Here is a 111,826-nt window from a genome sequence, read left to right on the forward strand (position 1 = left end):
CGAGGACTGGTGGTCGCGCCAGAACGGGCTGGGCGTCTCGCCCAGGTGGTCGCCGGCCGCGTCGCTGGCGGCGTGGTCGGTGACCGGCGCGGTGAAGACCACGTCGAGGCCGGCGGCCTCGGCGCCGCGCCGGATCTCGTCGCGCCAGTCGGTGTGGATCTCGCCGGAGAGGTAGACGGTAAAGCTCATGGAGGGCTCCAGGACAGGGAATCGAGCCACATGATAGCCTAGAAGGCCATTTATTGGAAATATATTCCATTTTGCATAGGCACCCTCTCGTGCCCCCGCGAGGACGGCCAGAGGCCTGTAAGGCCGGTGGCCGTTGCCCGACAGAGCCCTGTGACCGCAGAGTCGAGAGGAGGCAGATCATGAAACGCGCGCATGGGTGGAGGGCTGCCGTCCTGGTGGCCGGTCTGGCCTGGTCGCTGGGGGCGGCGGCCGACGGGCGCATCTTCACGCGCGACGGCCTGGCCATCGGCGGCACAGACCCGGTGGCCTACTTCACCGAGGGCCGGCCGGTGACGGGCATGCCCGACTATCAACTGGAGTGGCACGAGGCCACCTGGCAGTTCGCCTCGGCCGAGCATCGCGACCGCTTCGAGGCCGACCCCGAGGCCTACGCCCCGCAGTACGGCGGCTGGTGCGCCTGGGCGGCGGCCCGCGGTGAGGCCGCCTCGACCGTGCCCGAGGCGTGGAAGATCGTCGACGACAAGCTCTACCTGAACTACAGCCGCTTCATCCAATGGCGCTGGGAGCGCGACATTCCCGGCTACATCAAGGCCGCCGATGCCCACTGGCCGAATATCTTCGAGTGACGACTCCGTCTGACGGAGCGCCATCAGGCGGACGGCACTGAATAGGACGCTCACGCCAACCCAACGAAAAGGGCCCGCGAGAGATAGCGGGCCATGTTGTGTGTTGGAGGGTTCCTCGACTCGATGAGGTGGCGGGTAGCCCCATGATCGTCGGGCAACGTTCCAACATGTCGTTATCGAAGGAACGCAGATGTCGTCGTGGGGGGAGGACAGCAACCGCCCGGAAGGCGCGCAAGGGACTGCCATCCTGGCCGTTGCGGAATATCCGCGTCGCGATCCCTGCGAACATCGAATCACTTCACGGTAGCAAAGCATCCTTCGGGTTGTATCACCGGAGTCTGATGAAAAGATCGTAGGATTCTGTTGCCAATGGATGGCCGGCCTAAGCCGCTGGCGGGGTCTCGATGCGAAGCCACAGAGGGCATGGGGAGATGGCCTGCTTCACGGCAGGCCCTTTGCGTCTATCGGCATCGGGGCCCGGGAAGGGTTCGGTCGAGGCCGTGGTGCACCCGGAAGGCCTCGACGACGGTGCGCAGCTCGGGGGCTAGCCTGGCCAGGGCCTCCTCGGCGATCGGGGCCGGTACGCCGCCGTGGAAGGCTTCCGCCATGCCGCCCGCCATGCAGGCCAGGGTGTCGGCAACGCCGCCCAGGGAAACGGCATTGCGGATGGCCTCCTCGACGCCGTCCGCCTCCAGAAAGGCGATGATGGCCTGGGGCACCGAGCCCCGGCAGGTCACGTCGAAGCGATAGCCGGGACGGATATCGTCGAGGCGCGGCGCGAGGTCGTAATCGAAGCGCTCCTCGATCGCGGTGAGGATCTCGAGCCGCGAGGCGCCGTGTCGGGCCAGGAAGATGACGGCCGCCACGGCCTGGGCGCCGCGGATGCCCTCGGGGTGGTCGTGAGTAACCTCGGCGCTGCGTCGGGCCAGCGTCAGCGCCTCGTCCAGGGAGCCGGCCGCGAACCCCACCGGGCTGACCCGCATGGCCGAGCCATTGCCGAGGCTGTGATAGGGGCGACGGTCGCCGCTCATCGCCCACTGGCGGAAATGCGCACCGAAGCCAGCCTCCGGGTAGCGGTGGTAGTAGTCGTGGAAGGCCTCGGCGAAGTCGCCTCCCTCGAGCAACACCTCGGCCACCGCCACGCTCAGCACGGTATCGTCGGTGAAGGTGCTCCCGGGCGTGAACAGCGGGAAGTCGCGGGTCTTGGTCCCCGCTTGCTCGTGGACCGAGCCGATGATGTCGCCGGCGATGGCTCCCAGCATGCCTCACCTCCGTCGTCCAGTGCCTCCAATCCCAGGCGGGGGCGCGTCGTCCCGACGCGAGCCCTCAGCCGCGACGGCCGCTGACCAGGTGGACCGACACCTCGAACACCGCCCGGCCGCGCGGGTCGATGACGTCGGCCAGTTCCACCTGGGCCCGGGCGAGCACGTCCTGGATGGTGGCCTCGTCGAGGTTCACCCCCATGACCGGCAGCCAGCCGCGCAGGTCCGCCTCGAGCAGGTTGCCGATGCCGGGAAAGTCGGCCGTCCCCGTCAGCGTAGTCACCTCGACCGCCTCCATGCCTGCCTCACGGGTCATGCGCGCCAGCGCTTCCGCATCGCCGAGGACGAAGGGGGCCCTGAGCGCCTCCGCCGCGGCCTCGCCGGCGATTCGCGCCAGCAGGGCCACCTCGCGGGCGTAGGTGGGGTTGCGTTCCAGACCGTCGAACACCGCCACCGCCAGTCGCCCCGAAGGCACCAGCACGCGATGTATCTCGCGCAGCGCTCCCGGCTTGTCCGGGAAGAACATCAGGCCGAACTGGCTCACCACCACATCGAACGCCTGCGAATCGAAGGGCAAGTGCTGGGCGTCGCCCTGGCGCCAGACCACCGCCGGCGCGAGTTCCCGGGCCACCTCGAGCATGCCCGCCATCGCGTCCAGGCCGACCACCTGGCCGGCGGGCTGAACCCGGGGCAGCGCCTCGCGGGCGAGCACCCCCGTGCCGCAGGCCACGTCGAGCACTCGGTCCCCGGTCGCGACTTTCGCCACGTCGAGCAACTGCGGCGCCCACTGCCGGAACAGCGATGGCACGAAGAGCGCCTCGTAGGCGCGGGCCGCCTCGACCTCCTGGACCATCCGATCGTCGTTCATCACACACCTCCCCTGCAGTCGACCCACCTCAGGCGACCCATGCGGTACGGCGACGACAATAGCGGCGGGGCATGGGGTGAGAGGGTTCACCCGAGGAGAGCGGGATGAGGCGGGCCATGGCGCTGAGGGGAGCGTGCGGGAGAGCGCGTCGACAGGTCAAGCCCCCGTTCCCCGCCCTCTCCCGCAGTATAGTCCGGCACGGAGCCGGGGGCAGCGTGCGGGGCGTGGCCGGAGAATCAGAGGATCAGCGCGGTCTCGGTGCCAGGGCCTCGCCGACGGCGATCGTCCGGCCCTCGCCCGCCAGCAGGATGGCGTTCTGGCCGAAGTAGCCGCCGGGCGCCAGGCGGGTGTTCATCTGCACTAGGGTGCGCAGCGGCTCGCCGGGCACGGCGATCTCGCCGGTCGCCTGGTCGACGGTGGTGATCTTGCAGCGCTGGCAGGGCTTGCGCAGCCCCAGCCGGATCGCGCCCCCGTGGAGGGAAAGCTCGCCCCAGCCGTTCTCGGCGAAGGGCTCAGCGGCGTCCACCACGATGCTGGGCCGGAAGCGCGCCATGGGCACCGGGGCGAGCCCCTTGGTCTCGAGCACCCGGTTGACCTCGGCCAGCGACGCCTCGGAGACCACCAGGAAAGGATAGCCATCGGCGAAGGCCGTGTGGGCCTGCTCGCCGGGCGCCAGGAAGTGGGGCTCGACGTTACGACGCTGGTCCGATGCGAAGCGCACCAGCCGCAGGCCACTGCCCTTGAAGTCGCCCAGCGCGGCGCCGAGCCAGGCGGCGGCGTCGGCCCCCTCGTCCAGTGCCTGGCACTGGTCGTCCCAGACATACACCGGCAGCCTGGGCTGGTCGTCACGTTCAAGCGGAATGCGCAGGGGGGCCGACTCCGGGTGCGCCAGCACCAGGGCCTCGTCGTCGAGGCGCACGGCGATCTGCGCCATGTGCGGCAACTGGCGCTGGGTGACGAAGCGGCCGATGTCGTCGACCACCATCCATTGGCGGTCATGGGCCAGGCCGCGAACGCCCAGTTCGGCCTGGTCGAGCGCGATGCCGCCCAGCGACTTCACCGGGTAGATGTTGAGCTGGGTGATCTTCAAGGGACTCTCCTGTCGTCGGCGCGGGTGGCCTCAGCCGCACCCCTGCCCCTGCTGGACCGGCGGGCAGGGCAAACTCCCGTACGAGCAGAACACGCAGCAGTCGCCGGGCCTGGGCTTGAGCAGGCGATGGCATGCCTCGCACTCGTGGAAGTACTGGCAGGCATCGGTGGGCATCGACTCGGTCGTCATGTGCCCGCACTCCGGGCAGGTGAGGATCGATTCCCGGATGAGCTCGGCCATCGTCTCTCTCCTCTCACTGGCCGCGGACCGACGCCCGGGGCGCGGACATGGGCAGTCTTACAGCCGGCGGGTCTCGACCACGTAGCCGATGATCGGATACCCCGCCTTGCGAGCGGCCTTCTCGGCTTCCAGCTGGGCCTCGACCTTGGAGATGCTGGAGGAGACGTGCTCGAAGACGCTATCCAACTCCAGCGGCTTGGTGCGCACCGCCAGCTTCACCAGGTGGCCGGTCTTCGGCGCGCCGGACGGCTTGCTGCGCTCGGCCTTGGGGGCAGGGGCCTCGTTGGCGGGCCATTCGGGAGGCGAAGTCGCCGCCTTGCGCCGGGTCTCCTGCTCATTATCCATGAAGGCGTTGATCTCGCGACGCATCTGCTGCTCGAATTCGCTCAGTTCCGTTTCCATCGTGTCTCCGTCAGCCAATGGGTCGAGCCGAGTGTACCAGAACTCTCACCGAGGCCATGCCTCCGCAAACACCCGCCCCATGGAGCATGCGGGGCTGGCAGCCCCTCGCCGGCAGGGCAGCAGTTCGCGCAGCAGGCGCAGTCGGCCTGCCTCCTCGTCATCGCGACTGGCGTTCAGGGCATGGGGCAGCAGCCGCCCACGGCGGCCAGCATCTACTCGCGGTCGGTGACCCTCACGAGACCTCGAGGGCGATCTTGAGCACGCCATCGCGCTGGTGAGAGAAGAGGTCGTAGGCATCGACGATCTTCTCCAGCGGGTAGCGGTGGGTGACCATGGGGCCGAGGTCCAGGCGGCCGCTGTCGATGATCTGCATCAGCCGGCGCATGCGCTCCTTGCCGCCGGGGCACAGCGAGGTGACGATGCGGTGGTCGCCCAGGCCCGCGCTGAAGGCGTCGAGCGGGATGGTGAGATTCTCGGAATAGACGCCGAGGCTCGACAGGGTACCGCCGGGCTTGATGACGCGCAGCGCCTGTTCGAAGGTCTGCTGCAGCCCCAACGCCTCGATGGAGGCATCCACGCCGCGCCCGCCGGTGAGCTTGAGGATCTCGGAGACCACGTCCACCTGACGGAAGTTGAGGGTCACGTCGGCGCCCATCTTGCGGGCCATCTCGAGGCGCTCGTCGACGCCGTCCACGGCGATGATCAGCCCGGCGCCGCGCAGCCGGGCGCCGGCGGTGGCGCACAGGCCGATGGGCCCCTGGGCGAATACCGCCACGCTGTCGCCGATCTTGATGTTGGCCGACTCGGCGCCGGCGAAGCCGGTGGACATGATATCCGGGCACATCAGCACCTGGTCGTCGGTGAGGCCGTCGGGCACCGGCGAGAGGTTGGCCTGGGCGTCCGGCACGCACAGGTACTCGGCCTGGGCGCCGTCGATGGTGTTGCCGAAGCGCCAGCCGCCCATGGGCTTGTAGCCGTGGGCATGGTGGCCACCATCCTGGGAGCTGCAGCCATCCTGGCAGGCGTAGGAGGTGAAGCTCGGGCAGATCGCCCCGGCGATCACCCGCTGCCCTTCACGATAGCCTTGCACGTTGGCGCCGAGCTTCTCGATCACCCCCACCGGCTCGTGGCCCACGATCAGCCCCTTCTCCACCGGGTACTCGCCCTTGAGGATATGCACGTCGGTGCCGCAGATGGTGGTGGTGGTCACCCGGAGCAGGGCATCGTTGGGGCCGATGTCGGGAATCGGGCGGTCGTCGATCTCGATGCGGCCGGGTTCGACGAAGACGGCGGCTTTCATCATGGCGGGCATGGCAGGCTCCTGGCGCGTGAAGGAAAAGTGCCCTTCAGCTATAGCAGGCATTGAGCGCTCCTGCCCTTGATGCACATCAATGTCTTGCTGCAGTGCCGCGAAAACTGACCCACCGCCGCGCCACTTCCCAGCGCATCGCGACCGCCGTAACCTGGCGGCTCATTCACCATCGACTCGCCATCCAAAGGAACGGGAATGTCACCCGCCGATACTCTGCGCCTGCTGCTCCTCTCCTCGCTGTGGGGCCTGTCGTTCATCTTCATGCGGGTGGCCTCCCCCGAGTTCGGGCCGGTGCCGCTGGTCCTGGTGCGAATGGGCGTGGGCGCGCTCTTGCTGGTACCGCTGCTGCTCAGCGTTCGCTACCTCAGGCTGGTGCGCGAGAATGCGGGCAGGCTCTTCGTGCTGGGGTTGATCAACCATGTGCTGCCCTTCTCGCTGTTGGCACTCGCCACCACCCGCCTGGAGGCGGGCTTCACCTCGCTGATCAACGCCACCACGCCGATCTTCACGGCATTGCTGGGGGCGCTGTTCTTCGCCACTCCTATCCAGCGCCAGCAGTACCTGGGACTGGCCCTGGCCCTGTTCGGGGTCTATGTGCTCTCGGCCGACCGGCTGGACTTCGCCCTGGGCGGCGATGGCTGGTTCATCCTCGCCGTGCTGGGGGCGACCTTCTGCTACGGGGTGGCGGGCAACTACTCGAAGACCTATCTCGCTCACCTGCCGGTTCGGGTGCTGGCCGCCGGCAGCACCGCCATGTCGGCGCTGATCCTGCTCGTCCCCGGGCTGATGCTCTGGCCCGCGGAGCCGATCAGTGGCCTGGCCTGGGCCAACGGCCTGGCGCTCGCGGTGCTCAGTACCACGGTGGCCTTCCTGCTCTACTTCGGGCTGATCGCCAGCGCCGGGGCCACGGCCACCTCCACGGTGACCTTCCTGGTGCCGGTCAGCGCCCTGCTGTGGGGCTACCTGCTGCTGGGCGAGCGCCTTAGCCTGCAGATACTGGCCGGGATGGCGATCACCCTGGCCGGCACCGCCATCGCCACCCGCATGATCCGGCTACGTCATGGCCGGGTAGCCTAGACTGATGCCGGCCATGCCCTCGAGGGGAAACGCCATGCCCCATGCCGACTTCCGATTCCATGACCGGCTGCACGACTTCCTGCCGCCGGCGTCCTGCGCCGGGAGCTTCTCGTGTGACGTGTCGCGCCGGGCCGCCATCAAGGACATGATCGAGTCGCTGGGGGTACCCCATACCGAGGTGGACGTCATCCTGGTCGACGGCGTCTCGGTGGGGTTCGGGCACATTCTTGCCGGCGGTGAGCGGGTGGAGATCTACCCCTGGACGACTGCCCCGAAGGTGGCCCGCCACCTGCGCCCTCGCCCGCCGTCCTGCCCGCGCTTCCTGCTGGATGCCCAACTGGGCCGGCTGGCCCGCTACCTGCGCCTGCTCGGCTTCGATTGCCACTACCGCAACGACATCGGCGATGCCGAGCTGGCTGCAAGGGCCGAGGAGACGCAACGCGTGGTACTGACCCGCGATCGCCTGCTGCTCAAGCGCAAGCGCATCCATCTCGCCCACTACGTGCGCGCCGACGAGCCGTGGAAGCAGGTCGAGGAGGTGTGCCGGGAATTCGACCTCGCCAAGGCCTTCGCGCCCTTCACCCGCTGCACGCACTGCAACGGCCGCCTGGCCGTCGTCGACAAGGCGTCGGTGATCGACCGGCTCGAGCCCCTGACGCGACAGTACGTGGACGACTTCCTGCAGTGCGAGGCCTGCGGCCAGCTCTACTGGCACGGCAGCCATGTCGCGCGAATGAAGGAACGGGTGGAGCGCCTTCGACAGACGCTGGTGCAGCCTCCGGGATAAGGCCGTCCCGCCCGGCCATTCGGGCATAGGGGTTGAACTCCGGCGGACTCGACCAAACGGTACTGGTTAGTGGAACGCATGCCGAGGGCCGTTCCCGCTGGTGATCCAGCGGACCGCCACGGCACTGTGCACCCCGTTTCCCCTTGGGACATTCGGGATTCGCGTTACCGGAATCACGAGGAGGTTTCCCCATGGTAGATCATCTCGACCCCTATCCCACTCGCCTGACCGAATACCGTGCGCCCCTGCAACGCAGGGATCCAGTGGTGCATGCCCGCAACCAGCGTCGCTGGGAGGGCCCGCTGGACGAGGTGGCCCTCTCGCGCTACGAGCGGGACGGCTTCCTGTGGTTCGACGGCTTCTTCTCCCGGGACCGCATCGAGCCGTTCTTCGAGGAGCTCAAGGAGATGGCCAACGACGAGTCGCTGATGCGCTCCGAGCAGGTCATCCAGGACCCCAACAGCGGCGCCATCCGTTCCGTGTTCGGCATGCACCAGCTCTCGGAGCACTTCGACCGCCTGACCCGCGACCCGCGCATCCTGGGCATGGTGCGGCAGCTGCTGGGCAGCGAGGTCTATATTCATCAGTCGCGCATCAACGACAAGTACGGCTTTCAGGGCAGCGGCTTCGACTGGCATTCCGACTTCGAGACCTGGCATGCCGAGGACGGCATGCCACGCATGCGGGCGGTGAGCGCCTCGCTGATGCTGACCGACAACAGCGAGTTCAATGGGCCGCTGATGCTGATCCCCGGCTCCCACCGCCAGTTCGTCCCCTGCATGGGCGAGACGCCCGAGGCGAACTGGCGGGAGTCGCTCAAGGCCCAGAAGGTGGGCGTGCCCGACCAGCAGGCACTGGCCAGCCTGGCCGAGCACGGCGGCATCCAGGCGCCCAAGGGACCGGCGGGCTCGCTGCTGCTGTTCGAGTGCAACACGCTGCACGCCTCGAACGAGAACATGTCGCCCTGGCCGCGCTCCAACCTGTTCTTCGTCTACAACAGCGTGGACAACGCCCTGGAGGAGCCCTATGCGGCCCCATCGCGGCGTCCCGAGTTCCTGGCCACGCGCGGCGACATCGAGCCGCTGACGATGCATGACGACTTCCCGGAGCTCTCCGGCCAGGGTGTCGACCCGCTGCGCTGACTCGCGCCGGGCGTCATGCCCTTTCTCAAGCGCGCACGACAACGGCCGTGGCGTCACCGCCACGGCCGTTGTCACGGGTCTCCCGCCAGGATCAGAAGTCGGGCTTGCGCTTCTCGACGAAGGCGCTCATGCCCTCCGTCTGCTCGTCGCCGGCGAAACAGAACGCGAACAGGGCGTTCTCCAGCGCCAGGGCGCTGTCCAGCTCCTGGTCCATGCCATCGTGGATCGCCTGCTTGGCGGCACGCACCGACTGGGGGCCGTTGCCGCCGAGCTGCTTGGCCAGCTCCTCGACGTAGCCCTCGAGCTCGGCCTGGGGCATCACCCGGTTGACCAGGCCGATACGCAGCGCTTCGCTGGCGTCGATCTTGCGCCCGGTGGTGCACAGGTCCAGGGCCATCGCCGGGCCGACCCGGCGCGGCAGGCGCTGGGTGCCACCGAAGCCGGGAATCACGCCGAGCAGTACCTCGGGCTGGCCGAAGATGGCGTTGTCGCTGGCCACCGCCCAGTCGCAGGCCAGCGCCAGCTCGCAGCCGCCACCCAGGCAGAAGCCGTTGACCAGCGCCACGGTCGGCACCGGCAGGGTCTCCAGGCGCTTGAAGGTCGCCAGCGCCTGTCTGGCGAAGTCGCGCGCCTCCTCCGGGGTCTTGTCGCGCATCTCGGCGATATCGGCGCCGGCCACGAAGGACTTCTCGCCGGCGCCGGTGATCAGTACGGCGCGCAGGTCGGCGCGGCCTTCCAGGCCGGCCAGCACGCGCTCCAGCTCGGCCAGTACGTCGCTGTTCAGGGCGTTCAGCGCCTTGGGACGGCTGATGGTCAGACGCACGATACCGGCGTTCTCGACCACCTCGATCAGGGTCTCGCTCATAGGGGGCTCCTGGTGTTGTTCTCGAAGGGCAGACCGCCCAACCCTAGCGAACGCTTGGTTGGGCGGCAATCCCCTCTTTTGTAGATCATCGCACTTCGGCGTGATGGAAATGGCAGTTCTCTGTGGGAGCGCAGCTCGCCTGCGCGAATGGCGCCGACAGGCGCCCAAAGCTGAGTGCCTATTGCCGGGAAGGCCTTCGGCCTTCTTTCGCGATCTAAAGATCGCTCCCACAAGGGAACCGTGGGTACGTTCACGCCAAGGTGCGAAGAACCTCTTTTGTCAGGGTTAGCTGTAGACGTGGAAACCGCGGCCCGTCTTCCGCCCAAGGTAGCCGGCATCGACCATGCGCTTGAGCAGTGGGCAGGGGCGGTACTTGGGATCGCCGAAGCCCTCCTGCAGCACCTCCATGATCGCCAGGCAGACATCCAGGCCGATCAGGTCGGCCAGCGCCAGCGGGCCCATGGGATGAGCGGCGCCCAGCTTCATGGCCTCGTCTACCGCCTCGGGGGTGGCGGCGCCCTCCTGCACCAGGAAGGCCGCCTCGTTGATCATCGGCACCAGCAGGCGGTTGACCGCGAAGCCGGGCGAGTCGCCCACCGGCACGGCCGTCTTGCCGAGGTCGGCGGCCAGCTGCTCGATGCGCGCCACGGTGGCGTCACTGGTCTGCTCGGCACGGATCACTTCGACCAGCTTGAGCACCGGCACCGGGTTGAAGAAGTGCATGCCCACCACCCGCTCGGGGCGCTCGCAAACGGCGGCGAGCCGGGTCAGCGACAGCGAGGAGGTGTTGGAGGCCAGGATCGCCTCATGGGTCAGACGGCTCAGGTCGCGGAACAGCTTCTCCTTGAGCGCCGGCTGCTCGGGGGCGGCCTCGATGATCACCTCGCAGTCGCGCAGGGCGTCCAGCGCGGTGGTGGTATCCAGGCGCGCCAGGGCCGCCTCCAGGTCGGCATCACTGAGCTTCTCCTTGGCCACCAGCTTGCCCAGGCCCTTGTCGATGGCCGCCCGGGCACGCCCGAGCTGTTCGTCGGCCACGTCATAGAGCTTGACGGCGAAGCCGCTGGTGGCCAGGACCTGGGCGATGCCCTGGCCCATGGTGCCGGCACCCACCACGCCGATCGGTTGCTCACTCATTGCACTCTCCTGATGATTTGTCTTGATCTGCCATGGACTGTCGCTCGAAGCTTTTTCCGACGACAAGTCTGCGGGGAGGCGCTGTGAACCCCTCCCTGGGCGCTACCGACGCCATCCCTGGCGTAGGACCTCCCCTTCGACTTGCCCCCGGACGCATCTCGCTTGAGTCACAGACGATTGGCTTTTGTGATCTGCTACTACTACTACTACTGCTTGCGCGCTTCTTCGCGCAGCACGAACTTCTGGATCTTGCCGGTGGAGGTCTTGGGCAGCTCGCTGAAGATCACCGTCTTCGGCGCCTTGAAGTGCGCCAGGTGCGCCCGGCAGTGGTCGATGATCTCCTGCTCGGTGACCTCGCCGTAGCCGACCTTGAGCTTGACGAAGGCGCAGGGGGTCTCGCCCCACTTCTCGTCGGGCTTGGCCACCACCGCGGCCTCCTCCACCGCCGGATGCGAATAGATGGCGTCTTCCACCTCGATGGTGGAGATGTTCTCGCCGCCGGAGATGATGATGTCCTTGGAGCGGTCCTTGATCTCGATGTAGCCGTCCGGATGCCACACGGCGAGGTCGCCGGTATGGTACCAGCCGCCCTCCAGGGCCTGCTCGGTGGCCGCCTCGTTCTTGAGGTAGCCCTTCATCACGTTGTTGCCGCGCATCAGGATCTCGCCGATGGTCTGGCCGTCCTTGGGTACCGGCTCCAGGGTGTTGGGGTCGGCCACACAGAGCGCCTCCAGCATGGGGTAGCGCACGCCCTGGCGGGACTTGATCCTGGCCCGCTCCTCGATGGGCAGCTCGTTCCACGCCTCGCGCCAGGCGCAGGAGGTCACCGGGCCATAGACCTCGGTGAGGCCGTAGACGTGGGTCACGTCGATACCGAGCTTCTCCACGCCGGCGATCACCGAAGCGGGCGGTGCCGCCCCCGCGGTGGTGACCTTCACCGGGTGGTCGAAGGCGCGCTTGTCCTCGGCGGGCAGGTTGACCAGGCCGTTGAGCACGATGGGCGCGCCGCTGAAGTGGCTCACCTGCTCGTCGGCGATCAGGTCCATCACCTTCTTTGGCTCCACCTTGCGCAGGCAGACGTTGGTGCCGGCCGCGGCGGCGATGGTCCAGGGGAAGCACCAGCCGTTGCAGTGGAACATCGGCAGGGTCCAGAGGTAGACCGGATGATGGGGCATCGCCCATACGAGGATGTTGCTGGTGGCGTTCAGGTAGGCGCCGCGGTGGTGATAGACCACCCCCTTGGGCTTGCCGGTGGTGCCGGAGGTGTAGTTGAGCGAGATCGCCTGCCACTCGTCCTCGGGCAGCCGGTAGGGATGGGCCGGATCGCCCTCGGCCAGCAGCGCCTCGTACTCCACCTCGCCGATGGCGCGGCCCTCGGCCATGAACTGCGCGTCCGCCACGTCGATGATCAGCGGCTTGTTCGCGAGCCTGCTCACCGCCTCTTCGATGACATCACTGAATTCCGGGTCGACCAGGATCGCCCTGGCCTCGCCGTGTTCCAGCATGTAGGCGATGGCCTCGGCGTCCAGGCGGATGTTCAGGGTGTTGAGCACGCAGCCGGCCAGCGGCACGCCGAAGTGGGCCTCGAACATCGCCGGCACGTTGGGCAGCATGGCCGCCACCGTCTCGCCGGGCCGGACGCCGCGTTTCTCCAGCGCCGAGGCGAGCCGACGACAGCGCTCCCAGGTGGTGCCCCAGTCGCGGCGGATCCCGCCATAGACCACCGCCGGATAGTCCGGGTAGACCGAGGCGGTGCGCTCGATGAAGGTCAGCGGCGAGAGCGCCACAAAGTTGGCGGGGGTCTTGGGCAGGCCCTGTTCGAAGATGCTCTGGCTCATGATGGGCTCCATGGAGTGACTGGGACTGTTGTTCGCAAAAGCCGCCGCCGGCACGGGGCCGGCGGCGAATCGATCAGTGGGCCGAGGCGTCGAAGGCGGCGAGGCTCGCCATGCCGGCCTCGATCACCGCGCGCTGGGCGCGTCCCACCGGCAGCCACTGACGGATAGCGTAGTCGGCGCTCTGCTGCTTGGCGCGATAGAAGGGATCGTCGCTGCCGGCGGCCATGGCCGCGCTGGCCTTGAGGGCCGCCTCGCCCATCTGCCAGGCGCACAGCACGTGGCCGGCCAGGCTGAGGAAGGGGGTGGCGTAGGCCTGGACGGCATCGGCACCCTGCTCGGGGTCGGCGCCCGCCTCCAGCACCGCGGCCATGGCGGCGCGCAGGTCGGCCGCCCCACCGGCCAGGCTCTTGCCCAGGTCGGCCAGCTCGCCCTGAGCCTCGAGCGCCTGGGCAGTGGCCTCCACCTCACCGATCAGGCCCTCGAGGGCCGCGCCGCCGTCGCGCTGCAGTTTGCGCCCGGCCAGGTCCAGGGCCTGGATGCCGTTGGTGCCCTCGTAGATGGGGGCGATACGCGCATCGCGCAGCAGCTGGGCGGCGCCGGTCTCCTCGATGAAGCCCATGCCGCCGTGCACCTGGATGCCCAGCGAGGCGATCTCCACGGCCTGATCGGTGGAGAAGCTCTTGACCACCGGGATCAGCACGTCGACCCGCGCCTGGGCGGCGGCGCGCTCACCCTCGTCGGCGGCGTGGCGGGCCTGGTCGAGCTGGGCGGCACAGAAGAGGGCCAGCGCGCGCAGGGCGTCGGTGCGGGCGCGCATGGAGAGCAGCATGCGACGCACGTCCAGGTGGTCGCTGATGGTGCAGTCGCTGTGGCCGGAGCGCGGGCTGCGGCCCTGGACGCGGTCCAGGGCGTAGGCGAAGGCGTGCTGGCAGGCCCGCTCGGCCACGCCGATGCCCTGGATTCCCACCTTGTGGCGGGCCTCGTTCATCATGGTGAACATGTGGTTGAGGCCGCGCCCCTCCTCGCCCACCCGATAGCCGATGGCGCCCGCGCCTTCGCCGAAGCTCAGGGTGCAGGTGGGCGAGCCGTGGATGCCCAGCTTGTGCTCGATGGAGGCGCAGGTGACGTCGTTGCGCTCGCCCAGCGAGCCGTCGGCGTTGACCAGGAACTTGGGCACCAGGAACAGCGAGATGCCCTTGTTGCCCTCCGGGGCGTCCGGCTTGCGCGCCAGCACCAGGTGGATGATGTTCTCGGCGGCGTCGTGCTCGCCCCAGGTGATGTAGATCTTCTGGCCGAACAGGCGGTAATGGTCGCCCTCTTCATCGGGGCAGGGCACGGCGCGGGTGCGCACCTTGGAAAGATCCGAGCCCGCCTGGGGCTCGGTGAGGTTCATGGTGCCGGTCCAGGTGCCCTCCACCAGCTTCGGCAGGTAGATGGCCTGCTGCGCCTCGCTGCCATGGTGGGCCAGCGCCTCGATGGCACCGGCGGTGAGCATCGGACACAGGCCCAGCGCCATGTTGGCGCCGTGGAGCATTTCCTGCACGGCACTGGCCACCACCTCGGGCAGCCCCTGGCCGCCCAGCGATTCGGAAACGCCGATGCCGTTCCAGCCGCCCTCGGCGTAGGCGCGATAGGCCTCGATAAAGCCGTCCGGCACCCTGACCTGGCCATCATGCAGCCGGCAGCCCTGGCGGTCGCCGCTGGCGTTGAGCGGCGCCCACACCTCGCCGGCCAGCCTGGCGGCCTCCTCCAGCACGGCCTCCACCAGGTCGGGACTGGCCTCCTCGAAGCCAGGAAGGGCGAGCGAGCCGTGCTCGAGCATCTCCTCCAGCACGAAGCGGACGTCGCGGACGGGAGCGGCATAGGGAGTCATGGGTCACCTCGGGGAAAAATGATGGCAACGATAGTAGATTCACTACTTTTCGTTAACCATTAGCCCTAAGTCGACCCCGAGGGCCCGCGGAAGGGCCGCAGGCGCGCATGGCCTCGACGACGGGCGTCAGGGACGCGAGATGTTGCCCAAGGCGGCCTCCTCGGGCGTCTGCTCGTCGTCGTAGTAGGCGATGTGCGCCTCGTCGGGCGCTGGCGGGCCGACGAGGGGCTCGGCCACCGCCACCTCGGGCACGGCCCCGGAGAGGTCCTCGACGTGCTCGTGCTCCAGGGCCCCCTGCACCAGCTCCTGAGTCACGGCGAGCTCGGCCCCCGCCGCCGACATGGGCGTGCTGGGCGAGAAGGGAGCCACCGGCACCGGCGCGGGACGCACGCTGCGTCGCCAGCCGAAGAAGACCACCAGGAAGAGGCCCAGGAAACCGAAGGCCCAGAACAGGCCGGCATCGCCCATCAGGCTCATCACCGGCGAGACCAGCGGCGGGCTGAGCGCCGAGCCGATGGCGTTGATCAGCAGCAGGCCCTGGCTCATGCGTACCAGGGCACCGGCCGGGGCGCGGTCGGCGGCGTGGCCCACCGCCACTGGGTAGAGCGAGAAGACGCCACCGCCCAGCAGGAACAGCAGCCCGGCCAGGATCCATGACGTCATCGGCAGCCAGAGCACCGCCGCGGAGATCAGGGTACAGAAGGCCCCGATCAGGATCAGCACCAGCTGCCGATCATGACGGTCCGACCAGCGCCCCACCGGGTACTGCAGCAGCATGGCACCGAGCACCACCACCGCCATCATCTGGCCGATCCGGTCGACCGGGAGGCCGGTGCGCTGCAGGTAGAGCGGCAGCAGGGAGTAGACCGCCGCCACCGCCAGCCCCGAGCCGAAGCTGCCCATCACCCCGGTGGGGGTCAGGGTGATCAGTCGCAGCGGCGAGAGCGGCTCGGCCTTCTCGATCAGCGGCGAGACCCGCGGGATCATCGCCATGGGCAGCACCGAGAGCGAGGCCAGCATGCCGATCACCATGAATGACGCCGCCCCGCCCATGGCCTCGGTGACGCCCAGCAGCAGCTGGCCAAGCACGCCGGCGGCGTAGAGCGAGATCATGTAGAGCGCCAGCAGGCGGCCACGCACCCTGGCATCGCCGGAAGCCAGCAGCCAGCTCTCGATCACCAGGTAGACGCCCACCGTGGCCCAGCCGCCGATCAGGCGCAGGGCGAACCAGGCCCAGGGCTCGGCCACCAGCCCCTGCAGCAGCACGGTCACCGCCACCAGCGAAGCGAAGCTGCCGTAGGCGCGGATATGGCCGATGCGCAGCAGCAGGCGGTCGTTGAGCATGGCGCCCAGCGCCAAGCCGATGAAGTAGGCCGAGGAGACCCAGCCGATCACCACCGGCGACTCGCCGGCGGCATCCAGGCGCAGGGTGATCACCGTGGCCAGAAAGCCGTTGCCGATCCCGAGGATGAAGAGCCCCAGCAGGGGGGCCAGGGCCATGGCCAGCAGTTGCCGCGACATGAAGGGCCTCACAGCAGCAGGTGAAAACGAGAAGGGTGGCAGAAAGTGCCGGAGAGCGCCTGTGCGGCGGGCCGGGGAGCGATTCCGGGCGCGGGAATCATACTCCCGGCCGGCGGCGAGTCAAACGTTTTGTTGCCCCCGGACTCACGTGCCGACACGATCGGTCACCAGCCCCCAGGATCCCGGGCGATCTTCCTGGAAATGCCCTCTCAGCGCTTCTGCAGCAGCGCCACGTCCGTCGCGGGAAACTCGACCCGCATGCCCAGCTGGCCGGCCAGCCACACGAAGGTCGCCTCGCTGAAGAAGACCACGTGGGTGGGATCGAGGATGTAGTGCCAGCGCGTGAAGGCCGCCTGATCGGTGACGCGCTTGGTCATCAGCCCGAGCCAGCCACCGGAGGGGAGCATGTCGGCCAGCTTCGCCAGCTCCCGGCCAGGGGCGAACAGGTGCTCCGCGACCTCGCTGGCGGAGATGAAGTCGTAGCTCCCGGCCAGCACGGAGCGGTCCGGAGAATAGACGGGGTCGTAGATCGCCATGGGGTGGCCCGCCTCCTCGAACATCACCGACAGGGTCGGTCCGGGGCCGGCGCCGAAGTCGAGCCCTCGCGCGCCGGGCGGGAGCCGCTCGCGCAAGGGGTCGAAGAGCCGCGACAGGAAGCGGCGATAGCCGGGGTCGTCCGGGGCGTTCTGGTGCTGGTCGTAGACCGCCTTCTCCTCTATCGGCCCGAGCCGCTGGTCGGGAGGCACGAACACCAGCGCGCAGCGCCGGCAGCGGTGGTAGTCACGCCGGCCATCCCGGTGAAAATGCCCGGTGTCGGTGGACGCACATAGCGGACAGGTCAGCATCATCGTATCCTCTGTGCCGGAACAAGTTCCCCCAGGATTCCCCTGCTCTCTCCAGAACCCCGCAAGGAGACCCGAATGCTGTCAGGTCTGGACCACCTGGTCATCACCGTGACCGACATTTCCCGTGCCGTGGACTTCTACTCACGGGTGCTGGGACTGGAAGTGCGCTACCGCGACCGCGAGCGTGTCGACCTGATGCTGGGCGACGTCGCCCTGCGCCTGCACTGGACCGCCACCGACGTCACCCCCCGGGCCGCCACGCCGACACCCGGCAGCCTCGACCTCTGCCTGCGCAGCCTGCTGCCGCTCGACGAGGTCCAGCGCCACCTGGAGGCGCTGGGCGTCGAGGTGGAACTCGGTCCGGTGACCCGACAGGGCGCCACCGGCGAGATCACGTCCCTCTACCTGCGCGACCCGGACGGCAACCTGCTGGAGCTCAGCCGTCCCGTGAAACGGGCCGACTGAGGCCCGGTGGCATTGTCGTCTTCGACCGGTATGATTGGCCCCAACCACTCGATCTTCAGGGACGCGCAATGAACGACCAGCTGCCACGGGATGACGACCGAGCCATCGCCGAACGGGGCACCGCGCCCGACACGACCCTTCCCATCGTGGTGTACGTGCTGCACCTGGCCGGCATGGTCACCGGCGGCCTCACCTCGCTGGTCGGCGTGGTGATCGCCTATGTCTACCGCGGCAACGGGCCGGCGTGGCTCGATGAGCACTATCGCTACCAGATCCGGACCTTCTGGATCGCCCTGCTCTACTTCGGCATTTCCGGCCTGCTGACACTGATCCTGATCGGCTTTCTCACCTGGCTGGCCGCGGTGGTGTGGCTGGTGATCCGCTGCGTGAAGGGGCTCAAGGCGCTGAGCGAGCACCGCGCACCGGACAACGTGGACACCTGGTGGGTCTGATCCATGGCTAGACCCGAACCCCGCTCGAGCGCCTTTCAGGCCCGCGCCATCGCCACCCTGTGGCGCAGCCTCGCCGGCCGCCGCCTCGCCACCCTGTGGCGGCTGGCTCGCCTGATCGGTCCGCTGGTGGAACGGCTGAGCCGCCGGGAGCGCCGGGTCACCCGGGCCAACCTGGCCGAGGTCTACCCTTCCCGCAGTCCGGCCGAGCGCCAGCAGCTGGCCAGGCAGAGCCTGACCCACTCCACCGCCACCATGCTCGAACTGGGCCTCGCCTGGATGGGTGACCCCGAGCGGGTCGAGGCCTCGATCCTCGAGGTCCACGGCCGCGAGCTGCTCGACGAGGCCCGGGCCGAGGGGCGCGGCGTCATCGTGCTGGCCCCCCACTTCGGCAACTGGGAGGTGCTCAACTTCTGGCTCTCCGGCCACTTCCCCTTCACCGCCATGTACGAGCCGCCCAAGCTCGCCCCGCTCGACCCGGTCATCCGCCAGGGCCGCGAACGCCGAGGGGCGCGCCTGGTGCCCACCAACCCCCGCGGCGTCGCCGCCCTGCTCAAGGCCCTCAAGCGCACCGAGGCCGTGGGCATCCTGCCCGACCAGGTCCCCAGCTGGGGCAGCGGAGTCTTCGCCCCCTTCTACGGCCGTCCCGCCTATACCGCCACCCTGCTGCCCAAGCTGGTGGCGCGCACCGAGGCAAGAGTCGTCACCGGGGTGGCGCTGCGCCTGCCCGGCAAGGGCTTCGCCCTGCATTTCCTGGCCGCCGACGCGCGGGTCTACGACCCTGACGAGGTCACCTCGGCGACCGGCGTCAATGCCAGCGTGGAGGCCGCCATCGCCCTGGACCCGGCCCAGTACCAGTGGGAATACAAGCGCTACCGCAAGACGCCCGAGGAGGCCGAGGGCCGCCCGGACTTCAAGCGTTTCCGGCTCTACTGACCGACCCTGTCACTTCCGCCCATAGCAATCATCCAGACGCACGATGTCGTCTTCGCCCAGGTAGGTGCCGGACTGCACCTCGATCAGTTCCAGCGGAATCAGGCCGGGGTTCTCCAGGCAGTGCACCCGCCCCACCGGAATGAAGGTCGAGGCATTTTCACCCACCAGAAAGACCTCATCGTCCAGGGTGACCCGGGCCGTGCCGCTGACCACCACCCAGTGCTCGGCCCGGTGGTGGTGGAGCTGCAGGGAGAGCCGTGCACCGGGGCGCACGGTGATGCGCTTGACCAGGTGACGCGGTCCCGCATCGACGGCCAGGTAATGGCCCCAGGGGCGATGCACGGTGGTCGTGAAGCGGGTTTCTCTGCGTCCCTGGGCCTCCAGACGCTCGACCAGGCCCCGCAGCTGCTGGCTGCGGGCACGCTCCGCCACCAGGACGGCATCATCGGTCTCGACGATCACCAGGTCCCGAACCCCCAGAGTGGCCACCAGCCGCGAATCGGCATGCACCAGCAGCCCACGGCCCTCCTCACAGACCACGTCACCGCGCAGGGCGTTGTCGTCGGCATCGCGGGGCAGTGCTTCCCAGAGGGCCTGCCACGAGCCGATATCGCTCCAGCCGGCGGCGAGCTGCACCATGGCCGCTCGGTCGGTACGCTCCATCACCGCCACATCGATGGAGTCGGAGGGACTCTCCAGGAAGGCCCGCGCATCCGGCCGCAGGAAATCGAGATCGGTCACCGCCCCGTCCATGGCACCCCGACAGGCGGCCAGGATGGCGGGGGCGAAGACCTCCAGGGCGTCCAGGTAGTCATCGGGACGCAGCACGAACATACCGCTGTTCCAGAAATGGTCTTCGGCCGCCAGGAAGCGCTCGGCGGTGGCGAGGTCGGGCTTCTCCACGAAACGCGCCACCGCATGGCCCCCTTCGCCCAGCGCCTCACCGGCCTGGAGATAGCCATAGCCGGTCTCGGTGCGGGTCGGCACCACCCCGAAGGTCACCAGGTGGCCCGCGTCGGCCAGCCGTGCCGCCGCTCCCAGGGCCACGCGGAAGGCCGCATCATCCGCCAGGTGATGGTCTGACGGCAGCACCAGTAGCGGCTCCCTGCGCCCCTCACTGCGAGCCAACAGAGCGGCAAGCGCGATGGCCGGGGCCGTGCCACGCCCCTCGGGCTCCAGCAGCAGGCTGGCATCCTCGACACCCGCCTGGCGGAGCTGCTCGGCGGCGAGGAAGCGATGCTCCTCGTGACAGATGACGATGGGCGCGCCCATGCCGAGCCCCTCGAGACGGGAGAGGGTGTTGGCCAGCAGGCTGCCCTCGCCTTCCAGCGAGAGGAACTGCTTGGGCCGCTGCCGGCGCGACAGCGGCCAGAGCCGCACGCCATTTCCGCCAGCCAGGATCACGGGGGTGAACAAGGGGACGTCTCCTTCAGGGATCAGGAACGCGATGGCGCCAGCAGTTCGAGGGTGAAGTCGACATGGACCTCATGCTTCACCGTGCCCTCGGAGCGCCAGGCACCGCGCCCCATGTCGAAATCGGTTCGGTCCAGCGTCAGGCGGCCGTCCACGCTGACCCGCTCGCCCTGCCGCGTCCAGCTCACCGGGACCGTCAACATATGGGTATCGCCCCGCAGCTCGAGTTCACCCTCGATGCGCAATTCTCCCTCGGCCGGTGCCTGGATGTCGGTGCTGCGAAAGACGATCTCGGGATAGGCCTCGACGTCGAACCAGTTATGCCCGTGCAACATGCCGTCAACGATGTCGTTGCCGCCCGTGATGCTGTCCGACTGGAGGGTCAGCACCAGCGTCCCCCCGGCTGGCTGGTCCAGGTCTCCTTCAAGGTCGACCTCGAACTCCTCGACACGGGTCACCGCCTCGCGGCCGTCGGCGGTGCCGATCAGCTCGATACGGCTCGCCTCCCGATCCAGTTCCCAGGCGCCGGCCGTGGAAACGGCCATCAGCCCGACAACACCCGACAGCAGGGCTGCCGTTGCGGTTCGTGCAGTTCTCAGGGTAGGTCGTGGCATCTTGCCTCCCGGGCCATCCGGCCCTGCGGTCAGGGGGTCGTGACAGAGGCGTCCGTCGCGTCCTCGGCGCCGAAGGCCTCATGAAGCCAGCCGCGCAGCGCCTCCTGGCCAGGAACCTCGCCATCGGGGTAGCCGTCGGGCCGTGGCGGCCGGGTGCCGGACACGAAGCCCCGCGCAATGAAGGGATCGAGCAGGCTGGCATCGCCGCTGATCACATGGACCGGGACACCGCCGCTGGCGTTGTCGCCGGTGATCAGGGGAGCCGGCTGATGATCCCCCAGCAGAATCACCAGGGTCTGTTCGTCCACGAACTCCTCGGCCCAGCGGGTGCTGGCCCCCAGAGCATAGTCCAGTGACCTGGCATAGTGGTCGCGCACCCGTTCCAGGTCCTGCCAGAGTTCGTCGGGTGACTCGCCGGCCTCTTCCCAGCGCGCGAAGACGCTGCCATCGCCGACGCTTTCCCAGTCATCGAGCACCGGGAGGATCGGTGTCCAGGGCGCGTGGCTGCTGATCAGCGCGATCTGCGCGAAGAGCGGCGACGCCTCGGTATCCCGACGAGATGCCGCCTCCTTTCGAAGCCGGGTCTGGAAATGGTGCAGGGTATACTGGTCCGGCATGGTGACCCAGTGCAGGGGCGGGCCGGCATAACCGAGGTCCGCGGCGGCGTGGATCTCGTCGAACCCGTAGGCGCGACCCTCGGGCCAGGCCATGGTGATGGCCGGCATCACGGTGAGGGTGCGGTGGCCCGTGGCGCGGAAGTCATCCACCAGGGTGGTGCGCTCGCTGCTCAGCATCAACCGGTACCAGAGCGAATTGTCGAGCCGCAGGCCACTCAGCACCGTGGCATGGGCCAGCCATGACTGGCCGCCACGGATTGGCGAGTCGAGGAGCCCGGACGCCACCGACAGGCCGGCGGCGTCGAACCGCTCGGCCATGTCATCGAGGCGCGGGCCGAGCACCTCGGCATAGCGGTCATCGAACAGCGCCGATATGCCGTAGGACTCCACGAAGACCAGCAACACATCGCGTCCGGCAAGCCCCGGCAAGGCGGTGACCTGAGCGGGCGCCGCCGCCATCTGCTCGGCAAAGTCACGGTGGGCGAGGCGCGTCTCGACCAGTTGCCGACCCTGGAAATGCAGGGTGCCCAGCAAGGGCGTGCGGGCCACCGGTAGCGGTCGGAGCTGCTGGAACTCGGCGGCGATCAGCACACCGCTCGCCACCAGCATCCCCAGGGCGCCAGTCACCGCCAGGCTGCCGCGTGCCTTGCCCTGCAGGCTCGCGACCATCTTCGCCAGCAGCCAGGCCGCGAATGCCAGCAGGACCATGGCCAGCAGGGTAACCAGGCCGGCCATCGGAAATCCCAGATTACCCTCGAGCAGGTGGAAGACGGAGCGCAGCAGGGGAAGGTCCAGGTAGAGGTTCAGGGAACGCCCGAACGCCATATGGGTCGCCACATCCCCCAGGCCGACCAGCAGAAACGCCAGGATCAGTGCCACCAGCAGCCAACGCAGCCCGGCAAGCAGGCCAGCCGACGGCAACAGCGCCAGCAACCCCGCCAGCAGGGTGGCCTCCAGGGCGATCAATCTGTGTGCCAGATCCCCGTGCAACAGCCATACTGGTGTCAGCAATACGCTGTTGAGCAGCACGAGGCTCAAGGACCAGCGGACTCGAGATGGTAACGGCATGGGCAATCACCGGGCAGATGGACAACGATACCCTAAGTGTATAATTTTTGTATAGATGAATCCCGGCAACTTGCCGCCAAACCCGTTGCCAGCCCGTCGGGAGAAAGTGTTCAAGGAGGATCAACCCATGCACCCAATTCGGTGGCTGGCCGCCAGCCTGCTCATTGCGGGAATCACGCCGGCCATCTGGGCCGCCCCCGATCCGGACCTGCCCGGCGTCTTCGAGCAGGTCACCGAGCGCGCTCGCCAGCTCGCGTCCTCCCCCTTCGAGGCGCCGGATGGCGACCTGCCCGAAGCGTTGCGCGATATCGACTACGATGTCTACCGCTCGATCCGCTTTCGCCCGGAAGCCGCCCTATGGCGAGACGAGGCGCTGTTCTCGGTACAACTCTTCCATTCCGGCTTCCTGTTCGAGCGACCGATCCGCCTGCACCTGGTCGAGAAGGGCGAGCAGCACCACCTGCCCTTCCAGTCGTCCTTCTTTCGCTACGACGGCGCAGCCGCCCCGCTGAAGGAAGAGGACCTGAGTGGCGCCGGTTACGCCGGCTTTCGCCTGCATTACCCCCTCAATCGAGAGGACTACCACGACGAGTTCCTGGTCTTTCAGGGGGCAAGCTACTTGCGCCTGTTGGGTCGCGACCAGGGCTATGGCCTATCGGCTCGCGGCCTGGCCATCGATACGGCCTCCCCCGACGGGGAAGAGTTCCCGGCCTTCAGGGCGTTCTGGCTGTTCCAGCCCGACCCGGCGGCGACCCGCATCGACATCATCGCGCTGCTCGACAGTCCCTCGCTCGCCGGGGCCTACCATTTCCGGGTGCATACCGGCGAGCAGGTCGACGTGGAAATTGAAGCCCGGCTGTTCGCCCGCCGCGAAGTGGAGAAGCTGGGCATCGCCCCGCTGACCAGCATGTACCTGCATGGCGACGTCAGCCCCTACCCTGCCGACGACTTCCGGCCACAGGTGCACGATTCCCAGGGACTGCTGATGCAGACCCATGCCGGTGAGTGGATCTGGCGTCCCCTGAACAACCCGCGGGAGCTGCGCATCACCCGCCTGCAGGACGAAAGCCCAGCAGGCTTCGGCCTGGCCCAGCGCGATCGGGACTTCGACAGCTACCTGGACATGGAGTCGCGCTACGAGCGGCGCCCCAGCCACTGGGTCACCCCGCTCGACGACTGGGGGCCGGGCAACGTGGAACTGGTCGAGATACCCAGCGACTCGGAGACCAACGACAACATCGTCGTCTACTGGGTCCCCGAACAACCGCTCCAGGCCGATGAGTCGCGCACCTATCGCTATCGGCTTTCCACCTTCGAGGCTCACCGTCCCGAGCAGACCCTGGCCAGCGTGGTGCGCACCCGACAGGGATGGGGGGCCGTCCCGGGCCAGAGCGACCCACCGCCGCGCAGCCTTCGCCAGTTCGTGATCGATTTCCGGGGGGGTGAGCTCTCGAGCCTGGATGTCAGTCACCCGGTCGAGGCCGAGCTCGAGGTTTCGAGCGGGGAGACCCGGGCGTTACGGGTACAACGCCTTCCCGACGGTGACACCTGGCGCGCGTCCTTCAGGTCGCAACCCGAGGGGGCGAACCCCATGGACATGCGTCTCCATCTCATGCTGCGCGACACCCCCATGAGTGAAACCTGGAACTATGTCTGGAACCCCGATGAACTGCGCTGATCGCTCGGCCCGGGTGCCATGGCTGGCCGCACGACAGACGGGAGTCGCCCTGCTGGTATTCGCCACGACCGCCCTGGGTGGCTGGGCCATGTTCGAGATCCTGCGCGTCAACGGCATCACGGCGCTGCAGGGCATCGTGCTGGGTCTGTTCGTGGTCACCTTCGGCTGGATCACCATCGCCTTCTGGACGGCCATCATCGGCTTCCTGCTGCAGTTGACTCGCCGTGATCCCCTGACCCTGTCCCGCCTCGATCGCCAGCCACCAACGACCGATCCGAGCGAGCATCATACGGCTCTGGTGATGCCCATCTACAACGAGGACCCCGAACGCGTCGCGGCGGGCCTGGAAAGCACCTGCCATTCGCTTCTCGAACAACCCCATGCCCGGGGATTCGAGGTGTTCGTGCTGAGCGATACTCGGGACGAGGAGATCGCCCGCCGGGAGGAAACCGCCATCGCCGGGTTGCAACAGCGGCTGGCCCCCCGGCTCGTGGTTCACTACCGTCGCCGCGAGGACAACCAGGGTCGCAAGGCCGGCAATCTGGCGGAGTTCTGTCGCCGCTGGGGCAATCGCTACGACTACCTGGTCGTGCTGGACGCGGACAGCCTCATGGGAGGTGGGACCCTGGTGTCGCTGGTGGCCTCCATGCAGGCCAACCCCAGGATCGGCCTGATCCAGACGGTACCGATCCCGGTTCGCTCGGCAAGCGTGTTCGGGCGCTTCACCCAGTTCGCCGCCGCGCTGCACAGCCCCCTGCTCGCCACCGGGCAATGTTTCTGGCAAGGGCATGCCGTGAACTTCTGGGGACACAACGCCATCCTGCGCACCCGGGCCTACATGGCCAATTGCGGCTTGCCGGACCTTCCCGGCAAGCCGCCGCTGGGCGGCGAGATCCTCAGCCACGACTTCGTCGAGGCGGCGCTGATGCGCCGGGCTGGCTGGGAGGTCCACCTGGACGTCCGGCTGGGCGAAAGCTATGAGGAAGTGCCCAGCAATATCATCGAGTTCGCCAAACGCGACAGGCGCTGGATCCAGGGCAACCTGCAGCACCTGCGGCTGCTCGCCGCCGCCGGCCTGCATCCCATGAACCGCCTCCACTTCCTGTTCGGGGCGCTGGCCTACCTGACCTCACTGCTGTGGGGACTGATGCTGGTGGTCAGCACCGTGGACGCCATCGGCCGGGCCCAGGGGCGCCATGACTTCTTCAGTGCCGGCTACCAGCTCTTCCCCGACTGGCCCATTGCCACGCCCGAGCTGATCATGCCCCTGCTCCTCAGCACGGCGGGGGTACTGCTGCTGCCGAAGGTGCTGGGGTTCCTGCTGGCGTTCATTCAGCGACCCGCCGCCTTCGGGGGCAGGGCACCACTGCTGGCGAGCACCCTGCTGGAGGTCGCCATCGCCATCCTGATCGCCCCCCTCATGATGCTGCTCCACAGCTGGTTCATCCTGAGCGTGCTCAGTGGCCAGAAGGTGAGCTGGGACGCCCAGGTCCGCGAAGGCCGATCGGTGCCCTGGATGGATGCCTTCCATCACACCTGGCTCGCGACCCTGATCGGCGTGGTCTGGGCCGGGGCGACCTACCTGTTTGCCCCGGTCTTCTTCTGGTGGCTCTCCCCGGTCTGGTTGGGCCTGCTGATGGCGGCGCCCCTGGTCAAGATGACCAGCAGCCTCACCCATGGCCGCAGGCTCCACCGCGCCGGCCTGCTGAGAGTCCCGGCGGAGGTGATGCCCACCACGGTTCTGCAAGCGCTGGCAACGGGCTCATCGAGTCCGCCTGCGACCCGCCTGGCCCCCCCACCCCCGGAATATCCCGGCGACATGCCGGTACAGTCGTTCTCCACCTGGCCAACGGTGGCAGCGGCAGCACTGGATGACGGCGAGTCACCACGGCGAACGGCCTCCTCGAGGCCTGCCGAGTCGCCGAAGGCCCAGGCGGGCCCCGTCCCCGGGGCGAAACACGAATGAGGCCCTCCGGCACCCCCGTCATGCCGACCCGGCTCGTCGAAGCGACCCGCCGATTGGCCCGTGGCCTGGGGCTGGTTCGCTCGCTGGTGATCTACTGGCGGCCGGGCCGCCAGCGGGGTCTTAAGCGGCTCTATGCCGACTTCGTGGGGCCCGGCGACCTGGCGTTCGATATCGGCGCCCATCTGGGTGATCGCACTGCGGCCTTCCAGGGACTGGGCGCCCGAGTCGTCGCGCTGGAACCCCAGCCGACCCTCTTCCTCTGGCTGAAGCGCCTGGTGGGTCGTTGCCAGGATGTCACCCTGCTGCCCTGCGCCGCGGGGGCGGAGCCCGGCGAGGCCGAGCTGGCGGTGAGCGAGGCGACGCCGACGGTCTCCACCCTGGCCCATGAATGGCGCCGGGGCATCGGCGAACGCAACCCCGGCTTTCGTAAGGTACGCTGGGAAGGGCGCCTGCGAGTCCCCGTGACCACCCTGGATACGCTGATCGCCGACCATGGGCTGCCGCGCTTCTGCAAGATCGACGTGGAGGGCTTCGAGGCCGAGGTACTGGCCGGACTGACCCGGCCCATCGCCGGGGTCTCGGTGGAATTCGTCGCCGGCGCCCTGGACGTGGCCGACCGCTGCGTGGCGCGGTTGGCCGAGCTGGGCGATTATCGCTTCAACGCCATCGCCGGCGAGGGTCGGCGATTCGAGTGGGCGACGTGGCGCTCACCTTCGGCCACGCGGGACTGGCTGGCCGGAGGTGCCGACGGCCTGTCCTCGGGCGACCTCTATGCACGGCATCTCGATGATCGACAAGACACGGAGCGCACCCGCCCATGAGTGACCATTTCCCCTGCCCCCGTTGGCTGGATCTCACCAGTCGCGAGATCTCGTTCCTGCAGAGCAGTGCCGTGGCGGTGATGGTGGTGGGCGCCATCGAGCAGCACGGCGCCCACCTGCCGCTCTCCACCGACCTCGACATCGGTGAAGGGCTACTGGAGGAGGCACTGACCCACCTGCCCGTGCGCTTCCCGCTGGTGATCCTGCCGCCCATGGCGGTGGGGGCCAGCGACGAGCACCTGAGCTTTCCCGGGACCCTCAGCCTGCCACCGGAGCTGGCCATTGCCACCCTGGAGGCCCATGGCGACGCCGTGGCCCGGGCTGGCCTGCACCGGCTGGTGCTGATCAACAGCCACGGCGGCAACAAGGCAGTGATGGACCTGGCCGCCCTGCGACTGCGCCGCCGGCACGGCATGATGGTGGTCAAGGTCAACTACACCCGAATGCCGCCGCCGGGCACCCTGCCCGCCGGCGGCCTGCCCGCCGAGGAATTGCGCCACGGGCTCCATGGGGGGGCGCTGGAAACCGCCATGATGCGCCACCTCGCCCCGGACAAGGTGCGCCTCGACCAGCTGGATCACCCGCACTCGCGGGGAGAGGCCATGGCAGAGAAAGGGCTGCTGCTGAGCCCGGAGGGAGAGGCCGCCTTCGCCTGGCTGGCCGAGGATCTGCATCCCGCGGGGGTGGTGGGCAATGCCCGCCTCGGCACGGCCGAGCTCGGCGAGCGCCTGGTGGCCCACTACGGCAAGCGCATCGCCCGCATCCTGCGCGAGACCCAGAGCATGGACACCGGCCACACCCGCCGTCGATAGCGCTCACCCATCACGGCCGAGCGGCCGGGTCCTGACCGCCGTTCAACACGGCATCGAGCAGATGGCCGGCGCGTTCCGACTTGGCGCTGAGGTAGCGCCGGTTATGGTCATTGAGGCTGCCGTAGAGCGCCTGGCGTTCGACCACCTCGATACCGCCCTCGGCGAGGGCCGCGACCTTGTCCGGGTTGTTGGTCAGCAGCTGCACGCGACGAATGCCCAGGGCATCCAGGATGTCCACCGCCACCCCATAGCGGCGCTCGTCCTCACCGAAACCCAGGACCTGGTCGGCATCCAGGGTGTCCAGGCCGGTGTCCTGGAAGGTATAGGCCCGCAGCTTGTTGGCCAGCCCGATGCCGCGGCCCTCCTGGGCCAGGTAGAGCAGCACGCCGCCGCCCAGCGCCTGGATGTCGGCCACGGCATTGCGCAGTTGCTCGCCGCAGTCGCAGCGCAGGCTGCCGAAGAGGTCGCCGGTCAGGCAGGCCGAATGCAGGCGCAGCGGCACCGCGTCTTCCCCGTTGCCGGGCTCGCCGATCACCACCGCCACGTGCTCGCGCAGGCCGTCGGGTTCGCGAAACAGGATGAAGCGACAGTCGAAGGCATCCGCCAGGGGGATCTGCGCCTCGCTGACGCGCTTGAGCATGCCGACATCCCCCTCCAGGCAATGCTCGGCCTGCTCCGCCCGGACCGCGAGCCAGGTGCCTTCCTCCAGCCGGGCTTCCACGGCGGGCCGCTGCGCCTCGCTGACCCGGGCCACCAGCGCCGCCGGGATCAACAGCGCCCGGCGCATCAGCGCCAGGGCCGCCCGGTCGGCTGCCTCTGCGGGCGCCAGTGACCGACGCCAGTCGGCCAGCTCGTCGCGTCCCACCGCCAGCTCCGGCCTGATGCCGAAGGCCAGGTCGACCAGCCGCTGGCGACCGGTTCCCTCCGTCAATGGGAGACGGGCCAACCGTCGGGCATCCGGCTCGCCCAGCACCGCCAGGCGGTGGCGGCTCAGGACCAGCGAGGGCGTGTCGCCCGCGTGACCGGCCAGTCGTGACACCGTGTCCTCGCCCGCCCCCTCGATGGCCTGGACCAGCACGCGAGTGTCACCGGCGACGACGACCACCGGCAGCCCACGTCGCAGATCGAAGATGGCCCGTTCAACCTGATGCATGGTGCCCTCCTTGCACGCCTTGTTCCGCCGAGGCGGACTGCGCATGATGAATGCTTTCCCCTGGCCCGGAGCCCCCATGAGCCCGACCCTGCCCGACACCCTGGACCGAGAGACGGCCTGGCAGGCCCTCTGCCGAGCGCGTGAGGGCCTGACCAGCACCGCGGCGTCGGTGCAAAGCGACGGCCCCTTGCGCCTGACGGCCAGCGGATGGACGTCGGACATTCCGCCCAGCGCGGCTGCCCGGGAACTGCTCGATAACCTGGCCCCGCTGGCGATGCATCCCGGCCGGCTGGCCCTGGCCCAGCTCGGCCAGAGCCTGGATGGCCGCATTGCCACCGAGAGCGGTCATTCCCATTACATCAACGGCCTCGAGAGCCGGATGCACCTGCACCGGCTGAGGGCGCTGGTGGATGCCGTGGTGATCGGTGCCGGCACCGCCTGCGAGGACGACCCCCTGCTCACGGTGCGCCATGTCAGCGGGCGCCAACCGGTGCGGGTGATCCTCGACCCTCGGGGCCGAGTGCCAACGACGCTCCGCCTGCTGCGCGAGGCCCCGGCACCGACCCTCCACCTGGTCGGCGAGCAGGTCAATATCGCCCCGCCGGCGGCCGATCACGTCACCCGCCTGCGGCTGCCGCTGGGCACCGACGGCTTCGACCCCGCGGCGGTGCTCGAGGCGCTTGCCGCACGGGGGCTCAAGCGCGTGCTGGTCGAGGGCGGCGGCATCACGGTGTCGAGGTTCCTGGAGGCCGGTGTACTCGATCGCCTGCACCTGCTGGTGGCACCGCTGCTGATCGGTTCCGGCCGGCCGGGCCTGGCCATGACGCCGATTGCCACCCTGGACCAGGCGCGTCGCCCCGTCGCCCGGACCTTCCGCTGCGGTGACGACACCCTCTTCGACCTGGACCTCACCCTGACCCGGCCCTGACCCCTCGGGGCCCGCGTCCGATGGTGCAGCAGCCACGCCCGGCAGAAACAGCGCGCCAGGCAGGCTCGCCAGCAACACCAGCAGACCATAGGCCATCGACACCGCCACCCCCTCGGCCGGCGGCAAGCCGGCCAGCCCCCAGACCAGCGCCGCCGCACCCTCGCGCAGACCCCAGCCCGCCAGTGAAAGCGGGATCAGCATCGCCATCAGAACCGGGGGCACCAACGCCAGCAGGGTACCCAGGGAGAGCGTGACCCCGATCGCCCGGGCCGCGCAGACGAACACCAGAGCATAGCTCAAGACCACCAGCAGGGATCCGGCGAGCTGTCGTGGCCAGACCGAGGAGGCCAGCAGGCTGCGACGCAGGTCTCCCCCCAGCCCGGCCAGAGCCACCGGCGGCTGACGCAGCAGACGGCGCGCCATCGGCACACCCATCGCGACCAGCAGCGCAGCGACGACCGGCCAGCCCGGCGAGGATAGCTTCGCCAGCGCCTCGCCGAGCAGCCCCTGCCACATCGGCGACATGGCCACGACCAGCAGTGTCAGCAGCAGCAGGGCCAACTGGCCGGAGGCGCGTTCGATGATCACCGCCCGCCAGGCGCTGCCCCGCCGACCGCTGGCCCGGGCGTGTCGCCAGGCCCGGGCGGCATCCCCCGCCACCCCGCCGGGCAGCACCTGGTTGAGGAACATCGCCAGATAGTATTCCCGCAGCGCACGCCCCCAGCCCAGCGACAGACCGAGACGACACGCGGTCAGCCGCCAGCGCCAGGCGGAAAGCAGCATCTGCGGCAGGGTCAGGGCCAAGGCCAGCAGGATCCAGCCCGGCGCCAGGGGACCGACCGCATCGAGCACTGCCCCCGGCTCGAGCCAGACCCAGAGCCCGCCCAGCAGCAGCAGGCTGGCCAGTGGCCGCCACAGGCGCGAGGCTCGGACCAGGCGCAGGGTCACGTTCGCTCCACCGACGGCGCCGGCCAGGCGAAGAGATCACGATGCCCCACCGTCACCCCCAGTTCCCCGGCGAGGATGGCCGCCAGGCGGCGATCTCGCCAGGCGCCGAGGCGAGTCGCCTGGGACGGGGTCTGCTCGATGGCCGCATCGTGCCAGCCGCTGACCAGCGCCTCGGCTAGAGATCGCTGCGTGGCGTCCCCCGCCACCAGGTGCCAGGGCGTGGCGGCGCTCTCCACCCGGAAACCGGCGCCGGCCAGGGTGCTGGCCAGCACCGCGGGCGCCTCGCCGCCCAGCGCGGGCCCCAGGCCCTTGTCGCGATACTGATGGGCCTGGAAGAGGGTCCGCACGGCGATGTCCTCGCCGTCTTCGACGCGCGCTCCCTGGCGGTCCAGGAAGGCCCAGTCGCCGTCCACGCTGAGGGTGAGCAGCAGCGCCTGGCCATGGGCCGCACAGGCGGCCACCAGCGACGCCACCCAGGACCGGGGCATCAGGTCGAACAGGGCCGAGGCGACCACCAGGTCAGCACCGGCGAGCAGCTCCCGATCGACCGGGGACAGGCCGCGGCAAGAGGTCTCCAGGGCGACCGGGACGCCCGCACTGTCGCGCAGCCGGGCTCCAAGCCGGAGGGCATGGGTCAGCAGCTGGGCATCATGATCGACCAGTCGCCAGCGCTGGGGACCAGGCAGGCGTGAGGCCAGGAAGCGCAGGTTGCTGCCGCTGCCGCTACCCAGATCAACGATGCCATGGGGGCCGGCACGCGCGTTCAGCCATTCCATGGCCAGCCCGGTCAGACGATGGCTGCGCGATCGGGCATCCAGCCCCTCACGCAGCGCGAGCCACTCCGCCGAGAACACATCATGGGAGGTGGAAACACTCATGACGGCAGCCCTCGCCCGGGGCGACCCACGGCGCCTATCGGCGCCTCGGGGATGGCGTCCAGGGCGGCCATGAAGCGTTGCCCCGCCTGTTGCCAGTCAGCCAGCCCCTTCCTGGCCTGACAGGCACCGCGACGCAGGCGACGCCTGACCTCGGCATCGTCCATCCAGCGCGACAGCGCCGCACGCAGGGCGCTGATATCGCCGGGTGGCACGGCGATGCCCGCCTCGGGCGGCAGGGTATCGGCCAGGGCGCCGCCGGTGGTGGTGATCACCGGCAGCCCCCGGGCCAGCGCCTCGGTCACGACCATGCCGTAGCCCTCGTAGAAGGAGGGCAACACGAAGAGATCGGCCTGGCGGTAGGCCGCGGCCAGGCCATGGGCATCCCGCTCGCCGGCGAAGCACAGCCGTTCGGCAAGGCCAAGGCGTTGCGCCTCGGCCAACAGGGAGGCGGCGTGCTCGGGGTCACGCCGGTGATTGCCGACGATCTCGCAGACCCAGGGGCGGTCGGTGAGGCCGGCCAGCGCCTCGACCAGCAGGCCGAGCCCCTTGCGGGGCGTCAGGGTCGCCACGCAGAGCAGCCGCCGGGGACGCATCGCATCCTCATGGTCCAGGGCTCCGCTGGCCAGGGAGGCCTTGTCGACGCCGGGTTCGGCCACCCGGAGTCGGCCGTCGGGGACGCCGTAATCCCGCAGGGCACGTGCGGTGTGGTGGCTGGTGACAACCACCCGGCGGGCCGCGGCCAGCGCCCGTGCCTCGCTGTCGCGAAACGCCCTCTGCTGGGCGGGGTCGAGTCCAGTCTCGTCGGCCAGGGGGTGATGGACGAGGGCGATGATCCGCAGACGCTCGGCATGCCGCTCGACCTCTTCGGGCAGTCCGCCCATGGCCAGGCCATCGATGACCACGCGGGCATTGTCGGGCAGCCTCGCCAGGACCTGTGCCAGGCTGTGGCGTGCCCGCCGATCGGCCAGCGGGAAACGCCCCTCGAGCCCCACCACCTCGACCCGCCACGCCTGGCTGCGCAGTTCCGCCACCATGCGGGCATCGTAGATATAGCCTCCGGTCCACTGGTCGGGATCACCGGCGACGATCAGGGTCAGCTCGGGCATCGCGTCCCGAGACATCAAAGCTCGCCCTCATAGCTGGCCCAGGCGACATGCGATTCATGCAGGGTTACGCAGAGGGACTCGAGCCCCATGGCGGCCTCGCCGAGGTGACCGAGCTGTATGGCCGTGGCGAGTCGCTCGAAGACCACCCGTGCCATGAACTCGGTGGTGGTGTTACGGCCCTGAAACTCCTCCACCTCGTCGAGGTTCTGAAAATTGAACTCGGCGAGCACCCTCTTGAGGGCCTCGCCGGCCAGGCCGATGTCGACGACCAGGCCGTCGTCATCGAGTTCGCGGCGCTGGAAGGTCACGTCGACCACATAGGTGGCACCGTGCGTGCGCTGGGCGGGGCCGAAGACGTCGCCGCGGAAGCTGTGGGCGATCATGAAATGGTCACGAACGTTCAAGCGGTACATGAGGCAAGATCCTCGTATCCAGGAATGGGGCTAGTAGCGGATTCGGTGGCAGAGCACCTCGCCCGAGGCGGCGGCGAGCCGAGGCATCAGGAGGGGCAACTCGTGGAAATCGCTCTCGCCGCTGATCAAGACGTCGAGGCAGGGAGCGCGCAGGAGGTCCAGGGCCAGCGCGAGGCGGCGGCGATGGTCCCAACGCGGAGTGCGTTCGACGGGCAGGCGGCCGACCTGGCTCGCGACCAGGCGCAGTCGCCGGGAGTGGAAGGCCTCGCCCAGGGGCAGGCTCGCTTCGCGGTCACCGTACCAGCTCATCTCGACCACCCGGGCCTCGTCGCCGGCCAGGGTCAAGCCAAGACGCAGCCCATCGGGATTGCCGCTGGCGTGGACCACCAGGTCATTGTCGGCGGGCGCCTGATCGGCCAGGCAGAAATCGACGCCCAGGGCGTCGGCGAGTTCGGCCCGCCGCGGCGACACGTCCACCAGGCACACCCGGGTACCGGGAATCGCCGCGCAGAGCCAGGCCACCAGGGCCCCGATCACACCGGCGCCGACCACGGTGATACGGTCACCCACGCCGGGAGCGGCGTCCCAGACCCCGTTGATGGCCGTCTCCATGTTGGCCGCCAGCACGGCCCGCGCTGCCGGCAGGCCTTCCGGTAACGGCGCCACGGCGTCCATCGGTACCACATAGCGGTCCTGGTGCGGGTACAGGCAGAACACCTCTCGTCCGAGCAGCAAGGGCTCACCGGCCTCGACGACGCCGACGCTGACATAGCCATACTTGACCGGCCCGGGGAAGTCACCCTGTTGGAAGGGGGCACGCATGCGTTGCCACTCGCTTTCCGGCACCCTGCCCTCGAAGACCAGCGATTCGGTACCGCGACTGATGCCGCTGAAGAGGGCTCGAACGGCCACCTCGCCGGGGCCAGGCATGGACACCTGTTCCTGTCGCAGGGCTCCCTGGCCCGGTGCCAGGGTCCAGAAGGCGGTAGCGCTAGCATGTCGCATGGCAACATCCGTAGTGGGGACGTCAGGGGTATGAACAGACGCTAACGAAGCCGTGAGCGACATCGATGCAACCGGCCCAGTCGTACAACACTGTTGGCTGCACGCCTATTCTTCTACAATAATGATACGCCAATATTGGAATGCACAATGCAATACTGTCAATCGACCCGCGACCATGCCAGGGGGCCGGCCATCCCGATCGTCCGTGACCTTGGCGTCGGCGCCCTGATCCTGCTGGCCGCGACGACACTGCTGTGGTCGTGGGTCGGGGCGAGCTTCCGGGTACCCCTCCTGGCGATGATCACCTACCTGATCATGGCCGGACTCGTCGTGGCCTCGGCGCCCTCCCACTGGCGAAGACTGGGCTGGGCCAATCGCATCACCCTGTGGCGGGGGGCCCTGATTGCTCTGCTGGCCGGCACCCTGGCCGACCCCGACCTGCTGGCCCGAGACGCTGTCCCCCTTGCCGCCCTGGCCCTGCTGGTCCTGCTGCTGGATGGTGTGGATGGCTGGGTCGCGCGCCGCACGTCCACGCAGAGCGACTTCGGGGCGCGCTTCGACATGGAACTCGATGCCTTCCTGATCCTGCTGCTGTGCCTGGCATTGCTGTTGCTCGACAAGGCAGGCCCCTGGGTGTTGGCCATCGGCGCCATGCGCTACGCTTTCGTTATCGCCGGACGCAAGCTCTCCTGGCTGACCGCGACCCTGCCGCAGAGTCGTCGCCGCAAGATCGTCTGCGTGTGGCAGGTTGCTGCCTTGATGATCGCCCTGCTGCCCGTCGCCGGCGCCACGACCACGAGTTGGCTGGCCGGAAGCGCTCTGGCCGGCCTGATCTGGTCCTTCGGCGTCGATATCCGCTGGCTGTATCGCCATGCCCCGGCAAGGCGGGTGGAGGACTGTCGCGCCAGCAGTCACTCGTGAATCGAAAGGAAACCCTCATGCCTTTGCCCCTCAGTCATATCTCCCCTCCCGCATTGCCCATCGCCACAGGGCTCGTCCTGGCGCTGGGCGCATTCTCGATGCAGCCGGCCAGTGCCGAGCCACGCACCTACGAGATAGATCCAGAGCACTTCTCCATCGGCTTCCTGACCGAACACGTCGGCTACGCGGACACGCTCGGCATGTTCCTGGAAGGCCAGGGCGAATTCGTCTATGACGAGCAGACTCGAGAACTGCACTCCGGGAGAGTCGAGATCGCCACCGACAGCGTCTTCACCAACCACGAGGAGCGTGACAACCACCTGCGCAGCAACGATTTCCTCGACGCTCGCCGCTACTCGACGATCGTCTTCGAGGTGACCGACTTCGAGGCACGCAGTGACAGCGAAGGCACACTGGAAGGCGAACTGACCCTGCTCGGCGAGACCCGCCCCCTGACCCTGGACGTCACGCTCAACAAGGCCGACGTGTACCCCTTCGGCCACGGACAGCACACCCTGGGACTGTCGGCACGCACCACCATCGCCCGCAGCGACTGGGGGATGACCTACGGGGTCGACAACGGCATGGTCGGCGACGAGGTGGAACTGATCCTCGAACTGGAGGCGATCAGGCAATAGCCGATCCCGACAGATAGACGGGCTGGCAAGTCATGACCAGCCTGCTAGACTGACTCACTCGCTTGACGGGGTGCCGGTGAATCCGGCTGAGATAGCGCAGGGGTCTCTCCAGGAATGGACAGCACCCGAGCGCTGGTCCCGTGGAACCTGATCCGGCTCGTACCGGCGTAGGAATCAAGCGGTGCGCCAGTGCCTCTCCGGCAGCCCCATGGCCACCCTCCCCTCGCCCGACTCCGGATCGACACCGCTACCGGAGGCAAGATGGGCTACCGCTTCAGTGACCTCACCGCCGCCTGCCAGGCCGACTGGCGCGCCTATATCGAACACCCATTCGTGCGCGGCCTGGGCGACGCCACCCTCGACGAGGGCGCCTTTCGCCACTACCTGCAGCAGGACTACCTCTTCCTGATCCACTTCGCCCGGGCCTATGCGCTGGCCGCCTACAAGAGTCGAACCCTGGCCGACCTGCGCCAGGCCCATGAGGGGCTCAAGGCGATCCTCGACGTGGAACTCGGCCTGCACGTGGACTACTGCCGCGACTGGGGCATCGCCGAGGAGGACCTCGCCGCCCTGCCCGAGGCCCGCGCGACACTCGCCTACACCCGCTACGTGCTCGACACCGGCCACCGCGGCGACCTGCTCGACCTGCACGTGGCATTGGCACCTTGCCTGGTTGGCTATGGCGAGATTGCCCGGTGGCTCACAACCCGGCCCTCCACCGTGCGCGGCCAGGCCAATCCCTATGACGCCTGGATCGGCATGTACGAAAGCGACGAGTTCCAGGATGCCATGCACGCCGAGCTTGAGTGGCTCGATGCGCGCCTGGCCGAGGTCACCCCGGGGCGCTTCCAGGAGCTGTCGGAGGTGTTTCGCGACGCCACGCGACTCGAGATCGACTTCTGGCAGATGGGGCTGGACCGCACCGACTGATGGCCTGGTGCCATCGCTGGCCCTATGGAAAGACCCGCGCTGGCTCTGGTCAGGCCAAACGCGGCGGGCAAGATACGTCTTGCCCGGGTAGTTGACCACCACGCTTGACGGGGTGCCGTTGAAGACGGCTGAGATCATGCAGCACCCGAGCATGGATCCCGTTGAACCTGAACTGGCTAGGACCAGCGTAGGGATCAAGCGACACGCCGCCACGGCGCTCCATGCCTGGCGGCCCCTGTCCTCCCCAGCTTGTCCTCCCTGACAACCCCATGAAACCCAAGGGAGAACACCGCATGAGCAAGACCGCCCACTTTCTCGCCGAGACCGCCCGCGTCGACGAGGCCGCTATCCGGCCGTTGCCCGGCTCGCGCAAGCGCTACGTCGAGGGCTCGCGCCCGGACATCCGCGTGCCCTTCCGCGAGATCTCGCTGTCGCCCACCCGCACCTCCGGCGCCGATGAAGAAAACCCGCCGCTGCTGGTCTACGACACTTCCGGCCCCTACACCGACCCGGACGCCGAGATCGACCTGCGCCGCGGCTTGCCCGAGCTGCGTCGCGCCTGGATCGAGCAGCGCGACGATACGGAACGGCTCGACGGCCCCACCTCCGAGTACGGCCGTCGCCGTGCCAACGATCCCACGCTCGCCCCGCTGCGCTTCGACCTGACCCGTACCCCGCGGCGGGCCAAGGAAGGCAGGAACGTCACCCAGCTGCACTATGCGCGCCAGGGCATCATCACCCCGGAGATGGAATTCATCGCCATTCGCGAGAACCAGCGGCGCCAAGCCCTGGGAACCGAGGAAGTCGAGCGCATCCTCGGCCAGCAGCATCCGGGCCAGGGCTTCGGTGCGCGGCTGCCGGAGGAGATCACCCCGGAGTTCGTGCGCCAGGAAGTGGCGGTGGGCCGCGCCATCATCCCCAACAACATCAACCACCCCGAGTCCGAGCCGATGATCATCGGCCGCAACTTCCTGGTGAAGATCAACGGAAACCTAGGCAACTCGGCGGTGACCTCCTCCATCGAGGCGGAGGTCGACAAGATGACCTGGGGCATCCGCTGGGGCGCCGACACCATCATGGACCTCTCCACCGGGCAGAACATCCACGAGACCCGCGAGTGGATCATCCGCAACGCCCCGGTGCCCATCGGCACCGTGCCCATCTACCAGGCGCTGGAGAAGGTCAATGGGGTGGCCGAGGACCTCACCTGGGAGGTATTCCGCGACACCCTGATCGAGCAGGCCGAGCAGGGCGTGGACTACTTCACCATCCACGCCGGGGTGCTGCTGCGCTATGTGCCGCTGACCGCCAAGCGCGTGACCGGTATCGTCTCGCGGGGCGGCTCGATCATGGCCAAGTGGTGCCTCTACCATCACCGGGAGAGCTTCCTCTATGAGCACTTCGAGGAGATCTGCGAGATCTGCAAGCGCTACGATGTCGCCTTCTCGCTGGGTGATGGCCTGCGCCCCGGCTCGGTGGCCGACGCCAACGACGAGGCCCAGATGGCCGAGCTCGAGACCCTCGGCGAGCTGACCCACATCGCCTGGAAGCACGACGTGCAGGTGATGATCGAGGGCCCCGGCCATGTGCCCATGCACCTGGTCAAGGAGAACATGGACAAGCAGCTCGAGGTCTGCGACGAGGCGCCCTTCTATACGCTGGGGCCGCTGGTCACCGACATCGCGCCGGGCTACGACCACATCACCTCGGGCATCGGCGCGGCGATGATCGGCTGGTTCGGCTGCGCCATGCTCTGCTACGTGACCCCCAAGGAGCACCTCGGCCTGCCCAACAAGGACGACGTCAAGACCGGCATCATCACCTACAAGATCGCCGCCCACGCCGCCGACCTCGCCAAGGGCCACCCGGCCGCCCAACGTCGCGACAACGCCCTGTCCAAGGCGCGCTTCGAGTTCCGCTGGGAGGACCAGTTCAACCTCGGCCTCGACCCGGACACGGCCCGCGAGTACCACGACGAGACCCTGCCCAAGGACTCGGCCAAGGTCGCCCACTTCTGCTCCATGTGCGGGCCCAAGTTCTGCTCCATGAAGATCAGCCAGGAGGTGCGTGACTACGCCAACGAGCATGGCCTCGACGGCGACCAGGACGCCGTCATGAAGGGCATGGAGGAGCAGGCGGAGAAGTTCCGCCGCAAGGGAGGTGAGCTCTACTCGGAAGTCTGACCGCCGACGGCCCCGCCAAGCAGAGCGCCCTCGCCGGTTTCCCGGCGAGGGCGCCTTTCATTTCATGGCATGGCGGTGTGGGGCCGCCGGGCGATCAGAAGCGGAACGTCACCCCGACACTGGCGGCATCGAAGGTGTAGTTCGACTCGTCCAGGTAGCGCATGTAGTCGGCCCCCACGGCGAGGTTGTGCGTCACGTCAAACTCGGCGCCAGCACCGTAGGAGAAGCCACTCTCGTCATCCACGTCAGCATCCACCTCGGTGAAGCCCGCCAGGCCGTAGAGGCGGAATTCCGGAGCGATCGGCAGGATACCCTTGGCATAGGCGCCGGCCAGGTAATCCAGCTCGACGTTGCCATCCGAGCCGCCGGTGCCGAGGTGGCCTTCCAGGGCGAAGTAGTCGTTGAACGCCACACCAGCCCGCAGGCGCAGGCCGGTGCTGTCGAAGTTGCCACGCCCTTCCGGGTCGAGCTCCCAGAACAGGACATCGCCACCGATGTAGGGGCTCGGCTGATAGTTCATCGGGCTGCCCTGGGCATGGGCGGTAGCTCCGGCCAGCAGCAGGGCAGCGGAGACGGTGGAAATCGTGATGGTCTTCATGGTGAGCCTCCCAGTTAGGAAACAGCGTTTCCCTTCGCAGTTTTCATTCTGGTACAGCATCGACCAAAGTGCAACATGTTCCGCAGCGCCCTGCGATGGGAGAGGGAGACGGCAGGACGCGCGCCGTCAGGTCACTGCATCCCGCACTGCAACATGTTAGATTCGCCCTGCCCGGGAGCCGTTCGCCGGGCACACCCTGGCCGCATCATCCGCGCCCCCCGACATCCCTGAACAGGACGCGCCATGAACGACCCGGTACTGGTAATCAACTGCGGCTCTTCGTCCATCAAGTATGCCCTCGTTCCCGCCTCTCCAGACCATCCTCGCCTGGCCGGCCTGGCCGAGCGCCTGGGCGGCGAGGATGCGCGCCTCACGGGCGTCGACGGCGCCGGACGGGAATTCTCATGCCCCCTGCACGGCGCCGACCACGCCGAGGCCATGACGGCCATCCATGAGCGCCTGGAGGGGCTGCATCCCGTGGCGGTAGGACATCGCATCGTCCACGGCGGCGAGCGCTTCACCCGCGCGACCCGCATCGATGCTGGCGTGAGGCGGGCCATCGAGGCCACCGAGGCCCTGGCGCCGCTGCACAACCCGGCCAACCTGACGGGGGTCAAGACGACGCTTGAGCTGTTCCCCGACCTGCCCCAGGTGGCGGTGTTCGATACCGCCTTCCACCAGACCCTGCCGCCTCGTGCCTACCGTTATGCGCTGCCGGAAGGGCTCTATCGCAACCACGGCATCCGCCGCTACGGCTTCCATGGCAGCAGCCACGCCTATGTGAGTGCCCGGCTCGATGCCCTCGGCGGTCGCCCCCATGGCGGCTGGCTGATCGCCCACCTGGGCAACGGCTGTTCCACCTGCGCGGTCTGGCAAGGGAAGAGCGTCGACACCAGCATGGGGCTCACCCCGCTGGAGGGGCTGGTGATGGGCACCCGCAGCGGCGACGTGGACCCGGGCCTGCATGCCCACCTGGCCCGCCAGCTGGGCTGGTCGATCGCGCGCATCGACACCCTGCTCAACAAGGAGAGCGGCCTGCTGGGGCTCTCCGGCCTCTCCAACGACATGCGCCGCCTCGAGCAGGCCGCCGCCGAGCATCACGCGGGCGCCGAGTTGGCCATCGAGGTATTCTGCTACCGCATTGCCAAGTCGCTGGCGGCCCTCTCCTGCGGCCTGCCCCGCCTGGATGGCATCGCCTTCACCGGGGGGATCGGCGAGAATGCCAGCGCCGTGCGCGCCCGGGTGATCGAACAGCTGCCCCACTTCGGCCTGCGGCTGGATGCCGTGGCCAACGCCGTCACCTTCGGTGGCCACGAGGGTCGCATCGATCTCGACGCGGGTGGTCCCGAGCTGTGGGTCATCCCCACCGACGAGGAGGGGCGCATCGCCGAAGAAACCCGCCAGCTGCTGCAAGAGAGCCACCATGACGCCACTTGATCACCGTCCCGAACCCCGCAACCTGCTGCTGGTGCCCACCGACAGCGGCGTGGGCCTGACCTCGGCCTGCCTCGGCCTGATCCGCGCCCTGGATACCCTCGGGCTCAAGGCCGGCTTTCTCAAGCCGTTTCGACAGGACGAACTCAACGGCAACGGGCCGGACCGCTCCTGTGCCCTGGCGGCCAGCACCCTGGGCCTGGCGCCTCCGGCACCGCTCCCCCAGGCACGGCTGGAGCGCCTGCTGCGCGAGGACCGCAGCGACGAGCTGATGGAGGAGGCCGTGGAGCGCCATGCCCGGGTCGCCACTCCGGACGCGGGCGAGGCCCCCGAGCTGGTGGTGATCGAGGGACTGGCACCCAGCCAGCACAGCAGCTATGCGACCCGGCTCAACGCCCAGCTGGCCCATGCCCTCAATGCGCGCACCATCCTGGTGGCCGATGGTGACCTGAGGGACCCCCAGGACCTGGCGGAACGGCTCGACATGCATGCCCAGGCCTTCGATGGCGTCGACTCGCCGCGCACCCTGGGCTGTATCCTGATGCGGCTGCGCCCGCTGCCGGACGGCGATGCTCCCACGCCCCTGGCGGCCCCCGAGCTCACCGCCCGGCGTGACGAGCAACTGGTCGACCGCCTGCGCCGCTACCTGCCGGCCCTGGGCGGCGAGCGCTTCCAGCTGATCGGCGCCGTGCCCTGGCATGCGGCCCTCTCGGCACCCCGGGTGCTGGACGTCGCCCGTGCCCTGGAGGCGCGCTTCCTCCACGAGGGCGAGGCCGCCAGCCGCCGCGTGCTGGGCACCAGCCTGTGTGCACGCAGCGCCTCCCACGCCCTGCACGTGTTCCGCCCCGGCCGCCTGCTGGTCACTCCCGGCGACCGCGACGACATCCTGCTCGCCGCGGCACTCTCGACCATGAACGGCGTGCCTCTGGCAGGCATCCTGCTGACCCACGACGAGCTGCCGGATGAAGCCATGATCGAGTTCTGCCGACCGGCACTGCGCAGCGGGCTGCCGGTGATGGCGGTGGACTCCGACAGCTTCGCCACGGCTCAGCGCCTCGATCGCATGACCAACGATATCCCCATCGACGACCCGGAGCGGGCCGAACAGGTGACCCGCTTCGTTGCCGGCCACCTCGACCTGGCGTGGCTGAAGGAGAACCTCAGCCGCGGCTATCCGAGCCGGCTCTCCCCCGCCGCCTTTCGCCACCAGCTGGTCAAGCTGGCCCAGCAGGCCAGCAAGCGCATCGTGCTGCCCGAGGGCAGCGAGCCGCGCACCGTGGAAGCCGCGGTGATCTGTCAGCAGCGCGGCATCGCCCGCTGCGTGCTGCTGGCCAGGCGCGAGGAAGTCGAGGAGGTGGCCCGCCAGCGCGGCATCGAACTGCCCGAGGAGCTCGAGATCCTCGACCCCGCCGGCATCCGAAGGGACTACGTGGGGCCGATGGTCGAACGACGCCCCGACAAGCTCAACGCGCTGACGGCCGCAGACCAGCTCCAGGACAACGTGGTGCTCGGCACCATGATGCTGGCCGTGGACGAGGTGGATGGCCTCGTCTCCGGGGCGATCCACACCACCGCCAACACCGTGCGCCCGGCCTTCCAGCTGATCCGGACGGCGCCCGGCTATCGGCAGGTGTCGTCGATCTTCTTCATGCTGCTGCCCGAGCAGGTGGTGGTCTATGGCGACTGCGCCGTGATCCCCGACCCGGACGCCGAGGCCCTGGCCGAGATCGCCATCCAGAGCGCCCGCTCAGCCGCGGCCTTCGGCATCGAGCCCCGGGTGGCCATGATCAGCTACTCCACCGGCGAGTCCGGCAGCGGCGCCGACGTGGAGAAGGTCCGCCAGGCCACCCGCATTGCCCGGGAACGCGAGCCCTCGCTGTGCATCGACGGCCCGCTGCAGTATGACGCCGCCGCCATCGAGAGCGTCGGCCGCCAGAAGGCGCCGGACTCCCCGGTGGCGGGTCGCGCCACCGTCTTCGTCTTCCCCGACCTCAACACCGGCAACACCACCTACAAGGCGGTCCAGCGCAGCGCCGGGGTGGTCAGCGTCGGCCCCATGCTGCAGGGCCTCAACAAGCCGGTGAACGACCTCTCCCGTGGCGCCCTGGTCGACGATATCGTCTACACCATCGCCCTGACCGCCATCCAGGCCGCCCAGCGAGACTGAGGCAGCGTTGCCACACGGTGGCATTTCGCAAAGTGAGAGGCGCCGGGAACGCCTCGAGCAATTCCGATGCGCCCTTCTACTCCACGCTGCCCTTGAGCCGCTCGCTGCGCCGGCGCAGCAGTTCCATGGTCACCAGCAGCAGGGTCGAGAGCAGGATCAGGATGGTGGCCATGGCGGCGATGGCTGGGCTGATGTTCTCGCGGATTCCCGAGAACATCTGGATCGGCAGGGTGCGCTCGGTGGGGCTGGCGATGAACAGCGCCACCACCACCTCGTCGAAGGAAGTGGCGAAGGCGAACAGTCCTCCCGACACCACCCCGGGCAGGATCTGCGGCAGCACCACGGTGAAGAAGACCCGCATGGGACTGGCGCCCAGGCTCGCCCCGGCGCGCACCTGGTTGAAATCGAACCCCTGCAGGGTGGCGTTCACGGTGATCACCACGAAGGGAACGCCTAGAACCGTGTGGGCCAGCACCAGGCCCGAATAGGAATTGAGCAGTCCGACCTGGGCGAAGAAGAAGTACATGCCCACGGCAACGATGACCAGGGGCACCACCATCGGCGAGATGAGCAACGCCAGGAGCATGCCCTTGCCGGGAAAGTCGGCGCGGTTGAGCCCCACCGCGGCCAGGGTGCCGAGCGCCATTGCCAGCAGGGTGGCGAGCGGGGCCACGATCAGGCTGTTCTTCAGCGCCGCCAGCCAGGGACCGGAGGGGTCGAAGATCTCGGTGTACCAGCGCAGCGAGAAACCCGGCAGCGGGTAGGTCAGGAAGGAGCCGCTGCTGAACGACAGCGGGATGATCACCAGCACCGGGGTGATCAGGAACAGCAGCACCAGGCCACACAGGACCCTGAATGCCCAGAACCAGAGCTTCTCCGCCGGCGAGGCGTAGGGGGGCAATGCCATGCGTCGTTCTCCTCCCGGGCTCAGCGCCGGATCAGCTGCCTGCGGTTCACCAAGCGGTGGTAGACCAGGTAGAGCAGCAGGGTGACCACCAGCAGGATGCTGCCCAGGGCCGCGGCCATGCCCCAGTTGTTGGTGGTATTGGTGTAGTACGCCACGTAGTAGCTCACCATCTGGTCGGCGGGGCCGCCCACCAGCGCCGGGGTGATGTAATAGCCCAGCGCCATGATGAACACCAGGATGGTACCCGCCGCCACCCCGGAGACGGTCTGCGGTACATAGACCTGCCAGAAGGCGGCAAACGGATGCGCGCCGAGCGATACCGCCGCGCGCTGGAAGCTGGGCGAGATGCCCTTCATCACGCTGTAGAGGGGCAGCACCATGAAGGGGAGCAGGATGTGCACCATGGCGAAGAACACCCCGATGCGGTTGAACACCAGTTGGAGAGGCGACTCGACGAGTCCCAGCGCCATCAGCGACTGGTTGGCCAGGCCATTGGACTGCAGCAGGATGATCCAGGCCGCGGTGCGCACCAGCAGCGAGGTCCAGAACGGCAGCAGCACCAGGATCATCAGCAGGTTGCTGGTCCTGGCCGGCAGCGTGGCGAGCAGGTAGGCCAGCGGAAAGCCCAGCGCCAGGCAGATCAGGGTCACGCCGCCGGCGATCACCATGGTGCGCTGGAACACGGCCTGGTAGAGGCGGTCCTGCTGGTCGACGCGTTGCACCTCGCCGTCGGGGCCGCGCTCGAGGTCGAGCGAGGCGAGCAGATAGCGGTCGGTACGCGGCGGTGCGGCGGCCTGGATGCCTCGCCAGGTCGCCGTCTCGCCCCAGGCCGGGTCGATCTCGACCAAGGTATCCCGCCAGTTGTCGCTAGCCGGTGGCAGCCCCATCAGGGTGCGCATCAGCAGGCCGCGGAAGCCGGAATCCTCGTAGTTGAGGCGGCGTCCCACGCTGCCCAGTCCCCCGCCGCGGCGGGAGTCACGCAGCTCGTCGGCAAATGCCGCGAAGGTCGCCTCGCCGGGCAGGCCCTCGCCGTCCCACTGCTGCAGGGACGAGGCGGTCTGCGGCATGATCTGTCGCAGGCTGCCGTTGTCGGTGCTGTTGAACAGCATGCTGCCGATGGGCACCACGAAGACCACGACCAGGAACAGCGCCAGCGGCGCGACCAGGCTGACCGCCTTGACCTTGCGCAAGCGCTCGGCGCGGCGCAGTCGCGACTTGAGGTTGCCCTGGGCCGGGGCGGCGGCGTCGCCATCGAGTGTGGTGGTAGGCATGACGTCTCCCAGCGGAAGGAATCGGGTCGCGCAGACCCCGGGCTACCGGGTGGCGCCCGGCGGTGCCACCCGGCAGTCGGTTACTGTGCCGCCCAGGCGTTGAAACGCTGCTCGAGCTCTTCGCCGTAGCTGACCCAGAACGCCGTGTCCATGGCCAGCGCGCCGTCGAGGTTCTCCTCGTGGGTCGGCATGCGCCGCGCCTGCTCCTCGTCGAGCTCCTCGATGGCGTCGGGATGGACCGGGCCGTAGGGGATCTCGCTGGAGTAGACCGCCTGATTCTCGGGCTGGCTGGCAAACTCGATGAACTGGTAGGCCTCGTCGACGTAGTCGCTGCCGGCGACGATGGCCCAGTAGTCGAGGTCGTAGATGCTGCCGTCCCAGACGATCTCAAGGGCGTTGCCCTCTTCCTGGGCGGCGGCGATGCGGCCGTTGTAGGACGAGGTCATCACCACATCACCCGCCACCAGCCACTGGGGCGGCTGGGCACCGGCCTCCCACCACTGGATATGCTCCTTGATCTCGTCGAGCTTGGCGAAGGCGCGATCCACACCCTCATCGGTGGCCAGCACCTCATAGACCTCGCTGGCCGGCACGCCATCGGCCTGCAGGGCGAATTCCAGGGTGTACTTGGCGCCACGCCGCAGCCCGCGCCTGCCGGGAAAATCCTCGACGTTCCAGAAGTCCTCCCAGGAGGTCGGCGCGGTGTCGAGCTCGTCGGCGTTGTAGGCCAGCACGGTGGACCAGACGAAGGTGCCCACCCCGCAATCGTTGTAGGCCGAATCGATGAGGGTGTCACCCAGCCCCAGGCGTTCCAAGTCGATGGACTCGAACAGCCCCTCGAAGCAGCCTCGCACCAGCTCCGGGGATTCCATCTCCACCAGGTCCCAGCTGACGTTGCCGGTCTCGACCATGGCGCGGATGCGCGACAGTTCGCCGTTGTAGTCCCCGGGCGTCAGGTCGACCCCGGTGCTCTCCTGGAAGGGGCCGTAGTAGGCCTTCTCCATGGCCTCGCCGGAGGCACCGCCGAAGGAGATCACGGTCAACGCCTGAGCCCCGGCCGACATGGCCAGGCCGGCGGTGAACAGGCCGCCCAGGGCCACGCCACGGGCCAGGCGCGTCATGGGCTGCGGAGGATGGGTGTTGTCTCGCATCATCTTGTTCTCCCGGTCGCAAGCGACCTTTGCATTGTTGTCGAGGGTCTAGCGATAGCCCTGCCCGGTCGGGCAGGCAGGCCCTGAGCCGGGTCAGGGCGCATCCAGGGCGCGGACGTCCTCGTCGCGCCAGCCGAGCTCGACGGTGTCGCCCGACTTCAGTTGGTGGTCGAACGCATCGACCGGTACCCGCGCAACGAAGTCGTCGTTGCCGGGCAGGGCGCAGCGCACGCGCAAGTGGTCACCGAGGTAGATGAACTCGTGGACCCGCGCCGAGAGCCGGTTGGGCAACTCACGCGCCGCACCATCGAGCTTGACCCGCTCGGGACGGATCGACAGGTGGGTGGCATCGCCCACCCCCAGCGAGGGGCCGAGCACGGCGCCGGTGCTCAGCCCCTCGCCGAAGCGAGCACGGCAACGCTCACCATCCACCGACTCGACGCGGCCGGCGAGGGTGTTGTTCTCGCCGATGAACTGAGCAACGAAGGCATTGGCGGGGTATTCGTAGAGGTTGCTCGGGGTATCGATCTGCTGGATCACGCCGTCGTTGAAGACCGCCACGCGATCCGACATGGTCAGCGCCTCGCCCTGATCGTGGGTGACGAAGACCACGGTCAGGCCCAGCTGCTCGTGGAGGTGCTTGATCTCCAGCTGCATCTGCTCGCGCAGCTGCTTGTCGAGCGCGCCGAGGGGCTCATCCATCAGCACCAGCTGCGGCTCGAAGACCAGCGAGCGGGCCAGCGCCACGCGCTGCTGCTGGCCGCCGGAAAGCTGTGCCGGTCGCCGCCTGGCAAACTCACGCAGCTGAATCATGTCCAGGATTTCCGACACCTTGCGGTCGGCCTCGTCGGCGGGCAGGCGGCGCGTCTTGAGCGGATAGCGGATGTTCTCTTCCACCGTCATGTGGGGGAAGAGTGCATAGTTCTGGAACACCATGCCGAAGTTGCGTTTGTGGGGCGGCACGCTGTTGAGGCGCTGCTCGCCGAGGAAGATGTCGCCGCCGGTGGGGTTCTCGAAGCCTGCCAGCATCATCAGGCAGGTCGTCTTGCCGGACCCCGAGGGCCCCAGCAGCGTCACGAACTCCCCTTCCCGGATACTCAGGTTGAGGTCCTTGACCACCAGCGATTCGCCGTCATAGGTCTTCTGGACGGCATCGAAGCGAATCAGCGGGGCCTGGGTGTCGCTGTTGTTATCGGGCATGCTGGCTCCCGGCCAAAAATCATGACGTTTGCTGAAAATATCCAAATTTCAACCTAGGCGCGAGCACCCCCGACGTCAAGCCCCTCCACCACGCTATATAAACGCTTCGCACGAGACGACCGGCGGATCGGGCGGCGGGACCTGGAACGGCGGCACATTGCTGGCCGAGGCTCATCAATGGGAATATGCTTTAGAAACCTATTGCCTTCGCCCCGGAAGGCCCGAATCAACACGGAGAACGAAATGGCCGGCTTGCTACCCGATGTCGACCCGGATGGACTGCTCGAATACTCGGTGGTCTACACCGATCGCGCACTGAACCACATGTCGAAGAGCTTCCAGGGCGTGATGCACGATGTCTCCTCTACGCTGAAGGAGGTGTACCACGCCCACTCGACGGTGATCGTTCCCGGGAGCGGGACCTTCGGCATGGAGGCCGTGGCACGCCAGTTCGCCAAGGGTCGCAGCTGCCTGGTGATCCGCAACGGCTGGTTCAGCTATCGCTGGAGCCAGATCCTCGAGATGGGCCAGATCCCCTCCGAGGTCGACGTGCTCAAGGCGCGTCGCCTCGACGAGGATGACCCCACCTCGCCCTTCGCCCCGCCTCCCATCGAGGACGTGATCGAGTCGATCCATGACCAGCAGCCCGATATCGTCTTCGCCCCCCACGTGGAGACCGCCTCGGGCATGCTGCTGCCGGACGACTACCTGCGTCAGATCGCCGATGCCATCCACGAGCAGGGCGGGCTTTTCGTGCTCGACTGCATCGCCTCCGGCACCCTCTGGGTCGACATGGAGGACATCGGCGTCGACGTGCTGGTCAGTGCCCCGCAGAAGGGCTGGAGCGCCAGCCCGTGCTGCGGCATGGTCATGCTCTCCCGCCAGGCCCGGGAGATCATCGAGGAGACCACCAGCACCAGCTTCGCCTGCGACCTGAAGAAGTGGCTGTCGATCATGGAAACCTACGAGGCCGGCGGCCACGCCTATCACGCCACCCTGCCCACCGACGGCCTGCGCCAGCTACGCGATGTGATGCGCGAGACCCGGCAGTATGGCTTCGACAAGGTGCGTGACGAGCAGTGGGACGTCGGGCGCCGAGTCCGCGGGATGCTCGCCGAGCACGGCTTTCGCAGCGTGGCCGCCCCCGGCTTCGAGGCGCCCGGCGTGGTGGTCTGCTACACCGAGGACGAGGGCATCGTCGGCAAGTTCCTGGCGGCCGGTGTCCAGGTGGCCGCGGGGGTTCCGCTGATGTGTGACGAGGGCGACGACTATCGCGCCTTCCGCATCGGCCTGTTCGGCCTCGACAAGCTCCACCATCCGGAGCGCACCCTCGAGAGCCTGGAAACGGCCCTGGCCAAGGTGCAGGGCACCAACGACTGAGTCGCCGCGGCGCCAACATCGGCGAGGGCTTCGCGCCCGATCATGACTGACCATCAAAGACAGCGGGGCGGCCATCTGGCCGCCCCGCTGTCGCATGGGCCGAGGCGTCGTCGACTCAGTAGCCGCCCATGCCCCGGGGCATGAAGCCCAGGTTGTTCTCCACCTCCGTCACGCCGGCGATGTTCTCCGCCGCGACCTGCACGGCCTGGCGCTGCTCCTTGCTGTCCACCAGCCCCCAGAGCTGCACCTTGCCGTCGGCCACGATGACGTTGAGCCGGTCGACCATGACCCCGGTGTTCTCGTCCACCTCCTTGAGGATGGCGTCACGGATCGCCCGGTCGTCACCGCCCGCGGCTGGCTGGCGGCTCACCGAGAAGCCGCGCAGCAGGTTGGAACGGCTGACGATGCCCACCAGCCGGCCATCGCGCACCACCGGCACACGCTTGATCCGGCGCTTCTCGAGCAGCGAGGCGATACGGTGCAGCGGCTCGTCCTCGGTGATGGTGAGCGGGTGCGGCGTCATGATCTCGCTGGCCTTGCGGCCGTGGCTCTTGACGTAGTCCACGGCATTGCCGCCGCCACTGAAGAGCTTGAGCCACCAGGACTTGTGCTGGTCAGTGTCGTTCTCGACCCGGCGCATCAGGTCCCCCTCGCTGACGATGCCGAGCACCTTGTCGTCGGCATCGACCACCGGCACGGCACTGATGCCGTGTTCCAGCAGCAGGCTGGCGATCTCGCTGACTTCACTGTCGGGGGTGACGGTGATCACGTTGGGGGTCATGACATCTGCGGCTTGCATGGGATGCGGTCTCCAGACGATAAGCGGGCGTTATTGTGTGTCTCGTGCTTTACAAGTTAGCAACCCTTTCCCCGTCCTGCCTTGATTCCGGACAGGTTTCGGCGGCGCGCGTCATGCCGGCCCCCCGTATGCTGCGACCTGGCCGTCGGTGATGACCTCGTCGACCTCCTCGAGCCCGGCGAAGCGCGCCGGGCGAATCACCCCCAGCTTGCTCTGGTCCACCACCAGCAGGCGATGCGCCGCCGTGGCGATCGCCGCCTGCTTGGGAACCACCTCGTGGAAGTGGAAACAGCTCAGGCCCTTCTGCCGGTGCACGCCCGCCGCGGAGAGGAAGGCCTTGTTGATGCCAAGCCGCCGGATGGCGTCGCCCATCTCCTCGCTGGCGAAGGAGCGAGAGGAGCCATGGTAGACCCCGCCCAGCAGGATGAGGCGCACACCGGGCAGCGCGCTCACCGCATTGGCCACGTTCAGGGCATAGGTCACCACGGTGAGTGACCGGTCGGCCGGCAGGCCGGCGGCCAGCGGCATCAGCGTCGTGCCGCAGTCGATGAACAGGGTATCGCCGGGCTCGATGCGGCGGGCCGCCCGCTCGCAGAGCCGGCGCTTGGCCTCGGCATGACGGTCCTGCTGGGCCGCCAGGTCGTAGACCGGTGCATAGCGCGGGTCGTCACTGCGCACCAGGTGACCCCCCATCAGCCGCAGCCCGCTCTCCCCGGCAGCCAGGTCACGGCGGATGGTCATCTCCGAGACACCGCACAGTTCCGCGGCATCATGCAGACGAAGGCTCCCCCCGCAGGCCAGGGCATCACTCAGTCGGGCGAGACGCCGGGCAGTGCGTTCGTTCATGTCCTGCGGCTCCCCTGGCGGCCCGATGATGGAAAGATGTTAGAAAAATAACACTGGATGTTATAAATTTCACCTTACACGCATCCGGATGCCTGCCACCCAGGCCGACCAGCCAGATAGGTGCCCCATGACCCTCTTCATGAGCCTGGTGGGAATGGTGACCCTCGTGGTCATCGCCCTCGTCTTCTCCTACGATCGCCGCGCCATCCGCATGAGGACCGTTGTCGGGGCCTTCACCATCCAGGCCGGCATCGGCGCCTTCGTGCTCTACGTGCCCTTCGGCCAGACCGTGCTCAAGACCCTCTCCGACGCCGTCAGCCAGGTGGTCCTGTACGCCAACGACGGCATCGGCTTCGTCTTCGGCAGCCTTGCCGAGGTGGACAGCGTCGGCTTCGTCTTCGCCATCAAGGTGCTGCCGGTGATCATCTTCTTCTCCTCGCTGATCGCCGTGCTCTACTATCTGGGTATCATGCAGTGGGTGATCCGCCTGCTCGGTGGCGCCCTGCAGAAGGCGCTGGGCACCTCGCGCACCGAGTCGCTCTCCGCCACCGCCAACATCTTCGTCGGCCAGACCGAGGCGCCGCTGGTGGTGCGCCCCTTCATCGCCCGCATGACCCCCTCGCAGCTGTTCGCGGTGATGTGCGGCGGCCTGGCCTCGGTGGCCGGTTCGGTGCTGGCCGGCTACGCCGCCATGGGCGTGCCCATGGAGTACCTGGTCGCCGCCTCCTTCATGGCCGCCCCGGGCGGGCTGCTGTTCGCCAAGCTGATCATGCCCGAGACTCGCGAGCCCGAGGACAGCGTGTCGAAGATCGAGGAAGAACGGGAGGAGGATGCGGACAAGCCCAGTAACGTCATCGACGCCGCCGCCGCCGGGGCCTCCTCGGGGCTGATGCTGGCAGCCAACATCGGCGCCATGCTGCTGGCCTTCATCGGCCTGATCGCGCTGATCAACGGCATGCTCGGTGGCATCGGCGGCTGGTTCGGCCTCGAGCAGCTGAGCCTGGAGTGGCTGCTCGGCTGGCTCTTCGCCCCGCTGGCCTTCCTGCTCGGCGTGCCCTGGGAGGAGGCGACCCTGGCCGGCTCCTTCATCGGCCAGAAGGTCGTGGTCAACGAGTTCGTGGCCTTCATCAACCTTGGCCCCTACCTGAGCGGCGAGGAGATGGTGGCCGCCACCGGCCAGGCGATGACGCCCCACACCATGGCGATCCTGTCGTTTGCCCTGTGCGGCTTCGCCAACCTCTCCTCCATCGCCATCCTGCTCGGGGGGCTGGGCAGCATCGCACCGAGCCGCCGCCACGAGATCGCCCGCTTCGGCCTCAAGGCGGTGCTGGCCGGCACCCTCTCCAACCTGATGTCAGCCTCCATCGCCGGCTTCTTTCTCGCCCTGAGTGGTTGAGAATGAGGGCTGAGAAGGGTGTCTGAGGGCACAGACGACAGACACACGCCGCGGCCGGCGCCGCGGCTCCGACATCCCCGTTCACAGGACGCTTCCATGACCGAACTGCAGCAGGCCGCGCGCCAGGCCCTGGCGCTGATGGACCTCACCAGCCTCAACGACGACGACAGCGACGCCACCATCGAGGCGCTCTGCCAGCAGGCGAAGACGCCTGCCGGCACGCCGGCGGCGGTCTGCGTCTTCCCAGCCTTCGTGGTCACCGCACGGCGTGCGCTGAAGGCCCATGGCCTCGAGGGCATCGTCAAGGTAGTAACAGTCACTAACTTCCCCCACGGCGGCGACGACATCATGGCCGCCGCCCGCGAGACCCGAGCGGCCGCGGCCTCCGGCGCCGATGAAGTCGACGTGGTCTTTCCCTGGCGTGCCCTGATGGCCGGCGACGAGGAGACCGGCCGCGAGTTGGTCGCGGCCTGCAAGCAGGCCGCCGGCGATGCGCTGCTCAAGGTGATCCTGGAGACCGGTGAGTTGAAGGACCCTGCCCTGATCCGCCGCGCCAGTGAACTTGCCCTGGAGGGCGGCGCCGATTTCCTCAAGACCTCCACCGGCAAGGTGACGGTCAATGCCACCCTGGAAGCGGCCGAGATCCTGCTGCGCGCGATCCGCGACAGCGGCCGCGACGTGGGCTTCAAGGCCGCCGGCGGCGTGCGCACCGTCGAGGACGCCCTGGCCTACCTGCAACTCGCCGAACGCCTGATGGGCGTGGCGTGGATCACCCCGGCCCACTTCCGCTTCGGCGCCTCGGCACTGCTCGGCAACCTGCTGCAGACCCTGCGGGCCGACGGAGACGGCAACGCGACGTCCGGGGGCTACTGATGGGCGCCCTGGCTCTTCCCCAGGAGCTGATCCGCGCCAAGCGTGACGGCCGTGCGCTCGGCCGCGAGGCGATCCAGCAGCTGGTCGCCGGCATCCGAGAAGGCAGCCTCTCGGATGCCCAGCTGGGGGCCCTGGCCATGGCAATCTTCCTGCGGGGCATGGACGGCGAGGAGACGGTGGCGCTCACCGAGGCGATCCGCGACTCCGGCGAGGTGCTCGACTGGTCCGGCCTCGACCTGCCGGGACCGGTGCTCGACAAGCACTCCACCGGCGGCGTGGGCGATCTCGTCTCGCTGGTACTCGGGCCCTGGGTCGCCGCCTGCAGCGGGCACGTGCCGATGGTCTCCGGTCGCGGCCTCGGCCACACCGGCGGCACCCTGGACAAGCTCGAGGCGATCCCCGGCTACTCGGTCACCCCGGACACCGCCACCTTCCGCCGCCTGGTCAAGGAGGTGGGCGTGGCGATCATCGGCCAGACCGCCGACCTCGCCCCGGCCGACCGGCGCCTCTATGCGGTGCGCGACGTCACCGCCACCGTGGAGTCGCTGCCGCTGATCGTCAGCTCGATCCTCGGCAAGAAGCTGGCCTGTGGCCTGGATGCCCTGGTGATGGACGTCAAGACCGGCAGCGGGGCCTTCATGCCCACCGCGGAAGCCTCCAGAGAGTTGGCGCAAACCATCGCCGAGGTGGCCAGCCAGGCCGGCACGCCGACCACCGCCCTGGTCACCGACATGAGCCAGCCACTGGCCCCCTGCGCCGGCAACGCCATCGAGGTGCGCGAGGCGCTCCGGCTGCTCGGCGGCGAGAAGTGCCACGGCCGCCTGCTGGCGGTGACCCGCGACCTGGCCGCCGAACTCCTGCTGGCCGGCCGGCTGGCCGACTCCCGGGACACGGCCATGGCGCGACTCGACGAGGCGCTGGCCTCGGGTGCGGCCGCCGAGCGCTTCGCGCGCATGGTGGCAGGCCTCGGCGGGCCCGGAGATCTGCTCGAACGCCCCGGCCACTACCTGCCCGAGGCGCCGGTGACACGCGCGGTGCATGCCGCATCCCCGGGCCGGGTCCAGGCCATGGACACCCGCGCCCTGGGCCTGGCCGTGGTGGCCCTCGGCGGCGGCCGTCGCGCCCCCGGCGAGGCCATCGACCCCGCGGTCGGGCTGTCGCGCATCGCCGCCCTGGGCGAGGCGGTGGACGCCGAACGCCCGCTGGCGCTGGTCCACGCCGCCTGCGCCGCGGACGCCGACCGGGCCGCCCGGCAGGTCCGCGAGGCCATCAAGGTAGGCGACGGCCCTGCCACGCCCCCACCCCTCGTCCATGACGTCATCCGTCGGGAGGCCCCATGACCCGCGCCATCGTGCTCGTGCTCGACTCCTTCGGCATCGGGGCGGCACCGGACGCCGCGCGCTTCAATGATGCCGGCGCCGACACCCTGGGCCATATCGCCGCCGCCTGCACCCGCGGGCAATGCGACGCCCGCGGCCGAACGGGGCAGCTTGCGCTCCCCAACCTGGCGCGGCTGGGGCTCTTCCATGCCCACCATGCCAGCACCGGCGCCTGGGCCGAGGGCGTTGCGGTGCCCGAGTCGGCCATCGGCGCCTGGGGCCACGCCCGGGAGCTCTCCTCCGGCAAGGACACCCCTTCGGGCCACTGGGAGATCGCCGGCGTCCCGGTGCGCTCACACTGGGGCTACTTCCTCGAGGAAGAGAACAGCTTTCCCGCCGAGCTGCTGGAGGCGCTGGTCCGCGAGGCCGGGCTGCCCGGGGTGCTCGGCGACTGCCACGCCTCCGGCACCGAGATCATCGCCCGGCTCGGCGAGGCGCATATGGCAAGCGACAAGCCCATCGTCTACACCTCGGCGGACTCGGTGTTCCAGATCGCCGCCCACGAGGAGGCCTTCGGCCTGGAGCGGCTCTACGCGCTCTGCGAGGTCGCCCGCCGCCTGCTCGAGCCGTACAACATCGGCCGGGTGATCGCCCGTCCCTTCACCGGCGCGGACGCGGCAAGCTTCGCCCGCACCGCCAACCGCCGCGACTACAGCGTCGAGCCGCCCGCCCCCACGGTGCTCCAGAAGCTGAATGAGGACGGCGGCACGGTGGTGGCCATCGGCAAGATCGCCGACATCTACGCCCACTGCGGCATCACGCGCACGGTGAAGGCCAGCGGCCACGATGCCCTGATGGATGCGACCCTCGAGGCTCTGGACGACACGGTCGACCGCTCGCTGGTGATGACCAACTTCGTCGACTTCGACATGGTCCACGGTCACCGACGCGACGTGGCCGGCTACGCCGCGGCGCTGGAGGCCTTCGACGCCCGCCTGCCCGAGCTGCTGGCGAAGCTCGGCAACGATGACCTTCTGGTCCTCACCGCCGACCATGGCTGCGACCCCACCTGGGCGGGCACCGACCATACCCGCGAGCACATCCCGGTGCTGGCGCTGGGTGCGGGCCTCGCCCCGGGCTCGCTGGGTGCCCGCGAGACCTTCGCCGACATCGGCCAGAGCCTGGCCACGCACCTGGACCTCACCCCCATGGACGACGGCACCAGCTTCCTTCCGTCCGCCTCGTCATCCACCACGCTATCCAACGCTACGGGAGGCCACTGATGGCAACGCCCCATATCAACGCCGAGCGCGGCGACTTCGCCGATACCGTTCTGATGCCAGGCGACCCGCTGCGTGCCCGCTACATCGCCGAGACCTTTCTCGACGAGGTCCGCCAGGTCAACACGGTGCGCAGCATGGCCGGCTACACCGGGCGCTACAAGGGCCGCGAGATCTCGGTGATGGGCCACGGCATGGGCATCCCCTCGGTCTCCATCTACGCCAAGGAGCTGATCACCGAGTACGACGTCGGCACGCTGATCCGCGTCGGCTCCTGCGGGGCAGTCCGCGACGACGTGGCGGTGCGCGACGTGGTGATCGGCCTGGGCGCCTGCACCGACTCCGGGGTCAACCGCACGCGATTCGGCGGCATGGACTTCGCCGCCACCGCCGACTTCGCCCTGACGCGCGCCCTGGCCGAGACGGCCCATGACCTCGGCGTGGCGACGAAGATCGGCAACCTCTTCTCGGCGGATCTCTTCTACGACCCGCGCCCCGAGACCGCCGAGCTGCTCAGGCGCTATGGCATCGTCGGCGTGGAGATGGAGGCCGCCGGCCTCTACGGCGTCGCCGCCGAGTTCGGCGCCCGAGCGGCCACCGTCTGCACCGTCTCGGACCATATCCTCAGGGGCGATTCCCTGGACAGCACCGCGCGAGAGCGCAGCTTCGACGACATGATGCAGATCGCGCTGGATGCCGTGCTGCGCGATGATGCCGCACGGGAGGCGATGCCATGAACGATTCCAACGACCCCACCATCATCGAGGCCCTGCTGGCGGTACGCGACCGCGCCTATGCGCCCTACTCCCGTCACCCGGTGGGGGCCTTGGTGGTCAGCGAGAGCGGCACCCGCTATGCCGGCGCCAACGTGGAGGTGGCCCACTACAAGGGCATCTGCGCCGAGGCCTCGGCGATCGCCGCCATGGCCAGCGCCGGTGAACGCCAGCTGCGCGAGGTCTGGGTGATCGGCCCCGGCCGGCACCTCTGCTCGCCCTGCGGCGACTGCCGCCAGCGCATCCGCGAGTTCGCCACCCCCGAGACCCGCATCCGGGTGGTGGACGCCGAGGGCCGGCTGCTCAAGGAGTACGACATGGAAGCACTGCTGCCGGACTCCTTCGGGCCCGAGAACCTGAGCCCCGAGGCCCTGCACGACTAGTGGCAGCCGCTACGCTTTCATCAGTCACTCTGGAAACTTCGGAGCCTGCTCATGTCTCGCGCAATCGACATTCCCGCCGCCGACGGCACCATCGACGCCTACATCGTCACGCCCGATAACGCCACCGGCCCGCTGCCGGCCGTGGTGCTGTTCACCGATATCGGCGGCCTGCGCCCCTGCTATCACGAGAAGGCCCAGCTGATCGCGAACCACGGCTACGCCGTGCTGATGCCCAACCTCTACTACCGCGACGCAGCGGGGACCGTGGTACCGGAGGGCAAGTCCTTTCGCGACCCGGACGTGCGGCCGACCCTGCTCGAGTATGCCGCCCGCCTGACACCCGAGGCACAGTCCCGAGACTTCGCCGCCCTGCTCAAGTGCCTCGATAGCGAAGCCGAGTTCGCGCACGGCAAGGTGGGCGTGGTCGGCTACTGCATGACCGGCGCCTTTGCACTGCGCATGGCGGCCCAGCACCCTCGCTGCGTGGCCGCCGCAGCCGGCTTCCACTCGGCTCGCCTGGCAGAGGCGGACGACCCCGACAGTCCCGTGCATGGGGTCGATACCATCGAGGCGCGGGTCTATTTCGGCCATGCCGACCAGGATGCGCTGCTGCCCCCCGAGCAGATCGCCCGCATGGACGAGGCGCTGGCCCAGGCCGGCATACACTTCACCACGGAGCTCTACAAGGGGGCGGCCCACGGCTTCACCGCCAAGGACGCCCCGTCCTACGACGCGGCCGCCGATGCCCTGCACCACAAGCGACTCGCCATGCTCCTGGAGGAGGCGCTGTAACGCGACCTCCGAGGCCTCACTGCAACCGTCATCAAAGTGGGGCCCCAATGACGACGACCATCCCCGTGGAAGAGGGCAATGGGATATTTTGCGACTAGTTCAATGTCTTCTTTCGGCCGAGGCTGTGTGAAAACCCACCCTTGAAGACGAGTTGTCTGAGATCGAGAGCCTCGACGAAGGCTTCGATGGCTCGGACCTGATTGTCTCTGAGATGAAATCATCCAGCAGCTCAGGGAACAACGAAGCTTGAGGCCTAGCCTCCCCTGTAACGAAACGCTTCATCGGCACCTCCACGAGCCGTCACGGGTAGAGCATAGCGGGAGCCTCGTTTTCACACAGCCTCAACCAGAAGCAGAGGTAGCGTAGAGCAGCGTTCACTAATCGGACATGTGTGAAATTCCAGAGATCGCTGATATGGCGCCACGGGCAAGATTCGCATGAAAATGCGGAATGGATAAACTTCACAAAATCAGTTTCAGCCATATTTTTATTTTTTCCCCAGGGTTTGCGACACGACCAATCAATCACGCCGCTACAACAACTCAAGAACATGTCGCCATATGTTTTTGACGGCTACTTGCCCTCGTCACGTGTCAACCTCTGATACACACCAAGACCGACCACCAACAAAACAGCTGAAATTAACAAGAACGTGGGATAAATCAACATAGTAATATCTTGTGACCCGGCGTCAAACATGAAAACCAAGGATTCCAGACTTACCGCAATGGCAATAATAACGAGAAATTTCAACAAAGCCTGCCGCTGTTTTTCAGGTGACTTTGTAGCACTGCTGCTAAAAACCTCCTCTTCCAACAAGAATTTGGACACATCGAAAACAGCCATTCCAATCACGATCAAGCCGATGGCATTAAGAAGGGCTGCAACAAGCAATGTTCTTTCGTGTACCGAGAGCCATATATCCCATAAGGCAACACCCATCATTGTGAGACTGATAATCCCCAAGCTTAAGCTGATGAGACCATAGACAGCCCGCCCTATCAAATCAGAAATATTTTTAGCCTTGTTCATCTTTGCTCCGATCCGCCTATTAATCACCTTACATACATTGCCGTCAGGAGGCCTTAGACTGCACGCTTTTATATTGAACGCACTGTCCTTTTCCTTGAGTATCATTGTGACGTTCCCTGCTTGCGGCCGGTCTACCGGCCTCTCCCTGTCAAACAGCCTGCCACTAATTAAGCTGAACAACCAGTGACCTTCAGGGTGATCCTGGCCTGAGCCCGAAGCGCCATGGGCCGGGCATCCCACTACGCCTCGTGCCCCTCCTCGTGGACCAGCTCCACGTCGACGATTCGCGAGCGGCTCATGACAATCTTCCAGCGCTGCAGCAGCGGTTCGCCGTCGCCCTCCACCTCGCGGATCACCAGGTTGATCAGGTGGCGCTTCTCCACCGGCTCGCGGACCACCTGTCCCTTCTCCTCCAGCCGGTAGACATGGTGACTGCCCTTGTCCATCAGCCGCGCCAGCGGCGCGAGGTCCAGGGTCAGGGTCTCGCGGGTGCGGTCATAGCCGCTGAGGAAGCGGGTCGGCGACATGCGCGAGCTGGAACGGTAGTGCAGCACCACCTCCTCGCGCTGAGCCAGGTTGCGCTTGCGCACCCGGCGGATCTGCTCGTCGAGCCGGGCATAGCGCTGGTAGTCGAACCACTCGAGCTGGCGGCCCAGGACCACATTGCTGGTGGGGTCCAGGTACTGGCGCCGCCACTTGGGACGGCCCCGTCGCAGCCAGCGCCACAGGGTGATGCGCAGGTCATCCTTGAACACCTCGCGCAGCGCATAGATCACCGCCAGGGTCAGCACGAAGAGCGCGGTGATGTCGCCCAGCGACTCCCGGGCCTGCAGCAGGCCCAGGGAGACGAAGATCATCACCACCGCCGTGGCGAAGGCCTTCACCGCCTTCTGCTCGCCGCCGCCCAGCTCCTGGCTGCGCTGCTTGAGGGTCACGGGATACTCGATCAGCCGCCTCAGCAGGCGCATCTTGTTGGACATCCGGGTGGGATCCCGGGTGACCCGCTCGGAGTTGTACTCCTGGGCCAGGCGATGCTCGATCTCGTCGCGACAGATGGTCAGCAGGCGCTCGCGGATCGCCCGATAGCCCTGGCCGCGCGGCAGGTGGGCGACCAGCGCCAGCAGGTTCTGCTCGGTGAACCAGGAGAGGTAGTTGTCGATGTTGGCGTAGTAGCGGTGCAGGCTCTCGTCGCTCGGCTCCTGGCGGCGCAGCCGCCCCAGGATGCCCCGGGCCAGGTCGGCGGTCTCCTCGAGCTGGGTGCGCAGCCGCTCGACCTCCTCGTCGTCCTGCGCCGTGCCGGCCCGGGAAGGGTTCTGGGTCTTCGCGGCTTTGTCGTCACCCCGCTTCTCCGCCTGCCGCACGCGACGCGACAGCTCCAGCAACGCCTGGGTGGAGCGCTCTAGGGCCACCACGTACTGGTAGGCGTAGAGGCTCAGCCCCAGCCGATACTGGCCGGCGTCCAGGCGCTTGCCCGCCAGGCGACTCATCACCAGCGGCAGCCGGTGGCGGTCGCTGTAGTAGGTGCGCTTGACATGGATGGCGCCGTGGTAGAACGCCTCCTCCGAGAGCACATGGGAGTTGAGGCCCAGCTCGGCGGGCACGAAGAGGAAGAGGTCCAGTCGATGGGAGGTCTCCTCACGCAGCACGCGGGAGACCTTGAGGTGCAGGCTGTCCCGGCGCTCGACCGTGATCTGGTGGGTCGCCATGGGGACTAGGCGGGATCCGGGGAGCCGCCCCGGGCATTGGTATCGCCGGCGGGGTCGGCGACCCCGGCCTCGCCGGGCCGTCGCCCGCTGGCATCGCGGCCCTTGGCACCCTCGCCGGTCCCATCCAGGCGGCCCCCACCCTGCCCTTCCATGCTCACGCTGAGCCGCGGCACGCCGATGTCGACGGACTGCGTCTCCATGCGCTGCTTGAGCAGCAGGTTGAAGGCCCGCGCCACGTCCCACTGCATCTCCGGGGCGGTGCGGAAGCGCATGCGCAGGATGGCGCAGCCGTCCTCGAAGCTGTCGATGCCCTGCATCTCCAGCGGCGACCAGATGTAGTGGCGCATCATGGGGTCCTGGCGCAGCTCCAGGGCGGTCTCCTGCATCAGGGTGGTGGCATCGTCGATTTTCATGTCGAAGGGGACGCGGACCCGCATCAGGGCGATACCGAACTGGCGCGACATGTTGTGGATGGACTCGATACGGCTGAAGGTGATGATGTGGACGACGGCATCCAGGTCGCGCAGGCGCACGGTGCGCAGGGTCAGCCCCTCGACGGTACCGATATGGCCGTTGATCTTGACGAAGTCGTCCACCGCCAGCGAATCCTCGATGAGGATGAAGATGCCGGTGATCAGGTCCTGCACCAGGGTCTGGGCGCCGAAACCGATGGCCAGGCCGATCACCCCGGCACCGGCCAGCAGCGGCGTGACGTTCACTCCGAGGTTGGCCAGGCCGACGATGGAGGCAATGATCACGATCGTGGCGAAGATGATGTTGCGGATCATCGGCGTGATGGTCTGCGCCCGGGCCAGGTTGACCCGCCTGCCCCGGGCACGCGCCGGGCTGGTCAGGGCGCGCTGGATGGCGGTGTCGGCGAAGATCCAGATCAGCCAGGCCAGCAGCACGGTGAAGCCGATGGCCAGCAGCGCCTGGCCGATGCGTACGCTGGCCACCCCCTGCTGGCCGATGCCGATCAGCGAGCCCCCCCATACCTGCAGCGAGAGTTCGGCGAAGGCGATCCAGGCGAGCACGTGGGCCAGGGCATAGCCGAAGCGTTCCAGGCGTCTGCGGTAGTCGCTCAGCCGACGGCGCTTGGAGCGCCGCTCGCCGTGCCGGCGGATCAGGCCGGTGACGACCAGCGTCAGCACCAGCAGCGACGCCGAGATGATCGAGCGGGCCAGCGCCGTGCCCACGTCGCCTACGGTGATGAAGATCGCCAGCAGCGAGCCCCCCACCAGCAGCAGGGCCGGCACGTGCCACAGGCCGCCCACCAGCCGCGCCACCTCGGAGGAACTGCCCCTGTCGCGCCGCAGGGTATAGGGGCGATTGCGGATCAGGTGCTTGATCGGGCGCTTGAAGCGCAGGATGAAGCGTCCGCTGATCATCGCCGCCAGCACGTTGGCCAGCACCGACATCAGGCTCGCCAGGTCGCTGCCCATGATCCCAGAGAGACGGGTGGAATTGAACGCATCACCCAGCGCGATCAGGGCCCCGATGATGAACAGCGGCCTCAGGCTCTGCTGCTGCAGGATCTGCACGGCGATGAAGCGGTGGCCGCTGGTAAAGACCGAGATCACCGTCTCCACCACCACCGAGAGGGTGCGCCCGCATAGCGCCACATAGGCGATCACCAGGGTCGCGGTGCGTCCCGAGCTCTCCGGCACCAGCTGGGCGATGCCCAGCACCAGCGCAAAGGCCAGCGCCCAGGGCAGCATGCGGCGCAGGAAATGCACCACCAGCAGCCAGGCCCGGGGCTCGCGGGGCAGATCCAGGGGCCAGCCCCGGCGCCTGGCGAGCATCCGCCCCAGGGCGATCAGGATCACCAGCAGCCCGGCCCAGATCACCAGCAGCACGGTCAGCTCGATGACGAAGCGCAGCAACTCGGCATTGCCGGTCTGCACCACCAGGTCCACCAGGTCGGACCCGCCCTGCTGCAGCTGGCGCTGCCACTCGTCCACCGGCGACCGGCCGGCCTCGGCCTGCTCGCCGAGGTCGCTGATGGTCTCGGCGAGGGCGCCGAGCAGGCCCTGGGGGCGGGTGATACCGGCCTCCTCGGCGGTCGGGTCGTGGGCCTGCTGCAGCTGGCGCAGGTTCTCCAGCAGGGCCTCGCGCTGGTCGGCATCCTCGAGGGTGGCGATCACCTCGCTCAATGACTCCTGGAAGGCCTGGGGGTCATGGGAGGCCGCCTCCTCCCCGCTCCCCGGTGTCAGGGCAGAAAGGGGCGTGGCCTGGGCCGAGGCCAGCGTTGGAAACAGCATCAAAAACAGCAGCCATATCAACAGGCTGCGAACGACAACGAACATCCGGTTCGTTTCAGGCACTCTCTCGACTCCCTGGCATTTCGTCTCCCTGGTCTCTCCGGGTCTCGTCTCTCTGGCGAACAAATGACAGCTCGGGCCGCATCCATGATTCCCGAGGCAGTGTGATAGGCTGCCGACAACATGTCCTACAGGATGCCGTCATGACGCCGCAACCGCCACCCGAACCCCGCAATGTCGACGGCGAGACGCGTCGCGTCGGCGTCGAGATCGAGTTCGCCGGCCTGCCCCCCCGGGAGACGGCCGAACTGGTGCGCGAGCTGTTCGGCGGCGAGATCGAGACCCTCAGCCCCCATCGCCTCAAGGTCGTCGACACCCGCTGGGGCGTGTTCGGCATCGAGCTGGACACCCAGTACGCCCATCCCGATCAGACCGTGGTGGATGCCGAGGCGGCCGGCGACAGCGAGTGGGAGCGCATGCGCCTGGACTTCCATGCCCGGACCCGGGAGCTGATCGGCGACGTGGTCACCGGCCTGGTGCCCACCGAGATCGTCTGCCCGCCGGTGCCCTGGGACGAGCTGGAGGAACTCGACGCCCTCTTCGAGGCGCTGCGCACCCATGGGGCCAAGGGCACCGACGCCAGCCTGCTCTATGGCTTCGGCCTGCACCTCAACCCCGAGGTGCCGAGCCTCGAGGTCGAGAGCCTGCTGGCCTACCTGCGCGCCTACCTGCTGAGCGCCGCCTGGCTGCGCGAGCAGATCCACGTGGACATCACCCGCGAGGTACTGCCGCATGCCAATCCCTTCCCTAGAGCCTATGCCCTCAGGGTGCTGGACCCGGACTATGCCCCGGACCTGGACACCCTGATCGACGACTACCTGGCCGACAACCCGACCCGCAACCGTGAGCTGGACCTGTTCCCGCTGTTCGCCCACCTGCGCCCGGAGCATCCCCACGAGCTCTTGAGCGACAAGCTGGTCAAGGCGCGCCCGACCTTCCACTACCGCCTGCCCAATGCCCAGCTTTCCGAGCCCGGCTGGGGGGCGGTGACGGAGTGGAACCGCTGGCTGGAGGTCGAGCGCCTGGCCACCACCCCGGAGACCCTGGCCGAGCGCAGCGCGCAGTTTCTCGCCCGGCACCGCCCCTCGGCGCCACGCCGCTGGCTGACCCGCCTGCGCCGCTGGGTGTCTCGCCGATGAGCCGTACGACGCGTCCCCTGATCGGCATCACCACCTCCGACGCCAAGAGCCGGATCGCCTGGTGGTTCGACTGGTTTGCCGTCTGGCGCCACGGCGGTCGACCGCGGCGGCTGTCACCCTCGCGCCCCTTCCCCGAGGCGCTCGATGGCCTGATCATCGGCGGCGGCGACGATATCCAGGCCCACCTCTACGACGACGAGGTACGCCTGGACGTCCGCGTCGACCCGCAGCGCGACGAACTCGAGCTCGAGCTGCTGGAACGCTTCATCCCGCTGGGCAAGCCCGTACTGGGCATCTGCCGCGGCGCCCAGCTGATCAACGTCTACCAGGGCGGCACCCTGGACCCGGACATCTACACCACCCACGAGGGTCTCAAGCGCCGCCGCACCGTGCTGCCGCGCAAGACTGTGGACATCGTCGCCGACAGCCAGCTGCATCGCATCCTCGAGGTGAGCTGGTGTCGCATCAACAGCCTGCACCACCAGGCGGTGCAACGGACGGGAAAGGGCATCGAGATCGTCGCCCGGGACCGCGATGGCCTGGTGCAGGGCATCGAGTCCCGCGACCACGAGTTCCTGATCGGCGTGCAGTGGCATCCCGAGTGGCTGGTCTTCAACCGCCCCCAGCAGCGGTTGATCCGCGCCCTGGTGAAGGCCGCCCAGCGCGGCATCGCCTCGCCGTAGCGCCCCCGGGACAAGAGCAGCGCCCGGGACAAGCGCGATACCCGACACAAGACGCCGGGGCCACCTCACGGTGGCCCCGGCGCGATGATACCTGCCCGGCCGGTCAGGCCGGCGCCGGGCTCAGTTTTCCAGCGTCGCCGACAGGCTGATCTCGGCGTTGAACAGCTTGGAAACGGGGCACCCTTCCTTGGCCTTGTCGGCCGCGTCCTGGAAGGTCGCCTCGTCGGCGCCCGGAATCTTCGCCACGGTGTCGAGATGGATGGCGGAGATGGCGAAACCGCCCTCGACCTCCTCCAGGGACACCTTCGCCTCGGTGGCGATGCGCTCGGCGGTCAGGCCGGCCTCGCCCAGGATCAGCGACAGGGCCATGGAGTAGCAGCTCGCATGGGCGGCGCCGATCAGCTCCTCGGGGTTGGAGCCCGCCTCGCCCTCGAAGCGCTTGGCGAAGCTGTAGGGGACGTCCTGGATCGCGCCGCTCTGGGTGGAGACCGTCCCCTTGCCGTCCTTGAGGCCGCCCTGCCAGACGGCGCTGCCGGATTTCTTGATGCTCATGTCGACTCCTTCTCGTTGTCAGGGGTAACTTGCTGCCTCTTCACCATACACCATGGGGATGCCCTCCTCCTGAGGCAAGGTCGATTGCATCGGCGACCGCCAGCAACCAGACTATATGAAAAATATTTCCACACACCTTGTATCAGGAGATACCCATGCCGACACCACCCAGCGTGCGACTCCCCGCCACCGCCCATGAACCGGCCCGCGACCTGCCGGCCATCGGCCAGGGCACCTGGTACATGGGCGAGGGGCTGGCCCCGCGCCGCGACGAGGTGCGCGCCCTGCAGCATGGCCTGGCCCAGGGCCTCACCCTGATCGACACCGCCGAGATGTATGGCGACGGCGGCGCCGAGGAGGTGGTGGGCGAGGCGCTCGCGGGGCGTCGCGACGAGGCCTTGCTGGTCTCCAAGGTCTACCCCTGGAACGCCGGGCGCGACAGCGCCATCGCCGCCTGCGAGGCGAGCCTCGCCCGCCTGCACACCGACCACCTCGACCTCTACCTGCTGCACTGGCCGGGCAACATCCCGCTGGAGGAGACCCTGGAGGCCTTCGAGCGGCTGCAGGAGGCAGGCAAGATCCGCCGCTTCGGCGTCTCCAACTTCGACGTGGACGAGATGGCCGCACTGACCGCCCTGCCCGGGGGCGCGGCCTGCGCGGTGAACCAGGTGCTCTACCATCTGGGCTCGCGGGGCATCGAGCACTCGCTGTTGCCCTGGCAGCGCCAGCGTGGCATCCCCACCATGGCCTACTGCCCCCTGGCCCAGGCCGGCACGCTGCGCCGCGACCTGCTCGGCCATCCCGAGGTGGAGGGAATCGCCGACGAACTCGGCATCACGCCCACCCAGCTGCTGCTGGCCTGGGCGATCCGCCCTATCGACGGCGCCAGGGACGTGATCGCCATACCCAAGGCCACCCGGCTCGCGCACGTGGAACAGAACGCCGCCGCCCTGGCGGTCGAGCTGGATGCCGAGAGCCTGGCCCGCCTCGACGCCGCCTTCCCGGCGCCGGACCGCAAGACGCCGCTGGATATCGTCTAGGCTCGGCCCTGCAACCTAGCCGCGCAGCCTGGCCAGGGCATCGGAGAGGGCCTCATGGCCCAGCTCACGCATCGCCGCGATATTTCGCTCGGGGATCCCCGCCGGGTCCGGGTGGTGGGCCAGGGCCCGCTCCAGCCCTTCCTCGCGCAGCAGGTGCCACATAGGGAAGGGGGAACGGTTGGTGAAGTTGGCGGGGTCCTCCGGCTCGGCGTCCGCGAAGACGTAGTCCGGGTGGAAGCTCGCCAGCTGGTAGGTGCCCTCGAAGCCCTGCTCCGCCAGCAGCGCCTCGGCGACGGCCAGCAGGTCCAGGTAGTCGTCGAAGTCGTCGAGCCCCTCGGTGAGCACCAGCAGCGTGGTCTCCACCTCGGGGGTGGCGTCCAGGTGGCGGCACTCGTCGAACAGCGCCAGCAGTGCCGCCTCGCGGTCCGAGGCCGGCACCGCCACATAGCGGATGGTGTCGCGGGCCACCTCGCGGCCGGCGAAGGGACAGACATCGCGGGCGACCACGAAGGTCTCCACCCAGGCCCGGGTGGCGGCAAGGGGATCGGGGGATGCGGTCATGGTCGCCTCGTTCAGGGAAGGGAGCGAAAGAAGGGAGCGGCAGTATAGCCCAGGCGGCCACCCTACCCTACCCGCCCCCGCCGCGAGGCCAGGCGATCCGCCAGCCGGGTCGGCTCCGGCAGCTTGGTAGGGCCCAGGCATCGGATGACCCACGCAAGCGACGTGGGCAGCGACACCCGATGCCCCGGCGAGACGAAGATCGGCTTCACCTTCACCCGCGAGCGCAGCACCGCGCCAATCACCTCGTCTTCCGGCCCATCCACCAGCGGCGTCCAGTCGCCCCGCGCCGGGCCCGGCTCGCCGTGGCGCCCGCACAGCCGCGACTTGGCCACGCCGATGGTGGGCAGGTCGAGCCAGAGCCCCAGGTGGCTGGCCACGCCGATCCGCCGCGGATGGGCGATGCCCTGGCCATCCACCATCACCAACTCGGGCCACACGGTCAGTTCATCGAAGGCCGCCACCGCCGCCGGCACCTCGCGAAACGACAAGAGCCCCGGCACATAGGGCATGCGCGTCGGCTCGCGATGCACCACCTGCTCCACTATCTCCAGGGTGGCCGGCTCGAACTCGCCTGACGCACCCGGCGGCCAGGCCAGCACCACCACCGCCGCGCGGGTGATCTCGCCACCCTGCTCGAAGCCGATATCCACGCCGGCGAGATGTCGCACCGGCTCCAGGCGGTCGGCACGTTCCACGCGAGAGGCCAGCCGCTTCTGCAGGGCGATGGCCTCGCTCGGGGCGAGGTTCCAGTCGTGCAAGGGGGAAATGGACATCCTGGCTCCCTGATTCGTCGGTGTCGCTCGGGTTAGACTACGGCTTTTGCCGCGTGACGGAACACCGGGGAGCCGATGCTGAAACTGATCCATACCGCCGACTGGCACCTGGGCCAGAGCTTCCATGGCCAGGAGCGCCACGTCGAGCACCGCGCCTTCCTCGCCTGGCTGCTCGACACCCTGGTGGCGCACCGTGCCGATGCCCTGCTGGTGGCCGGCGACATCTTCGACGTGGTCAACCCCTCGCTGCGTGCCCAGGAACTGCTGTACGACTTTATCGTTTCCGCCCACGAGCGACTCCCCGGGCTCGACATCGTGCTGATCGCCGGCAACCATGACAGCGGCAACCGCATCGAGCTGCCCGCCCCGCTGATGCGCCGGCTGCGCACCCATGCCCTGGGCCGGGTCCGCTGGCTGGACGACGGCACCCTGGACGCCGAGCACCTGCTGGTCCCGCTGACCAACGAGGACGGCGAGACCCGCGCCTGGTGCCTGGCACTGCCCTTCCTGCGCCCCGCCGAGGTCACCGGCAACGGCATCGCGCCCCCCCACGGCGAGGAAGGCAACGACTATGTCGCCGGCATCAGCCGCGTCCACACCCAGCTGGTCGAGGCCGCCCGCGCCCGGCGCCGGCCCGGCCAGGCGCTGGTGGCGATGAGCCACGCCCACCTGCACGGCGCGGCCATTTCCGAGGCCAGCGAGCGACCCATCGTGATCGGCGGCGAGGAATCGATCTCCGCCGCCCTCTTCCCGCCGGAAATCGCCTACGTGGCGCTGGGGCATCTTCATCGCGCCCAGCGGGTCGGCGAGGCGCGCATCCGCTACAGCGGCAGCCCCCTGCCGCTGGACTTCAGCGAGGTCGCCTACCCCCACCAGGTGGTGGAGGTGACCCTGGACGGCGAGTCGCTGGCCGCGACCGAGGCGATTGCCGTGCCACGCCCGGTGGCCATGCACCGCATCGGCCCGGGCCCGCTGGATCGGATACTGGCCGAACTCGAGGCCCTGGAAGATAACCCGGCCCTTGCACGCGAGCGCTGGCCCTGGCTGGAGGTGCGCGTGGAGCTCGATGCCCCGATCCCCGACCTGCGCGCCCGGGTGGAGGCAGCGCTTGCCGACAAGGCGCTGCGCCTGCTGCGCCTGGAGCGCCGCCTGCCCCGAGTCGAGGGCAAGGCGACGTCGGCGAGGGTCGACCTGGCGACCCTCGGTCCGCGCAAGCTCTTCGAGCGCACCTGGGAGGCACGCTGGGGCCAGCCGCCGGACGACGACGTGCTCGCCGACTTCGACCGGCTGCGCCAGGAGGTGCTCGATGCCGACGACGAGGCCGCCGAGGAGGGTCGCCCATGAGGATCCTCGCCCTGCGCCTGGAGAACCTGGCCTCGTTGCCCGGCCCGCTCGAGCTCGACTTCACCGCCGCCCCGCTGCGCGATGCCGGCCTCTTCGCCATCACCGGCCCCACCGGGGCCGGCAAGAGCACCCTGCTCGATGCACTGTGCCTGGCGCTCTACGGCGGCACGCCGCGGCTGCGCCAGGCACCAGCACGGGACAGCCAGATCGACGACACCCCGGACTCCACCCTGACCACCAGCGACCCGCGCACCCTGCTGCGCCGCGGGACCGCCGCCGGCTTCGCCGAGGTGGACTTCCTGGGCCGCGACGGGCGTCGTTATCGCGCCCGCTGGGCGGTGCGCCGCGCCAGGGAGAAGGTCGGCGGCAAGCTGCAGAAGGCCGAACAGTCGCTGCGCGACCTCGAGGACGACCGCCTGATCACCACCCAGAAGCGTGAGTTCGACCGCCTGCTGCCGGAACGCCTGGGGCTCACCTTCGACCAGTTCACCCGCGCCGTGCTGCTCGCCCAGAGCGAGTTCGCCGCCTTCCTCCAGGCCGACGACAACGAACGCAGTGACCTGCTGGAGCGTCTCACCGGCACCGCCGAGTACTCGGCGATCTCCATGGCCGCCTACCGCCGTGCCAGCGAGGCCAGAAAGGCCGTGGAGGTCCTGGAAGCGAGGCTCGCCGATGACCTGCCCGCCGAGCCCGAGGCTCGCGCCGAGCTGGAGCGCGCCGCCAAGGCCACCCGGCAAGCACTCGCTGACCTGCAGGCCCAGGCGGAGTCGCTCAAGGCACAGCGCCGCTGGCACGATGACGATGCCCGCCTGCACGAGGCATACCGCCAGGGCCAGGCACAACAGCGGGCGGCCCAGGAGGCGTGGCAAGCGCTCGCTCACCTGCGTGCCGAACGCGAGTGGCGCCGGCTGATTGCCCCGCGGCGCCACGCCCTGCTACGTCGGAGCGAACTGCCCGAGGAGATCGCCGCCCTGGAGGCGAGCCACGCCGGGACCCTGAAGGCACGGGAGGCCGCCGGCACCGAGCAGCAGGCGGCGGAGACCGCCCGGACGCAGGCCGAGCAGGCGTTGAGCGAGGCCTCTGATGCCCGCCGCCGGGCCGAGCCCGAACTGCGCGAGGCCCGCGACGAGGCCCAGCGCCTCGCCACACGGGAGAAGCAGCTCGCCGACCTGGAGGCGGCCCGCACCCGCCAGCAGGCACAGGCCGAGCGGCTGGCCCGCGAGCAGCGCAAGGCCGAGGCGAACCAGCAGGCCCGACAGCGGCAGCGCGACGACTGGCAGGCAACCCTGACGCGGTGGGTGGGCGCTCACTCCTGCCTCGACGAGGCCCGGCAGGCCGCCCAGCGGGATCACGACCAGGCCGCCCGTCGTCATTTGGCCCTGGGCGAGCTGGCCAGCCGCTGGCAGGAACTCGGCCGTACCGAGCAGGCCCTGACCCGCCTGGCCGGCCAGGTCAGCGACGACCAGGCCCGCCGTGACAGGCTGCTGGAAGAGGGTCAGCGCGCCCGTCAGCACCTGGACAGGGCCCAGCACCACCTCGACAGCGTCGCCGCGCTGATCGAACGCAGCCGCGCCGTGCGCAGCGAGAGCGTGGTGCGGCTGCGCGATACCCTCCAGGAAGGGGACCCCTGCCCGGTGTGCGGCGGCCTGGATCATCCCTTCCGCCAGCACCCACCAACCAGCAGCGAGGCCGCTCAGCTCGCCGCCCAGGAAGCGGAGGAAGCGCGCCAGCTCGACGAGGCCCGGCAGGCCCGCGACACGGCCCAGCAACAACGTGACGAGCTGGTGGGCGAGTACCGCGCCGTGGAGGCCGCCCTCACCCGGCACCGGCAGGACCGGGAAGCGGCCGAGCGGCAATGGGCCGCGGCCCGCCAGGCCCTGGAGGCGCACCCCCTCCAGGAGGAACTCGCCGCCATCGCCGAACCCGAGCGCGAAGGCTGGCTGCAGGCCCAGCGAGAACGGAGCGACACTCTACGCCGGCAGGAGCGGCAGCGCCTGGACGAACTGGCCCGGGCCGAAGCCGAGCTGGCCCCGCTGGAACAAGCGCTCCAGGAGGGCCGGGTGGCGCTGGCGCGCCTGGAGGCCGAGAAGGCAGGGGCCGATAGGCAGCTGGCCGAGTTGGACGAGCAGCTGCCTCCACTGCGAAAAGAGCGCGACGCGCTCGCCCGCCGGCTCGCCGACCGGCTCGGCGAGTATGCCTCACCGGATGCCTGGCAGCAGCGGCTCGACGCCTGCCAGGAGAGCGCCCGCCAGGCGCGAGACAACGCCCAGGGGCGTCTGCACGAGGCCCAGCGTGAGCACCAGCGCCTCGCCCAGCAGGTGGAGCACGAAGCCAGGCAGCTCGACCAGCGGCGCAACGAGCAGGAGACCCTGGCCCGCGAGCTGGCCGACTGGCGCCAGGCCCACCCCGAGCTGACCGATGCCACCCTGGCGCGGCTGATGGCCCAGTCCGAGGAGGACGCCCGGCACGAGGAGCAGCGGATCGAGGCGGCCGACCAGACCCGCCAGCGCGCCGCCGCCACCCTGGCCGAGCGACGCGACGCCCTGCTGCGCCACAGACGTGACCAGGGGCTGACCGAGGACGACAGCGACGAAGCGCTGTTGGCCGACGACGTTGCCGACACGCTGCGACGCCGCCGGGAGGCCCTGGAGGAGGCCCAGGCGGAGCTGGCCCCCCGCCTGGACGAGGCCCAGCGGGCCCGCGACAACGCCGCCTTCGCCCTGAGCGACGATGATCGAAGGCGCGAGCGCCGCAAGGCCGGCCAGGCCGAGCTGGACGCCGCCCAGGCCGAGTACCGCCGCTGGGGGCAGATCGGCGAGCTGATCGGCTCCGCCGACGGCAAGGTCTTCCGTCGCATCGCCCAGGCCTACAACCTTGAGCAGCTCCTCGAGCATGCCAACGCCCACCTGGCCGGCCTCAGCCGCCGCTACCGGCTGGTGCGCGGCGGCAGCCCCCTGGGCCTGCTGGTGGAAGACTTCGATATGGGCGACGAGCGCCGCTCGGTGCACTCGCTCTCGGGCGGAGAGACCTTCCTGGTCTCGCTGGCCCTCGCTCTGGGGCTGGCCTCCATGGCGTCGGGGGAACTCACCATCGAGTCGCTGTTCATCGACGAGGGCTTCGGCAGCCTCGACCCGCAATCCCTGGCGCTGGCCATGGAGGCGCTGGATGGCCTGCAGGCCCTGGGCCGACGCGTGGGCGTGATCTCCCACGTGCAGGAGATGCACGAGCGCATTCCGGTGCAGATCCAGGTGGAGCCACTGGGTAACGGCACGAGTCGTGCAAGGTTGGCATATCCTCCTTGATTGAAGTGGTCCCCGAAATCAGGACCAGGCGTTATGCTCTGATCCGTTACTCTTCGAGTTCCGCTAAAGCCGTGGTGACGGCTTCGGCATACTGGCCTTCCGTCAGTCCCCAATCGCTTAGCATTTTCGAGTCCGGTGTTTCATTTGTTGCGGCGCGTAGCGCTTCGGTGGTTTTTTGCTCAAAACAATGTTTGGCATACGCCTTCGTCTGCGGGTCATTCAACTGGTCGATAAGTTGCATGTTGGCTCCTCATGATAGCCGGGTTATAAAGTCACGTCGTCCAAAAAAAAAATGGCTTGGCCCCTCTGAGGCGGAACGGTGGCGGCTTTTTTATCGCTAATCACCCAGTACCACGGGGTGGGTAATCCTTTTCCTGGATAACGCCTATTCCCTTCTTGATCATCTCCAGATCGGGACGACAAAAAGGGGCGCTGGAAATCTCAACGAAATGCAGCCCGCCATCCGGACGAAGGAAAAATAATGCCGGCTCGGTAAAGGGTTTATCGGTCTCTGTACGATCCATAGGAGTAGAGATATAAAGCCCTAAATTCCGTGCCTGATCGATACCAAGGCCATACGCAACCTCGAAATCCAGATCCAATTCAGCGGCGAAGGTTTTGGCTTTTTCTTCAGGGTCAGTGGATACCGCGACGACCTGCACGTTCATTTCGTCGAAGTCCGCTTTCATCTCATTGATCTGGCTAAGATATTTCTTGCAGATAGGGCAATGCAGGCCCCGATAAACGACCAGCATTCGCCACTTCCCCTCCGGTGGCCGTCCAAGGACCAATGCCTCACCACTGAGGGTTTGTAAGTAAATATCCGGAAATGGCGTATCGATTGTTGCCTGTCGTGACATGGTTAATCTCCTTTTTACTGCGTTACACCTTATCCATACTCCACGCCGACCTGATAAAAACCGATCGTTAGTGACACCAAGGCGCTACCTTCGCTACCAGTCTGAGAGACAGAGAGAGGCGTATCTGTGCGCTGCCACACAGAATGCAAAGTGGAGATGGATGATGGTGAAGCGGTCGCCGACGACATCGTCATGGCGAGACGCTACAAGCGCTTCTGGATGGTTAAAGGACGGCTGAATGAGTGACGTGGAAACCAATCGAGACACCTCCTCCGAAAAGAAAGCAAAGGAGGCCGCGGACGAGCACGAGTCTCGCGCCAATGTCCAGGATCGCGAATCCCTTGAACAGACGCCGACGTCGAGCGAAAAGTCACTGACTCGGAAAGAACGTGATACCGTAGCCGAACATGGCAATCTATCGGCGCTGACTCTCTACTCCATCACCCTGCGCGAGGGCGAAGAGGAGTTGCAGCGCCCGATAACCTCGCTCTGGTGGTCCGGTGTGGCAGCGGGGCTCGGGATTTCGACCTCAGTCCTCGTTGAGGGAATTATCCGCTCCAATCTGGGCTCAGATCACCCCTACCTGATATTGATTGAAAGCCTGGGCTACTCGTTCGGGTTTGTCCTCGTGATCCTGTGCCGGCTTCAACTGTTCACCGAGAACACCATCACCGTGGTGCTGCCGCTTCTGGCCCAGCCGACGCGCAGCCGGTTCTATTCTACCGCACGCCTTTGGGGAGTTGTGCTTGCGGCGAATTTGTGCGGCACGTTTATTACTGCCGCCATCGGCATCCACGGGGGCATCCTTACCGTCGACACCCTCGCGGCGATCCTTGAGATATCGCACCACTTGGCAACGCTGACCCCGGCCGAGACACTTTTGCGAGGTATTCCCTCAGGCTTTTTCATAGCTGCTATGGTGTGGATGCTGCCCTCGGCGAAGAGATCCGAAGTGCTGGTTATCGTCATGTTTACCTGGCTGATTGCGGCGGGTGACTTCACCCACGTGATTGCCGGATCATACGAGATCTTTACTTTGGTACTCAATGGGGAAATGAATATTTTTACCGCCTTGATCTACCATGTTTCTCCGGTACTCATCGGTAACATTATCGGCGGTACAGGGTTGTTCGCGATGCTCGCCTATGGCCAGGTTCATGAAGAAATGTGATACGGCGCCCTTGGGGCGCAACGGAAAGAAGGTCCGTCCCAAATATTTTACTCAAAGCTCGAGGTCGTAGTGATGCAGTACCGTTACCATCAGCCAGTAACAGATGGCGGTGATCCCGATCGACACCACGAGGCCGAGGTAGAAGTTGACCCCCTTCGCCAACAGGAGAGGCAACGCAATAAACAATGCCAGGGAGGGCAGGACCAGCCAGAACACGCTAGTGGCAAGCTCGCTGACCTTCCCGGCATCCCCCGTATCGATGTAGAGCCAGAGCATGGCCAAGACGGAAGTCAGCGGAATCGAAGCGATTACAGCGCCGACAAACGAGCTGCGCTTGGATATCTCTGTTATCAGCACCACCAGAACCGCGGTAATCGCCACTTTTGCAATGTAATAACCCAAGGTCTTCGACTCCTTGTGCCGGAAATCAACAACGCCATACACCCGGCCAGCTTCTCCTTATTGTCACAGGATCACAGGACGAGCACTACTGGCAACCGGTCGATTCTGCCTTGCTGTTCAGCTCGCGCAGCCTGACCTCGAGATCATGTCGCTGGTAGTCGGTATCGAAGGCCATCACCTCGAAGACGCTAGCGCCGCGCGGGCCGACCAACATCGGCGCAGAGTGGTGAACGAATGTCGCGCCGTCCATCGTCAGTTGCAGCCGTGGAAGGCCCTCCTCGTCGTATTCCAGGCGCAACGATTCGAAGCGCCACGACAGCGGTGCGTCATCAGCACAGCTTGGCAGGCTCACCGGAACCCCTGGGGTCAGTTCGACCTGCTGCCTCTCGAGTTCCTTGCCTTCGGCATCGGTCACCACCACCCGGTAGACACGCGGGCCAGTGAGGGTCTCGCCCTCCTCGTGGAGTTCCGCCTGCAGCGCGGCGCGCACGGATTCCACACGAAACAACGGCGGCTGATACGGCAATTCCCGCCCGGGAAAGGGACGATAGACGAAGCGCAGCGAGAGTAGCCGTTCGCTGGTGGCATCCAGCCCCGGTACCGCGCCGGTCATGGCAGTTAGCGTTGCGGGCTCCCAGGCCAGCTTGGCGTATCGATCTTGCGGGGTGCGCAGGAAGAGCGTGCCGGGGGTGTCATCCAGCGCCAGCCGCGTCGCCGAGGGCGGCTCGGGCGAGGCATCCAGATAGCGCAGCAGATAGTCCCAGGAGTCGTGGGCGATACCCTGCTCCTCGGCCGAGACGAAGTGGAGCCCTCCCCCATCGGGCACCGCCAGGGTGACTCTGAGAGGCGCTCGATTTAACTCGAGGGGATAGAGATCGGCAAGCGGCAGGTCTCGAGTCGGGGTGTCATCGATGAACGACCAGCCGAAAGGCTCACCCACCTCACCCCAGCCCAGATAAGCAGTGCCACCAGGCAGACGCTCGTCGCGGTTGACGACTGTTTGCAGGGTCAGCTCCGCCCCCGGCGGCACATGGCTCACGTCCAAGGTCTGAAATCCCTCAGCCTCGGCTTTCAACCGACCGCCGCCGCTGCCTACCAGCCATACCGGCCCGGGTAGTGGCAACCGAAAGCGCCCATCGGCATCAGTTGTCGCGGTGGCTACATAGCGCTTGTCCCACATCAACTGGCCATGGGATTCACTGCGACCCCAGCCCTGTCGGCTTACAGTGATGATGGCATCGGCTACAGGGGAACCGCTGTGATAAGCGACCAGCCGGCCCGAAACCGGCGCCGGCGAAAACCACCAAAGTGCCAGCCAAACCAGCAATGCCAACGCCGCCAGGGTGGCGGCCAACCCCATGGCAAGAAGACGGAACAGTCGGGAACGGCCACTCATGGCGCTTCAATGCTCGTTGCACCGCTGAGATAGCGAACGGCCTCGACCGCCACGCGCGGGTGTCGCGATACCAGCACGATGCGCTTCGGGCCCAACAGGGTGTGAAGGTCCGCCTCAAGCAGCATCTCGCCGCGGAAGGTGACAACAAGGCGCTCGCCCAGGTGGGACGACAGCCGGCTATTGAAGATCCCGAAACAGGCCGGGGTTTCGGGCATATCGAAGCGCAGATGCACAAGATCATTCTCGACGACGACGTGGTCGACCCGCTCGGCGCAGTCCGGGGTCAACACGTATTGCTCATCGCCCGTAGCGAAGACCATGCCCACCTCATCGGCCTTGGCCATAGACACCGGCAGGATCAGTGCAGCAACCAACAACAGGTACCGCATGGCTTCCTCCCAGCCCCCGATAGGATCAGCATAGCTACAGGCGCAGGCAAGCCAATGGCGACGCGACCCAAGCCATGGAAGCCTGACCTGCACCCTCGCAAGCCTCAACGCCCCTGGTGCAGCTCGAACACCTTCATCAACTCGCGTCTGTGCTAGAAACCGATCCCCGGCACCTGCGAGAGCGCCACCTGTCCCGACTCTCTGGGCATGGCATCGGCAAAGCCGCTATAGCGCAGCAGGTTGCGCACGGCCTGATGGGAGAAGAGGTTCTCGCCGGTGGCCGTGCGAGGGTGCATGGTGCTGGCTCAGTTGCTGCTGCAGGGCGTAGTCCAGGGAGGGGCGCCGGCCTCCTCGTACCAGCGCACGCCGTAGGGCGCCAGGCCGGCAACTGCGCCAGGGGCTGGTTCTCGACCTTGGCGACGATGTGCCAGAGCGTCCAGCGCCGGTGAAAAGGGCTCGCTATCCTGTGTAAACAGATCGATAACGGGCCGCTTTTTCCCTGCATCAGGTTGTCAGCATTCGGCTAGAATCCGATATTTAGCAAGATTTGATATAACGTTTCCGCTTGGCAGCCGTTGGTTCGGCGTGACTTTGTGTCCCTGGATCACGTTTCACACCCCCGGCGGGGGTCGCGACAGGTCGCGAATCTCATCGCGCAAGGCGACCACCTCATCCCGGAGCATGGCCAGTTGCTTGGCCCCTGCCAATTCGGCGTCGGTACTATCGGCGTCGCGGCCGACGAAGAAGGTGGCGAGCGCCGCTGTCACATAGCCGAAGATACCGAAGGCGTAAAGCGCCAGAAAGACGCAGAGGACACGTCCCTCTGCCGTCTGCGGCCAGTACTGCGAGCCCATCGTCGTCATGATCATGGAGGTCCACCACAGCGACTCGCCGTAGCTGTGCGGGCCGCCGGGTGCCTCGCTTTCGAAAGCATACATCCCGGCCGCGCCGGCAAACGTGACCAGCACAGTGAGGGCGATTACATACCCGAAGCCTCGTCTGCTAAGACTCGCGCCGAGCGCCTTCATCCCGCGGTTCAGCGAACTGACGACCCGGACCAGCCGCAACCCCCGCCCCGTCCTGGCCAGGCGGAGTAGCCGAAACGTACGGAAAGCGCGGAAGATCCGCAGCGCGGGGATCAGCAGCGAAATGGCGGTCAGCCAGTTACGCTTGAGGTAAACGGCCTTGTCCGGGGCCAGGATCAACTTCACAGCAAAATCGAGAATGAAGATGACCCAGATAATCGTGCCGAGGAAATTGAACAACAGACTCTCGCCTCGAATCAACTCCACGACCAGCAGCACCAACCACACGAACGCAAGAACGAGCATCGGCGTTTCCAGCCAGCCCTCCAAACGTTCCAGCAACTCGTATCGCTCCCGTTTCAGCACCTCCGCGTCCGTGGCATTCGTGTCAGGATTTTCGTTCTTGCCCCTCTCACTCATAGTGTGTCCCCGCTTGTGACCTACCCCGGAAGCCTCCTACCAACGAACAGTGATGTGACTTCACGCCCTGATGCCGGGCATGCAAAGTCAGCGCGCCGGAGCCCTGAGCACCTGTGCGCACCTTCGAAGCAGGCTCCACCGCTGGTGCGTCCGGTTCTCCAGCAGGCGGCTCAGCACTTGATAAGCATAGTGGCTCAACAGCAGGCTCACCTCACCATCACCTGCTGAGCGGTCGAATCGCCATGGTTCGTCGAGGAGAGATGCATATCGAGCGCCGATTTCCCACGCCCATGGGAGCTTCGGCCTTGCCCCGCCAGCGATACGGGGCCAGAACTTTCCCAGGCGGGGATGTCGAATTTGCCGAGACGGGTGACCAGCAACAAGCTGTGCAACAGCACGTCATCGGGACGTGCCTTCACCACCAGCACCACACGCCGCAGCGCTAGTCATTCGCCGGCTTGATCGGTCAGGTCGTGGCGCCATGTGTGGGGGCGTTACAACATTCCTATGCGGCTATGCAGAATGTAGGTGTGCTACCGCACGGAAAGGTTATCGATGACTGTTTATACTTTGATTGATGTAGCGGCAGGTGCCGGCCCGACAAGGAACGATGCGCTGACATCCTGGGTTTGACGTTTCTACATCAACAGGCGAAAGCAGCATCGGATTTTTTGATGGCTTTCTTGCCGAATAGCACATTTTGCTTGAGCAGCTCCTTCACTTGAGCAATTACCAATTATATCTTTACAAGACAAGGAGATATTAGATGAGCGCTGAAAAGACCAAGAAAGATGGCGACCAGGCCACCGAGCAGTTCGACAATACCATGCTTGAGCCGGTCCGTGCCTACGGAACCCTGACCACTGATTACTTTGAAAAACTGTTCTCGGCACAATTCGATGCCGTTCGCGCCTTTGCAGACACCAGTTTGGCGCAATCCCGCTCCTGGCTCGAAGTCAAGGATCCCGACAGCTTTCGGCAGGTGATCGAGGAGCAGCAGCAGGCCATCCGGGAAATGAGTGAGCGATTGAAGGAAGACACTGACAAGATACAGTCCTTGAGTCAGGAATACCTGAAGGAGACCCAGCAACTGACGATGGAGAGCGTGCAGTCGGGCCGCAAGCAGCTCGATGAAAACATGCAGAAGGCCCAGAAGCAGTTTCAGGACAACCTTCAGAAGGGGCAGGAGCAAGTAGAAGACAGCCTTCAGAAGGGTAAGGAAGAGGCAGACACTACTCAACAGAAAAGCCAGCCGCAGACCGACAAGAGCAAGAAGTCGACCAGCACTGCGGATAAGTAATATTGAACACTTGATCAGAAAATCTTGATTTTCAGGGCCGTTTCCCCAGGAAAGCGGCCCTTTTGCCGTCTGTCTGGCTAGCTAGACGCCATCGGCAGCGGAACCATATCGATCGCTTCGACATATCCCGGGGACGTATCAAAAAACGAGTGCCGCATGCATGTCGAATCGACTTGTCGATGGCGTGGGCATGTCCGGGCGCCATCGCGCTGCCACCACTGCTCCCACCGGCGTCCCTTCAGCGGATGATGCTCGAGCCAACGTCCAGGCGCTTCCTCATGCCCTGCACCGGCGCAGGGCATGACGCGACCTCAGCGCCCCAGGTGCGCCTCGAACACCTTCATCAGCTCGCGCTTGTCCTCGAAGCCGATCCCCGGCGCCTCTGGCAGGGCCACCTGCCCCGCCTCGATGGGCGTGGAGTCGGCAAAGCCGCCGAAGGGCGCGAAGACCCGCGGATAGGACTCGTTGCCGCCCAGCTTGAGGCCGGCGGCGATGTTCAGTGCGAACTGGTGGCCGCCATGGGGAATGCACTGCCGCGATGACCAGCCGTGGGCGCGCAGCACCTCGAGCATGCGCAGGTACTCCACCAGGCCATAGCCGAGCACCGGGTCCATCTGCAGGATGTCGCGGTCGGGGCGCATGCCGCCATAGCGCAGCAGGTTGCGCACGTCCTGGTGGGAGAAGAGGTTCTCGCCGGTGGCCGTGGGTGGCGCATAGTGCTCGCTCAGCTGCTGCTGGAGGGCGTAGTCGAGGGGGTCACCGGCCTCCTCGTACCAGCGCACGCCATAGGGCGCCAGACCATCGGCGAAGGCCAGCGCGGTGCGCAGGTCGAAGCGGCCGTTGGCGTCCACCGCCAGTCGCCCCGCGTCTCCCACGATGTCGATGGCGGCCTCGACCCGCTCGAGATCCTCGGCCAGCGGCACCGCGCCGATCTTCATCTTGGTGCAGGTGTAGCCCAGATCGAGATAGTCGCGCATCTCCTCCTGCAGGCCCTGGACCTGCTTGCCCCGGTGGTAGTAACCGCCCGCCGCATAGACCGCGATGCGTTCGTCGGGGCGGCCGTCGCCGTGGCGCTCGGCCAGCACCTGCGCCAGGGGCACGTTCTCGCCCTTGGCGACGATGTCCCAGATCGCCATGTCGATGATGCCCACCGCCACGCTGCGCTCGCCGTGCCCCCCCGGCTTCTCGTTGGCCATCAGTACCGACCACACCTTGAAGGGGTCCAGGTTGTGGCCGCTGTCGTCGAGCAGCGAGCTCGGCTCGGCTTCGCGCAGGCGCGGCAGGAAGCGCTCGCGCAGCAGCCCGCTCTGGGCGTAGCGGCCGTTGGAATTGAAGCCGTAGCCCACCACCTGGCGGCCCTCCACCCGGGCATCGGTATAGATGGCCAGGATGGAGACGTCCATGGTGGCAAAGGAGATGTAGGCGTTGGCGATGTCGGAAGCGATCGACACGCGGGCCTCGCGGATATCGGTGATTCTCATGAATGACTCCTAGAAGAACAGGCCCGTCGGCAGGCGTACATTGAGCACTTCCTTGAAGGTCAGGTAGAAGACGATGACCAGCCCCAGGATCACCGGCGTCCACTTCAGCAGGCGCTGCCAGGTCACCCGCGTCTCGACCCGGGCCAGGTACCAGGTGAGGGCGTAGAAGGCGACCAGCGTAGTCACCAGGAACCCGAGTACCTCGACCAACCCCCACCAGAGAAAGAACCCGGCGATCACGGTGAACAGCCGCCTGGGGCTGCCGGTGATCTCGACATGGCGACCACCGGGGCGGATCACGCCCTTGACGATCAGCGCGACCGCGATCAGACACAGGAGCACCAGGATGGCCCGCGGGAAGATGATGCTGAGCCGCCCGATGTCTTCGCGAGGCAACCAGAGCACGGCGGCGAAGACCAGGCCGACGGTGCCCGCCGCAATGTCGGTATTGAGGCGCAGGATCATGGCGACCTCCCCTCGTCCTCGTCGACCCTGTCCAGCAGCCCCTTGCGCGCCAGCCACATGGGCACCAGCGTGGTCGCGGCCCCCAGCACCACCAGGCCGGCGAGCACCATGGAGAGCGGATTGTGCAGCAACCTCAGCCAGGGGATGGGATCGACGACCGCCGCCATCAACGTCTGCACATAGCCCTCCTCGGCGATCCCGCCGAGGATCAGGCCAAGCACGATGGGCGCGGGCTGGATGCCGATCAGGCGCAGGAAGTAGCCGGCGGTGCCCAGGATCAGCATGATGCCGACATCCAGCAGACTGTTGCGCAGGGCAAAGGTCCCCAGGATGGTCACCATGGCGATGCTCGGCACCAGGAAATAGTAGGGCGTGCGGATCACCACGCGGTGGATCAGCCGTCCGCCGAGCAGCCCGACCGGCAGCAGCAGCAGGGCCGCCATCCCCATGGAGAGGATGAAGCCGTTGGTCAGCACACCGGACTCGGTGAACAGGTCCAGCCCCGGGCGCAGGCCGTGCATCAGCAGCACGCCGAGGATGATGGCATCCGGCGGCGCCCCGGGAATGCCCAGGGTCAGCAGCGGCACCATGCTGCCCGCCACCATCACGTTGTTGCTCGACTCCGAGGCCACCACGCCGTCGACGTTGCCCTTGCCGAAACTCTTGGGGTCCCGGGAGAAGCGCCGGGCCTCGTTGTAGGCCACCAGGCTGGTGACGTTGCCGCCGGCACCGGGAATGATGGCGATGATCTGGCCGATCAGGCAGGAGCGGATCAGGTTGACCGGCTTGCCGAAGATATGGCGGGCGATGCTGAGGATGGAGACTTCCTTCTTGCGCAGCTCCGTCTGTCCGGGCAGCGCCCCCCGGCCTTCGGCGGCCATGGTCAGCAACTCGGGAATCACGAACAGGCCGATGAGTGCCACGATCAGCTCGATGCCCCCCTGCAGCGGCGGGTAGTCGAAGATGAAGCGGGACTCGCCGCCCACGGGCGAGACGCCTATGGTGCTGAGCAGGATCCCGATGCAGCCGCCCAGCAGCCCCTTGAGCAAGGAGTCGCTGGAGAGGCTCGCGACCAGGGTCAGCCCCAGCATCGCCACCCAGAACATCTCCGACGGCCCGAAGGCCACGGCCCATCGCGCCAGGGGGGGCGCCAGCACCAGCAGGAAGATGACCCCGACGATCCCCCCGGCCACCGAGGCGATGGTCGCCGCGGCGATGGCCTCGTAGGCCCGGCCCTGGCGGGCCATGGGATAGCCGTCGAAGGTGGTGGCGATCGACGAGGGGGTACCGGGAGTGTTGATCAGGATGGCCGTGAAGGCACCGCCGTAGATGGAGCCCATGTAGACCCCGCCCAGGGCCATCAGGCCCTGAAGGGCCTCCATGGAGAAGGTGAAGGGCAGCAGGACCGCCAGCGCCATGGTGGCCGTGAGCCCGGGCATCGCGCCGATGAAGAGGCCTGCCGAGACGCCCACCAGCACGGTGATGACGCTCTCGAAGGTCAACAGGGAGGCCAGTGCCTCGAGGAGCATGTCCATGCATCACTCCGCCTGGGGCCATGCGCGCATGGCCCCGCTATGACAGGAGAGGAAGGGGGCGAGTGGCCCCCGCGGCAGGAGGAAGGGTTACTCGGCGTCCTCGAGGATCGGGCCATAGGCATCGCGAAGCATGCCAATCACCTCGTCGATCTCGTCACCGGTGATGGATTCCATCACGAAGCCCAGCGGCTCCTGCTTCTCGGCGATCTGGCGGTTGGCCTCGGCGAAGGCCTCCTCGAGGGTCTCGACCACCTCGTCCGGGGTCCCCTTGGGAACCGCCACACCGCGATAGGCGCCGCCGACGATGTCATAGCCCTGTTCCTTGAAGGTGGGCGCATCGGGCAGCGCCTTGACGCGCTCCTCGGAGGCCACCGCCAGCACCTTGACGCTGTCGGCCATCTCCGTGCCGAGCATGGTGTAGTTGAAGATGCCGGCGACATGGCCACCCTCCAGCGCCCCCTTGAGCGGTCCGGTACCGGAGAAGGGAATGTAGGTCAGGTCGATGTCGGCTTCCTGCTCGAAGCGCAGCATGTCCAGGTGGTTGGCGCTGTAGGTGCCGCTGCCGCCCAGGGTGATCGCCTCGGGGTTCTCCCTGGCATCCTCGACGAGGTCCTCGAGGGTGTCGTAGGGGCTGTCGTTGTGCACGATCAGGGCATTGGGCGTGGAGTGGAAGAAGGTGACGATTCGCCAGTTGTCGGTCTCGTAGCCCGCGTTGTTACGCTGGATCGGCTGGCCGATGATGTGTGGGATATTGACGCCGATGATCTCGTAGCCATCCGGCTCGGCGCTGCTCTGGAACTCACTCCAGGCCACGGCACCGCCGCCGCCCGGCCGGTGGGTCACGTTCACCGAGACGCCCAGCACCTCTTCCAGGATCGGTTCCTGGAAGCGTGCCGTGACGTCAGATTCACCACCCGGATCGAAGGGGATGATGTAGGTGATGTCCTCTTCCGGGTACTCGGCATGGGCGGCGCCGGCCAGCCCCACGGCGGCGACGGCCGTCATGGCCAGCACCAGCTTCTTGTACGTGAACTTCATGGCATGCTCCAGACGTTATTGTGTCGTGATCGTCTCGTGGCAGCCGAGCCCTCTTATTATCGGTGTTGTCCCGCCCGGCTGCCGGGCCCCAGCGCCTCGCACCCGTCGCTGATGCCCTGTCCTGAAGCTAGCCGAGTTGTAAAAGTTGTCAAGAACGTCATCCCTCGAAGACCCGTCGCCGAGAATTGCGCAGGTGGCGCTGCATGCACCGGCCGGCCCGCTCCTCGTCGCCGGCCAGGATGCTGTCGTGGATGTCGCGATGCTCCTGCTGGACCTCCGGGACATGGTGCTCCGGGCGCCTCAGGCCGAGCCCGCGTGCCAGGTTCTGGCCATAGGTGATCGCCGCCTCGAGCGAGAGCAGGGTGTCGGAGAAGAAGCGGTTGTGGGTGGCCCGGGCGATGGCGAGATGGAAGCCGAAGTCGGCATCCACCCCCAGGGCGTTATCGCGGATGCGCTGTTCGAGCAGTGCCAGCGCCCGAGTGAGCACCGTGCGGTCCTCGCGGGTGGCCTTGAGCGCCGCCAGGCGGGCGGCCTCGGACTCGACGGCGACCCGGAACTCGAAGCAGCGCTGGATGTCTGCCAGGCTCTCCAGCGGGGCGAACTCGAGCATGGCCCGGTCGGGACGACGCTGGACGAAGCTGCCGGAACCACGATGCGAGCGCACCAGGCCATCATCGCGCAACCGGGCCAGGGCCTCGCGCACGATCGGGCGGGACACGCCGTAGCGGCACGCCAGCTGCTCTTCCGAGGGCAGACGCTCGCCTTCCGCAAAGTCGCGGTTGATGATGCGATCGATGATGTCGCCATAGACCCGATCGCTGAGCTTCTCTCCCTTGCGGCATGCCTCGCCGCCTGGCGAGCTGTCAGAGGCGCGTTTCTCCACCCGTGAATCCATGGTCGTCTCCTGCGGCTTTCCCACAGCATAAGCCACCCCTTGCCCGGAGAGGAGAGGGGCGGTCCAGCCGCCCGACCAGCCGTGTTAGGCTTGGCCGACACTGTTACCCGGGAGCCTTATCATGACCGCCGCCGAGATACTCGACCGCCTGGTGGGCTTCGCCACCGTCTCGCGGGACTCCAACCTGGCCTTGATCGAATGGGTCGAGGGCCTGCTCGACACGCACGGGGTGGCGCATTGGCGGGTGGAAAGCGACGACGGCCGCAAGGCCAACCTGCTGGCGCGCATCGGCCCCGCCGTGGCCGGCGGCGTGGTGCTCTCCGGCCATACCGACGTGGTGCCGGTGGATGGGCAGCCCTGGTCCACCGACCCCTTCACCCTGATCGACAAGGGCGATGGCCGGCTCTATGGCCGCGGCACCTGCGACATGAAGGGCTTCATCGCCTGCGCGCTGGCGGAAGTTTCTCGCTGGGTGACGCAGGAGCTGGCGACGCCGATCTGGCTGGCGTTCTCCTACGACGAGGAGGTGGGCTGCATCGGCGCCCCGCGGATGATCGAGCGGCTGCTGGCCGACCACCCTCGCCCCGCGGCGGTGATCGTCGGCGAGCCAACCATGATGCACCCGGTAGTGGCTCACAAGGGGGCCACCAACCTGCGCACCACCGTGACCGGCCGCGCCGCCCACTCCAGCCAGGTGAACCAGGGGGTCTCGGCGATCCACGTGGCCGCCCGCCTGGTGACGCGGATCGAGGACGTGATGGCCGAACTCAAGGCCGAGGGGCGCGTGGACGAGGCCTTCAACGTGGTGCACTCGAGCCTGCACGTCGGCAAGATCCAGGGCGGCACGGCGATCAACATCATGGCCCGGGAATGCACCTTCGAGTGGGAGATTCGCCATCTACCGTCGGATCTCTTCGAGGAGCTGCTCGCGCGGGTGAACGACACCGCGACCGGGCTGGAGGCCGAGATGCGCAGGCGGGCGCCGGACGCCGCCATCGTGACCGAGGCGCTGAACACCACGGTGCCGGCACTCGCCGACGACAACAACGCCGAGGTGCTCGCGCTGTGCCGCGACCTGCTCGACGAGCGCCCTGCCGGTGCCGTGGCCTATGCCACCGAGGCCGGGCAGTTCCAGCGCGAGGGACTCCCCACGGTGATCTGCGGCCCGGGGAGCATCGGCCAGGCCCACCAGCCCGACGAGTATATCGACATCGACCAGCTCGAGGCGGGCGCGGCCTTCATGGCGGCACTGGGCGAGCGGCTGCAACGAAAGTAGAATGCCGGCTCCCTGCCACCCGCTGCCTGGAGCCCCCATGCCCCGCCTGCTGATCGTCAAGACCGGAGACAGCTTTGCCGACGTGGCTCGTGACCACGGCGACTTCGAGACCCTCTTCCGCCGGGTGCTGGTGGACTCGCCGGCCGTCCCATCGGTGCGGGTCTTCGATGCCCCACGCGCCTCTTTTCTGCCGGATCTCGACGACATCGACGGTCTCCTGATCACCGGTTCCCACGCCATGGTCAGCCACGCCGAGCCGTGGAGCGAGGCACTCAGGCCTTGGCTGGTCGAGGCACGTGCCCGCGACATCGCCATGCTCGGCGTCTGCTACGGCCACCAGCTGATGGCTGCGGCCTTCGGCGGCACCAGCGACTTCCACCCCGCGGGCCGGGAATCCGGCACCCGCGAGATCGCCCTGACCGAGGCCGGTCGCCGGGATCCACTGCTGGGGAGCCTGCCGACCAGGTTCCGCGCCCACCTGAGCCACGCCCAGACCGTCCTCACGGCACCGGCCGAGGCCTGCGTGCTGGCGGCCAATGCCCACGACCCGCACCAGGCGCTGCGTCATGGTCCTCGCCAGTGGAGCGTGCAGTTCCATCCGGAGTTCACCCCGGCGGTGATGCGCGCCTATCTCGCGCACCAGCGGGAGGCCCTGCGAGACCAGGGCGAGGCGCCGGAGCGCCTGATCGCCGACGTGACTGCCACGCCCGAGGCAACCGGCCTGCTGTCGCGCTTCGCCCTCCTGGCGGCCAGGGCCCGCGAGACAACGCCCCAGGCCTGAGGCCGGGCGAGGAGCGGATCAGTCGCCGAATGCAAAAGGCCCCCGCACCTGGTGGTGCGAGGGCCTTGGCATTACGGGCCGGGCTCATGCCCGGCCGCGATCAGGCGCTGGTGCGACGGCGAATCGGCGCGTCACCGTCCTGGCGACGACGCGGGGCGCGCTCGGGCGCGCCCTTGTCCTCGCTGATCTCCAGCGGACGACCGGCGACGCGGGCGCGGGCCATCTTGCTCAGAATGCTCTCCGGCAGCGAGCTCGGCAGCTCGACCACCGAGAAGGCGGTGCGGATGTCGATGCGGCCGATGCGGCTACCCTCGATGCCGCCCTCGTTGGCGAGTGCCCCGACCAGCTGGCCGGGCTTGACGCCATCCTGGTGGCCCACGGCGACACGATAGCGGGTCATGCCCTCACGCGGCGCCCGGTCTTCACGATCGCCGCGACGCTTCGGCTTGGCGTCGCGCGGGTTGCGGTCGTTGCGCTCGGCACGCGGTGCCTGAAGGCGACCGATGGGCGCCTCGTCGGCACGCGCCATGCGCGCGAAGGCACAGGCCAGCTCGATGGGGTCGTGCCCCTCCTCGACCATCCGCTCGACCAGGGAACGCTGCTCGTCGGCACCGGCGGTCAGGGCAGCGACCACGCGCTGGTGGAACATCTCGTCGCGGTGGGCGCGGATGGCAGCCTCGTCGGGCACCGCCATCTCGCTCATCTTCTGGCCGGTGGCCTGTTCGAGCCAGCCCACCTTGCGGCCTTCGCGGAAGCCGACGAAGGTGATGGCGATGCCGGTGCGCCCGGCACGGCCAGTACGGCCGATGCGGTGGGTGTAGGCCTCGGCATCCTGGGGCAGGTCATAGTTGATGATGTGGGTCAGGCGCGACACGTCCAGGCCGCGGGCGGCCACGTCGGTGGCGATCAATATGTCGATCTTGCCACGCTTGAGGCGCGTGATGGTGCGCTCGCGCAGGCTCTGGTCCAGGTCACCGGAGAGACTGGCGACGTTCATGCCGCGGGCGGAGAGCTGCTCCATCAGGGTGGTGCAGGCGGCCCGGGTACGCACGAAGACGATGGCACCGTCGACCGGCTCGACCTCGAGGATGCGCGCCAGCGCCTCCTGCTTGGCGCCGCCGTCGACCCGCACCATGCGCTGTTCGATGCTGGCGGCGGTCCCGACCTTGGACTCGATGGCCACCTTGACCGGATCGACCAGGTAGCGATTGACGATGCGCTCGATCTCGGCCGGCAGGGTGGCGGAGAAGAAGACCCGCTGGGCGTCCTTCGGGGTGTCGGCCACCACGCGCTTGACGTCGTCGATGAAGCCCATGCGCAGCATCTCGTCGGCCTCGTCGAGCACCAGGGCGGAGAGGCCGTCGAGCTTGAGGCTGCCGCGATCCAGGTGATCGATGACCCGGCCCGGGGTGCCCACCACCACCTGGGCGCCACGACGCAGCGCGGAGAGCTGCTCGCGGTATTCCTGGCCGCCGCACAGGGTGGCGACCTCCAGGCCCTTGAGGTTCTGGCCGTACTTGCTGAAGGAAACGGCCACCTGCTGGGCCAGCTCGCGGGTCGGCGCCAGCACCAGCACCTGGGGCTCGCGGCGGGTCAGCTCGAGGCGAGACAGCAGCGGCAGGGCGAAGGCAGCGGTCTTGCCGGTGCCGGTCTGGGCCTGGCCCAGCATGTCACGTCCTTCCAGCAGCGCAGGGATGGTCTGCGCCTGGATCGGTGACGGGGTCTCGTAGCCCTGGGATTCCACGGCAGAGAGAACGGCGGGCAGCAGGGCCAGATCGCCGAAGCTCGGCGAGGCGACAGAAGTCGAGGTCATTAATCACACCTTGGTAGGCCGACGGGGCCGGCAGAAATTCAGTGGCGTCCCTGACGCGTGCAACACGCTCAGGCATCCGCGTTCCGTCAAACGGATCGTCAGATGAGGAAATCGGAGTCGGGGACGCCGGTCGCACCTGGCATTCGGTCCACGCCATCGGGGATGGCCCGTGAACCGCTGTGGCGACCGTTTGCGCCGATCTCGCCCGGGTGGCGTGATCTCGGTGGCGCTCCATCTACACAATTCGAACGCGCGTGGGTCAGTGCTTGCGTCACTGAGCCCGGCGTTTCGGCGCCCACCTGCCTGAGGCAGCGTGGCGTCGTCATGATGGTGGGGTCAACACATGCGAGGAGCGCGCATGCTACCATCGTCGACTGCCACTGACCAGCCTTTTCTAGGTCCCTACCCCCGGGAGTGCTGTATGCCGAATCTGTGGGTCGATGCCGATGCCTGCCCCAGGGTGGCGCGCGAGATCATAGTGCGCGCCGCCGAACGTACCGCCACGCCGACCTGGTTCGTGGCCAACCACGCGGTGCCGCTGCCGGCCTCACGGTGGGTCAAGGGCCTGGCGGTGAGCCAGGGCTTCGATGCCGCCGACAACGAGATCGTCGAGCGCATCGCCCGGGGCGACCTGCTGATCACCTCGGACCTGCCGCTGGCCCTGGAGGCCATCGAGCGCGGCGCCGGGGTGATGACCACCCGCGGCGAGGCACTGGATGCGAACAATATCCGCGCCCGGGTACAGATGAGGGACTTCATGGAGACATTGAGAGCCAGCGGCGAGCACACCGGCGGCCCCGGCGGCTACTCCGACAGCGACCGTCGCGAGTTCGCCAATGCGCTGGATCGGTGGTTGGCAAAGAATCCCAGCAGTTGAGGTTGCCGCTTCGCGGCAGATCGCGCTGCAAGCAGCGCTCCCACAAGGGTGCGGAGCCACCGGGCAGGCTTTGCGCCTACAGGAAACCTACCCCTTCTCCCGGATCCCCTCGCCCGGCAGCCGTTCGCGATCATGGGGCCGGTCGAGGCCGAGCAGCGGGCCGTAGGGCACGATGCCGGTCGGGTTGATGGTGTCGTGGCTGACATAGTAGTGGCGCTTGATGTGGTCGAAGTCCACCGTCTCGGCGATGCCCGGCCACTGGTAGAGCTCGCGGACGTAGTTGGCGAGGTTCGGGTAGTCCTCGATGCGCCTCAGGTTGCACTTGAAATGGCCGTGATAGACGGCATCGAAGCGGATCAAGGTGGTGAACAGCCGAATGTCTGCCTCGGTGAACCACTCGCCGGCCAGATAGCGGTGCTCCGCCAGGCGCGCCTCCATGCGGTCGAGCGCCTCGAACAGTGCCACCACGTGCTTCTCGTAGACCGACTGCTCGGTGGCGAAGCCGGACTTGTAGACGCCGTTGTTGATGTGGTCGTAGACGTCGGCGTTCACCGCATCGATGGTCTCGCGCAGGTCCTCGGGATAGAGGTCCAGGCGATTGCCGGTCAGCTCGTCGAAGGCGCCATTCAGCATCCTCAACATGTCCGCGGACTCATTGTTGATGATGCGTCCCGACTGCGTGTCCCAGAGCGCCGGCACGGTGACCCGCCCCGTGTAGTGCGGGTCGGTCAGGGTGTAGAGCTGGTGGTGGAAGTCCACGCCGTTGAGCGGATCACCGCTCGAGCCCTCGTCCTCCCGATAGCTCCAGCCCTGGTCGAGCATCAGCGGGCTGACATGGGAGACCCCGATGGCCGACTCGAGTCCCTTGAGCCGGCGGATGATCAGCACACGATGCGCCCAGGGACAGGCCAGGGACACATAGAGGTGGTAGCGGCCCGTCTCGGCAGGCAGCCCCGGCTGGCCATCGGGTCCCGGGCTGCCGTCCGGGGTGATCCAGTCGCGCAGCTTGGCGGACTCACGCACGAACTCGCCGCCGTGCTTGTCGGTGTCATACCACTGGTCGTGCCAGGTGCCGTCGATCAGAAGCCCCATGGATCATCTCCTTGCATGCTGGTGAGCGAGTGCTCGATAACGAGGATGTGCCCAGCATACGGCGAAACCATCGACGCTCAAGCGCAGGTTTTTCGCCCCATCATTCGACGGCTTCGAATGGTTCTCCCGGCGGGCACGCCGCCACCGCCACCTTCAGGGCCTCGGCAAGGGCATGGGTTGCCGGGCCCGCCCGGTCCCGGTCGCGATGGATCAACTGCACCGGATACTCGCGGCTGCCACCGGCGGCCAGCGGCAGCTGCGCGAGACGCCCCTCGGCCAGTGCCTGGCGAAGGCGGGTCTCGGGAATCCAGGCAAAGCCCAGGCCCCGCTCGAGCATGTCGATGGAGGTCTGCAGGTGGCTCACCGTCCAGCGCTGTTCCGCCTTGAGCCAGCCAGCATCCATGGACTGGCGCAGCGCGGAGTCGCGCACCACCAGTTGCCGGTGCTGCTCCAGGTCGCGCAGGTCGAGCGGGCGACCCAGGCGATGCAGCGGGTGCTCGGGGTGGGCCACGGCGACGAAGTGCACCCTGACCAGCGGCTCGCCCAGGAAGCCCTGGGCCGAGATGCCCGAGACCACCAGGTCGGCACTGGCGTCATAGAGCATCTCGATACCGCCGTTGAGCACCGTCTCGTGGAGCTGCACGCGCACGTGGGGATAGGCCGCCGAGAAGGCCTCCAGGGCCCGGGCCAGGGCATCGGGGGGGAAGATCTGGTCGACGGCCAGCACCACCTCTGCCTCGAGCCCCTCGGCCAGGCGAGTCGCCACATCCTCCAGCGAGGCGGCATTCTCGAGCAGCTGGCGGGCACGGCGCAGCAACAGCTCGCCGGCCTCAGTGAGACGCACCTGCCGGCCCACCGGCTCCATCACCGCCACCCCGAGCTGCTCCTCAAGCTTGTGCACGGCGTGGTTCAGGGTCGAGGGGCTCTTGTGGATCGCCTCGGCGGCACGGGCAAAGCCACCATGGTCGACCACGGCCGCCAGCATCTGCCATTGGGCCAGGGTGACACGGGACATTTCGAATTCCTCGAATCTATAGAGCGAAACGTTGCGCTTAATTTTCGAAAAATCCGACCTAAAATGCCAGTCAAACCTTTCACATGCGGAGACAGGCCATGGCCCCCACCCACACCACCCGTCAGGTCGACCAGCTGGTGACCAGCCAGCCCAGCCAGGACGGCGACGGCGTCAGGATCCAGCGCATCCATGACTTCGGCGGAGGACTCGACCCCTTCCTGATGCTCGACGAGCTGGGCTCCGACCGGCCGGATGACTACATCGGCGGCTTTCCGCCCCATCCCCATCGCGGCATCCAGACACTGACCTACGTGATCCACGGCGGCCTGACCCACGAGGATCACCTGGGCCACTCGAGCACCATCCGGGCCGGCGATGCCCAGTGGATGCACACCGGCCGCGGAATCATCCACTCGGAGATGCCGCTGACCGACGAGCAGGGCCTCCACGCCTTCCAGCTTTGGCTGAACCTGGCGGCCCGGGACAAGCTGAGCCCGGCGACCTACCGCGACGTGCCCGCCGCAGAGATGCCGACGCTAAGCGGCAAGGACGCCACCCTCGTCGCCCTGGGAGGGCGCTGGCAGGACGCCGCCGGCGAGAGCGTGACGGGTCCCCTGGAGGCCCTTGCCGGCCAGGGCGCGGTGGCCCATGCACGGCTGGCGGCAGGCGGCGAGCTGGCGCTGGCCGCCGAGGCCACCACCCTGCTGGTGTACGTCTTCAAGGGCAGCCTCGAGATCGCCGACACCCCGGTGCCCCAGGGCCGACTCGCCCGCCTCGGCAGCGGCGAGCGGCTATCGCTGACCAGCCGCGAGGGCGCCGAGGCCCTGCTGCTCGCCGGCGAACCCCATGGCGAGCCGATTGCCCACTACGGCCCCTTCGTGATGAACGCACACGCCGAACTGGAGCAGGCGCTGAGGGATTACCGCGACGGCACCCTCACCGGTTGAACGACCGCTACCCGGACCGGGGGTTGAAATTCCCCGGCCCGGCGTGTCCAATGCACACTTAACAAACAGCGTTCGCGCTCCCACACCGACGCCCTCTTCCGCAAGAGGGCGGGTGGCGGGGCATTCCTGTATGTCCGTACAGACTAGGCATCCCATGCATCATGGGGTATGGTTCTGATGCCACTTATTTATCTCCTTTTCATCTGTCACGGCCCGTTACCCATGATGCGAATCCTCCATTCGCTGCCCCGCACCCACAAGCTGTTGCTGTTACCCGTTGCCACCATGGTCACCGTGCTGGGCGCACAGAAGATCGTTACCTCCTTCGAAGATGTCCAGCGTGACAGCCAGACGCTCGACACCGTTCTTGTCCCCCTCGAGGCCGATGCCAGCCCTGGCCTGCCCTCGCTGCGCACGGAGCGGACGCCGGTCGCCGACGCCATCGAGATGGCCAGCCGGGCCCTCGACGCCACTCGAGGCCATGTCCCGCTCTCCGAGCTCACCGCCTCGGAAATCGTCGATATCGACCTGGTCACCTCGGCCAAGGCCAGCCGTGCCGACCCCGGGATTCCCGAGACCCTCGCCCTGCCCGCCCAGCGCCCCGGCGCCCAGCAGGGTGACACCGGGATACTGACGGATGGCGTTGCCAGCCTCGATGATGGGGCCCTGCACATGGCCGTGGTCATCGGGACCATCGCCGGCGGCATGCTCGATCACGATGGCGGGCTGGTGGCCGATGCCACCTCCTACGAGGAGGTCTCCGAAGACGAGCTCGAACTGTTCGACGAGGGACCGATCCAGCTGGAGGAGGAGATTGCCGCCAGCGAGTCCTTCGTGCCGGAGTGGAACACCTACGAGGTCCAGGCGGGCGATACCTTCGCGATCATGGCGCAGAACCACCTCGGCATGGGCTACCGCGAGGTGATGAACCTGCTGGAGGGCCTGCCCGAGCCTCGGCTCCTGACCCACTGGCGGCAGGGCAACCGCTTCGAGTACCAGCTCGACGAAGAGGGTCGCCTGCTCGCGCTGCGCCTGATGAAGAACGCCCGGGACGGCTTCCTGGTCGAGCGGCAGGAGGAAGGGTTCGAGGTCGCCACCATCGAACGCGCCGGCGAGGCCACCCAGCGCCTCTTCGCCGGCAGCATCAGCGGCAGCTTCGCACGCTCGGCCAAGGCCACCGGCCTGACCAGCGCCGAGGTCTCGGAACTCTCCCGGGTCCTGGAAAAGAAACTCGACTTCCGCCGCGACACCCGTCGCGGCGATCGTTTTCAGGTGCTGGTGGAGTCCGACATCATCGACGGCGAGAGCCTCGACCCACGGGTGCTGGCGGTGGAGTACGCTGGAGAGCGCATGAATCTCACCCTCGTGCGCAACGCGGATGACAATCGCTTCTACACGCCGGACGGCGAGAGCCTCGACCCGGCCTTCAACCGCTACCCCTTCGACGGTCGCTACCGGCTGAGCTCGCACTTCAATCCGCGCCGCAAGCACCCGGTCACCGGCCGCATCAGTCCCCACAAGGGCACCGACTTCGCCATGCCGATCGGCACCGCCGTCCAGTCGCCCGCCAACGGCCGCGTGGAGAAGGTCGGTAACCATCCGGCGGCCGGCCGCTACGTGGTGATCCGCCATGACAATGGCTACAAGACCCGCTACCTGCACCTTTCCAAGCCCCTGGTCAGCAACGGCCAGCGCGTTGCCATGGGCGAGCGCATCGCGCTGTCCGGCAACACCGGGCGCAGCACCGGCCCTCACCTGCACTACGAGGTCCTGGTCAACAACAGCCAGGTGAACGCCATGAAGGTCGCCCTGCCCGAGAATCAGAGCCTCCAGGGCGAGCAGCTGGTGGCCTTCCAGCGCCAGGCAGAGCCCGTGCTGGCCGCCCTGCAGAGCGGCGAGACCGGCACCGTGGTCGCCAGCACCGGCGAGGTGGAAACGACCGACGACGGGGGCTGACCCCCGCCGCCACCGCCTCTCCGCGCCCCGCCCTCGAGCGGGGCGCGGTCGTTCAGGGGTGCCGCGCCTACTGCCGGAGGCCCCCCCCGGGGTACACTGGCGCCCCCACGGATCGGAGCCCCTCGGCATGTCCTCACCCCATGCCCATCCCCGACCGGCCGCGCCGCCCGAGCGCCGCCTGGCGAGCTTCCTCGGCGTCTTTCGCTACAGCCACCGTGCCCTGGCGCTGGTCTGGCAGACCTCCCGCCCGCTGACCCTGGGGCTCGCGCTCTGCACCCTGGTCGCCGGGGTCCTGCCCGCGGTGGCGGCCTGGATCGGCCAGCTGATCGTCGATGCCGTGGTCGCGGCGATGGCACTGCATCGCGACACCGGGGAGGTCGACTGGTGGGGGGTGCTTCGCTACGTGCTGGCCGAGGCGGGCGTGATCGCCACCATCGCCCTGGCTCAGCGCGGCCTCTCGGCCCAGCAGTCGCTGCTGCGCGCCCTTCTCGGCCAGAAGGTCAACGTGATGATCCTCGAGAAGGCTGGCACCCTCTCGCTCGAGCAGTTCGAGGACTCCGAGTTCTACGACAAGCTGACCCGGGCCCGCCGCGAGGCCTCGACGCGCCCGCTGGGCCTGGTCAACAAGACCTTTGGCCTCGCCCAGAACGCCATCTCGCTGGCCAGTTTCGGCGTGCTGCTGGTGCAGTTCTCGCCCTGGGCGCTGCTGGTGCTGGTGATCGGCGCCCTGCCGGTGTTCATCTCGGAGGCCAAGTTCTCCGGCGATGCCTTCCGGCTGTTCCGCTGGCGCTCGCCGCAGACCCGCATGCAGATGTACCTGGAGACGGTGCTGGCCCGGGAGGACAGCATCAAGGAGGTCAAGCTGTTCGGGCTTGAGCCGCTGCTGCTTGAGCGCTATCGGAGCATCTTCGAGACGCTCTACGACGAGGATCGCCGCCTGACGCTGCGCCGCGAGACCTGGGGCTTCCTGCTCGGGCTGCTGGGTACCCTGGCCTTCTACGCCGCCTACGCCTGGGTGGTGGCAGAGACCGTCACCGGGAGACTGACCCTGGGCGAGATGACCATGTACCTGATGGTCTTCAAGCAGGGCCAGGCCGCACTCTCGGCGAGCCTCACCGCCATCGGCGGGATGTACGAGGACAACCTCTACCTCTCGAACCTCTACGAATACCTGGAACAGCCGGTGCCCGCCGAGAGGGGCACCCTGACCACGGGGGCACGTCCCGGCGACGGCATCCGCTTCGAGGGCGTGGGCTTCACCTACCCCGGCGCCGAGTCCCCGGCCCTCTCGGGCATCTCGCTGCACCTGCGCCCGGGCGGTAGCCTCGCCCTGGTGGGCGCGAACGGCTCGGGCAAGACCACCCTGATCAAGCTGCTGACACGCCTCTACGAGCCCAGCGAGGGGCAGATCCTGCTCGATGGCAGTGACCTGCGCGACTGGGAGGTCCAGGCCCTGCGCCGGCGCATCGGGGTGATCTTCCAGGACTTCGTCCGCTACCAGATGAAGGTCGGCGAGAACCTCGGGGCCGGAGATGTCGCGGCCTTCACCGACGAGGCCCGCTGGCAAGCCGCCGCCCGTCGCGGCCTGGCCGACGAATTCATCGCCGGGATGCCCGGCGGCTACCACACCCAGCTGGGGCGCTGGTTCAAGGGGGGCCAGGAGCTCTCCGGTGGCCAGTGGCAGAAGATCGCCCTGTCCCGGGCCTACATGCGCGAGGGCGCCGACATCCTGGTCCTCGACGAGCCCACGGCGGCCATGGATGCCGCGGCCGAGGCAGCCGTCTATGCCGACTTCCGGGAACACAGCCGCGACCGGATGACCATCCTGATCTCGCACCGCTTCTCGACGGTGCGCGCCGCCGACTGGATCCTGGTGATCGACAACGGCGAGATTCTCGAGCAAGGCGACCATGAGAGCCTGATGGCCGCCAATGGCCGCTACGCACGGCTGTTCCGCCTGCAGGCCAGGGGCTACCGCTGAGCCAGGCCGCGGCAGCGGCCCCGCTATCGGGTCAGGGGCGGTCCAGAGCCGACAGCAGGGTGGCATCGCGCAGGTAGACGTCAGGCCGGAAGACCAGCTCGCCATCCTCGCCCGGGTGCACCGTCCAGTAGTGCAGGATCACCGGTACGGGACGCTCGAGATGGATGTTGCGGGTCGTGCCCTCGGCGACCAGCGAGGCCACATGGGCGGGAGTGCCGGTATCATCGAAGAGGTGCTGGGCCAGTTCGAGTACCCCCTGCACGCGGATGCAGCCGGAGCTGAAGGCCCGCTGCTCGCTGGCGAAGAGGCCCTGGGCCGGGGTGTCGTGCAGGTAGACGAGGTGGTCGTTGGGGAAGCGCAGCACGACGCGTCCCAGGGCGTTCTGCGGGCCGGGCCGCTGGCGAAGCATGATATTGCCGGGCCGTGACCAGTCGACCTCGCGCGGATCGAGTCGCTGGCCGGAAGGCCCCAGCACCATGAGGTCCTCCCGCCACAGGTAGCCGAGGTCGCGGCGCACCTTGGGCAGCACGTCCTCGCGCAGGATGGTCGGCGGCACCGTCCAGGTGGGGTTGAGAGTCAGATGAGTGATCGCCGAGCGCAGCGAGGGAGTGCGGCGGTAGGGCCGTCCCACCACGATGCGCGATCGCCACACCCCGCCGTCGGGACGGAAGTAGCTGATCCGGTAGCCGGCGATGTCCACCAGCACGAAGGAGTCCGGCAGCCCGTGGAGCAGCCAGCGGGCGCGCTCCAGGTTGACCCGGATCTGGGCGATGCGCTCGTCCACCGGCACGTTCAGGGCCTCCCGGGTACGGGGACCGACGATACCGTCCGGCTCGAGCAGGTGGCGACGCTGAAAACGCTTCACGGCCGCCACCAGGGCGTCATTGTAGCGACGTGGCGCCACGTCAGCCGACTCGTCCCCGGCAAAGAGATCGGCCACCATCACCTCCAGCTCACCGATGATCGCCAGGCGCTCGCGCAGCAGCGGCACATCGTCGTGGAGGTCGCCCGGGCGCAGCGATTGCTGGCGGGCCGGCAGCCTCGGCCAGCCGCCTTGTCGCTCGATGTGGCGGTAGCGGGCCAGCCCTGCGCGCAGGCGCTCGTAGGGAACCGCCGAGGGACGCGCCTGGGCGAAGGCCCGCTCGAAGCGCCGGGCATCCACTACCCGCGAGACCGCCGCCAGGTCCAGGGGTGGCGCATCGATGGGCACCTCCCAGTCCGGGTCGATGCGGTGGGGATCCACCTTGCCGCGCTGGAGATGACGCAGGGCCGTCAGCAGGGCACGGCTGGCCTGCAAGTCGAAGCGTGCCCGGGCGGCCGGCGTCTGCTCCTCGGCCCGCATCTGCCGGTGTCCCGCCACCAGCGCATCCGGCCGGTAGTCCTGCGGGTTGAGGCCATCTGCCTCGAGGCTTCGCAGGGCTGCGGCAAGGCCGGTGACGGCCTCGGCCTCCTGCCAGGCGAGCCGCCCCTCACGGGCGGCGTAGAAGTCCTGCAGGGCGGCCTCCTCCTCGGCTAGCCGCTCGGCGAGGGCAACGACCACGGCGGCCTCGCCCTCCTCGGCGAAGGCCCAGCCACTCATCGAGAGCATCATCCCCACCACGAGAACCAGTGTCATCACTCCTCTGGCTGAGGGCATGGGGTCCTGGCTCCTGCGTTGAGAATGCGGTCTGGTCATCGTGTTTTCCTTGGCCATAATAGTGGTCGACATTGAGCCGCAGGGAAGCCGGCCCCTCTTGCACGTGTTCCCCCCGCCGTCCTGGAATGGCCGACGACCGGGCCCAGCATGCCACACGACAGGTTTCCCTAATGCCCACACCCTTCCTGAATCGATGGCTTCCCGGCATCGCCCTGTGCAGCGGACTGCTCCTGGGTACGCCGGCCGCCCTGGCCGGCGACGACTTCCTGGCCCAGGCCTACAAGCCGGATACGCTGCGCCAGCTCTCTCTCGACCAGACTCTGACCCGGCTGGCGCCCGATGCGGACCCCCGGGTCCTGCGCCTGGCAGCCCGTGCACTCTCCTGCGCCGACCCCGACGCCAAACGGCTGGCGGTGATCGACTTCTCGCTGCCTTCCACCGAGCCGCGCCTCTGGGTGTTCGACCTGCAGCGCCGCCGGTTGTTGTTCGAGGAACTGGTCTCCCACGGCCAGGGTTCCGGCAATGCCATGGCCGAGACCTTCTCCAACGTCCCGGAAAGCCACCAGTCCAGCATCGGTCTGTTCCGCACCATGAACAGCTACCGGGGCCGCAACGGCTACTCGCTCCGCCTGGAGGGCCTCGAGCCCGGCGTCAACGACCTGGCCTACCAGCGCGCCATCGTTATCCACGGCGCCGACTACGTCAGCGAGGCCTTCATCGAGCAGACCGGCCGCCTCGGCCGCAGCCACGGCTGTCCGGCGGTTCGCCAGGAGGTTGCCGCACCGCTGATCGACAGCATCAAGGAGGACCAGTACCTGTTCACCTACTACCCCGACCCGGAATGGCTGGCGAGCTCGGACTTCTTCCACTGTGACCGGGATGAGGCGCAACTGGCCCTGAACTGACCCGCGTCCTGCCATGATGCCACCGCGGGCGGCACCATGGCAGGACACACCGGTACCGGGCACGACTCCGATATCCTCGATACCGACTGGCGGTGTTGCGTTGAGCGCCAGGATTGCAGCCGTGTCCTGGCCTGGGCCATGCTGGAAATTCACGGGTCACTGGCACAGGAGAGGACGATGCAGCATCGCGTATTACTGATTACCGGGGCGTCGAGCGGGATCGGGGCAGCCACGGCGCGGGCCGCCTCGCGGGAAGGCTACAAGCTGGTGCTGGCCGCCCGCTCACGCGAGAAGCTGACGGCCCTGGCCGAGGAACTGGGCCCGGAGAATGTGCTCGCCATCGGCTGTGATGTCACCGCCATGGATGACCAGTTGGCCATGGTCGAGCAGGCCATGGAACGCTTCGGCCGCATCGATGCCGTGTTCGCCAATGCGGGACGCGGCGGCTCGCCGGGAGGCTTCAGTGGCGCCGACCACGAGGCCTGGCGCGAGATGATCCTGACCAACATCTACGGCGTTGGGCTGACCCTGCAAGCCACCCTACCGGCACTGCGCCGCAGCCGTGGCCATGTGCTGCTGACAGGCTCGGCCGCCGGCCGCACCACCATACCCGGCTCCATGTACAGCGCCACCAAGTGGGCGGTGAGCGGGATCGGCTACAATCTGCGTGAGGAGCTACGCGGCAGCGGCATCCGTGTGACCCTGATCGAGCCCGGCATGGTGAATACCCCCTTCTTCGACGAACCCCCGGAATACGCCCTGGAAGACCGTGACATCGCCAACGCGGTGACCTATGCCCTGGGGCAGCCGGAACACGTGGATGTCAACGAGATCCTTATTCGTCCCACGCCCCCGCTGGCATGACCCTCACCTCGGCACACGAACAAAGCTCAAATCAACCAAAAGGCCTACCCCATGACACTCTCGATCGGTGACAGGATTCCGGACATCACCCTCAAGACCAACGGCCCCGATGGGCCACAGGACCTCTCCACCGGCGAGTTCTTCGCCGACCGGCGCGTGGTGCTGTTCGCGGTGCCCGGCGCCTTCACGCCCGGCTGCTCAAACACCCACATGCCCGGCTTCGTGGTCCGCGCCGATGACATCCTCGCCAAGGGGGCCGATGCCCTCGCCTGCCTCTCGGTGAACGATGCCTTCGTGATGGGCGCCTGGCAGAAGGACCAGAATGCCCAGGCGATCACCATGCTCGCCGACGGCAACGCCGAATTCACACGTGCCATCGGCATGGACAAGGATGCCACGGCCGGCGGCATGGGCATCCGCAGCCTCCGCTATGCCTTGATCGCCTATGACGGCGTGGTGGAGTACCTCGGCGTCGATACCGAGAAGGGCGTGGTGGACAAGAGCAGCGCCGAGACCATCCTCGACAAGCTTGGCTAGATTCCCTCCCCTCCTGCCTTCATGCCTGGCTGCTCCCGCCCGTTACGGCAGCCAGGACTGTAACTCGAGTACCATTTTATTGATGCACCTGTCGGCCATCCCTCCCCCCAGCTCACCACAAAATTGACATAAGCTTTTGTTATTCAGATATTTTCTCAGGAAAGCTGAGAAGACTCATACTCCGCATGGATCACCCACAGAGCCTGTAACATGACTTTACAATCATCTGAGGCCGACCAACACTTACCGCATCGTCCCCTCTGCCACGATGATCTCGTGGTCCAGGAATAGATTCACTCCATGCTCCGGCCTGGAGCAGGACTGCTGCCTGTGGGGGACACAAAAAATATCATGACACGCGGGCCAAGACCCGCGGTAAAGACTCGCCTTTCGCAGGGCCTGATCACCATCAGCAATGGTTGCCCGCAACCATGAGGGAACGTGATGATGGAGCCATCCAGGCAACTCATGACAGTAGGGAACACGACCTCTTTTCGGGACACGCTTCAGCAGCTTTCTAGTTATGGATGGTCGATCCACCATGCCGATAATGCGCAGGAAGCGATGGAGTTATTGAACAGCCAAGCTTGCAGCGTCGGATTGATCGCCATGGCCCCGTCGGCGTCCTCGCTTCCCCTGGAGGTCAATACCAGGTACGGCTTATCGCAGATCCAGTGGGTGGCGATCATCGAGCGCGATGCATTGCAGCACGACAAGATTCGCGACCTGATCTACAACGCCTGCTATGCCTATCAGGACTATCCACCCGATGCGAGACGACTCGATATCCTGCTGGAAAGCGCGCTGGGCATGGCAAGCCTCCATGAAGCTCACCCCATCCCAACGCTTTCCTGCCCGGACGATAACCATCACATGATCGGCGAGAGCTCGGTCATGCGAGAACTCTACCGCACCATTCACAAGGTGGCCGGTGCCGATGCTCCCGTCCTGATTACCGGGGAGTCCGGTACGGGGAAGGAACTCACGGCTCGAGCCATCCATGCCCATTCATCCAGAGGCCATGGCCCGTTCAACGTCGTCAATTGTGGGGCTCTACCTTCCGGCCTCATCCAGTCCGAACTCTTCGGCCATGAGAAGGGCGCCTTCACCGGGGCCAACCAGCGCAAGATAGGCATTATAGAAAACTCACAAGGAGGAACGCTTTTTCTCGACGAGATCGGGGATCTGCCCCTGGATATGCAGGTCAACCTGCTCCGCTTCCTGGAAAACCTCAAGGTCTTCCGCGTCGGTGGACTCAAGGAAATCCCCGTCGATGTCAGGGTCCTTGCCGCGACCCACGTCGACCTCGAGAAAGCGGTGGAGATGGGAGAGTTCCGCGAGGACCTCTATCACCGGCTCAATGTGCTTCAAGTCAGGACACCAGCGCTAAGGGAACACCCAGAGGACATCGAGCCGCTCGCCCGTTTCTTCTTCCAGAAGTTCTCCGCAGAAAAGCCATCCCGGGTTCGTGGGTTCAGCCACGATTGTACGGTAGTCATGCGACAGCACCCCTGGCCGGGGAACATACGTGAACTGGTCAACCGGGTCAGGCGTTCCATGGTCATGTGCGAGCAACGACTCATCAGACCCACCGACATGGGGCTCGAAAGACGCCAGAGTCTTTCACGGGATACCGATACCCTGCAGCAGGTACGCGACATGGCAGAGTCTGAAGCCATCAGGGCTGCCCTGGCACGCAACAAGCACAAGGTGCTGCATGCGGCGCGAGAGCTGGGCGTGTCGCGGGTCACCTTGTATCGGCTACTCGAGAAGCACTGCATCGACAAGAACGGTGGTTCGGTTGATGGAAAAACGGTTGATCCATCGACATTCAGATTAGTTCAACTAACCTCAACATGATGGATGAGGGTCACATACGCCCACTGACCAGTCCTACTCATACTTGACAGGGGTTCTGTGACCAAAATTGGTCGATGTCTCTCCCGGGGCGGACGAGGCACTACGCAAGCAAGAAGAAAAGGAAGGGAACCATGAGTTCACGAGCCACGAGCATCCTCTATACCGCCAGCATGCTAACGGTGATCGGTTGCACGCCGGTTCTGGCCCAGCAGACGGCACAGGACACGCAGATCCAACCGGTCGGCCAGGAGCCCGAGCAGCAGGAGGTCCAGCCGGACGTCCAGGCCATGGCGGAATATGGCGGCGTGCTGACTCCCAAGGGCAGGCTGGTACTGGAGCCGGAATTCCAGTACTCCCACGAGAGCATCAACCGGATGACATTCCAGGGCGTGGAAGTATTGAGTACGCTCCTAATCGGCGTGTTCACGGCAGAGGATGTCGACCGGGACAACTACACGGCCTCTTTGACCGGTCGTCTGGGCTTTACCGATCGCCTGGAACTCGAGATGAAGGTGCCCTATGTCTACCGGGATGAATCGAACCGTGTCACCGTCTCCGAAGTTGACCCCGACTTCACTCTGAACAGAGAATTATCCAATGATGCGCTGGGCGATATCGAGTTGGCTGCGCACTATCAGATCAACCGTGGCCTGGATGGCATGCCCTACTTCATCGGCAACCTTCGCTACAAGAGCACCACTGGTGAGGGGCCCTTCGATATCCGCCGCAACAGCGCGGGAACCCCCCTGGAACTGTCCACCGGCACCGGCTTCCACTCGATCGAGCCCAGCATCACCATGCTGCTTCCCTCCGCGCCGGCCGTCTACTTCGCCAATCTGGGCTACGTCTTTCATCTGGAAGATGATGTCAACCAGCAGGTTACCCAGGATGATGACGACCTGTTCATAGGTGATGTGGATCCCGGAGATGCCGTTCGACTGAGTTTCGGCATGGCCTACTCCATCAACCCGAGGACTTCCTTCACACTGGGCTACAAGAACGACTTCATCGGCAAGACCAAGACGGAATATGTCAACAACACTGACGGCACTACCACCCGGGTCAGCTCCAACACACTGAACGTCGGCTCCCTGCTGCTCGGGTGGTCCTACCAGCTGAATCCGGATGTCTCGGTCAACCTGGGTTTAGAACTGGGTATTACCGACGATGCCCCGGACACGACCCTGACCCTGCGCATGCCCATCGGCATGGACGCGTTCTAGCCAAGGGTATAAAACATGACGGCTGCCGAATCGGCAGCCGTCTCATCACGTTCATCTTTCCCTCAACCATACCTTCCTCCAGGGTATGCCCTGCCCTCATATGACAGTGCGCACATGGTTGCCGGCTGGTATCTATCAGCGCAGGATTCCCGAGAAGGAATCAACAATTTCGGCCCTTTGCTTGGCTGCCCTAAGTGCGCCAACATTATTGAGGCGAACGTCGATATCGATCCTCTGCTGAATATCCCTTCCGGAAGCATTGCTCACCACACCGCTGACAATGGCGTTACGCGTGATATTGTGCAGGGCTGCCGTGAAACCCTTGGGATCGTTCAGGGTAACGCCGGAAAAGTCCGCCAGCCCCGAGAGGTCGATACTACCGGGACTCACATCGGTCACAGTGAGCCCCGTACCCGGTCCCACCTGACTGGCTGACATGGAGGGATCACGGAATGTCTGGGACACGATGTCGGCTCCCGCCTTTGTGAAGTTAACGACCGACACCAGTTCGATACTGTTGTCGATCATCGTCTGCAGTCTCGCGCCGAAGTCCACGTCGAGTCCACCGATATTGAATCCCGCCCGCATCTGATCGAGCTCGGCCTCGGCGATGACGTCCCCTCGATGGAAGTCATCCCTCGTCACCGCCGATGACTCAACCTCCGGATAGAGACTCGCCGGTGCCTGAGCGCTCACGTACTGTACCCATTGGCCATTGACCGGAGCGTCATATTCTGCCAGCGGGGCCGCCTGGCCTCCGGCTGCCACCAGCACCAGCAGAGCGCCCATCCACCGCGGCCCATTTGTCCTTCGCATCGTCCTAGTTCGAGATGGCATCTTCAGAACTCCTCATTATCGGCCCATCTCATTCCTGGCGGGCAGGGTCAGCAGGCTGGCACCAATGCTTGAGCGGTTCACACCTCTCGCCAACGGTGAATCGGGACGCACGGCCCAGTCCTGCTCATGGTTGAAGTGGTTACGGGCAATCTCGATCTCCTCGCGCGCCCCCAGAACCGTTCCGTTCCACAGGGACTCGAAGTGCTCTCTCGGCACCACTTGGGTGCCTGCTGCAGGATCGCCTACCAGGATATTATCGGCATCGATGCCCTTGACGACGACGAAATGCTTGTAGCCCCCGGTGTCCACCATGGTAATGGCTGGCACCCCGATTCGAATGAAGTCATCCAGGCTGATCCTGAACCCATCGGCATTGAGCCCTTGGGCATCCAGGTAACGCTTCATGTCCAGCATGGAGAAACCGTGTCGCTGTATCTGCTCGGCATCCCCGGCACGGATCATGCTTTCAAAGACCTCTGCCTCGGTGGTCTGGCGCTGGTAGTGGAAGGTCAACAGTGTCGCGACGGACGCGGAGCCACAGCTGAAGTCGTACTGCTGCCTGATCACCCTGTCCCAGCCCTTCTCCTGCAGGCTCTTGGCCTCGACCTGAAAGCTGCCGAAACGATTGGCAATGGCTACCTGGCCGGCATGGGCAACCAAAGTACTTCCAATGAGAACGAGTGACGCCATGCCACAGCAGAATTGCCTGGTCAGTTTCATGGCAAGTCATCCCCTGGCTGGAAAATCGTGGATCCGAACCCGATCAAGGCTCAGTTTGCGATGAAGACACTGATGCCCACCGCATTGTTGATGGAATTCCCGTTGCCGGTCACGGCGCTGAAGATTCCGGTACCGCTATAGCTCCCCAAGGCATCTGGGGCGAAGCTTATATTGCCCGAGACCATGTCCCCACCGATATCGAAGGAGGTATCCGTCACCGAGGCCTTCATGTTCTGGACGCTTTTCACCGAATTGAAGTTGACGATCGTCTCCCCTTCCCTGGCCCGTGCCTTACCCATCTCCTCCAGATCCATCCGCTCCATGGCAGCGAAGCCAGCCGCCTGAGCTGAAGAGCCATCATCTGCCTGGCTCTGTGCCATACCGAGGATGATCAGCACCATGGAGAAAGCGATAACCATCAACTGCAGTTGTCGAGGAGATAACGTGGATTGAGTTGAACTGACTGATGACACCTTCATGGCCTTGACTCCCGGTATCCGGTCCATAGGGACAGTTCATCAAGGGAGCCGATGGAGTTGCCCCCACCAGCCCCCGCTTCTTGCGAGCGCGTCATACGCCCCGTATCAGTTGGTGCCGATGCTCACGTTGCTGTGAGCCGCGACGTTGGTGCCAGATACCTGGGAGTTGTAGAGCCCGGTGGACACGTTCATGTTGTTGATGCCACCGAACACTCCGGCTCCGACGGACACGTTGGCGGCACCGGTGGCCAGGCTGGCAGCACCGCCATTGCCGCCGTCACCGCCTGCACCACCGTTGCCGGCATAAGCGTAGGCATCACCGGTGGTGGCACTGCCACCGCCGCCGCCACCGCCATTGCCATTGCCGCCGTTACCGGCCATGGCATCGCCATCGCCACCATCGCCGCCGTTACCGGCAGTGGCGGCACCCTCGCCGGTACCAGTACCGGTGCCGCTGCCAGTGCCGGCCCCACCGTCGCCAGAGCTTGCGCTGGCGGTGGCATCAGAGTCGGCATCGGCGTCCTGGTCACCAGCAAAGGCTGCGGTCGCATCGTCGTCGGCAAATTCATCACCGACTTCGCCGAGCGCGGCGAGGTTGCCGGCGGCAGATCCAGAAGCAGCGCCAGCGCCGGAACCTGTGCTCCCGCCTTGACCGGCTCCATTGCCTGCGCCAAGTCCGAGGCCAAGGCCGTTGGCGTCACCGCCATCTTCTCCTTCCCCGCCTACGGCAGCCGCTAAGCCGCCGGCACCACCATTCCCGTTACCGCCGGCACCACCAACACCGATTCCAACATTGGCAGAAAGCGCACCTCCGCCTTGTCCACCGTTACCACCAGCAGCACCGCCACCACCAGTGATGGTGATGCCGGCACCGTTGACGGTGGAACTCATCTCTTGCAGAGAGATGACACTGGTGGAGGTGTTGTAGGACTCGCTCATGGCCCAGGCATCCCCACCTCGGCCTACGGAGCCGCCGTTGCCACCGGTGCCAGTCCCGGCACCATAGCCGCCGGTACCGCCGTTGGCCCCGGTGGAATCGTCATCGTTGGAGTCGTCGTCGTTGGTTCCTCCATTGGCACTGCCGCCAAAGCCCCAGCCGGTACCGGCAGCACCGTTGCCACCACCGGTGCTGCCACCGATCGCCGTCGCCGTGGAATCCACGTCCTGGTCGACTTCATCGGCGAATCCTGCGCTGGGGTTGGCATGCGCCGTGGAGATGGCCATCACCATGGCCAGCAGAGGGGTACCCGCTACTACGAGATACTTTTTCATGATCATGTCTCCATTTGTTGTGTCTGCTGCAGCCTGCGAACTCGCGCCATCGTCCCTACCCGTTACGCCTGGACCCTTGAATGACGCTTCCTGCTCGCAGTCACCAACCCATCAGCATGATCCATGCCAGTTGACGATCTACTGTATGTAATAGACTGTAAGAAACGAAAATTTATAAAATCCGGACACTTCCCAATCAGTGGGGGCATTGCCGCGGCGTTTTGTAACTGAATAGTTAGTGCTTCATAAGTGAAACACTGAGTCGGCAAAGCAGCTTGGAGCGCCATGCATTCTCTTCAGAAACAGAGCACTACCGGTTTCACACGAAGTGACTCGGCAGCGTTACAGTCAGGCATCGAAAAGCACCGGACCGACCAGCTGTCGGCTGGCCGCTCCCCATCGCCGCCGTTATGCTGCTGGGGTTGATGCACTGCAGCGGCGGCCAGGCCTGGCCGCCCGGGCCGAGGAGCCAAGATGAGCGAGAGACGACGGATCGACCTGGCCCTGCAGGGTGGCGGCGCCCATGGCGCCTTCACCTGGGGCGTGATGGACCGCCTGCTCGAGGACGAGCGCATCGAGATCGAGGGCATCAGCGGGACCAGTGCCGGCGCCATGAACGGCGTGGTGATGGCCGATGCTCTGACCCGCGGCGACGAATCCACCGCCCGCGTAGCCCTGCGCGACTTCTGGCGCGCCGTCAGCCGGGCGGGCATGGCGAGCCCCGTGCGCCGAACCCCGCTGGACGTGCTGACCGGGAACTGGAGCCTCGACCACTCCCCGGGCTACATCGCCCTGGACCTGATGAGCCGGCTGGTCTCGCCCTACCACTTCAATCCCTTCAACTTCAATCCGCTGCGCGACATCGTCGCCGAACGGGTCGACTTCGACCGGGTCCGCGGCTGCGAGGACCTCAAGCTCTTCGTCACCGCCACCAACGTGCGCAGCGGCAAGCAGCGGATCTTCTCCCGCGAGGAGATGAGCCTCGATGCGGTGATGGCCTCGGCCTGTCTGCCCACGGTCTTCCAGGCGGTGGAAATCGACGGCGAGGCCTACTGGGATGGCGGCTACATGGGCAATCCCTCGCTCTCGCCGCTGCTTCACCAGTGCAGCGCGGGCGACATCCTGGTGGTGCAGATCACCCCCATGTACCGCCAGGAGGTGCCCACCAGCGCCGCGGACATCCTGAACCGCCTCAACGAGATCACCTTCAATGCCGCCCTGATCAAGGAGGTGCGGACGATCGTGATGCTGCAGAAGCTGCTCGGCGAGCATGACATCGACATCGGCTGCTACCGGGAGGCGCGGCTCCACCACCTCAGCGGTGACGAACCCCTGTCGCACCTCTCCGTCTCCAGCAAGCTCAACGCCGAGTGGGCCTTCCTCTCCCACCTGCATGAACTGGGGCGCGAGACCACCGAGGCCTGGCTCACCCAGCACTTCGACGATCTGGGCCAGCGCTCCACCCTGGACGTGGAACGCATCTTCCAGGAGGCCGAGGCGCCTCGCTGAGCCAACGTTGACGGGGCCTTGCGATATCGCATTGCAGCATGAGCGAACACCGACCATGCTCGAAACAGGATGGCACCTCGCCGTCCGACAGGCATCCAACCAGGCAGGACCACAGGCAAGGAGGTGAACGTCGTATCGAGCGGGACGGCACCGCGGGGCCCCTGTCACGTCGCTGACATCGTGCGCCGGCAGTGTCGACACTATGACGACAAGGAGAACTGCGCCGATGGTACGCATCGACAAGAAGGCCACCCGGCTCTACGTGCTGGACACCAATGTCCTGATCCATGACCCCGCCGCCCTCTACCAGTTCGACGAGCACGAGGTGGTCATCCCCATGACCGTGCTCGAGGAGCTCGACAAGCACAAGAACGGCATCCGCGAGATCGCCCGCACCGCCCGCCAGGTCAGCCGTACCCTGTCCGACCTCACCGCCAACGTCGATATCGACCAGATCCGCGATGGCATTCCCATCCCCCGGCTCATCGGCCCCGAAGGCCGCCTGCGCCTGCTCTGCTACACCGACCTGAAACCCCTGGACCCGCTGGAGGAGAGCCCCGACAACCGCATCCTGGCCGAGACCTGCCGGCTGCGCGACGAGCGCCCGGACGCCTCGGTGATACTCGTCACCAAGGACATCAACCTGCGGGTCAAGGCGGCCGCGCTGGGGGTGCCGGTGGAGGACTACCTCACCGATCGCGCCTTCGACGACAGCGACGCCATGATCGACGGTGCCCGGATCTATCCCGATGCCGGCCACGACGGCAGCGGGCTCTGGGACAGCCTGGCGGTCGACGTCAAGGTCGAGCGCCAGGACCACAGGATCGTCTACCGCCTGGCCGGCGACATCCCCCGCGAATGGCACCTCGGTATGCTGGTCTCCGACAGCGACAACGGCGCCAGCTTCGAGGCCATCGTGCGCGAGGCGGGGCCGAAGCACGCCCACCTCGAGCTGCTCACCAACTACCGTCACGCCACCAGCGTCTGGGGGGTGCACGCCCACGACAGCCGGCAGAACTTCACCCTCAACCTGCTGATGGACGACGACATCGACCTGGTGACCATCGCCGGCAGCGCGGGCACCGGCAAGACCTTCATGACCCTGGCCGCGGCCTTCCAGCAGACCCTGGACACCAAGCGCTTCGAGCGCATCGTCTTCACCCGGGCGCCGATCTCGATGAGCGAGGACATCGGCTTCCTGCCGGGCACCGAGGAGGAGAAGATGTCGCCCTGGATGGGGGCCTTCCACGACAACATGGACAACCTGCTGCGCGACGAGCACGACGGCAGCAGCACCTGGAACCAGGACGCCACCCGCCAGCTGCTCGGCTCGCGAGTGCAGATCCGCGCGCCCGGCTTCATGCGCGGGCGCACCCTCAACGACACCTTCCTGATCATCGACGAGGCGCAGAACTTTACTCCCAAGCAACTCAAGTCCCTGATCACCCGGGCCGGGCGCAACACCAAGATCGTCTGCCTGGGCAACGTCGGCCAGATCGACACGCCGTACCTGACCGCCAACACCTGTGGCATGGCGGCGGTGGTCCAGCACTTCCGCGACTGGCCCCATGCCGGCCACGTGACCCTCAAGAGCGTGGAGCGCTCGCGCCTGGCGCTGGCCGGCGAGGAGCTGCTCTGACCCGCGCCCCCGCCCGGCCTGATCCATCGCCCTTGGCGGCGGGTCAGGCCGGGCCAATACCGGCCGTGCCAAACAGCATCAACAGGGCCAGCCCCGCGGCCACGCCCATCATCAGCACCGCCGCATGGCGGCGCAGCCATCCCTCGCCGCGCGTCATGCCGTCCAATGCCTCGATGGCGTCGCGCTCGCGTGCCACCCACCAGGCCACCCAGGCGCCCTGGACGCTGCCGAGCCGGTCCAGACTGCCCTGAGCCCATACACGTAGCCGCTGCCAGCCCCCCACCAGCAGCCACCAGAGGTCGCCGGGCGGTAGTCGCCGGGTGACCCGCAACGGACGCCACCGCGCCACGCCCCAGGTCGCGACCGAGCCCGCAAGGCCCAGGGCCAGCGGCCACAGCAGCCCGGGGAGCTCGGCCAGCGGTGGCCAGCCCTGATCGACGAGCTCATCACCCAGCCACCAGGGCAGGGTCAGTGCGGCCAGCAGGGTCGCCAGCCAGGCCAGCGGCATGGGCGACAGCAGGGGTTCCAGGCCATCCTGGCGGGCCTGGCGATCGGCCTGCCACTGGCACCAGAGGGTGCGGGCCATCAGCGCCGTGGTGCCCACCGCCGCCAGGGAGAGCCAGGTCACCACGACCTTGTAGCCGCCGTCGTAGAGCACCGTCTTGAAGGCCCACTTGGCGGCCAGCCCCGAGGCCAGGGCCCCGGTCAGGGACAGCGCCGGCAGTGCCAGCAGGGTCCAGAGCAGCCAGCCCGGCAGACGCGGCGGGTGCTCGCCGATGCCCACCCCGAGGAACAGCGCCCCCTTGGTCAGGCCGTGATGGGCGGCGAACAGCACCACCGCCATCGACAGCGCCGGCCACAGGGCGGGGGCGACGAGCCCCATGGCCACCAGGGCGGTGATCATGCCCATCTGGCTGACGCTGGAATAGGCCAGCACCGCCTTGGGGTGGCGCTGGCAGACCCCGTAGAGGGCCGCCCCGATGGCGGCCGCCAGGCCGGCCACCAGCATGGCCCGACCCAGCCAGGTGAACGCTTCGGTGGCGGCCGGCTCGCCCAGCGGCAGGGTAGCGAGCCAGCCGAACAGGCCTGCCTTGATCATCGCCCCGCTGAGCACCGCGCTGGCCGGCGTCGGCGCCACCGGATGGGCCAACGGCAGCCAGAGGTGAAGCCCCACTACCCCCGCCTTGACCCCGAAGCCGAGCCACAGCAGCAGGCCCATCCAGGCTCCACCCGGTGCCTCGCCCATTCCCTCGCGCAGGCCGCCCAGCGTGGTGGTACCGGCACTCCCTGCCCCCCACAGCAGCCCGGCCAGGATCAGGCCCTCGCCCAGCACCGCCATCACCAGGTAGGCCTGGCCGCCGGTGCGCGCGTCCGGGGTCCCCGAATGCACCACCAGGCCGTAGCCAGCGAAGGTCATCACCGCGAAGCCCAGATAGAAGCTGGCGATGTCCTCGGCGACGAGCAGCAGCAGGTTGCCGGAGAGCGTCAGCGGCCAGAGCAGCGCGAAGCGCGTCAACCGGGCCTCGGCGCCCCCGTCGCCGGCCACCGCCTTGTCCAGTTCGCCGGCCAGGTAGCCCCGGGCATATCCCCCCGCCAGCAACCAGAGCAGCGCCGTGACGGCCAGCAACGCGTTCCGCGTACCGTCCAGCGCCCAGTGCCCGCCGAACAGCCACCAGTCCAGTGCCAATGCCCCCTCCTCCACGCCCAGGGCCAGCGCCAGGGCGGGCAACGGCGCAGTACACCAGAGCCCGTCGATCAGAGCAGCCGGACGTCCACGATCGGCCAGGGCCGCCATCAGCGGCACCCGCAGCATCAGCAGCAACGGCCAGAGCAGTGCGGTAGGCATCGCAAGGGCAAGAAGCGCATCGCTCATGGCAGATACTCCGCGTTGACCACACGGGTCGCCCACTCCAGCGGGCTGAAGGGCATGCCCGCCAGCATGCCGGCCATCAGGCTGAACAGCGCCGTTGCCACTGCCGGCACCAACAGCCAGCCGTGGGTCTCCAGCCGGCCCAGGCGACGCTCCTCGGGCCATGCCCCCACGCCATGATCGGGTCCGGGACGAAACCACAGCCGGCCGAGGACCGGCAGGAAGTAGGCGGCGTTGAGCAGGCTGCTGGCCACCAGCACGATGATCACCCAGGGCATCCCGGCCTGGATTGCCCCGGTGCCCAGGTACCACTTGCTCAGGAAGC

General features: G+C 67.2%; 102 protein-coding genes, 2 pseudogenes and 2 riboswitches (2 of these 106 running past the window's edge). Of the genes and pseudogenes, 46 read left to right on the top strand and 58 right to left on the bottom strand.

Going from position 1 to position 111,826, the window contains the following annotated elements; all coding sequences use genetic code 11:
* Nucleotides 1–189: the 5' end (the start) of a YtoQ family protein gene (locus QLQ83_RS11040; RefSeq protein ID WP_282735577.1), read on the bottom strand. Its footprint begins 252 nt before the window's first position; the window shows 189 of its 441 coding nt (coding positions 1–189); the start codon lies at nt 187–189; its stop codon lies beyond the left edge, outside the window.
* Nucleotides 190–368: 179 nt separating this feature from the next.
* Here QLQ83_RS11040 and QLQ83_RS11045 point away from each other — a divergent pair, with 179 nt between their 5' ends.
* On the top strand, nt 369–815 hold the full coding sequence (locus QLQ83_RS11045) for a YHS domain-containing (seleno)protein (RefSeq protein ID WP_282735578.1): 447 nt from the start codon (nt 369–371) through the stop codon (nt 813–815).
* 461 nt (nt 816–1,276) lie between these two features.
* On the opposite strand, the gene QLQ83_RS11050 is transcribed toward QLQ83_RS11045, so the two are convergent.
* The 6 genes from QLQ83_RS11050 to QLQ83_RS11075 all read right to left on the bottom strand — a co-directional run bounded on the left by QLQ83_RS11050 (nt 1,277) and on the right by QLQ83_RS11075 (nt 5,989).
* On the bottom strand, nt 1,277–2,077 hold the full coding sequence (locus tag QLQ83_RS11050) for an ADP-ribosylglycohydrolase family protein (protein WP_282735579.1): 801 nt from the start codon (nt 2,075–2,077) through the stop codon (nt 1,277–1,279).
* Nucleotides 2,078–2,141: 64 nt separating this feature from the next.
* Entirely contained in the window at nt 2,142–2,945 is an 804-nt protein-coding gene (locus QLQ83_RS11055; RefSeq protein ID WP_282735580.1) for a methyltransferase domain-containing protein, read from the bottom strand.
* Nucleotides 2,946–3,189: 244 nt separating this feature from the next.
* On the bottom strand, nt 3,190–4,035 hold the full coding sequence (locus tag QLQ83_RS11060; protein WP_282735581.1) for an MOSC domain-containing protein: 846 nt from the start codon (nt 4,033–4,035) through the stop codon (nt 3,190–3,192).
* Nucleotides 4,036–4,065: 30 nt separating this feature from the next.
* On the bottom strand, nt 4,066–4,275 hold the full coding sequence (locus QLQ83_RS11065) for a GDCCVxC domain-containing (seleno)protein (RefSeq protein WP_282735582.1): 210 nt from the start codon (nt 4,273–4,275) through the stop codon (nt 4,066–4,068).
* A gap of 57 nt (nt 4,276–4,332) precedes the next feature.
* On the bottom strand, nt 4,333–4,677 hold the full coding sequence (locus tag QLQ83_RS11070; RefSeq protein ID WP_282735583.1) for a hypothetical protein: 345 nt from the start codon (nt 4,675–4,677) through the stop codon (nt 4,333–4,335).
* Between the two features lie 232 nt (nt 4,678–4,909).
* Nucleotides 4,910–5,989, bottom strand: a complete 1,080-nt coding sequence (locus tag QLQ83_RS11075) for an NAD(P)-dependent alcohol dehydrogenase (protein ID WP_282735584.1) — start codon at nt 5,987–5,989, stop codon at nt 4,910–4,912.
* Between the two features lie 195 nt (nt 5,990–6,184).
* On the opposite strand from QLQ83_RS11075, the gene QLQ83_RS11080 reads away from it, so the two are divergent.
* From QLQ83_RS11080 to thpD, 3 genes are all read left to right on the top strand, one after another.
* Complete coding sequence (locus tag QLQ83_RS11080; protein ID WP_282735585.1) at nt 6,185–7,066, top strand: DMT family transporter; 882 nt, start codon at nt 6,185–6,187, stop codon at nt 7,064–7,066.
* A 34-nt stretch (nt 7,067–7,100) separates the two neighbouring features.
* Nucleotides 7,101–7,853, top strand: coding sequence for a Mut7-C RNAse domain-containing protein (locus tag QLQ83_RS11085; RefSeq protein WP_282735586.1), 753 nt, complete (start codon nt 7,101–7,103; stop codon nt 7,851–7,853).
* Between the two features lie 191 nt (nt 7,854–8,044).
* Entirely contained in the window at nt 8,045–8,995 is a 951-nt protein-coding gene (thpD, locus tag QLQ83_RS11090; protein WP_282735587.1) for an ectoine hydroxylase, read from the top strand.
* A gap of 91 nt (nt 8,996–9,086) precedes the next feature.
* Here thpD and QLQ83_RS11095 read toward each other — a convergent pair whose 3' ends face one another.
* The 6 genes from QLQ83_RS11095 to QLQ83_RS11120 form a co-directional block, all read right to left on the bottom strand.
* The gene (locus QLQ83_RS11095) at nt 9,087–9,860 is read right to left on the bottom strand and encodes an enoyl-CoA hydratase-related protein (RefSeq protein WP_282735588.1); all 774 of its coding nucleotides are present in this window, start codon (nt 9,858–9,860) and stop codon (nt 9,087–9,089) included.
* A 285-nt stretch (nt 9,861–10,145) separates the two neighbouring features.
* Complete coding sequence (locus QLQ83_RS11100; RefSeq protein ID WP_282735589.1) at nt 10,146–10,994, bottom strand: 3-hydroxybutyryl-CoA dehydrogenase; 849 nt, start codon at nt 10,992–10,994, stop codon at nt 10,146–10,148.
* Between the two features lie 206 nt (nt 10,995–11,200).
* Complete coding sequence (locus tag QLQ83_RS11105) at nt 11,201–12,832, bottom strand: acyl-CoA synthetase (RefSeq protein WP_282735590.1); 1,632 nt, start codon at nt 12,830–12,832, stop codon at nt 11,201–11,203.
* A 73-nt stretch (nt 12,833–12,905) separates the two neighbouring features.
* Nucleotides 12,906–14,705: an acyl-CoA dehydrogenase gene (locus QLQ83_RS11110; protein ID WP_282735591.1), complete on the bottom strand. Its 1,800-nt coding sequence runs from the start codon at nt 14,703–14,705 to the stop codon at nt 12,906–12,908.
* A gap of 126 nt (nt 14,706–14,831) precedes the next feature.
* A complete protein-coding gene (locus tag QLQ83_RS11115; protein WP_282735592.1) occupies nt 14,832–16,226 on the bottom strand; it encodes an MFS transporter in 1,395 nt (464 codons plus the stop codon).
* A 209-nt stretch (nt 16,227–16,435) separates the two neighbouring features.
* Nucleotides 16,436–17,074 carry a class I SAM-dependent methyltransferase gene (locus tag QLQ83_RS11120; protein WP_282735593.1) on the bottom strand — a complete coding sequence of 213 codons (639 nt, stop codon included), beginning with the start codon at nt 17,072–17,074 and terminating at the stop codon, nt 16,436–16,438.
* 72 nt (nt 17,075–17,146) lie between these two features.
* Here QLQ83_RS11120 and QLQ83_RS11125 point away from each other — a divergent pair, with 72 nt between their 5' ends.
* The 3 genes from QLQ83_RS11125 (at nt 17,147) to QLQ83_RS11135 (ending at nt 18,921) form a co-directional block, all read left to right on the top strand.
* Nucleotides 17,147–17,536 (top strand): VOC family protein, encoded by a 390-nt coding sequence (locus QLQ83_RS11125; RefSeq protein WP_282735594.1) that lies wholly within the window; start codon nt 17,147–17,149, stop codon nt 17,534–17,536.
* A 68-nt stretch (nt 17,537–17,604) separates the two neighbouring features.
* Nucleotides 17,605–17,988: a DUF4870 family protein gene (locus QLQ83_RS11130; protein ID WP_282735595.1), complete on the top strand. Its 384-nt coding sequence runs from the start codon at nt 17,605–17,607 to the stop codon at nt 17,986–17,988.
* A 3-nt stretch (nt 17,989–17,991) separates the two neighbouring features.
* Entirely contained in the window at nt 17,992–18,921 is a 930-nt protein-coding gene (locus QLQ83_RS11135; RefSeq protein ID WP_282735596.1) for a lysophospholipid acyltransferase family protein, read from the top strand.
* Nucleotides 18,922–18,930: 9 nt separating this feature from the next.
* On the opposite strand, the gene QLQ83_RS11140 is transcribed toward QLQ83_RS11135, so the two are convergent.
* Genes QLQ83_RS11140 through QLQ83_RS11150 form a run of 3 tightly spaced genes read right to left on the bottom strand, consistent with a single transcriptional unit; the run spans nt 18,931 to nt 22,633 of the window.
* Nucleotides 18,931–20,337, bottom strand: coding sequence for a mannose-1-phosphate guanylyltransferase/mannose-6-phosphate isomerase (locus QLQ83_RS11140; RefSeq protein ID WP_282735597.1), 1,407 nt, complete (start codon nt 20,335–20,337; stop codon nt 18,931–18,933).
* Nucleotides 20,338–20,357: 20 nt separating this feature from the next.
* A complete protein-coding gene (locus tag QLQ83_RS11145) occupies nt 20,358–20,948 on the bottom strand; it encodes a YceI family protein (RefSeq protein ID WP_282735598.1) in 591 nt (196 codons plus the stop codon).
* Between the two features lie 29 nt (nt 20,949–20,977).
* Nucleotides 20,978–22,633 (bottom strand): alkaline phosphatase family protein, encoded by a 1,656-nt coding sequence (locus tag QLQ83_RS11150; protein WP_282735599.1) that lies wholly within the window; start codon nt 22,631–22,633, stop codon nt 20,978–20,980.
* A 127-nt stretch (nt 22,634–22,760) separates the two neighbouring features.
* Between QLQ83_RS11150 and QLQ83_RS11155 the strand changes: the two genes are divergently transcribed.
* From QLQ83_RS11155 to QLQ83_RS11170, 4 genes are read left to right on the top strand one after another with little or no spacing between them, the layout of a single operon-like run.
* Nucleotides 22,761–24,311 (top strand): OpgD/OpgG family glucan biosynthesis protein, encoded by a 1,551-nt coding sequence (locus QLQ83_RS11155; protein WP_282735600.1) that lies wholly within the window; start codon nt 22,761–22,763, stop codon nt 24,309–24,311.
* Nucleotides 24,298–26,277: a glucans biosynthesis glucosyltransferase MdoH gene (gene mdoH / locus QLQ83_RS11160; RefSeq protein WP_282735601.1), complete on the top strand. Its 1,980-nt coding sequence runs from the start codon at nt 24,298–24,300 to the stop codon at nt 26,275–26,277. Before QLQ83_RS11155 ends, mdoH begins: the two co-directional genes overlap by 14 nt.
* Entirely contained in the window at nt 26,274–27,098 is an 825-nt protein-coding gene (locus QLQ83_RS11165) for an FkbM family methyltransferase (protein WP_282735602.1), read from the top strand. Before mdoH ends, QLQ83_RS11165 begins: the two co-directional genes overlap by 4 nt.
* Nucleotides 27,095–27,910, top strand: a complete 816-nt coding sequence (locus tag QLQ83_RS11170) for a creatininase family protein (protein ID WP_282735603.1) — start codon at nt 27,095–27,097, stop codon at nt 27,908–27,910. The genes QLQ83_RS11165 and QLQ83_RS11170 overlap by 4 nt, the downstream gene beginning before the upstream one ends.
* A 10-nt stretch (nt 27,911–27,920) precedes the next feature.
* On the opposite strand, the gene QLQ83_RS11175 is transcribed toward QLQ83_RS11170, so the two are convergent.
* Nucleotides 27,921–29,063: a GTP cyclohydrolase II gene (locus QLQ83_RS11175; protein ID WP_282735604.1), complete on the bottom strand. Its 1,143-nt coding sequence runs from the start codon at nt 29,061–29,063 to the stop codon at nt 27,921–27,923.
* A 76-nt stretch (nt 29,064–29,139) separates the two neighbouring features.
* Between QLQ83_RS11175 and QLQ83_RS11180 the strand changes: the two genes are divergently transcribed.
* The gene (locus tag QLQ83_RS11180; protein WP_282735605.1) at nt 29,140–29,991 is read left to right on the top strand and encodes a RibD family protein; all 852 of its coding nucleotides are present in this window, start codon (nt 29,140–29,142) and stop codon (nt 29,989–29,991) included.
* 120 nt (nt 29,992–30,111) lie between these two features.
* Here QLQ83_RS11180 and QLQ83_RS19540 read toward each other — a convergent pair.
* The 5 genes and pseudogenes from QLQ83_RS19540 to QLQ83_RS11200 all read right to left on the bottom strand — a co-directional run.
* Nucleotides 30,112–30,939, bottom strand: a pseudogene (locus tag QLQ83_RS19540) (lysylphosphatidylglycerol synthase transmembrane domain-containing protein); the annotation flags it as partial.
* Nucleotides 30,936–31,817: a class I SAM-dependent methyltransferase gene (locus QLQ83_RS11185; protein ID WP_282735606.1), complete on the bottom strand. Its 882-nt coding sequence runs from the start codon at nt 31,815–31,817 to the stop codon at nt 30,936–30,938. The pseudogene QLQ83_RS19540 and the gene QLQ83_RS11185, both read right to left, overlap by 4 nt.
* Nucleotides 31,814–32,938, bottom strand: coding sequence for a glycosyltransferase family 4 protein (locus QLQ83_RS11190; RefSeq protein WP_282735607.1), 1,125 nt, complete (start codon nt 32,936–32,938; stop codon nt 31,814–31,816). The genes QLQ83_RS11185 and QLQ83_RS11190 overlap by 4 nt, the downstream gene beginning before the upstream one ends.
* A complete protein-coding gene (locus tag QLQ83_RS11195) occupies nt 32,938–33,336 on the bottom strand; it encodes a 6-pyruvoyl trahydropterin synthase family protein (RefSeq protein WP_282735608.1) in 399 nt (132 codons plus the stop codon). Before QLQ83_RS11195 ends, QLQ83_RS11190 begins: the two co-directional genes overlap by 1 nt.
* A gap of 30 nt (nt 33,337–33,366) precedes the next feature.
* Nucleotides 33,367–34,341 (bottom strand): zinc-dependent alcohol dehydrogenase, encoded by a 975-nt coding sequence (locus QLQ83_RS11200; RefSeq protein WP_282735609.1) that lies wholly within the window; start codon nt 34,339–34,341, stop codon nt 33,367–33,369.
* Nucleotides 34,342–34,488: 147 nt separating this feature from the next.
* Between QLQ83_RS11200 and QLQ83_RS11205 the strand changes: the two genes are divergently transcribed.
* The 4 genes from QLQ83_RS11205 (at nt 34,489) to thiC (ending at nt 39,013) form a co-directional block, all read left to right on the top strand.
* Nucleotides 34,489–35,262 (top strand): CDP-alcohol phosphatidyltransferase family protein, encoded by a 774-nt coding sequence (locus QLQ83_RS11205; protein WP_282735610.1) that lies wholly within the window; start codon nt 34,489–34,491, stop codon nt 35,260–35,262.
* Between the two features lie 17 nt (nt 35,263–35,279).
* Nucleotides 35,280–35,900 carry a YceI family protein gene (locus tag QLQ83_RS11210; RefSeq protein WP_282735611.1) on the top strand — a complete coding sequence of 207 codons (621 nt, stop codon included), beginning with the start codon at nt 35,280–35,282 and terminating at the stop codon, nt 35,898–35,900.
* A 56-nt stretch (nt 35,901–35,956) separates the two neighbouring features.
* A riboswitch (TPP riboswitch) is annotated at nt 35,957–36,091 on the top strand.
* 70 nt (nt 36,092–36,161) lie between these two features.
* Nucleotides 36,162–36,830, top strand: a complete 669-nt coding sequence (tenA, locus tag QLQ83_RS11215) for a thiaminase II (RefSeq protein ID WP_282735612.1) — start codon at nt 36,162–36,164, stop codon at nt 36,828–36,830.
* 98 nt (nt 36,831–36,928) lie between these two features.
* Nucleotides 36,929–37,041, top strand: a riboswitch (TPP riboswitch).
* An 82-nt stretch (nt 37,042–37,123) separates the two neighbouring features.
* Nucleotides 37,124–39,013 carry a phosphomethylpyrimidine synthase ThiC gene (thiC, locus tag QLQ83_RS11220; RefSeq protein WP_282735613.1) on the top strand — a complete coding sequence of 630 codons (1,890 nt, stop codon included), beginning with the start codon at nt 37,124–37,126 and terminating at the stop codon, nt 39,011–39,013.
* A gap of 94 nt (nt 39,014–39,107) precedes the next feature.
* Here thiC and QLQ83_RS11225 read toward each other — a convergent pair whose 3' ends face one another.
* Nucleotides 39,108–39,611, bottom strand: coding sequence for a porin family protein (locus tag QLQ83_RS11225; protein ID WP_282735614.1), 504 nt, complete (start codon nt 39,609–39,611; stop codon nt 39,108–39,110).
* A 243-nt stretch (nt 39,612–39,854) separates the two neighbouring features.
* Between QLQ83_RS11225 and QLQ83_RS11230 the strand changes: the two genes are divergently transcribed.
* Complete coding sequence (locus tag QLQ83_RS11230; protein WP_282735615.1) at nt 39,855–41,048, top strand: acetate/propionate family kinase; 1,194 nt, start codon at nt 39,855–39,857, stop codon at nt 41,046–41,048.
* Nucleotides 41,035–43,212: a phosphate acetyltransferase gene (gene pta, locus QLQ83_RS11235; protein WP_282735616.1), complete on the top strand. Its 2,178-nt coding sequence runs from the start codon at nt 41,035–41,037 to the stop codon at nt 43,210–43,212. Before QLQ83_RS11230 ends, pta begins: the two co-directional genes overlap by 14 nt.
* 76 nt (nt 43,213–43,288) lie before the next feature.
* Here the strand turns inward: pta and QLQ83_RS11240 are convergent, their stop codons facing one another.
* From QLQ83_RS11240 to QLQ83_RS11255, 4 genes are all read right to left on the bottom strand, one after another.
* The gene (locus tag QLQ83_RS11240) at nt 43,289–44,119 is read right to left on the bottom strand and encodes an ABC transporter permease (RefSeq protein ID WP_282735617.1); all 831 of its coding nucleotides are present in this window, start codon (nt 44,117–44,119) and stop codon (nt 43,289–43,291) included.
* Between the two features lie 20 nt (nt 44,120–44,139).
* Nucleotides 44,140–45,390 (bottom strand): ABC transporter permease, encoded by a 1,251-nt coding sequence (locus QLQ83_RS11245; protein ID WP_282735618.1) that lies wholly within the window; start codon nt 45,388–45,390, stop codon nt 44,140–44,142.
* Nucleotides 45,391–45,470: 80 nt separating this feature from the next.
* The gene (locus QLQ83_RS11250; protein ID WP_282735619.1) at nt 45,471–46,544 is read right to left on the bottom strand and encodes an ABC transporter substrate-binding protein; all 1,074 of its coding nucleotides are present in this window, start codon (nt 46,542–46,544) and stop codon (nt 45,471–45,473) included.
* 90 nt (nt 46,545–46,634) lie between these two features.
* The gene (locus QLQ83_RS11255) at nt 46,635–47,741 is read right to left on the bottom strand and encodes an ABC transporter ATP-binding protein (RefSeq protein ID WP_282735620.1); all 1,107 of its coding nucleotides are present in this window, start codon (nt 47,739–47,741) and stop codon (nt 46,635–46,637) included.
* 243 nt (nt 47,742–47,984) lie between these two features.
* Between QLQ83_RS11255 and QLQ83_RS11260 the strand changes: the two genes are divergently transcribed.
* A complete protein-coding gene (locus QLQ83_RS11260; RefSeq protein WP_282735621.1) occupies nt 47,985–49,121 on the top strand; it encodes an aminotransferase class V-fold PLP-dependent enzyme in 1,137 nt (378 codons plus the stop codon).
* Between the two features lie 115 nt (nt 49,122–49,236).
* Here QLQ83_RS11260 and QLQ83_RS11265 read toward each other — a convergent pair whose 3' ends face one another.
* Together QLQ83_RS11265 and QLQ83_RS11270 are read right to left on the bottom strand one after the other, a co-directional pair.
* On the bottom strand, nt 49,237–49,920 hold the full coding sequence (locus QLQ83_RS11265; protein ID WP_282735622.1) for a CBS domain-containing protein: 684 nt from the start codon (nt 49,918–49,920) through the stop codon (nt 49,237–49,239).
* A gap of 111 nt (nt 49,921–50,031) precedes the next feature.
* Nucleotides 50,032–50,766, bottom strand: coding sequence for a DeoR/GlpR family DNA-binding transcription regulator (locus tag QLQ83_RS11270; protein ID WP_282735623.1), 735 nt, complete (start codon nt 50,764–50,766; stop codon nt 50,032–50,034).
* A gap of 127 nt (nt 50,767–50,893) precedes the next feature.
* On the opposite strand from QLQ83_RS11270, the gene QLQ83_RS11275 reads away from it, so the two are divergent.
* The 7 genes from QLQ83_RS11275 (at nt 50,894) to QLQ83_RS11305 (ending at nt 57,582) form a co-directional block, all read left to right on the top strand.
* Nucleotides 50,894–52,162 carry a NupC/NupG family nucleoside CNT transporter gene (locus QLQ83_RS11275; RefSeq protein ID WP_282735624.1) on the top strand — a complete coding sequence of 423 codons (1,269 nt, stop codon included), beginning with the start codon at nt 50,894–50,896 and terminating at the stop codon, nt 52,160–52,162.
* Nucleotides 52,163–52,258: 96 nt separating this feature from the next.
* Nucleotides 52,259–53,035 carry a deoxyribose-phosphate aldolase gene (deoC, locus tag QLQ83_RS11280; RefSeq protein WP_282735625.1) on the top strand — a complete coding sequence of 259 codons (777 nt, stop codon included), beginning with the start codon at nt 52,259–52,261 and terminating at the stop codon, nt 53,033–53,035.
* Nucleotides 53,035–54,375: a thymidine phosphorylase gene (gene deoA / locus QLQ83_RS11285; protein WP_282735626.1), complete on the top strand. Its 1,341-nt coding sequence runs from the start codon at nt 53,035–53,037 to the stop codon at nt 54,373–54,375. Before deoC ends, deoA begins: the two co-directional genes overlap by 1 nt.
* Nucleotides 54,372–55,637 (top strand): phosphopentomutase, encoded by a 1,266-nt coding sequence (locus QLQ83_RS11290; RefSeq protein ID WP_282735627.1) that lies wholly within the window; start codon nt 54,372–54,374, stop codon nt 55,635–55,637. Before deoA ends, QLQ83_RS11290 begins: the two co-directional genes overlap by 4 nt.
* Nucleotides 55,637–56,371, top strand: coding sequence for a purine-nucleoside phosphorylase (gene deoD / locus QLQ83_RS11295; RefSeq protein WP_282735628.1), 735 nt, complete (start codon nt 55,637–55,639; stop codon nt 56,369–56,371). The genes QLQ83_RS11290 and deoD overlap by 1 nt, the downstream gene beginning before the upstream one ends.
* Entirely contained in the window at nt 56,368–56,790 is a 423-nt protein-coding gene (gene cdd, locus QLQ83_RS11300) for a cytidine deaminase (protein WP_282735629.1), read from the top strand. Before deoD ends, cdd begins: the two co-directional genes overlap by 4 nt.
* Before the next feature lie 51 nt (nt 56,791–56,841).
* The gene (locus QLQ83_RS11305; RefSeq protein ID WP_282735630.1) at nt 56,842–57,582 is read left to right on the top strand and encodes a dienelactone hydrolase family protein; all 741 of its coding nucleotides are present in this window, start codon (nt 56,842–56,844) and stop codon (nt 57,580–57,582) included.
* 573 nt (nt 57,583–58,155) lie between these two features.
* Here QLQ83_RS11305 and QLQ83_RS11310 read toward each other — a convergent pair.
* The 3 genes from QLQ83_RS11310 to QLQ83_RS11320 form a co-directional block, all read right to left on the bottom strand.
* Nucleotides 58,156–58,614 carry a general glycosylation pathway protein gene (locus QLQ83_RS11310; RefSeq protein WP_282735631.1) on the bottom strand — a complete coding sequence of 153 codons (459 nt, stop codon included), beginning with the start codon at nt 58,612–58,614 and terminating at the stop codon, nt 58,156–58,158.
* 239 nt (nt 58,615–58,853) lie between these two features.
* Nucleotides 58,854–60,320, bottom strand: coding sequence for a hypothetical protein (locus QLQ83_RS11315; RefSeq protein WP_282735632.1), 1,467 nt, complete (start codon nt 60,318–60,320; stop codon nt 58,854–58,856).
* Nucleotides 60,321–60,325: 5 nt separating this feature from the next.
* Nucleotides 60,326–62,626, bottom strand: coding sequence for a mechanosensitive ion channel family protein (locus QLQ83_RS11320; RefSeq protein ID WP_411971132.1), 2,301 nt, complete (start codon nt 62,624–62,626; stop codon nt 60,326–60,328).
* Nucleotides 62,627–62,784: 158 nt separating this feature from the next.
* On the opposite strand from QLQ83_RS11320, the gene QLQ83_RS11325 reads away from it, so the two are divergent.
* Both QLQ83_RS11325 and QLQ83_RS11330 read left to right on the top strand, forming a co-directional pair.
* A complete protein-coding gene (locus tag QLQ83_RS11325; RefSeq protein WP_282735633.1) occupies nt 62,785–63,780 on the top strand; it encodes an amidoligase family protein in 996 nt (331 codons plus the stop codon).
* Complete coding sequence (locus tag QLQ83_RS11330) at nt 63,777–64,463, top strand: gamma-glutamyl-gamma-aminobutyrate hydrolase family protein (RefSeq protein WP_282735634.1); 687 nt, start codon at nt 63,777–63,779, stop codon at nt 64,461–64,463. Before QLQ83_RS11325 ends, QLQ83_RS11330 begins: the two co-directional genes overlap by 4 nt.
* Before the next feature lie 120 nt (nt 64,464–64,583).
* Here QLQ83_RS11330 and QLQ83_RS11335 read toward each other — a convergent pair whose 3' ends face one another.
* Nucleotides 64,584–65,015, bottom strand: coding sequence for an OsmC family protein (locus QLQ83_RS11335; protein ID WP_282735635.1), 432 nt, complete (start codon nt 65,013–65,015; stop codon nt 64,584–64,586).
* A gap of 155 nt (nt 65,016–65,170) precedes the next feature.
* Here QLQ83_RS11335 and QLQ83_RS11340 point away from each other — a divergent pair, with 155 nt between their 5' ends.
* Nucleotides 65,171–66,055: an aldo/keto reductase gene (locus QLQ83_RS11340; RefSeq protein WP_282735636.1), complete on the top strand. Its 885-nt coding sequence runs from the start codon at nt 65,171–65,173 to the stop codon at nt 66,053–66,055.
* Nucleotides 66,056–66,070: 15 nt separating this feature from the next.
* On the opposite strand, the gene QLQ83_RS11345 is transcribed toward QLQ83_RS11340, so the two are convergent.
* Nucleotides 66,071–66,616: a DUF1415 domain-containing protein gene (locus QLQ83_RS11345; protein WP_282735637.1), complete on the bottom strand. Its 546-nt coding sequence runs from the start codon at nt 66,614–66,616 to the stop codon at nt 66,071–66,073.
* 62 nt (nt 66,617–66,678) lie between these two features.
* Entirely contained in the window at nt 66,679–67,389 is a 711-nt protein-coding gene (gene nfi / locus QLQ83_RS11350; protein ID WP_282735638.1) for a deoxyribonuclease V, read from the bottom strand.
* 75 nt (nt 67,390–67,464) lie between these two features.
* Here nfi and QLQ83_RS11355 point away from each other — a divergent pair, with 75 nt between their 5' ends.
* Nucleotides 67,465–68,733, top strand: coding sequence for an exonuclease SbcCD subunit D (locus tag QLQ83_RS11355; protein ID WP_282735639.1), 1,269 nt, complete (start codon nt 67,465–67,467; stop codon nt 68,731–68,733).
* Complete coding sequence (locus QLQ83_RS11360; RefSeq protein WP_282735640.1) at nt 68,730–72,035, top strand: AAA family ATPase; 3,306 nt, start codon at nt 68,730–68,732, stop codon at nt 72,033–72,035. Before QLQ83_RS11355 ends, QLQ83_RS11360 begins: the two co-directional genes overlap by 4 nt.
* Before the next feature lie 46 nt (nt 72,036–72,081).
* Here the strand turns inward: QLQ83_RS11360 and QLQ83_RS11365 are convergent, their stop codons facing one another.
* Both QLQ83_RS11365 and QLQ83_RS11370 read right to left on the bottom strand, forming a co-directional pair.
* Entirely contained in the window at nt 72,082–72,276 is a 195-nt protein-coding gene (locus tag QLQ83_RS11365; RefSeq protein ID WP_282735641.1) for a hypothetical protein, read from the bottom strand.
* A 100-nt stretch (nt 72,277–72,376) separates the two neighbouring features.
* Entirely contained in the window at nt 72,377–72,895 is a 519-nt protein-coding gene (locus QLQ83_RS11370; RefSeq protein ID WP_282735642.1) for a peroxiredoxin-like family protein, read from the bottom strand.
* Nucleotides 72,896–73,133: 238 nt separating this feature from the next.
* On the opposite strand from QLQ83_RS11370, the gene QLQ83_RS11375 reads away from it, so the two are divergent.
* Nucleotides 73,134–74,066: a formate/nitrite transporter family protein gene (locus QLQ83_RS11375; RefSeq protein WP_282735643.1), complete on the top strand. Its 933-nt coding sequence runs from the start codon at nt 73,134–73,136 to the stop codon at nt 74,064–74,066.
* A 51-nt stretch (nt 74,067–74,117) separates the two neighbouring features.
* Here the strand turns inward: QLQ83_RS11375 and QLQ83_RS11380 are convergent, their stop codons facing one another.
* The 6 genes and pseudogenes from QLQ83_RS11380 to QLQ83_RS11405 all read right to left on the bottom strand — a co-directional run.
* Nucleotides 74,118–74,468 carry a DUF3147 family protein gene (locus tag QLQ83_RS11380; RefSeq protein ID WP_282735644.1) on the bottom strand — a complete coding sequence of 117 codons (351 nt, stop codon included), beginning with the start codon at nt 74,466–74,468 and terminating at the stop codon, nt 74,118–74,120.
* 85 nt (nt 74,469–74,553) lie between these two features.
* Entirely contained in the window at nt 74,554–75,864 is a 1,311-nt protein-coding gene (locus QLQ83_RS11385; RefSeq protein WP_282735645.1) for a carboxypeptidase-like regulatory domain-containing protein, read from the bottom strand.
* Nucleotides 75,861–76,253 (bottom strand): hypothetical protein, encoded by a 393-nt coding sequence (locus QLQ83_RS11390; RefSeq protein ID WP_282735646.1) that lies wholly within the window; start codon nt 76,251–76,253, stop codon nt 75,861–75,863. The genes QLQ83_RS11385 and QLQ83_RS11390 overlap by 4 nt, the downstream gene beginning before the upstream one ends.
* A 152-nt stretch (nt 76,254–76,405) precedes the next feature.
* Complete coding sequence (locus tag QLQ83_RS11395; RefSeq protein ID WP_282735647.1) at nt 76,406–76,549, bottom strand: hypothetical protein; 144 nt, start codon at nt 76,547–76,549, stop codon at nt 76,406–76,408.
* Nucleotides 76,550–76,864: 315 nt separating this feature from the next.
* The gene (locus QLQ83_RS11400) at nt 76,865–77,698 is read right to left on the bottom strand and encodes an ion transporter (protein WP_282735648.1); all 834 of its coding nucleotides are present in this window, start codon (nt 77,696–77,698) and stop codon (nt 76,865–76,867) included.
* A 73-nt stretch (nt 77,699–77,771) separates the two neighbouring features.
* Nucleotides 77,772–78,192: pseudogene (locus QLQ83_RS11405) on the bottom strand (IS1380 family transposase); the annotation flags it as partial.
* A gap of 272 nt (nt 78,193–78,464) precedes the next feature.
* Here QLQ83_RS11405 and QLQ83_RS11410 point away from each other — a divergent pair.
* On the top strand, nt 78,465–78,998 hold the full coding sequence (locus tag QLQ83_RS11410) for a phasin family protein (protein ID WP_282735649.1): 534 nt from the start codon (nt 78,465–78,467) through the stop codon (nt 78,996–78,998).
* 311 nt (nt 78,999–79,309) lie between these two features.
* Here QLQ83_RS11410 and QLQ83_RS11415 read toward each other — a convergent pair whose 3' ends face one another.
* The 5 genes from QLQ83_RS11415 to QLQ83_RS11435 all read right to left on the bottom strand — a co-directional run bounded on the left by QLQ83_RS11415 (nt 79,310) and on the right by QLQ83_RS11435 (nt 84,412).
* Nucleotides 79,310–80,479, bottom strand: coding sequence for a mandelate racemase/muconate lactonizing enzyme family protein (locus QLQ83_RS11415; protein ID WP_282735650.1), 1,170 nt, complete (start codon nt 80,477–80,479; stop codon nt 79,310–79,312).
* Between the two features lie 9 nt (nt 80,480–80,488).
* The gene (locus QLQ83_RS11420; RefSeq protein ID WP_282735651.1) at nt 80,489–80,944 is read right to left on the bottom strand and encodes a tripartite tricarboxylate transporter TctB family protein; all 456 of its coding nucleotides are present in this window, start codon (nt 80,942–80,944) and stop codon (nt 80,489–80,491) included.
* Nucleotides 80,941–82,479: a tripartite tricarboxylate transporter permease gene (locus QLQ83_RS11425; RefSeq protein ID WP_282735652.1), complete on the bottom strand. Its 1,539-nt coding sequence runs from the start codon at nt 82,477–82,479 to the stop codon at nt 80,941–80,943. Before QLQ83_RS11425 ends, QLQ83_RS11420 begins: the two co-directional genes overlap by 4 nt.
* 87 nt (nt 82,480–82,566) lie before the next feature.
* Nucleotides 82,567–83,517 (bottom strand): Bug family tripartite tricarboxylate transporter substrate binding protein, encoded by a 951-nt coding sequence (locus QLQ83_RS11430; protein WP_282735653.1) that lies wholly within the window; start codon nt 83,515–83,517, stop codon nt 82,567–82,569.
* Nucleotides 83,518–83,674: 157 nt separating this feature from the next.
* Nucleotides 83,675–84,412 carry a FadR/GntR family transcriptional regulator gene (locus QLQ83_RS11435; RefSeq protein ID WP_282735654.1) on the bottom strand — a complete coding sequence of 246 codons (738 nt, stop codon included), beginning with the start codon at nt 84,410–84,412 and terminating at the stop codon, nt 83,675–83,677.
* A gap of 121 nt (nt 84,413–84,533) precedes the next feature.
* On the opposite strand from QLQ83_RS11435, the gene argE reads away from it, so the two are divergent.
* Nucleotides 84,534–85,688, top strand: coding sequence for an acetylornithine deacetylase (argE, locus tag QLQ83_RS11440; RefSeq protein ID WP_282735655.1), 1,155 nt, complete (start codon nt 84,534–84,536; stop codon nt 85,686–85,688).
* Nucleotides 85,689–85,725: 37 nt separating this feature from the next.
* Nucleotides 85,726–86,469: a glutamine amidotransferase gene (locus QLQ83_RS11445; RefSeq protein ID WP_282735656.1), complete on the top strand. Its 744-nt coding sequence runs from the start codon at nt 85,726–85,728 to the stop codon at nt 86,467–86,469.
* A 100-nt stretch (nt 86,470–86,569) separates the two neighbouring features.
* On the opposite strand, the gene QLQ83_RS11450 is transcribed toward QLQ83_RS11445, so the two are convergent.
* Complete coding sequence (locus QLQ83_RS11450) at nt 86,570–88,282, bottom strand: DEAD/DEAH box helicase (protein WP_282735657.1); 1,713 nt, start codon at nt 88,280–88,282, stop codon at nt 86,570–86,572.
* A gap of 421 nt (nt 88,283–88,703) precedes the next feature.
* Between QLQ83_RS11450 and QLQ83_RS11455 the strand changes: the two genes are divergently transcribed.
* Nucleotides 88,704–89,159 carry a YaiI/YqxD family protein gene (locus tag QLQ83_RS11455; RefSeq protein ID WP_282735658.1) on the top strand — a complete coding sequence of 152 codons (456 nt, stop codon included), beginning with the start codon at nt 88,704–88,706 and terminating at the stop codon, nt 89,157–89,159.
* An 87-nt stretch (nt 89,160–89,246) separates the two neighbouring features.
* On the opposite strand, the gene QLQ83_RS11460 is transcribed toward QLQ83_RS11455, so the two are convergent.
* Both QLQ83_RS11460 and QLQ83_RS11465 read right to left on the bottom strand, forming a co-directional pair.
* Nucleotides 89,247–90,251, bottom strand: coding sequence for a glutathione S-transferase family protein (locus QLQ83_RS11460; RefSeq protein ID WP_282735659.1), 1,005 nt, complete (start codon nt 90,249–90,251; stop codon nt 89,247–89,249).
* 100 nt (nt 90,252–90,351) lie between these two features.
* Nucleotides 90,352–91,266 carry a LysR family transcriptional regulator gene (locus QLQ83_RS11465; protein WP_282735660.1) on the bottom strand — a complete coding sequence of 305 codons (915 nt, stop codon included), beginning with the start codon at nt 91,264–91,266 and terminating at the stop codon, nt 90,352–90,354.
* Between the two features lie 98 nt (nt 91,267–91,364).
* Between QLQ83_RS11465 and QLQ83_RS11470 the strand changes: the two genes are divergently transcribed.
* From QLQ83_RS11470 to QLQ83_RS11480, 3 genes are all read left to right on the top strand, one after another.
* Nucleotides 91,365–92,213: a pirin family protein gene (locus QLQ83_RS11470; RefSeq protein ID WP_282735661.1), complete on the top strand. Its 849-nt coding sequence runs from the start codon at nt 91,365–91,367 to the stop codon at nt 92,211–92,213.
* Between the two features lie 222 nt (nt 92,214–92,435).
* On the top strand, nt 92,436–94,169 hold the full coding sequence (locus QLQ83_RS11475; protein WP_282735662.1) for a peptidoglycan DD-metalloendopeptidase family protein: 1,734 nt from the start codon (nt 92,436–92,438) through the stop codon (nt 94,167–94,169).
* 127 nt (nt 94,170–94,296) lie between these two features.
* On the top strand, nt 94,297–96,150 hold the full coding sequence (locus QLQ83_RS11480; RefSeq protein WP_282735663.1) for an ABC transporter ATP-binding protein: 1,854 nt from the start codon (nt 94,297–94,299) through the stop codon (nt 96,148–96,150).
* A gap of 31 nt (nt 96,151–96,181) precedes the next feature.
* On the opposite strand, the gene QLQ83_RS11485 is transcribed toward QLQ83_RS11480, so the two are convergent.
* Nucleotides 96,182–97,765, bottom strand: a complete 1,584-nt coding sequence (locus QLQ83_RS11485) for a L,D-transpeptidase family protein (RefSeq protein ID WP_282735664.1) — start codon at nt 97,763–97,765, stop codon at nt 96,182–96,184.
* A 191-nt stretch (nt 97,766–97,956) separates the two neighbouring features.
* On the opposite strand from QLQ83_RS11485, the gene QLQ83_RS11490 reads away from it, so the two are divergent.
* From QLQ83_RS11490 to QLQ83_RS11510, 5 genes are all read left to right on the top strand, one after another.
* Complete coding sequence (locus QLQ83_RS11490) at nt 97,957–98,691, top strand: murein L,D-transpeptidase catalytic domain family protein (RefSeq protein ID WP_282735665.1); 735 nt, start codon at nt 97,957–97,959, stop codon at nt 98,689–98,691.
* A 177-nt stretch (nt 98,692–98,868) separates the two neighbouring features.
* Nucleotides 98,869–99,555 (top strand): SDR family oxidoreductase, encoded by a 687-nt coding sequence (locus QLQ83_RS11495; RefSeq protein ID WP_282735666.1) that lies wholly within the window; start codon nt 98,869–98,871, stop codon nt 99,553–99,555.
* Nucleotides 99,556–99,606: 51 nt separating this feature from the next.
* Complete coding sequence (locus QLQ83_RS11500) at nt 99,607–100,092, top strand: peroxiredoxin (RefSeq protein ID WP_282735667.1); 486 nt, start codon at nt 99,607–99,609, stop codon at nt 100,090–100,092.
* Between the two features lie 444 nt (nt 100,093–100,536).
* The gene (locus tag QLQ83_RS11505) at nt 100,537–101,952 is read left to right on the top strand and encodes a sigma-54 dependent transcriptional regulator (protein WP_282735668.1); all 1,416 of its coding nucleotides are present in this window, start codon (nt 100,537–100,539) and stop codon (nt 101,950–101,952) included.
* Between the two features lie 131 nt (nt 101,953–102,083).
* Nucleotides 102,084–103,175: a transporter gene (locus QLQ83_RS11510; protein ID WP_282735669.1), complete on the top strand. Its 1,092-nt coding sequence runs from the start codon at nt 102,084–102,086 to the stop codon at nt 103,173–103,175.
* Between the two features lie 135 nt (nt 103,176–103,310).
* Here QLQ83_RS11510 and QLQ83_RS11515 read toward each other — a convergent pair whose 3' ends face one another.
* The 4 genes from QLQ83_RS11515 to QLQ83_RS11530 all read right to left on the bottom strand — a co-directional run bounded on the left by QLQ83_RS11515 (nt 103,311) and on the right by QLQ83_RS11530 (nt 106,483).
* Nucleotides 103,311–103,964, bottom strand: coding sequence for a hypothetical protein (locus tag QLQ83_RS11515; protein ID WP_282735670.1), 654 nt, complete (start codon nt 103,962–103,964; stop codon nt 103,311–103,313).
* A 63-nt stretch (nt 103,965–104,027) separates the two neighbouring features.
* Nucleotides 104,028–104,732, bottom strand: coding sequence for a C39 family peptidase (locus QLQ83_RS11520; RefSeq protein WP_282735671.1), 705 nt, complete (start codon nt 104,730–104,732; stop codon nt 104,028–104,030).
* A gap of 50 nt (nt 104,733–104,782) precedes the next feature.
* Nucleotides 104,783–105,211 (bottom strand): hypothetical protein, encoded by a 429-nt coding sequence (locus QLQ83_RS11525; protein WP_282735672.1) that lies wholly within the window; start codon nt 105,209–105,211, stop codon nt 104,783–104,785.
* A gap of 105 nt (nt 105,212–105,316) precedes the next feature.
* Nucleotides 105,317–106,483 carry a hypothetical protein gene (locus QLQ83_RS11530; protein WP_282735673.1) on the bottom strand — a complete coding sequence of 389 codons (1,167 nt, stop codon included), beginning with the start codon at nt 106,481–106,483 and terminating at the stop codon, nt 105,317–105,319.
* Nucleotides 106,484–106,957: 474 nt separating this feature from the next.
* Between QLQ83_RS11530 and QLQ83_RS11535 the strand changes: the two genes are divergently transcribed.
* Both QLQ83_RS11535 and QLQ83_RS11540 read left to right on the top strand, forming a co-directional pair.
* Nucleotides 106,958–107,992 carry a patatin-like phospholipase family protein gene (locus tag QLQ83_RS11535; protein ID WP_282735674.1) on the top strand — a complete coding sequence of 345 codons (1,035 nt, stop codon included), beginning with the start codon at nt 106,958–106,960 and terminating at the stop codon, nt 107,990–107,992.
* Between the two features lie 226 nt (nt 107,993–108,218).
* A complete protein-coding gene (locus QLQ83_RS11540; protein WP_282735675.1) occupies nt 108,219–109,631 on the top strand; it encodes a PhoH family protein in 1,413 nt (470 codons plus the stop codon).
* A 43-nt stretch (nt 109,632–109,674) separates the two neighbouring features.
* Here QLQ83_RS11540 and QLQ83_RS11545 read toward each other — a convergent pair whose 3' ends face one another.
* Nucleotides 109,675–111,504, bottom strand: coding sequence for a complex I subunit 5 family protein (locus QLQ83_RS11545; RefSeq protein ID WP_282735676.1), 1,830 nt, complete (start codon nt 111,502–111,504; stop codon nt 109,675–109,677).
* Nucleotides 111,501–111,826 carry the 3' portion of a complex I subunit 5 family protein gene (locus QLQ83_RS11550; RefSeq protein WP_282735677.1) on the bottom strand. Its footprint extends 1,180 nt past the window's final position, so only the last 326 of its 1,506 coding nucleotides appear in the window; its start codon lies off the right edge, out of view; it ends in the stop codon at nt 111,501–111,503. The genes QLQ83_RS11545 and QLQ83_RS11550 overlap by 4 nt, the downstream gene beginning before the upstream one ends.

The sequence above is a fragment of the Halomonas rhizosphaerae genome, from assembly GCF_030010555.1.
In the GTDB taxonomy this organism is placed as follows: domain Bacteria; phylum Pseudomonadota; class Gammaproteobacteria; order Pseudomonadales; family Halomonadaceae; genus Halomonas; species Halomonas rhizosphaerae.

What these genes read in the sequence shown, in the direction of transcription:
- QLQ83_RS11190 (WP_282735607.1), bottom strand. Translation starts at nt 32,938, where the DNA reads ATGTCTCGGGACGCGATGCCCGAGCTGACCCTGATCGTCGCCGGTGAT.
- QLQ83_RS11515 (WP_282735670.1), bottom strand. Translation starts at nt 103,964, where the DNA reads ATGGGCGCTCTGCTGGTGCTGGTGGCAGCCGGAGGCCAGGCGGCCCCG.
- QLQ83_RS11340 (WP_282735636.1), top strand. Translation starts at nt 65,171, where the DNA reads ATGCCGACACCACCCAGCGTGCGACTCCCCGCCACCGCCCATGAACCG.
- QLQ83_RS11205 (WP_282735610.1), top strand. Translation starts at nt 34,489, where the DNA reads ATGCAATACTGTCAATCGACCCGCGACCATGCCAGGGGGCCGGCCATC.
- QLQ83_RS11470 (WP_282735661.1), top strand. Translation starts at nt 91,365, where the DNA reads ATGGCCCCCACCCACACCACCCGTCAGGTCGACCAGCTGGTGACCAGC.
- QLQ83_RS11255 (WP_282735620.1), bottom strand. Translation starts at nt 47,741, where the DNA reads ATGCCCGATAACAACAGCGACACCCAGGCCCCGCTGATTCGCTTCGAT.
- QLQ83_RS11375 (WP_282735643.1), top strand. Translation starts at nt 73,134, where the DNA reads ATGAGTGACGTGGAAACCAATCGAGACACCTCCTCCGAAAAGAAAGCA.
- QLQ83_RS11345 (WP_282735637.1), bottom strand. Translation starts at nt 66,616, where the DNA reads ATGACCGCATCCCCCGATCCCCTTGCCGCCACCCGGGCCTGGGTGGAG.
- QLQ83_RS11125 (WP_282735594.1), top strand. Translation starts at nt 17,147, where the DNA reads ATGCTGTCAGGTCTGGACCACCTGGTCATCACCGTGACCGACATTTCC.
- QLQ83_RS11115 (WP_282735592.1), bottom strand. Translation starts at nt 16,226, where the DNA reads ATGTCGCGGCAACTGCTGGCCATGGCCCTGGCCCCCCTGCTGGGGCTC.
- QLQ83_RS11145 (WP_282735598.1), bottom strand. Translation starts at nt 20,948, where the DNA reads ATGCCACGACCTACCCTGAGAACTGCACGAACCGCAACGGCAGCCCTG.
- QLQ83_RS11465 (WP_282735660.1), bottom strand. Translation starts at nt 91,266, where the DNA reads ATGTCCCGTGTCACCCTGGCCCAATGGCAGATGCTGGCGGCCGTGGTC.
- QLQ83_RS11310 (WP_282735631.1), bottom strand. Translation starts at nt 58,614, where the DNA reads ATGAACAAGGCTAAAAATATTTCTGATTTGATAGGGCGGGCTGTCTAT.
- QLQ83_RS11410 (WP_282735649.1), top strand. Translation starts at nt 78,465, where the DNA reads ATGAGCGCTGAAAAGACCAAGAAAGATGGCGACCAGGCCACCGAGCAG.
- deoD (WP_282735628.1), top strand. Translation starts at nt 55,637, where the DNA reads ATGGCAACGCCCCATATCAACGCCGAGCGCGGCGACTTCGCCGATACC.
- QLQ83_RS11445 (WP_282735656.1), top strand. Translation starts at nt 85,726, where the DNA reads ATGCCCCGCCTGCTGATCGTCAAGACCGGAGACAGCTTTGCCGACGTG.
- QLQ83_RS11435 (WP_282735654.1), bottom strand. Translation starts at nt 84,412, where the DNA reads ATGGATTCACGGGTGGAGAAACGCGCCTCTGACAGCTCGCCAGGCGGC.
- QLQ83_RS11080 (WP_282735585.1), top strand. Translation starts at nt 6,185, where the DNA reads ATGTCACCCGCCGATACTCTGCGCCTGCTGCTCCTCTCCTCGCTGTGG.
- QLQ83_RS11535 (WP_282735674.1), top strand. Translation starts at nt 106,958, where the DNA reads ATGAGCGAGAGACGACGGATCGACCTGGCCCTGCAGGGTGGCGGCGCC.
- QLQ83_RS11130 (WP_282735595.1), top strand. Translation starts at nt 17,605, where the DNA reads ATGAACGACCAGCTGCCACGGGATGACGACCGAGCCATCGCCGAACGG.
- QLQ83_RS11260 (WP_282735621.1), top strand. Translation starts at nt 47,985, where the DNA reads ATGGCCGGCTTGCTACCCGATGTCGACCCGGATGGACTGCTCGAATAC.
- nfi (WP_282735638.1), bottom strand. Translation starts at nt 67,389, where the DNA reads ATGTCCATTTCCCCCTTGCACGACTGGAACCTCGCCCCGAGCGAGGCC.
- QLQ83_RS11430 (WP_282735653.1), bottom strand. Translation starts at nt 83,517, where the DNA reads ATGAAGTTCACGTACAAGAAGCTGGTGCTGGCCATGACGGCCGTCGCC.
- QLQ83_RS11510 (WP_282735669.1), top strand. Translation starts at nt 102,084, where the DNA reads ATGAGTTCACGAGCCACGAGCATCCTCTATACCGCCAGCATGCTAACG.
- QLQ83_RS11485 (WP_282735664.1), bottom strand. Translation starts at nt 97,765, where the DNA reads ATGACACTGGTTCTCGTGGTGGGGATGATGCTCTCGATGAGTGGCTGG.
- QLQ83_RS11390 (WP_282735646.1), bottom strand. Translation starts at nt 76,253, where the DNA reads ATGCGGTACCTGTTGTTGGTTGCTGCACTGATCCTGCCGGTGTCTATG.
- pta (WP_282735616.1), top strand. Translation starts at nt 41,035, where the DNA reads ATGACGCCACTTGATCACCGTCCCGAACCCCGCAACCTGCTGCTGGTG.
- QLQ83_RS11185 (WP_282735606.1), bottom strand. Translation starts at nt 31,817, where the DNA reads ATGAGTGTTTCCACCTCCCATGATGTGTTCTCGGCGGAGTGGCTCGCG.
- QLQ83_RS11095 (WP_282735588.1), bottom strand. Translation starts at nt 9,860, where the DNA reads ATGAGCGAGACCCTGATCGAGGTGGTCGAGAACGCCGGTATCGTGCGT.
- QLQ83_RS11490 (WP_282735665.1), top strand. Translation starts at nt 97,957, where the DNA reads ATGCCCACACCCTTCCTGAATCGATGGCTTCCCGGCATCGCCCTGTGC.
- QLQ83_RS11170 (WP_282735603.1), top strand. Translation starts at nt 27,095, where the DNA reads ATGAGTGACCATTTCCCCTGCCCCCGTTGGCTGGATCTCACCAGTCGC.
- QLQ83_RS11480 (WP_282735663.1), top strand. Translation starts at nt 94,297, where the DNA reads ATGTCCTCACCCCATGCCCATCCCCGACCGGCCGCGCCGCCCGAGCGC.
- QLQ83_RS11075 (WP_282735584.1), bottom strand. Translation starts at nt 5,989, where the DNA reads ATGCCCGCCATGATGAAAGCCGCCGTCTTCGTCGAACCCGGCCGCATC.
- QLQ83_RS11305 (WP_282735630.1), top strand. Translation starts at nt 56,842, where the DNA reads ATGTCTCGCGCAATCGACATTCCCGCCGCCGACGGCACCATCGACGCC.
- cdd (WP_282735629.1), top strand. Translation starts at nt 56,368, where the DNA reads ATGAACGATTCCAACGACCCCACCATCATCGAGGCCCTGCTGGCGGTA.
- deoA (WP_282735626.1), top strand. Translation starts at nt 53,035, where the DNA reads ATGGGCGCCCTGGCTCTTCCCCAGGAGCTGATCCGCGCCAAGCGTGAC.
- QLQ83_RS11395 (WP_282735647.1), bottom strand. Translation starts at nt 76,549, where the DNA reads ATGCACCCTCGCACGGCCACCGGCGAGAACCTCTTCTCCCATCAGGCC.
- QLQ83_RS11320 (WP_411971132.1), bottom strand. Translation starts at nt 62,626, where the DNA reads ATGTTCGTTGTCGTTCGCAGCCTGTTGATATGGCTGCTGTTTTTGATG.
- QLQ83_RS11520 (WP_282735671.1), bottom strand. Translation starts at nt 104,732, where the DNA reads ATGAAACTGACCAGGCAATTCTGCTGTGGCATGGCGTCACTCGTTCTC.
- QLQ83_RS11180 (WP_282735605.1), top strand. Translation starts at nt 29,140, where the DNA reads ATGAGCCCGACCCTGCCCGACACCCTGGACCGAGAGACGGCCTGGCAG.
- QLQ83_RS11050 (WP_282735579.1), bottom strand. Translation starts at nt 2,077, where the DNA reads ATGCTGGGAGCCATCGCCGGCGACATCATCGGCTCGGTCCACGAGCAA.
- QLQ83_RS11505 (WP_282735668.1), top strand. Translation starts at nt 100,537, where the DNA reads ATGATGGAGCCATCCAGGCAACTCATGACAGTAGGGAACACGACCTCT.
- QLQ83_RS11545 (WP_282735676.1), bottom strand. Translation starts at nt 111,504, where the DNA reads ATGAGCGATGCGCTTCTTGCCCTTGCGATGCCTACCGCACTGCTCTGG.
- QLQ83_RS11245 (WP_282735618.1), bottom strand. Translation starts at nt 45,390, where the DNA reads ATGCCTACCACCACACTCGATGGCGACGCCGCCGCCCCGGCCCAGGGC.
- QLQ83_RS11230 (WP_282735615.1), top strand. Translation starts at nt 39,855, where the DNA reads ATGAACGACCCGGTACTGGTAATCAACTGCGGCTCTTCGTCCATCAAG.
- QLQ83_RS11055 (WP_282735580.1), bottom strand. Translation starts at nt 2,945, where the DNA reads ATGAACGACGATCGGATGGTCCAGGAGGTCGAGGCGGCCCGCGCCTAC.
- QLQ83_RS11425 (WP_282735652.1), bottom strand. Translation starts at nt 82,479, where the DNA reads ATGGACATGCTCCTCGAGGCACTGGCCTCCCTGTTGACCTTCGAGAGC.
- QLQ83_RS11045 (WP_282735578.1), top strand. Translation starts at nt 369, where the DNA reads ATGAAACGCGCGCATGGGTGGAGGGCTGCCGTCCTGGTGGCCGGTCTG.
- QLQ83_RS11420 (WP_282735651.1), bottom strand. Translation starts at nt 80,944, where the DNA reads ATGATCCTGCGCCTCAATACCGACATTGCGGCGGGCACCGTCGGCCTG.
- QLQ83_RS11085 (WP_282735586.1), top strand. Translation starts at nt 7,101, where the DNA reads ATGCCCCATGCCGACTTCCGATTCCATGACCGGCTGCACGACTTCCTG.
- QLQ83_RS11240 (WP_282735617.1), bottom strand. Translation starts at nt 44,119, where the DNA reads ATGGCATTGCCCCCCTACGCCTCGCCGGCGGAGAAGCTCTGGTTCTGG.
- QLQ83_RS11110 (WP_282735591.1), bottom strand. Translation starts at nt 14,705, where the DNA reads ATGACTCCCTATGCCGCTCCCGTCCGCGACGTCCGCTTCGTGCTGGAG.
- QLQ83_RS11100 (WP_282735589.1), bottom strand. Translation starts at nt 10,994, where the DNA reads ATGAGTGAGCAACCGATCGGCGTGGTGGGTGCCGGCACCATGGGCCAG.
- QLQ83_RS11210 (WP_282735611.1), top strand. Translation starts at nt 35,280, where the DNA reads ATGCCTTTGCCCCTCAGTCATATCTCCCCTCCCGCATTGCCCATCGCC.
- QLQ83_RS11105 (WP_282735590.1), bottom strand. Translation starts at nt 12,832, where the DNA reads ATGAGCCAGAGCATCTTCGAACAGGGCCTGCCCAAGACCCCCGCCAAC.
- QLQ83_RS11330 (WP_282735634.1), top strand. Translation starts at nt 63,777, where the DNA reads ATGAGCCGTACGACGCGTCCCCTGATCGGCATCACCACCTCCGACGCC.
- thiC (WP_282735613.1), top strand. Translation starts at nt 37,124, where the DNA reads ATGAGCAAGACCGCCCACTTTCTCGCCGAGACCGCCCGCGTCGACGAG.
- QLQ83_RS11275 (WP_282735624.1), top strand. Translation starts at nt 50,894, where the DNA reads ATGACCCTCTTCATGAGCCTGGTGGGAATGGTGACCCTCGTGGTCATC.
- thpD (WP_282735587.1), top strand. Translation starts at nt 8,045, where the DNA reads ATGGTAGATCATCTCGACCCCTATCCCACTCGCCTGACCGAATACCGT.
- QLQ83_RS11165 (WP_282735602.1), top strand. Translation starts at nt 26,274, where the DNA reads ATGAGGCCCTCCGGCACCCCCGTCATGCCGACCCGGCTCGTCGAAGCG.
- QLQ83_RS11120 (WP_282735593.1), bottom strand. Translation starts at nt 17,074, where the DNA reads ATGATGCTGACCTGTCCGCTATGTGCGTCCACCGACACCGGGCATTTT.
- QLQ83_RS11200 (WP_282735609.1), bottom strand. Translation starts at nt 34,341, where the DNA reads ATGCGACATGCTAGCGCTACCGCCTTCTGGACCCTGGCACCGGGCCAG.
- deoC (WP_282735625.1), top strand. Translation starts at nt 52,259, where the DNA reads ATGACCGAACTGCAGCAGGCCGCGCGCCAGGCCCTGGCGCTGATGGAC.
- QLQ83_RS11065 (WP_282735582.1), bottom strand. Translation starts at nt 4,275, where the DNA reads ATGGCCGAGCTCATCCGGGAATCGATCCTCACCTGCCCGGAGTGCGGG.
- QLQ83_RS11265 (WP_282735622.1), bottom strand. Translation starts at nt 49,920, where the DNA reads ATGCAAGCCGCAGATGTCATGACCCCCAACGTGATCACCGTCACCCCC.
- QLQ83_RS11135 (WP_282735596.1), top strand. Translation starts at nt 17,992, where the DNA reads ATGGCTAGACCCGAACCCCGCTCGAGCGCCTTTCAGGCCCGCGCCATC.
- QLQ83_RS11335 (WP_282735635.1), bottom strand. Translation starts at nt 65,015, where the DNA reads ATGAGCATCAAGAAATCCGGCAGCGCCGTCTGGCAGGGCGGCCTCAAG.
- QLQ83_RS11415 (WP_282735650.1), bottom strand. Translation starts at nt 80,479, where the DNA reads ATGAGAATCACCGATATCCGCGAGGCCCGCGTGTCGATCGCTTCCGAC.
- QLQ83_RS11355 (WP_282735639.1), top strand. Translation starts at nt 67,465, where the DNA reads ATGCTGAAACTGATCCATACCGCCGACTGGCACCTGGGCCAGAGCTTC.
- QLQ83_RS11385 (WP_282735645.1), bottom strand. Translation starts at nt 75,864, where the DNA reads ATGAGTGGCCGTTCCCGACTGTTCCGTCTTCTTGCCATGGGGTTGGCC.
- QLQ83_RS11525 (WP_282735672.1), bottom strand. Translation starts at nt 105,211, where the DNA reads ATGAAGGTGTCATCAGTCAGTTCAACTCAATCCACGTTATCTCCTCGA.
- QLQ83_RS11370 (WP_282735642.1), bottom strand. Translation starts at nt 72,895, where the DNA reads ATGTCACGACAGGCAACAATCGATACGCCATTTCCGGATATTTACTTA.
- QLQ83_RS11500 (WP_282735667.1), top strand. Translation starts at nt 99,607, where the DNA reads ATGACACTCTCGATCGGTGACAGGATTCCGGACATCACCCTCAAGACC.
- QLQ83_RS11155 (WP_282735600.1), top strand. Translation starts at nt 22,761, where the DNA reads ATGCACCCAATTCGGTGGCTGGCCGCCAGCCTGCTCATTGCGGGAATC.
- QLQ83_RS11530 (WP_282735673.1), bottom strand. Translation starts at nt 106,483, where the DNA reads ATGAAAAAGTATCTCGTAGTAGCGGGTACCCCTCTGCTGGCCATGGTG.
- QLQ83_RS11460 (WP_282735659.1), bottom strand. Translation starts at nt 90,251, where the DNA reads ATGGGGCTTCTGATCGACGGCACCTGGCACGACCAGTGGTATGACACC.
- tenA (WP_282735612.1), top strand. Translation starts at nt 36,162, where the DNA reads ATGGGCTACCGCTTCAGTGACCTCACCGCCGCCTGCCAGGCCGACTGG.
- QLQ83_RS11225 (WP_282735614.1), bottom strand. Translation starts at nt 39,611, where the DNA reads ATGAAGACCATCACGATTTCCACCGTCTCCGCTGCCCTGCTGCTGGCC.
- QLQ83_RS11540 (WP_282735675.1), top strand. Translation starts at nt 108,219, where the DNA reads ATGGTACGCATCGACAAGAAGGCCACCCGGCTCTACGTGCTGGACACC.
- QLQ83_RS11250 (WP_282735619.1), bottom strand. Translation starts at nt 46,544, where the DNA reads ATGATGCGAGACAACACCCATCCTCCGCAGCCCATGACGCGCCTGGCC.
- QLQ83_RS11455 (WP_282735658.1), top strand. Translation starts at nt 88,704, where the DNA reads ATGCCGAATCTGTGGGTCGATGCCGATGCCTGCCCCAGGGTGGCGCGC.
- QLQ83_RS11270 (WP_282735623.1), bottom strand. Translation starts at nt 50,766, where the DNA reads ATGAACGAACGCACTGCCCGGCGTCTCGCCCGACTGAGTGATGCCCTG.
- QLQ83_RS11475 (WP_282735662.1), top strand. Translation starts at nt 92,436, where the DNA reads ATGATGCGAATCCTCCATTCGCTGCCCCGCACCCACAAGCTGTTGCTG.
- argE (WP_282735655.1), top strand. Translation starts at nt 84,534, where the DNA reads ATGACCGCCGCCGAGATACTCGACCGCCTGGTGGGCTTCGCCACCGTC.
- QLQ83_RS11360 (WP_282735640.1), top strand. Translation starts at nt 68,730, where the DNA reads ATGAGGATCCTCGCCCTGCGCCTGGAGAACCTGGCCTCGTTGCCCGGC.
- QLQ83_RS11175 (WP_282735604.1), bottom strand. Translation starts at nt 29,063, where the DNA reads ATGCATCAGGTTGAACGGGCCATCTTCGATCTGCGACGTGGGCTGCCG.
- QLQ83_RS11450 (WP_282735657.1), bottom strand. Translation starts at nt 88,282, where the DNA reads ATGACCTCGACTTCTGTCGCCTCGCCGAGCTTCGGCGATCTGGCCCTG.
- QLQ83_RS11070 (WP_282735583.1), bottom strand. Translation starts at nt 4,677, where the DNA reads ATGGAAACGGAACTGAGCGAATTCGAGCAGCAGATGCGTCGCGAGATC.
- QLQ83_RS11315 (WP_282735632.1), bottom strand. Translation starts at nt 60,320, where the DNA reads ATGGCGACCCACCAGATCACGGTCGAGCGCCGGGACAGCCTGCACCTC.
- QLQ83_RS11325 (WP_282735633.1), top strand. Translation starts at nt 62,785, where the DNA reads ATGACGCCGCAACCGCCACCCGAACCCCGCAATGTCGACGGCGAGACG.
- QLQ83_RS11150 (WP_282735599.1), bottom strand. Translation starts at nt 22,633, where the DNA reads ATGCCGTTACCATCTCGAGTCCGCTGGTCCTTGAGCCTCGTGCTGCTC.
- QLQ83_RS11400 (WP_282735648.1), bottom strand. Translation starts at nt 77,698, where the DNA reads ATGAGTGAGAGGGGCAAGAACGAAAATCCTGACACGAATGCCACGGAC.
- QLQ83_RS11195 (WP_282735608.1), bottom strand. Translation starts at nt 33,336, where the DNA reads ATGTACCGCTTGAACGTTCGTGACCATTTCATGATCGCCCACAGCTTC.
- QLQ83_RS11290 (WP_282735627.1), top strand. Translation starts at nt 54,372, where the DNA reads ATGACCCGCGCCATCGTGCTCGTGCTCGACTCCTTCGGCATCGGGGCG.
- QLQ83_RS11365 (WP_282735641.1), bottom strand. Translation starts at nt 72,276, where the DNA reads ATGCAACTTATCGACCAGTTGAATGACCCGCAGACGAAGGCGTATGCC.
- mdoH (WP_282735601.1), top strand. Translation starts at nt 24,298, where the DNA reads ATGAACTGCGCTGATCGCTCGGCCCGGGTGCCATGGCTGGCCGCACGA.
- QLQ83_RS11495 (WP_282735666.1), top strand. Translation starts at nt 98,869, where the DNA reads ATGCAGCATCGCGTATTACTGATTACCGGGGCGTCGAGCGGGATCGGG.